Origin of the sequence: Runella salmonicolor (genome assembly GCF_024158025.1) — a bacterium.
GTDB lineage: Bacteria > Bacteroidota > Bacteroidia > Cytophagales > Spirosomataceae > Runella > Runella salmonicolor.
In genome coordinates, this window is sequence record NZ_JAMZEL010000001.1 from 381,628 (window position 1) to 496,970 (window position 115,343).

At 45.1% G+C, this 115,343-nt stretch carries 85 protein-coding genes and 1 tRNA gene (1 of these 86 running past the window's edge); 14 read left to right on the plus strand and 72 right to left on the minus strand.

Annotated elements, in window-relative coordinates:
* The 16 genes from NCI00_RS01755 to NCI00_RS01830 all read right to left on the minus strand — a co-directional run.
* The coding region (locus tag NCI00_RS01755) for a choice-of-anchor D domain-containing protein (protein ID WP_253524356.1) at positions 1–12,339 on the minus strand (12,339 nt) is incomplete at its 3' end.
* Between the two features lie 73 nt (positions 12,340–12,412).
* Positions 12,413–12,817 carry a LytTR family DNA-binding domain-containing protein gene (locus tag NCI00_RS01760; RefSeq protein WP_253524358.1) on the minus strand — a complete coding sequence of 135 codons (405 nt, stop codon included), beginning with the start codon at positions 12,815–12,817 and terminating at the stop codon, positions 12,413–12,415.
* A gap of 53 nt (positions 12,818–12,870) precedes the next feature.
* Entirely contained in the window at positions 12,871–17,481 is a 4,611-nt protein-coding gene (locus tag NCI00_RS01765) for a beta strand repeat-containing protein (protein ID WP_253524361.1), read from the minus strand.
* Positions 17,482–17,631: 150 nt separating this feature from the next.
* Positions 17,632–18,594 carry a c-type cytochrome gene (locus tag NCI00_RS01770; RefSeq protein ID WP_253524362.1) on the minus strand — a complete coding sequence of 321 codons (963 nt, stop codon included), beginning with the start codon at positions 18,592–18,594 and terminating at the stop codon, positions 17,632–17,634.
* Positions 18,595–19,093: 499 nt separating this feature from the next.
* A complete protein-coding gene (locus tag NCI00_RS01775; RefSeq protein ID WP_253524364.1) occupies positions 19,094–21,898 on the minus strand; it encodes an ATP-binding protein in 2,805 nt (934 codons plus the stop codon).
* Between the two features lie 26 nt (positions 21,899–21,924).
* Entirely contained in the window at positions 21,925–24,927 is a 3,003-nt protein-coding gene (locus tag NCI00_RS01780; protein ID WP_253524366.1) for an ATP-binding protein, read from the minus strand.
* A gap of 369 nt (positions 24,928–25,296) precedes the next feature.
* Complete coding sequence (locus tag NCI00_RS01785; protein ID WP_253524368.1) at positions 25,297–28,068, minus strand: ATP-binding protein; 2,772 nt, start codon at positions 28,066–28,068, stop codon at positions 25,297–25,299.
* Positions 28,069–28,282: 214 nt separating this feature from the next.
* The gene (locus NCI00_RS01790; RefSeq protein WP_253524371.1) at positions 28,283–28,657 is read right to left on the minus strand and encodes a LytTR family transcriptional regulator DNA-binding domain-containing protein; all 375 of its coding nucleotides are present in this window, start codon (positions 28,655–28,657) and stop codon (positions 28,283–28,285) included.
* An 11-nt stretch (positions 28,658–28,668) separates the two neighbouring features.
* A complete protein-coding gene (locus NCI00_RS01795; protein ID WP_253524373.1) occupies positions 28,669–34,956 on the minus strand; it encodes a beta strand repeat-containing protein in 6,288 nt (2,095 codons plus the stop codon).
* 30 nt (positions 34,957–34,986) lie between these two features.
* Complete coding sequence (locus NCI00_RS01800) at positions 34,987–36,408, minus strand: glycosyltransferase (protein WP_253524376.1); 1,422 nt, start codon at positions 36,406–36,408, stop codon at positions 34,987–34,989.
* A gap of 250 nt (positions 36,409–36,658) precedes the next feature.
* A complete protein-coding gene (locus NCI00_RS01805) occupies positions 36,659–37,123 on the minus strand; it encodes an energy transducer TonB (RefSeq protein ID WP_253524380.1) in 465 nt (154 codons plus the stop codon).
* Positions 37,124–37,420: 297 nt separating this feature from the next.
* Entirely contained in the window at positions 37,421–40,186 is a 2,766-nt protein-coding gene (locus NCI00_RS01810; protein WP_253524382.1) for a M14 family metallopeptidase, read from the minus strand.
* Positions 40,187–40,364: 178 nt separating this feature from the next.
* The gene (locus NCI00_RS01815) at positions 40,365–40,727 is read right to left on the minus strand and encodes a hypothetical protein (protein ID WP_253524384.1); all 363 of its coding nucleotides are present in this window, start codon (positions 40,725–40,727) and stop codon (positions 40,365–40,367) included.
* Positions 40,728–40,855: 128 nt separating this feature from the next.
* Positions 40,856–42,508 carry a hypothetical protein gene (locus tag NCI00_RS01820; protein WP_253525993.1) on the minus strand — a complete coding sequence of 551 codons (1,653 nt, stop codon included), beginning with the start codon at positions 42,506–42,508 and terminating at the stop codon, positions 40,856–40,858.
* A gap of 106 nt (positions 42,509–42,614) precedes the next feature.
* Complete coding sequence (locus tag NCI00_RS01825) at positions 42,615–44,162, minus strand: sulfatase family protein (protein WP_253524386.1); 1,548 nt, start codon at positions 44,160–44,162, stop codon at positions 42,615–42,617.
* A gap of 40 nt (positions 44,163–44,202) precedes the next feature.
* Positions 44,203–45,027 carry a sugar phosphate isomerase/epimerase family protein gene (locus NCI00_RS01830; protein WP_253524388.1) on the minus strand — a complete coding sequence of 275 codons (825 nt, stop codon included), beginning with the start codon at positions 45,025–45,027 and terminating at the stop codon, positions 44,203–44,205.
* A gap of 183 nt (positions 45,028–45,210) precedes the next feature.
* On the opposite strand from NCI00_RS01830, the gene NCI00_RS01835 reads away from it, so the two are divergent.
* The 5 genes from NCI00_RS01835 to NCI00_RS01855 all read left to right on the plus strand — a co-directional run bounded on the left by NCI00_RS01835 (position 45,211) and on the right by NCI00_RS01855 (position 48,140).
* Positions 45,211–45,297, plus strand: a tRNA-Ser gene (locus tag NCI00_RS01835).
* 301 nt (positions 45,298–45,598) lie between these two features.
* A complete protein-coding gene (locus NCI00_RS01840) occupies positions 45,599–46,180 on the plus strand; it encodes a Crp/Fnr family transcriptional regulator (RefSeq protein WP_253524390.1) in 582 nt (193 codons plus the stop codon).
* Positions 46,181–46,265: 85 nt separating this feature from the next.
* On the plus strand, positions 46,266–46,883 hold the full coding sequence (locus NCI00_RS01845; protein WP_253524393.1) for a hypothetical protein: 618 nt from the start codon (positions 46,266–46,268) through the stop codon (positions 46,881–46,883).
* Between the two features lie 203 nt (positions 46,884–47,086).
* Positions 47,087–47,710 carry a hypothetical protein gene (locus tag NCI00_RS01850; RefSeq protein ID WP_253524396.1) on the plus strand — a complete coding sequence of 208 codons (624 nt, stop codon included), beginning with the start codon at positions 47,087–47,089 and terminating at the stop codon, positions 47,708–47,710.
* Between the two features lie 10 nt (positions 47,711–47,720).
* Complete coding sequence (locus NCI00_RS01855; protein WP_253524399.1) at positions 47,721–48,140, plus strand: DUF6326 family protein; 420 nt, start codon at positions 47,721–47,723, stop codon at positions 48,138–48,140.
* On the opposite strand, the gene NCI00_RS01860 is transcribed toward NCI00_RS01855, so the two are convergent.
* On the minus strand, positions 48,100–48,420 hold the full coding sequence (locus NCI00_RS01860; protein WP_253524402.1) for a hypothetical protein: 321 nt from the start codon (positions 48,418–48,420) through the stop codon (positions 48,100–48,102). The genes NCI00_RS01855 and NCI00_RS01860 overlap by 41 nt on opposite strands.
* 48 nt (positions 48,421–48,468) lie before the next feature.
* Positions 48,469–51,255 (minus strand): M14 family zinc carboxypeptidase, encoded by a 2,787-nt coding sequence (locus NCI00_RS01865; protein WP_253524405.1) that lies wholly within the window; start codon positions 51,253–51,255, stop codon positions 48,469–48,471.
* A 209-nt stretch (positions 51,256–51,464) separates the two neighbouring features.
* Between NCI00_RS01865 and NCI00_RS01870 the strand changes: the two genes are divergently transcribed.
* Positions 51,465–54,662: a S41 family peptidase gene (locus tag NCI00_RS01870; protein ID WP_253524407.1), complete on the plus strand. Its 3,198-nt coding sequence runs from the start codon at positions 51,465–51,467 to the stop codon at positions 54,660–54,662.
* Positions 54,663–54,689: 27 nt separating this feature from the next.
* On the opposite strand, the gene NCI00_RS01875 is transcribed toward NCI00_RS01870, so the two are convergent.
* The gene (locus NCI00_RS01875) at positions 54,690–54,887 is read right to left on the minus strand and encodes a hypothetical protein (protein ID WP_253524410.1); all 198 of its coding nucleotides are present in this window, start codon (positions 54,885–54,887) and stop codon (positions 54,690–54,692) included.
* Positions 54,888–54,905: 18 nt separating this feature from the next.
* Between NCI00_RS01875 and NCI00_RS01880 the strand changes: the two genes are divergently transcribed.
* Positions 54,906–55,418, plus strand: a complete 513-nt coding sequence (locus NCI00_RS01880) for a DUF4494 domain-containing protein (RefSeq protein WP_114069317.1) — start codon at positions 54,906–54,908, stop codon at positions 55,416–55,418.
* Between the two features lie 49 nt (positions 55,419–55,467).
* Here the strand turns inward: NCI00_RS01880 and NCI00_RS01885 are convergent, their stop codons facing one another.
* From NCI00_RS01885 to NCI00_RS01910, 6 genes are all read right to left on the minus strand, one after another.
* Positions 55,468–56,277, minus strand: coding sequence for a toxin-antitoxin system YwqK family antitoxin (locus tag NCI00_RS01885; RefSeq protein ID WP_253524411.1), 810 nt, complete (start codon positions 56,275–56,277; stop codon positions 55,468–55,470).
* Positions 56,278–56,369: 92 nt separating this feature from the next.
* Entirely contained in the window at positions 56,370–57,401 is a 1,032-nt protein-coding gene (locus NCI00_RS01890) for an oxygenase MpaB family protein (protein ID WP_253524413.1), read from the minus strand.
* A gap of 99 nt (positions 57,402–57,500) precedes the next feature.
* On the minus strand, positions 57,501–58,493 hold the full coding sequence (locus tag NCI00_RS01895; protein WP_253524416.1) for a mevalonate kinase family protein: 993 nt from the start codon (positions 58,491–58,493) through the stop codon (positions 57,501–57,503).
* Positions 58,494–58,604: 111 nt separating this feature from the next.
* Positions 58,605–60,896, minus strand: a complete 2,292-nt coding sequence (locus NCI00_RS01900) for a TonB family protein (RefSeq protein ID WP_253524419.1) — start codon at positions 60,894–60,896, stop codon at positions 58,605–58,607.
* A gap of 43 nt (positions 60,897–60,939) precedes the next feature.
* Positions 60,940–61,296 (minus strand): BlaI/MecI/CopY family transcriptional regulator, encoded by a 357-nt coding sequence (locus NCI00_RS01905; protein WP_114069313.1) that lies wholly within the window; start codon positions 61,294–61,296, stop codon positions 60,940–60,942.
* A gap of 255 nt (positions 61,297–61,551) precedes the next feature.
* Positions 61,552–62,001: a RidA family protein gene (locus tag NCI00_RS01910; protein ID WP_253524421.1), complete on the minus strand. Its 450-nt coding sequence runs from the start codon at positions 61,999–62,001 to the stop codon at positions 61,552–61,554.
* A 91-nt stretch (positions 62,002–62,092) separates the two neighbouring features.
* Between NCI00_RS01910 and NCI00_RS01915 the strand changes: the two genes are divergently transcribed.
* Positions 62,093–62,392 carry an SCP2 sterol-binding domain-containing protein gene (locus NCI00_RS01915; RefSeq protein WP_253524423.1) on the plus strand — a complete coding sequence of 100 codons (300 nt, stop codon included), beginning with the start codon at positions 62,093–62,095 and terminating at the stop codon, positions 62,390–62,392.
* 65 nt (positions 62,393–62,457) lie between these two features.
* Here the strand turns inward: NCI00_RS01915 and NCI00_RS01920 are convergent, their stop codons facing one another.
* The 6 genes from NCI00_RS01920 to NCI00_RS01945 all read right to left on the minus strand — a co-directional run bounded on the left by NCI00_RS01920 (position 62,458) and on the right by NCI00_RS01945 (position 67,451).
* Positions 62,458–62,637, minus strand: a complete 180-nt coding sequence (locus NCI00_RS01920) for a BF3379 family histone-like protein (protein WP_166560964.1) — start codon at positions 62,635–62,637, stop codon at positions 62,458–62,460.
* A 268-nt stretch (positions 62,638–62,905) separates the two neighbouring features.
* Positions 62,906–63,469 (minus strand): DinB family protein, encoded by a 564-nt coding sequence (locus NCI00_RS01925; protein WP_253524425.1) that lies wholly within the window; start codon positions 63,467–63,469, stop codon positions 62,906–62,908.
* Between the two features lie 36 nt (positions 63,470–63,505).
* Positions 63,506–63,856, minus strand: a complete 351-nt coding sequence (locus NCI00_RS01930; RefSeq protein ID WP_253524427.1) for an MmcQ/YjbR family DNA-binding protein — start codon at positions 63,854–63,856, stop codon at positions 63,506–63,508.
* Complete coding sequence (locus tag NCI00_RS01935; RefSeq protein ID WP_114069309.1) at positions 63,853–64,041, minus strand: DUF6728 family protein; 189 nt, start codon at positions 64,039–64,041, stop codon at positions 63,853–63,855. Before NCI00_RS01935 ends, NCI00_RS01930 begins: the two co-directional genes overlap by 4 nt.
* A gap of 74 nt (positions 64,042–64,115) precedes the next feature.
* Positions 64,116–66,122 carry a (E)-4-hydroxy-3-methylbut-2-enyl-diphosphate synthase gene (gene ispG / locus NCI00_RS01940; protein ID WP_253524430.1) on the minus strand — a complete coding sequence of 669 codons (2,007 nt, stop codon included), beginning with the start codon at positions 66,120–66,122 and terminating at the stop codon, positions 64,116–64,118.
* 99 nt (positions 66,123–66,221) lie between these two features.
* On the minus strand, positions 66,222–67,451 hold the full coding sequence (locus tag NCI00_RS01945) for a chorismate-binding protein (protein ID WP_253524432.1): 1,230 nt from the start codon (positions 67,449–67,451) through the stop codon (positions 66,222–66,224).
* A 652-nt stretch (positions 67,452–68,103) separates the two neighbouring features.
* On the opposite strand from NCI00_RS01945, the gene NCI00_RS01950 reads away from it, so the two are divergent.
* Positions 68,104–68,988 (plus strand): carboxypeptidase-like regulatory domain-containing protein, encoded by an 885-nt coding sequence (locus NCI00_RS01950; protein WP_253524435.1) that lies wholly within the window; start codon positions 68,104–68,106, stop codon positions 68,986–68,988.
* Positions 68,989–68,998: 10 nt separating this feature from the next.
* On the opposite strand, the gene NCI00_RS01955 is transcribed toward NCI00_RS01950, so the two are convergent.
* On the minus strand, positions 68,999–70,057 hold the full coding sequence (locus NCI00_RS01955; RefSeq protein ID WP_253524437.1) for an acyltransferase family protein: 1,059 nt from the start codon (positions 70,055–70,057) through the stop codon (positions 68,999–69,001).
* A gap of 375 nt (positions 70,058–70,432) precedes the next feature.
* Between NCI00_RS01955 and NCI00_RS01960 the strand changes: the two genes are divergently transcribed.
* Positions 70,433–70,981, plus strand: coding sequence for a DUF4833 domain-containing protein (locus NCI00_RS01960; protein ID WP_253524439.1), 549 nt, complete (start codon positions 70,433–70,435; stop codon positions 70,979–70,981).
* Positions 70,982–71,026: 45 nt separating this feature from the next.
* Positions 71,027–71,851, plus strand: coding sequence for a sterol desaturase family protein (locus NCI00_RS01965; protein ID WP_253524441.1), 825 nt, complete (start codon positions 71,027–71,029; stop codon positions 71,849–71,851).
* A 58-nt stretch (positions 71,852–71,909) separates the two neighbouring features.
* Here NCI00_RS01965 and metK read toward each other — a convergent pair whose 3' ends face one another.
* The gene (metK, locus tag NCI00_RS01970; RefSeq protein WP_114069304.1) at positions 71,910–73,199 is read right to left on the minus strand and encodes a methionine adenosyltransferase; all 1,290 of its coding nucleotides are present in this window, start codon (positions 73,197–73,199) and stop codon (positions 71,910–71,912) included.
* A gap of 210 nt (positions 73,200–73,409) precedes the next feature.
* Here metK and dusB point away from each other — a divergent pair, with 210 nt between their 5' ends.
* Positions 73,410–74,399: a tRNA dihydrouridine synthase DusB gene (dusB, locus tag NCI00_RS01975; protein ID WP_253524443.1), complete on the plus strand. Its 990-nt coding sequence runs from the start codon at positions 73,410–73,412 to the stop codon at positions 74,397–74,399.
* An 87-nt stretch (positions 74,400–74,486) separates the two neighbouring features.
* A complete protein-coding gene (locus NCI00_RS01980) occupies positions 74,487–74,972 on the plus strand; it encodes a carboxypeptidase regulatory-like domain-containing protein (protein ID WP_253524445.1) in 486 nt (161 codons plus the stop codon).
* Position 74,973: 1 nt separating this feature from the next.
* Here NCI00_RS01980 and NCI00_RS01985 read toward each other — a convergent pair whose 3' ends face one another.
* On the minus strand, positions 74,974–76,035 hold the full coding sequence (locus tag NCI00_RS01985) for a DUF2891 domain-containing protein (protein WP_166561299.1): 1,062 nt from the start codon (positions 76,033–76,035) through the stop codon (positions 74,974–74,976).
* A 219-nt stretch (positions 76,036–76,254) separates the two neighbouring features.
* Between NCI00_RS01985 and NCI00_RS01990 the strand changes: the two genes are divergently transcribed.
* On the plus strand, positions 76,255–77,967 hold the full coding sequence (locus tag NCI00_RS01990) for a hypothetical protein (RefSeq protein ID WP_253524447.1): 1,713 nt from the start codon (positions 76,255–76,257) through the stop codon (positions 77,965–77,967).
* An 80-nt stretch (positions 77,968–78,047) separates the two neighbouring features.
* On the opposite strand, the gene NCI00_RS01995 is transcribed toward NCI00_RS01990, so the two are convergent.
* The 38 genes from NCI00_RS01995 to NCI00_RS02180 form a co-directional block, all read right to left on the minus strand.
* Positions 78,048–79,217 carry an AGE family epimerase/isomerase gene (locus NCI00_RS01995; RefSeq protein ID WP_253524449.1) on the minus strand — a complete coding sequence of 390 codons (1,170 nt, stop codon included), beginning with the start codon at positions 79,215–79,217 and terminating at the stop codon, positions 78,048–78,050.
* Positions 79,218–79,289: 72 nt separating this feature from the next.
* On the minus strand, positions 79,290–82,367 hold the full coding sequence (locus tag NCI00_RS02000) for a PVC-type heme-binding CxxCH protein (protein ID WP_253524451.1): 3,078 nt from the start codon (positions 82,365–82,367) through the stop codon (positions 79,290–79,292).
* Between the two features lie 166 nt (positions 82,368–82,533).
* Positions 82,534–83,763 (minus strand): nucleotidyltransferase domain-containing protein, encoded by a 1,230-nt coding sequence (locus NCI00_RS02005; RefSeq protein WP_253524453.1) that lies wholly within the window; start codon positions 83,761–83,763, stop codon positions 82,534–82,536.
* A 233-nt stretch (positions 83,764–83,996) separates the two neighbouring features.
* Positions 83,997–84,551 (minus strand): hypothetical protein, encoded by a 555-nt coding sequence (locus NCI00_RS02010; RefSeq protein ID WP_253524456.1) that lies wholly within the window; start codon positions 84,549–84,551, stop codon positions 83,997–83,999.
* Positions 84,552–84,616: 65 nt separating this feature from the next.
* Positions 84,617–86,146 (minus strand): capsule assembly Wzi family protein, encoded by a 1,530-nt coding sequence (locus NCI00_RS02015; RefSeq protein ID WP_253524459.1) that lies wholly within the window; start codon positions 86,144–86,146, stop codon positions 84,617–84,619.
* Between the two features lie 44 nt (positions 86,147–86,190).
* Positions 86,191–86,580: a VanZ family protein gene (locus NCI00_RS02020; protein WP_253524460.1), complete on the minus strand. Its 390-nt coding sequence runs from the start codon at positions 86,578–86,580 to the stop codon at positions 86,191–86,193.
* A gap of 5 nt (positions 86,581–86,585) precedes the next feature.
* Positions 86,586–87,743 carry a non-hydrolyzing UDP-N-acetylglucosamine 2-epimerase gene (gene wecB, locus NCI00_RS02025; RefSeq protein WP_253524462.1) on the minus strand — a complete coding sequence of 386 codons (1,158 nt, stop codon included), beginning with the start codon at positions 87,741–87,743 and terminating at the stop codon, positions 86,586–86,588.
* A gap of 9 nt (positions 87,744–87,752) precedes the next feature.
* Complete coding sequence (locus tag NCI00_RS02030) at positions 87,753–88,508, minus strand: polysaccharide deacetylase family protein (RefSeq protein ID WP_253524464.1); 756 nt, start codon at positions 88,506–88,508, stop codon at positions 87,753–87,755.
* Positions 88,509–88,539: 31 nt separating this feature from the next.
* Positions 88,540–89,634 (minus strand): DUF354 domain-containing protein, encoded by a 1,095-nt coding sequence (locus NCI00_RS02035; protein WP_253524466.1) that lies wholly within the window; start codon positions 89,632–89,634, stop codon positions 88,540–88,542.
* Positions 89,631–90,815 (minus strand): DegT/DnrJ/EryC1/StrS family aminotransferase, encoded by a 1,185-nt coding sequence (locus tag NCI00_RS02040; RefSeq protein ID WP_253524468.1) that lies wholly within the window; start codon positions 90,813–90,815, stop codon positions 89,631–89,633. The genes NCI00_RS02035 and NCI00_RS02040 overlap by 4 nt, the downstream gene beginning before the upstream one ends.
* Positions 90,794–91,669 (minus strand): lipid II:glycine glycyltransferase FemX, encoded by an 876-nt coding sequence (locus NCI00_RS02045; RefSeq protein WP_253524470.1) that lies wholly within the window; start codon positions 91,667–91,669, stop codon positions 90,794–90,796. Before NCI00_RS02045 ends, NCI00_RS02040 begins: the two co-directional genes overlap by 22 nt.
* Before the next feature lie 161 nt (positions 91,670–91,830).
* Complete coding sequence (locus NCI00_RS02050; protein ID WP_253524472.1) at positions 91,831–92,940, minus strand: DUF354 domain-containing protein; 1,110 nt, start codon at positions 92,938–92,940, stop codon at positions 91,831–91,833.
* Positions 92,941–93,010: 70 nt separating this feature from the next.
* Entirely contained in the window at positions 93,011–94,174 is a 1,164-nt protein-coding gene (locus NCI00_RS02055; protein ID WP_253524474.1) for an N-acetyl sugar amidotransferase, read from the minus strand.
* 3 nt (positions 94,175–94,177) lie between these two features.
* The gene (locus tag NCI00_RS02060; protein ID WP_253524476.1) at positions 94,178–94,939 is read right to left on the minus strand and encodes an AglZ/HisF2 family acetamidino modification protein; all 762 of its coding nucleotides are present in this window, start codon (positions 94,937–94,939) and stop codon (positions 94,178–94,180) included.
* A gap of 6 nt (positions 94,940–94,945) precedes the next feature.
* Positions 94,946–95,572 (minus strand): imidazole glycerol phosphate synthase subunit HisH, encoded by a 627-nt coding sequence (gene hisH, locus NCI00_RS02065; RefSeq protein WP_253524479.1) that lies wholly within the window; start codon positions 95,570–95,572, stop codon positions 94,946–94,948.
* Between the two features lie 3 nt (positions 95,573–95,575).
* Entirely contained in the window at positions 95,576–96,514 is a 939-nt protein-coding gene (locus NCI00_RS02070) for a glycosyltransferase family 4 protein (RefSeq protein WP_253524482.1), read from the minus strand.
* Positions 96,515–96,522: 8 nt separating this feature from the next.
* Entirely contained in the window at positions 96,523–97,929 is a 1,407-nt protein-coding gene (locus NCI00_RS02075) for a glycosyltransferase family 39 protein (protein ID WP_253524484.1), read from the minus strand.
* A 13-nt stretch (positions 97,930–97,942) separates the two neighbouring features.
* Positions 97,943–98,683, minus strand: a complete 741-nt coding sequence (locus NCI00_RS02080) for a glycosyltransferase family 32 protein (protein ID WP_253524486.1) — start codon at positions 98,681–98,683, stop codon at positions 97,943–97,945.
* A 6-nt stretch (positions 98,684–98,689) separates the two neighbouring features.
* Positions 98,690–99,655, minus strand: coding sequence for a glycosyltransferase family 2 protein (locus tag NCI00_RS02085; RefSeq protein WP_253524488.1), 966 nt, complete (start codon positions 99,653–99,655; stop codon positions 98,690–98,692).
* A gap of 17 nt (positions 99,656–99,672) precedes the next feature.
* A complete protein-coding gene (locus tag NCI00_RS02090) occupies positions 99,673–99,939 on the minus strand; it encodes a PqqD family protein (protein WP_253524490.1) in 267 nt (88 codons plus the stop codon).
* A 17-nt stretch (positions 99,940–99,956) separates the two neighbouring features.
* Complete coding sequence (locus NCI00_RS02095; protein WP_253524494.1) at positions 99,957–100,514, minus strand: hypothetical protein; 558 nt, start codon at positions 100,512–100,514, stop codon at positions 99,957–99,959.
* Between the two features lie 12 nt (positions 100,515–100,526).
* Positions 100,527–102,371, minus strand: a complete 1,845-nt coding sequence (locus NCI00_RS02100) for an asparagine synthase-related protein (protein WP_253524496.1) — start codon at positions 102,369–102,371, stop codon at positions 100,527–100,529.
* Positions 102,372–102,374: 3 nt separating this feature from the next.
* Positions 102,375–102,527, minus strand: a complete 153-nt coding sequence (locus NCI00_RS02105; RefSeq protein WP_253524498.1) for a hypothetical protein — start codon at positions 102,525–102,527, stop codon at positions 102,375–102,377.
* A 38-nt stretch (positions 102,528–102,565) separates the two neighbouring features.
* A complete protein-coding gene (locus NCI00_RS02110; protein ID WP_310586761.1) occupies positions 102,566–102,979 on the minus strand; it encodes a lasso peptide biosynthesis B2 protein in 414 nt (137 codons plus the stop codon).
* Positions 102,976–103,860 carry a P-loop NTPase family protein gene (locus tag NCI00_RS02115; RefSeq protein WP_253524502.1) on the minus strand — a complete coding sequence of 295 codons (885 nt, stop codon included), beginning with the start codon at positions 103,858–103,860 and terminating at the stop codon, positions 102,976–102,978. Before NCI00_RS02115 ends, NCI00_RS02110 begins: the two co-directional genes overlap by 4 nt.
* 53 nt (positions 103,861–103,913) lie before the next feature.
* A complete protein-coding gene (locus NCI00_RS02120) occupies positions 103,914–104,717 on the minus strand; it encodes a phytanoyl-CoA dioxygenase family protein (RefSeq protein ID WP_253524504.1) in 804 nt (267 codons plus the stop codon).
* A gap of 194 nt (positions 104,718–104,911) precedes the next feature.
* On the minus strand, positions 104,912–105,928 hold the full coding sequence (locus NCI00_RS02125; protein WP_253524507.1) for a glycosyltransferase: 1,017 nt from the start codon (positions 105,926–105,928) through the stop codon (positions 104,912–104,914).
* 7 nt (positions 105,929–105,935) lie between these two features.
* On the minus strand, positions 105,936–106,691 hold the full coding sequence (locus NCI00_RS02130) for a methyltransferase domain-containing protein (protein WP_253524510.1): 756 nt from the start codon (positions 106,689–106,691) through the stop codon (positions 105,936–105,938).
* Between the two features lie 11 nt (positions 106,692–106,702).
* The gene (locus NCI00_RS02135) at positions 106,703–107,503 is read right to left on the minus strand and encodes a glycosyltransferase family 2 protein (protein ID WP_253524513.1); all 801 of its coding nucleotides are present in this window, start codon (positions 107,501–107,503) and stop codon (positions 106,703–106,705) included.
* The gene (gene rffA / locus NCI00_RS02140) at positions 107,475–108,647 is read right to left on the minus strand and encodes a dTDP-4-amino-4,6-dideoxygalactose transaminase (protein WP_253524516.1); all 1,173 of its coding nucleotides are present in this window, start codon (positions 108,645–108,647) and stop codon (positions 107,475–107,477) included. The genes NCI00_RS02135 and rffA overlap by 29 nt, the downstream gene beginning before the upstream one ends.
* Positions 108,644–109,384 carry a GNAT family N-acetyltransferase gene (locus tag NCI00_RS02145; RefSeq protein ID WP_253524520.1) on the minus strand — a complete coding sequence of 247 codons (741 nt, stop codon included), beginning with the start codon at positions 109,382–109,384 and terminating at the stop codon, positions 108,644–108,646. The genes rffA and NCI00_RS02145 overlap by 4 nt, the downstream gene beginning before the upstream one ends.
* A 1-nt stretch (position 109,385) precedes the next feature.
* The gene (locus NCI00_RS02150; RefSeq protein WP_253524522.1) at positions 109,386–110,633 is read right to left on the minus strand and encodes a glycosyltransferase; all 1,248 of its coding nucleotides are present in this window, start codon (positions 110,631–110,633) and stop codon (positions 109,386–109,388) included.
* A 9-nt stretch (positions 110,634–110,642) separates the two neighbouring features.
* Entirely contained in the window at positions 110,643–111,572 is a 930-nt protein-coding gene (locus tag NCI00_RS02155) for a nucleotide-diphospho-sugar transferase (protein WP_253524525.1), read from the minus strand.
* 3 nt (positions 111,573–111,575) lie between these two features.
* A complete protein-coding gene (locus tag NCI00_RS02160) occupies positions 111,576–112,388 on the minus strand; it encodes a glycosyltransferase family 2 protein (protein WP_253524527.1) in 813 nt (270 codons plus the stop codon).
* Complete coding sequence (locus tag NCI00_RS02165) at positions 112,385–113,092, minus strand: FkbM family methyltransferase (protein WP_253524529.1); 708 nt, start codon at positions 113,090–113,092, stop codon at positions 112,385–112,387. The genes NCI00_RS02160 and NCI00_RS02165 overlap by 4 nt, the downstream gene beginning before the upstream one ends.
* Positions 113,093–113,094: 2 nt before the next feature.
* Positions 113,095–113,946 (minus strand): glycosyltransferase family 2 protein, encoded by an 852-nt coding sequence (locus NCI00_RS02170; RefSeq protein WP_253524531.1) that lies wholly within the window; start codon positions 113,944–113,946, stop codon positions 113,095–113,097.
* Positions 113,943–114,899 carry a nucleotide-diphospho-sugar transferase gene (locus NCI00_RS02175; RefSeq protein WP_253524533.1) on the minus strand — a complete coding sequence of 319 codons (957 nt, stop codon included), beginning with the start codon at positions 114,897–114,899 and terminating at the stop codon, positions 113,943–113,945. Before NCI00_RS02175 ends, NCI00_RS02170 begins: the two co-directional genes overlap by 4 nt.
* A protein-coding gene (locus NCI00_RS02180) for an alpha-1,2-fucosyltransferase (RefSeq protein WP_253524535.1) crosses the window boundary here: on the minus strand, positions 114,884–115,343 show its 3' portion. It continues 377 nt past the right edge of the window; the window shows 460 of its 837 coding nt (coding positions 378–837); its start codon lies beyond the right edge, outside the window; it ends in the stop codon at positions 114,884–114,886. Before NCI00_RS02180 ends, NCI00_RS02175 begins: the two co-directional genes overlap by 16 nt.

Consider the following 115,343-nt stretch of genomic DNA (forward strand, 5'->3'; position numbering starts at 1 on the left):
CAGCGTCGGTGCGCCTGGAACGGTATTAATCGTCTGCGAGGTAGACGTCGCTACGCACGTAGGATTGCTTTGCAAACGAACGCTGAAAGTGTAGTTGGCAGGAGACAACATTGAAAATGTATTACTCAATTGCCAGTTCATGCCATCTTTTGAATATTCCAAAGTGCCCGAGCCCGTGGCGTTGACCACCGCTGTCCCCGTCGGCAACGCGCAAGTGGGCTGCGTCAATGTCACACCTGTCAGCGTCGGTGCGCCTGGTACGGTATTAATCGTCTGCGAAGTCGACGTTGCTACACACGTAGGATTGCTCTGCAAACGAACGCTGAAAGTGTAGTTGGCAGGAGACAACATTGAAAATGTATTACTCAATTGCCAGTTCATGCCATCTTTTGAATATTCCAAAGTGCCCGAGCCCGTGGCGTTGACCACCGCTGTCCCCGTCGGCAACGCGCAAGTGGGCTGCGTCAATGTCACACCTGTCAGCGTCGGTGCGCCTGGTACGGTATTAATCGTCTGCGAAGTCGACGTTGTTACACACGTAGGATTGCTCTGCAAACGAACGCTAAAAGTGTAGTTGGCAGGGGACAACATTGAAAATGTATTGCTCAATTGCCAGTCCATGCCATCTTTAGAATATTCCAAAGTGCCCGAGCCTGTGGCGTTGACCACCGCTGTCCCCGTCGGAACCCCGCAAGTGGGCTGCGTTAGCGTCACATCCGTCAGCGTCGGTGCGCCGGGAACGGTATTTACAACTAAACTCAAGGCCTCTGAAATACAACCTGAAGCAGTATTTTTCGCCGTTACTGAATAGGTGGAAGGCGCTAAGCCACTGAAAGTACCACTAGATTGATACGTCCCCCCTACGCTATATTGGATATTTCCACCAGTTGGAGCAGTTACCACAATCGTTCCCGTTGGCGTAGTACAATCAGGTTGAGCTGTAACCGAAGCCGTTGGTGCCGCAAAAGCAGGACAGACAACGGTAATAACCACGTCATTTCCCGTTCCTCCCGTATAAGAAATTGTCGCACTCAAACCGCTTCCTAAGAAATTCGCAAGGGTGGCGCCTTCTGCCAAGCCGTTGAATGTACCTATGATGGCATCACTGCCATCGTTGTTGACAATCGTAAATGTTGCCCCACCTAGCGGAATAAACGCATTGATTGTACTAAGTACCAAATCTAAGCCAGTCAGATTCACACTGCCCGCTACGTTCAATTGGCGATAATCTGTATCTGCCGTGGTACCGTTAATAACAATATTGAGGTCATTCCCTGCGGTAAAGGCAACCGTTCCGGCGCTGGCATCAATCCCGGCAGCAGTGGGACTAATCCCTCCGACTGCATTGATATTTAAAATTCCACCGTTGGTATTGAGTGATGAAGCATTTAGATTAACTGTGCCGCCAGAAGTTAGATTGAAGGTGGTATTAACGGCGCGGCTGATGGCCGCGCTGACGGTAATTACTCCGCTGTTGGTATTACCTACGTTGATGGTTCCTGCGGTGATTCTGTCTAGTTCAGCATCTGTAAGACTAAGTGGACCACCGAGGGTATTGCTAGATGCTCCAAGTTCAACGCCCACTCCGTTGGTATAAGGCCGCACGGTTACGCTGCTCGCTGTATTGGTGCTGATGGCAGAAGTGCCTGACATATCGAGGCTATTGGTAATGAGGGTAATATTTCCACCGTTGGTGAGGGTAGAAATAGCCCCTTCTGATTCCATCAGTATGCCAGTACCGCTGCCTCCTTCGATTCCTGTCACCTGAATAGTACCGCCCGTAGTACTGCTGAGCGCGTCGGCCCAGCCGATAAACACTCCGGCATTGAAAAGCCCCGTAGAACTTCCAGCCGTTCCTTGAACGATAATGGATTTACCGTTTCCTGCCGTAACCGTGCCAACAATTTCTACCCCATAACTGCCAAATTGGGCAGTAGCATCAGCACCGCCAACACCTATCAGCGTGATGTTGCCGTCATTGGTAGTAACAGGGCTTTCAATAATCACCCCATGACTGAACGGTTTGCTAGCTCCTGTGCCCTGTAAATGGATAGTACCCGTTCCACCGGCAGTGATGGGCCCATCCACATTTATACCTGAATCTCCAGTAGCTGTTCCCGTACCGTTTCCACCCACCCCAACAAGCTGAATATTCCCGTTATTGGTGATAATTTGAGAATTACTGTCTTCTATATTAATGCCGTAATTAAACCCATCAGCGCTGCCCGAACCTGTTCCCTCCATGTATATACTGCCCGTACCACCGGCAGAAATACGACTTGCAAAGTCCAAAAGGATGCCTTCGTTGCGACCGGATTCACTCTCACCTCCTGCTCCTGCTTGCCCAGTCAGGCTGATATTGCCATTGGTAGAAGTAACAGAGCTTGCCGCTAAATAAATGCCAGTGTTATAGCCTTGGCTGCCATTACCTCCCGTTCCCTGCACGGTGACAGTACCGGTACCTCTGGCTGAAATTAAACCTGACGATGCTAAGTACACCCCATAATTATTAAAAGCGTTGCCGTTGCCGCCACCTTGGCCAGTTACGCTCACGTTTCCTCCCGACGAAGTGATTTTGGAGTTAGGGTCGGTTACTAACACGCCATAATTGTTACTGACAATGCCCCCGCCACCCGTTCCTTGGACGGTTAGAGAATTATTTCCTGCCTCAATCAGCCCTCCATTTTGCACCACAATGCCGTATCGGTCAGAATTAGTGGTACCTCCTTTCCCTTTTACAAGTGTAAGGCCACTGCCCGTTACTTTGAGTGTGCCACCATTGACATCAACTCCAACAAAATCGCCCGTCGTGGGCGTTGTCTGCTGATTGGCTTCAACGGTAAGATTACCGTTTTGGGTAATCAGGCTGCCACCGGTATTAACGGTCAGGTTCTTACTCGCTTTTACCGTCGCGGTACCCGTGCCAGAGAGGGTCACGACGGCATTGGAAGCGATCAATACGGCGTCGGTGCCAGGGGTAGCGTCGTCGTTTTGTAAATCTAAGTCCAGATTGGCATTGGCGGCCAAGGTAAGGTTACCGTTGAAGTTCACGGCATCGTCGCCCGTACCGCCGTTGATGGTGAGCGATGGGAGATTGCTCGAAAACCCTCCTACGTTGATGATGTCGTTACCGACTGCGGTATTGACCGTAATGCTTGTTTTGCCCGCAAGGGTTACGTCGGCGGGGAAGTTGGTGGCGATGCCGCCATTCAAGCTAAACTTACGCCCAGTGACGTTGAAGCGAATATTGGTACTGTTTTGACTGATGTCCAATGTCTCTCCATTGCCCGATATGTCGGTGATGATGAGATTGTTGCTGGTAGTGGTGATGGTATAGTCAGGATTAACAACCGCTACACTAATCACCACGTCATTTCCATCCCCTCCCGTATACGAAATCGTAGCGTTGAGGCCACTACCCAAGAAATTACTGATGGTAGCTCCCTGAGCCAGCCCTGTAAAAGTACCCGTGATGGCATCGCTGCCGTCGTTATCAACAATGGTGAAGGTTTCGCTGCCAGTAGGTGTATAAGAACCTGAAAAAACCAAATTTACACCCGTAAGATTTACGGCCCCTACTATTTTGAGTTGAGAGTAGGTGCTGCCGGTACCATCCCCCGCCGTTGCGCCATTGATGGCGATGCTTAAATCACCGGCAAAAGAAAGGGTACTTGCCGTTACGTCGGTGCCATTAAAAGCAGGTTTCACTGCTTTGGGAGAGGTGCCCGGGTCGAGCAATAAGGTGCCTCCGTTGGTATTAATATTCCCTCCGCTAATGACAATATCACCACCACTCACCAACTGTATGTTAGTGACGGACGGGCGAGTGATTCCAATCGAAGACGTAATGTCGCCCGAGGTGGCATCACCGATGATAAGGGTTCCGGTGGTAATAATGTCGAGTTCAAGATCAGAGAGCATGAGAGGGTCGGTGACCCCATCAAAACCCCCAAAAATACTGATCTCTTTGCCAGCGGTGAAAGGTTTGATGGTCACGCTGCCGGCGGCAGTGGTTCTGATGTCAGGTGCATTTACAATGTAAAAACTGTTGGTAATGATGGAGATATTGCCGCCGTGAACATTGGTTAGAATGCTTGATACAGGAGCAGACATTTGTTTGGACATGTATATACCATAGGTACCCAGGCTTCCGCCACCGAGCTTTCCGGTCAATGTAATATTTCCGCCTTTCGAAGTGACTAAGCCTTCAAGGGCTAATCCATTGTTGGAAATGCCAGTCCCCGCACCGCCTTGACCGGTAATATCGACTGTTCCGGAGCCACCAGCGGACAGTTCACCGTCGGCTAAAAAAATGCCTGCATTTAATGCACTTGCCCCCGAGCCTCCTCCTGTGCCAGTAATCGTGACATTGCCACCCGTATCATTGGAAGTAATTTTGCCTGAAGCCTGCACCGAAATTCCCGAATTGGAATTGCCGGTGGCATTTAATCCACCCTGTCCGACGACAGTAACGTTGCCCCCAGCAGAGGTAATCTCACCGGAGCTTGTCACTCGTACCCCCACATTCCCGCCGCTCGTTCCTGAGCCGCCACCGGTACCGGTTACGTTGACCGGTCCGCCCAACGAAAATATACGGGAATTGGCATCGGTTAACCAAACACCATAATTACTGCTGCCGCCAGAGGCGCCACCGGTTCCTACGACCGTAACAGCATTGGCCCCTTCACCGCCGAGGATTTTCCCTCCCGCCGCCAGTTTGACTCCCTGTTGGCTTCCTGACGCATCATCTCCGCCTTTGCCTTTTACCGTGAGGGTGCCGTTAATAGACGTTTGGAGTTGGGTATTTGTGCCCGTGATGAGCACTCCTATAAAATTACCGGCGGTAGGTATAGCCTGCTGATTGGCCTCGACGGTGAGATTGCCGTTGACCGTAATAAGCGTACTTCCTGTATTGAAAGTGGCGTTTCTGCTTACTTTGACCGTGGCGGTCCCCGTACCTGAAAGTACCAAATTAGCACCAGACGCAAACGTGACGGCATCAGTGCCGGGGGTTGCATCATCATTTTGCAGATCAAGGTCCAAGTTGGCGTTGACGGCAAAAGTAATGTCTCCGTTCATAAACACTTGGTCATCGCCAGTACCCCCATTGATGGTCAGGGAGGGCAAGATAGACATAAAAGCACCTACATTGATGATGTCGTTGCCATTGGCGGTATTAATGGTAATACCCGTCTTGCCGGAAAGCGGCACATCGGCTGGCGTTACGTTGAACGACTGCGCTGCCGCACCATCTATGCTGTACGTTTTACCCGCGACGTTGAATCGGATGTTACCGCTGCTTTCACTGACGGCAAGGGTTTCACCCGTGCCGGTCACATCGGTAATGACTACGTTGCCGCCCGTGGTAGTGATGGTGTAGTCGGCTGGTTGCACACTCAGCGTGATGGGAACAACGGTAGCAGTCGTGCATACATCCGAAGCAACGACCGTGATGGTGTATATGCCACTGGGAATCGTGTTAGGCACAGACACTGCACCGGTTAAATTATTCACCGTGATGATGGCCGGAGATGGGGAAGGAGAAACGCTCTGCAGGAAAACTTGGGTCGCGCCATTATCAACCGGACCAGTAGCCGGAAGAATCGTACCGCCTGCGCCTGGGCTGAAGAAGGCATTGTTGTAGGTCAGCGTGGGTGGCGTATTTGCCGTCACATCGACCGTAAAATTGGCCGTGGCCGTGCCGCCGTTGGCATCGGTCACCGTCAACACCACCGTGTTATTGCCAATTTCAGCGAAGCAATTGGCCGCTACGGTAGCGGTGACCGTACCGGCAACATTGGTGATGTTCGTAACGGTAATGTTCGCTGGTAAAGTGGTGACCGTAACGGTCAGGTTTCCTGCGGGAGTTTCCGAGTCGCTGACCGTGGCAATGGTAGCCATTGAACCGGCATTGCTCTGTTGACGGGTAACGGTGGCACCGGCTGTGATGGTGGGGTTGGTATTATTGATCGCAATCACCACATCATTATTGCCCGAACCACCTACATAACTAATGGTTGCATTTAAGCCGCTTCCACGGAAATTGGCAAGGGTTGCCCCTTCTGCCAGACCGGCAAATGTTCCCGTAACGGCATCGGAGCCATCATTGTCTATGAGGGTGAACGTATTGCCCGCCACCGGTACATAAGTGCCATCAAAAAGCAAAGCTACGCCCGTAAGGTTCACCCCACCTGCCACTTTGAGTTGAGTATAAGTACTGCCTGTACCATCACCCGGTGTGGCACCATTGAGGGCAATTTGTAAATCACCGGCAAAAGAAAGGGTAGTTGCCGTGACGTCGGTGCCGTTAAAAGTAGGTTTCACGGCTTTGGGAGAGGTGCCGGGGTCGAGCAATAAGGTACCTCCGCCGGTATTGAATTCACCGCCGCTCATCAGCACATCGCCACCACTGACGAGCTGTACATTGGTGCCGGCAGGGCGGGTAATATCTGCTGAAACCGTGAGGTTACCGCTGTTGCTGTTGCCAAAAAGGAGGGTGCCCGTGGTAACCTGATCTAACTCAGCATCGCTGAGGCCCAGCGGCCCACCGATGGTATTTGAACTCGTACCCAGGTTGATTGGTACGTTGTTGGTGTATTGCCGCAGGGTGGTGTTGCCAAGCAATTGGGTGCTGACGGTGCCACCCAAATCCATGCTGTTGGCGATGAGGGTGATGTTACCGCCATTGGTGGCAGTAGTGATGGCCGCCGAAAGTGTTTGACTGATGCCAATGCCACTCGACCCGTTGCCTTCGATGCCAGTGACGGTTATATTGCCGCCACTTGAAGTGATTTGAGTACCAGTATTTAACATTCTTACCCCAATATTACCGCTTCCGGAACCGCCTCCACCTTGTCCAGTTACGGATACCGTGCCGTTGCCGCCGGCACTGATCTGCGCATTGGTGATCATATTGACTCCGTAATTATTGGTGCCTGTACCTGTGCCGCCGCCTACTGCGTTTATCGTTACGTTCCCTCCCGACGAACTGACCAAGGTGCCAATATTCTGCATATAGAGGCCAACATTGGAACCGCCCCCCGTACCTGCGCCACCGTTGGCTTGTATGGTTACGTTACCGCTACCGCCTGCTATTACCTGAGCACCATCAACGATAGCCAAGCCTTGGTTAGCTACGGAAGTGCCTGCCCCCCCACCTTGTGCCGTGATGTTGATGTTTGCATTGGTACTGCCTATGCTTGAATTGGCGTTAAAAACATATACCCCATAGTTACTGTTTCCACTCGTGCCTGCCCCGGTGCCGTTTACTGTTACGACACCTGTACCCCCTGATGAAATTGACCCGCTGGCGAGTACAAAAACACCTATATTAGTGTCACCCGCTGAAGTACCACCGCCTTGCCCGCTTACGCTGACAGTGCCACCCGAAGACGTGATTTGGGCGCTATTCGTAGTCACGTACACCCCGTGATTATTGCCTCCCGTTGTATTACCACCAGTACCACTCACACTTACAGAACCGGTACCACTAGCTGTAATTTTGGCCGCATTTTGGACAAAAACACCAAAACTATGGGTAGAACCACCCGAGCCACCACCCTGCCCCGTTACACTGACATTGCCACCACCAGAGGTGATTTGGGTGTTGGCATCATCTATTAAAATTCCGTAGTTGTTGTTTCCTAGGGTAGTCCCACCCGTGCCTTGCACGGTAACCGAACCGCTACCACCGGCCGTGATTTGGCCACCCAATTCCATCCAAATACCGTAATTGTGGGCACCTGAGCCAGTGCCACCACCCACTCCGGTTACACTCACATTTCCACCAGAGGATGTAATAAAAGTATTTGCCGAACCTGCTACATAAACCCCTGCATTAAAGTTACCTGTGCCTGCGCCACCCGTGCCACTCACGGTCACAGTGCCGCTGCCACCTGCAGTGATGCTGGCATTCGTGGTCACACTTACCCCCATACAAGTGGAGGTGGCCCCCGTACTTCCTCCGAGGCCCACAACCGAGACATTACCACCCAAAGAGGTGATGCGGGCATTGGTACCCGTCACGTACACACCAATATTGGCGTTAGCTGATGCAGCGCCCACTGAGCCTTGTATGGTAGCAGTAGCGCTGGTACCGCCACTGATCAATCCTCCATTTTGTACAAGTACTCCATATTGGTTGATTGCCGAGTCGTTGCCACTTTTACCTTTGACCGTCAGGGTTCCTGTGCCATTGACCCGTACGGTAGCGCCAAACATCGATATCCCGACAAAGTTACCAGTACTGGCAGTAGCCTGCTGATTGGCTTCCAGAGTAAGATTGCCGTTGACCGTTTCGAGTGAAGCAGTGCCATTGCTAAAGGCGATGTTGCGGCTCACTTTTACTACGGCGGCACCGGTGCCGGAGAGCATTAGATGGGCATTGTTCGTAAAGGAAACCTGATCGGTGCCAGGCGTTGCATCGTCGTTTTGTAAATCAAGGTCAAGGTTGGCATTGGCAGCGAAAGTGATGTCGCCATTCATTCTCACCTGGTCATCGCCCGTGCCGCCGTTGATGGTCAGACTGGGCAGGTTGGCCGTAAAGGCTCCCACGTTGATGATGTCGTTTCCAACGCCTGCATTGACCGTGATGCTCGTTTTGCCCGTAAGGGCTACATCGGCGGGAGTGGTGAAGGCCGTTACAGCGCCCCCGTCGATGCTATAGGTTTTGCCCGTTACGTTAAAACGAATATTACTTCCACTTTCACTGATGTCCAGCGTTTCGCCTGTGCCGGTCACGTCGGTGATGACTACATTGTTGCCCGTGGTGGTGACGGTGTAGTCGGCAGGTGCAGCACCCGTTCCCTGAATACTAAAGTTGTAAGGGTCTTCATCGGCATCATTATTGGCGATGCTCACCGATGCAGTGCGCAGTCCAACGGCCGAAGGGTCAAAGGTGATTTGAAAAGTGGTGGTGCCATTGGTGGCTGCCACGGGCGTGGTTGGTAGTTGAGTCACCGTAAAATCTCCCGCATTTGTGCCACCAATACTCACCAAGGGACTACCCGAAAGATTCAATGTCCCGGAACCCGTGTTTTCAATGGTGAAAGTACGAACAACCGTACCCGAAGCGACCAACTGCGCACCAAAATCTGTATTGTCGGCCGTCCTTGGGGAACTGTCATTGTCATTGATGCTGACACCGTTGCCTTTGACGTTCATTTCGGGAAAGGTGTTATTGTACGTAAACGGCACTACATAAAAGCAAGCCCCGCCGCTCGGCGTGATTTTGGCGTAAAGCGTTTGCAAACCAGCCGGCAGCGAAACATCCGGCACGAAAGTAATTGGTGCTGTAAATGTACCTGCTGAAGCAGTTGCTGTGGAATTGGTAAAAATACCATTGACGGTGCTGCTGCCGGTACCATTGTATGTACCACCATAAGTAAAAATTGGGGTTGGGGTATTATTGACTACGATTGAAGCATTACCCGAATTGGTTAAAATTGACGAAACATTCAAAGCCCCGTATTTCAGAACAGCATTGTTGGTAAAAGTACCTCCTGACGGACTATGCAACGTGCCGCCTATTAATATGAAACCATTATTTATAGTAGTGGCCAAAAGTCCATTGAAATAGTCCGTTGTAATCTTAATTGTTCCGCAGGCATTGTTATTGATTTGTGCTCCGCTATTGGCCTCTATTTGGCCGGTTGCCTCTATTAAACCGGAATTACTCACTGAGCCGTTGTATTGAATGGCCGAGTTAGTTCCTGAAATTGAAATGGTTGCACCGGAATCATTAATGAATGGCCCTTCACCTCTAATTCCGCCACGGGCCGCTATTGAAATCAATCCACCTGTATAATTATGAACTGTACTGCCATTGCCTACCTCTAATCCTGTATTTTGCGAAGATGTTAAATTTACAGTGCCATAATTGTCAAAGGTTGTATTGCTGCCTAAACCCAAAGCGTAGGTACTAACAAAGTTTGGATTGCTATTGGTTGCATTTATAGTACCCCTGTTGGTTAAAAGTCCATTATTGACCAAAGTCAATGCCCCTTCCGTAGATGAAACCGTAAGGCTGGCACCGTTATTGACGGTGAGGCTCGCTCCCGAGCCAGTTATTTGTAAATGCTTCGCCACCATAGACCCCGATAATATAATTGGGTCGTTGGTCGCAGCAGGAATGGTTACTGCATTGGTAGCACTTGGCACACCATTCGGCGACCAGTTACAAGGGTTCGCCCAGTCGGTACTTACTGAGCCTGTCCAAGTCATGGTTTCGGTGGAGGTGGCTACTTGGCTACAGCCGTTTTGGTACGTGAACGGCACAACATAATTACAAGCTCCACCGCTTGGCGTGATTTTGGCATACAGTGTTTGTGAGCCAGTGGGCAATCCTACCGAAGGGTTAAAGAGGTTGGTAGCTTGGGTATAAGTACCCGCCGAGGTAGTAGCAGCCTCATTCGTAAAAATGCCATTGACTGTGCCAGTATATGTGCCCGTATAAGTAAAAACAGTCGTGTTGGTTGGGTTATTATTTACCCGCACCGAACCCCCACTGGAGGTGATTGGATTGTTAGGGAGCGTACCTCCAACAAATACCACGCCCCCGCTTTGATTCGTAAACGGTCCTACTATCGCCAAATTTCCCGATGTTCTGAAAAGCCCCGCATTGTTAAAAATAGAGGCCCCAATGGAATTCAGCAACATCTGCCCTGCATAATTGACAAAAGTAGCACACGCGTAGTTGTTGAAGGTAGCGCTGGGACCATTGGAGCCATTATTGCCAATTTGAATAGGGGTTGAATTAGTAGAATTGATCACAACTGCCCCGTAGTTATGGAAAATGTTGTCGTCGAAACCCATCTCAAATGTACTATTGACACCACCGCCGCCACTTTGTTCAAAAATGAGTAAGCCATTGTTGGTTACAGTGGCATACTGCACCATATTAAACTTAGTCGCCGTAGATTCTGTACTGCCCATACGCAGTTCGGAACCTTGACTGATAGTCAGCGAAGCTTTATTGCCGAAACCGCCATTGAGGCTTATTGATTTGGCCGCAGCATTTGTCCCTGAGGGGATGACGACGGGTACGGCATTAGAAATCACAACGGGATTGGTTTGAGTGGGTACGCCATTAGGGGTCCAGTTGCAGGGGTTTGTCCAGTCACTACTCACACTTCCATTCCATGTCATGTTTTGGGTAGTGGTGGCTACTTGAGTACAGCCCGCAGTCCCTGTTCCTCTGATACTAAACCTGTACGGGTGTTCGGTGGGGGCAAAACTATTGACGTACAGCGTCGCATTTCTTGTACCGACTGCCGATGGAGCAAAGGCTACCTGAAACGTTGTGTTCCCGTTTGGGGCAATCGGCGAAGTTGGTTGCGCAACTACTGAGAAATCAGCGGCGGCATCTCCCCCAAACGAAATAGCTACCCCTGTACTCAAGTCTAGCGAACCAGTACCTGTGTTTTCAATCGTAAACGTTTTGGCAACTGCCCCCGAACCGATGCTTCGCGAACCAAAATCAGTATTATTCTCGGTGTCAGGGCTACTATCTGTATGCGTAATGTTTTGGCCATTTCCTACAACATTTACATCAGGTAACGCATTTACTCCTGTTCCTGCTATATTAAATGTGTAGGTACCTTCGTTGGTATCACTATTGATAATCGTAACCACTGCGGTACGATTCCCTAAACCTGAAGGCGCAAAAGTTATACTAAAGTTGATTGAAGAATTTCCAACTACTATATCTGAATTAGGCTGTGTAGTCACCTGAAAATCAGCCGCATTTGCCCCCGTAATAGCCACTCTGGGATTCCCCGAAAGCCCCAAAGCTCCAGTACCCGTATTATAAATTCTGAATAGTCGGGCGTGTGAGCCAGTCGAGGCCAACTGAACGCCAAAATGGGTATTATCATTCACTGTTGGGGTCACGTCACCGCTGGGGATAATCAAATCATTTCCTCGTACGTCTATTTCAGAAGCCGCTGGTGTAAAATTAGCAGTGAGTGCCCCCCCATAATACCAGTCTTGCGTACCAAGATTACCATTGGTAGTATTTATCGGGGACTGATTGCCTTGACTATTGGTAATTCTATATCCAACTACACTGACCAAAGAGTGCTCAGGCGCTGGGGAAAAAAAAATGGTTGCCTGCCCATTTGCATACCCAGTACAAAAACTAGAGCAATTGAGATTGATACCAATTCCTGTTACTTTTCCAGAATTATCTGGCTGAATATCAGCAGTTACGTATTGCGCTTTTACTAACTGAGAAAACAACATTAAACAAAACAAAAAACGGAATACGAAGGAGATGGAATGCCTTTTTTTCAGGTAAAGGCTTTCAGTCAAAGCCCTTGATGATTGCAAATAGTTTTTCATGGATAGTAAAATTTAAACATGGGTAGAGAAGTTGGGGATAATGGGTCGAAAAACAAGACCCCTTCTATCCATATTATGGAGTGAGAGAAAACGATTTTTGTGAGAATTTTCCCGATTGACTATTTATCCTTTTTTTGAGCCCTACATGGCGCCGGCGCGCCACTTCGATTACCTTACCATTGGGCAAGCGAAGCTCCCGGTTGAGGTTTAGGCGGCACCTATTCAAGTGATAGCCGTTGATTAAATGGGATTTATGTACCCTGATAAAACCGTAGTCTTCAAGCAGCAAGGCGTAGCTACTCAGCGACAACGACGTCAGGACCTGTTCGCCATCATCTAAATAAAACAGTGTATAATTCAACTGCGCACTCAGGTACACAATCCGGCGCGGGTCGATGGCCCGCTCGCCTTCTTTGGTTTGAAAGCGCGGCAAATGCACCGCACTATCAATCGTTGGAATAAATGATTGTACACTCATATTATTTACTATTGCGGTCGTTTTGAAAAAAAGTAGGGTAAAACAATTCAAGACTAATTACACCCTCCTATTTGGGAGAGAAAGATTACCCCGTTGTCTGCCACAAAACCGGGGCTAAGCGTGATGGCATTGCCCGCCTGATAAATTACGCTGGCGGGTGCCGTTAGTTTGTTGGTGGCCGTGATGGTTTGCGCAGCTTGTTTGGTGCCTGCGTTGGTGTTGATGTCGTCGGTAGGGCTCACCAAAGTCAGGGTGGCTGGAATTACAGACAGCGTTGCCACGTTTGAGTTGGTACTGCCTCCTGCCCCCGTGGCCACACAGCGGTATTGGTTGCCGTTGAGTCCAGTTACGTTGCTGATGTTGAGGGTTGTGGTTGTGACGTTGGTGTAAATTCCCGATGCAGCAACGTTTGCCCAATTATTGCCTCCGTTGGTACTTATTTGCCACTGATACGATGAGGCATTGGCAGCGGCTACGGTAAACGAAGTTGCTACTCCAGCACATTTGTTTGCGCTACTCGGGTGAACGCTGAAAACTGGGGCGGGGATTGTCACAACGTACGTAAATGGAACTACGTAAAAACAGGAACCGCCACTTGGGGTAACTTTGGCGTAGAGGGTTTGTGAGCCTCCTGGCAACGCTCCCGAGGGCGTAAAGGTATTTGGAGAGGTAAACATCCCAGCCGAAGCGGTAGCATTGGGGTCGGTAAAAATGCCGTCAATGATGCCGTTGTACGTACCTCCATAGGTAAAGATGGTGCTGTTGGTGGGGTTGTTATTGACAATCAACGAAGGATTGGTGGCGTTGATAATGGTGCCAGAAAAAGACCCTTTTATCAAAACACCGTTGTTGGTAAATGAACCACTCGCCGATACGTTACCTCCCACGAATGCATACCCCAAGTTGGTAAAATTTGCTCCTACGTCATTGTTTAACGCATTCAATACGTTTAATCTGCCGCAACTTTGATTGTTAAACGTGACGGAATTTCTCAGGCCAGTAGGGGAAGAGGTCAAGGTGATGAGCCCAGCATTGTTTACGGTGCCGCTCCTGTTGTAAATTCCTGTGCTCGTATTTGTGATGGTGGTTTCTCCCGTAGCAGTATTGGTAAATGTCGCATCAACCAGCATCCCAGAACTTCCTATAGCTGCTATCGAGCCCAAGGTTATTTTTCCCGCATTGGTAAATGTCCCCGATCTTACAAACAACCCAGAGCCGCTTGATCTGTCGAGCGTAATTTCTCCGCCCAAATTGTTGTTAAAAGTAGCATCATTTAAAAAGCCATTATTAGTCAATGCAGCATTGGCTCCGATGATTATTTTTCCGTAGTTATTAGTCGTTCCAGCACTATTGGCAAACCCACTATTGGTCGTTCGATCTATTCTTATTTCCCCAGTAGCTTGATTATTAAACGTACTTGAATTACTCACTCCGCTACTTCCCGTACTTGCGTTGAAGCCTACAATGATTTTGGCCACATTGTTAAACGTTCCCGTATTATTATTTAAACCCGCCGAAGTGGCATTATCTATTCTCAATTCAGCGGCGGCATTGTTGTTAAAGGTGCCCTTATTTAACAAACCGTTGGTTCCTGAGCTGGTCGTAGTACCGATACTAATTATCCCGTTGTTTTCGGTTGTACCGATGTTATGAAACGCCGCGGCGATACTTGACACCGTTTTGGAGCCATTTACGGTAATGCTGCCGTTGGCGGCAACAGTCAACAAAGCTCCAGCCTGAACTTCTACCGACTTAGCCAACGCATTTATTGATGCCCCAATGATGGGGTCGTTGGTTGTATTGGGAATGACTACGTCATTGCCTACTGCGGGCACACTGGCTGGCGACCAATTACAGGCTTGACTCCAATCTGTCCCGAAAGTGCCCGTCCAAGTAAGCGTACCAGTCGGCGTATTTACGCCCGTTATTACCGTCAAAAGGGCGGCATTGGAATTGGCAGAGCCGCCAGAGTTTGTTGCTACGCACCGGTACTGATAGGTGTTTAAGCCTGCCGTATTGCTGATATTCAGCGTGGTAGTGGTCACATTGGTATAGATAGCGTTGGCCGTGATGTTGGTCCAATTGGTGCCGCCATCCGTGCTTACTTGCCACTGGTAAGAAGTAGCTTGATTTGCTGACACCGTAAAAAATGCCGCCTCTGGCGAACATTTTGTGGCATTGGAAGGTTGAGCAGTAAAGGTTGGCAAAACCACATACACAAACGGGACAATGTAAAAACAGGCACCACCGCTGGGTGTGATTTTGGCATAAAGTGTTTGAGAACCGATGGGCAAGCCTGCATCTGGCACAAAAGAATTTAGAGGTGTAAATGTACCCGCCAAATTTGTTGCTGCCGCATCAGTATAAATGCCATTGATGGTACCGTTGTAGGAAGCGCCTCCATATGTAAAAATAGGCGTGGGACTATCTTTAACAATGATTGCCGACGTACCCGTGTTTGAAATATTGGTTGTCCCCGCAACGGTTCCGTATTTCAGTATTCCTGTATTATTAAACGTTGAAGTTGTGTATATTTCATTGATTACATGGATAAAACCCGCATTAGTGGTAGGTCCAGCATTGGTGTAATTCCCCGCACTTACGACTATTTTACCGCAGGCATTGTTGGTCAATGATTTACCACTCGCAACCGTAATCCCTCCAGTGTTTATATTTACAATGCCATTGTTTATGAAAGAATAGAATCCACTTATGGAGTTGCAGTTACTATTTATCGTGCCATTATTTGTTATCGTAATTCTATTGGTAGATACTCCAGTGGAAGTAAACCCATTACCATTGATGACACTCAACACCCCACCGCTGTTGTTAGTTACATTAAACGTTCCTCCGCCATTTGAAAAAGGAGCTCCATTGGAATTAACAGTGAGCGTTCCGCTGTTGTTTACTGCAGAACCCGTTTGTGAATAAATCCCTCCTGATGCAAAGGGTAAACCTCCAGAGCGTTGAATATCCGTCGTACCGTTGTTGGTAAAGGTGGCAGCAACAAGCCTCATGCCATCGTTAGTGTTGCCCCTCACGTTCAAAACCCCTCCGCTGTTCACCGTTAATACAGCTCCCGTACTTAGGGTGATGTAGCCCGTATTGGCCGTGGTTCCTGAGGCTATCACGGGGTCATTCGCAACGTTATTGATAAGCACTTCATTGTCAACCGTAGGCACACTACCTGGCGACCAGTTGCAGGGCGTATTCCAATCGGTACTGACCGCTCCCGTCCAGGTAATGGTCCCCGTCGAAGGCGGAGTAGTGGCTGGATTGAGGGTAATAGAGGCCGAGTTTGAGTTGGTGGTTCCACCAGCACCCGTGGCCACGCACCGATAGATAGAGCTGCCCAGCCCAGCTGAGCTGCTGATATTCAGCGTCACGGTCGTTACATTCGAGTACGTTGCATTATTAGAAAGATTGCTCCAGTTGCTGCCGTTGTTGGTACTGATTTGCCATTGATACGAAACGGCATCGGTAGCGGCCACCGTAAACGAGGTAGGAGATCCGCTGCATACCGCCACGTTGGCTGGATGAGTGGTAAAAACGGGCGGTGATGTATAAAAAAACAAAAAAGGAACTATATATATACAACTGCCTCCGAGCGTAATTTGCGCATAGAGGGTTTGCGAACCCAGCGGTAAGGTATTATCCCCTACAAAGGTATTGGGGGCTGTAAACGTTCCAGCCGAAGTGGCGGCTGCTGGATCTTTAAAAATCCCATTGATGATTCCGTTGAAAGTGCCGCCGTAGGTAAAAATAGGCGTGGTCGTATCATTCACTCTTACCGAAGCGTTACCAGAATTGGGTATCGTTCCCGACGCAGACTTCACCACTCCCGTATTGGTTGCTGTGCCATTGTTGGATAATGACCCCGTAACGTGTAAAAAACCTGCGTTGGAGAGGGAACTGCCCGACTGGTTGAAGAAAGCGCCAGTTACTTTGAACTTCCCGCACGCCGAATTAGTAAAAACTGCTAAATTATAGAGTTCTATTGAACCAGTAATATCCATTGTTCCTGCATTCGTAATTGAGCCAGGCTGGGCAAAAATCCCCGAATTAGTACCCGTTCCCGTAAAAGTCGCTCCTGCGGCGTTGGTAAAACTCGTACCCGAACCACTCATGCGCATCACATCCCGCCCGTTTGAGGTAACATTTCCGCCCGATTGATTAGTAAACGTACTTCCTGCAATGTTGAGGGCCACATTCTCTCCTCCGTTGAGGGTCAATACCCCACTATTGGTTACCGTTCCGCCGGTGGTCAAAGACATCGCTTCCAGACCAGAAGCAAAAGGGGCAGTGTTGGTAACCGAAAGGGTACCGTTGTTGGTCAGCGTGCCCCTTATTACACTGACCGCATCGCCACCGTTCGTAGAAACCGTCAATGTTGCGCCGCTGTTGATGGTCAATGCACTGCCCACCACATCCATATTGATGGATTTCGCTACGGCATTTCCCGACGCAATGATGGGGTCCGGACTTGCGATAGTGATAAAGACATTGTCGGTTGCCGTAGGAGCACCGGCCGTTGCACCAGCGGAGGGAGTCCAGTTGGCGGCGTTGTACCAATCAGTACTTACGGAGCCATTCCATGTTTTGATCTGGGCGCAAAGTTGTTGACTCGTGAGCAAAGTCACGACGAAGTAAAAGAGTTTTTTCATTTGGTAGAAAGAAAATGCTAAGGGTGATATAGGCTCATTAACTCTGGGAGAGAACTGAAAAGCGGGGATTGATTTTAGTTTATAATATCGCCCCCCGACTTTCCCTCTTTCTACCACGAAAGGTTGTTAATAGGCTCCGAAAAGGCGCACCTAGAGTACATTGACATTATTTTTGATTTTGGGGACTGTTTTGAGGTAGGCGAAAATGGCCTTGACTTCGTAGTCAGTTAGGGTAATGTGAGGCTGCATGGGGTAGCGCAGAATGCCCCCGTCAGGTTTTTTGCAAAATCTAACGGCGTGCACAAACTGCTCCTCGTTGTATTTTTTGGCGATACCCGTCTCTTCATCAAAGGTCAAATTGGCGGTAGGAATAATTTTACCTTCCAAATCGGGCATTTTGATGCCGCCTCCGTAGAAGCCAAACGATTTTTCGGGATGAAGCGGGTCTGCCTTGGCCAAATCGCCCGAATGGCAGGCGTAACACGCAATGAGGTCGTTGGCGATATACTTTCCAAACGCCACCTTATCGGTAGAATCAGGCACCAAAATCGGTTCCGTCACTGGCTCAATGGGTTTCATTACGGTATGGGTCAGCACTTTAAGCAACAAACTGGGCTCCTGCTCATGCCCCTCCCCTTTGGTAGCTTGCACAGGAAATCGGTCTGAATGTAAGTAGGCAATGATTGACTTCAAGTCTTCGTCGGCCATGCGCGGAAACTTGGGCATAATGGGTGCGTACTGCCCGTTGCGTTTGATTCCCGTCTTGAGAAAATACATGATTTCGCCATCGGTCCAGCTCCCAATACCATCTTCACCATCCTGGGTGATATTGAGCGAATAAGCCTTACCAAACTCCGCTGGCAAATCAGCAATATGCTTACCTACCAGTCGGTTATCTTGGTTGGCGTGGCAGGCATTGCACATCACTAGGGCTATTTTCTCGCCACGTGCCACCCGCTCGGGGGTTATTTCTACGTTTACATTTTTGATGTTTTCGGGTATATTGACTTCGTAAGAAGGTACACCTCGGAAGTTGACAAACAGCAGGACAAGACCAACAACGGCCACCAAAACGCCCACTGCCTTGAGCAGAAGAGTTACAATTTTTTTCATGTTTTGTTGTAATAAAACGCATGGTCTACTGCATCGTCAGGCGATCTCGGCTCGCCATAATGAAGAGCGACTCAATACGTAGTCTTCATAAATTGAGTATGGTTCTGAAAATGGTCTAGGAAAACACGTCACTCTTTGGGTGAGTGAGTGAGACAAAATTGGCCGATTTTGCGCGCCAAGTGTTAGCACAAACTGGACTTTCTCTTCCTCATTCTGGACCGAAAAAAAAAAGGACACAGAGGCCCTCAGAACAGAAGTCGATTTCTCTTCCTCATTTTGAACTTTCTTTTACTCATTTTGAACAAAAAGCCTTTTTTTGAAGAATTAAGGCTTTTTTTAATACTGGAAAGACAACATTTAAGCCTTGGCTTGAGCGCCTAAGTAGGTCTACAAAAAACGATTTAAACGCCCATTTTCAATAAAAAGGGCTGTCTCAAAAGTCTGAGACAACCCTTTTTTTGCTTCCTAATTTTCCACTTTTCGCTACAAAATAGCCTTTTTAATGCCACTCTGAAGGCGCTTTCCCAAACCTTTCTTGGAATACTTTGGAGAAATACGGCAGGCTTTCAAAACCTACTTGGTAGGCAATGTCGGATACGGTTCCTGCTCGACTGCGCAGCAAATCTGCCGCTTTTTCCAGACGATAATTTCGCACAAACACCGTCACGGTTTGGCCCGTCAAGGCTTTTAGTTTACGCCTGAGCTGCACCGAGGTCATACTCATGGCCTCGGCAAAAGTCTCTACATCAAAACTGCTGTCGGCGCTATTACTTTCTACTACTCCTAGTGCTTTTTCTAAAAATACATCATCCATCGAAGGCTCTTTTTCGGCAACGGGCAGCGGGTTAGTTAACACTCCGTTTTGGCTGTATTTTTGTTGCAAAACCCGCCGTTGTTGCAGCAAGTTTTGCACCCGTATTTGGAGTTCATTTGAGCTAAACGGTTTGGCCAGATAATCATCGGCCCCAAGTGCTAATCCTTCCAGACGGTCTTCGAGCGTTGCTTTGGCGGTCAGCATTACCACCGGAATATGATTGGTACGCGGGTCTGTTTTTAGCGCTTGACAAAACCCAAAACCATTGAGGCGCGGCATCATCAAATCACAAATCACAATATCGGGCACCAACTCAAAGGCCTTTCTTAATCCCTCTTCTCCATCCTGCGCTTCTTCTACCTGATAGCGCTCGCCAAAAATACCGCGCACATATTGGCGTAAGTCAGGGTTATCTTCCACAATCAACAAAATGGGTAAATCAAGCCCAATCTGCGCCATAGCCACTCCCTCCAATACGGAAGAATCGGTTGGGTATTCAATGGCCTCTTTAAAAATGGTCGTTTTTTCAACCGCTCCGACAAAGTCGTTTTTGTTTAAATATTGCCTCCAAGTGGCGGCATCGCAGGGCAATGTTACCACAAAAGTGCTCCCTGTCCCCAATTCACTTTTCACCTCAATTCGGCCACGCAAAACATCCACCAATTCTTTTACCAGCGCCAAACCAATGCCTGTTCCTTCAAAATTTCGATTATTACCTTGGTCGGCCTGATAAAATCGGTCAAAAATGACGGGAAGGCGTTCGGCCGCAATCCCGATGCCGCTGTCCTTGATTTTAATGATACAGTCGTGTTCGGTATAATCTACCCGCACTTCGATTCGGCCCTTTTCAGGGGTAAACTTAAAGGCATTTGAAAGCAGATTGGTGACGATTTTTTCGAGTTTGTCGGCATCAAAATAGTCGATTCGGGTAGGATGACTCTGTTCGTATTGAAAAACGATGCCTTTACTTTGCGCCAACGACTCAAACGAAGCGAGCAGTTGCCGCAAAAACTGCGACAAATCAGCCCGTTGTATCTCTACCGTCATTTTGCCTGCTTCTAATTTGCTCAAATCAAGCAATTGGTTAATCAAGGCCAACAGTCGCTCGGCATTTTGCTGCATGATGCGAAATATTTCACGCTTAGGAAACTCCCTTTGCAGGTCATTCAGCGGCGACAAAATGAGCGTCAGCGGGGTACGAAACTCGTGGGAAATATTGGCAAAAAAAGTGGTTTTGAGGGTATCAAGCTCTTTGAGGCGGGCCGACTGTTCGAGGTTAAACGTTAATTGTTGTTCGGCTAGGCGTTTATTTTGTTCGGTATTTCTAAAGATTCTTCCCAAGAAAATAACAAAAACGAAAATTTCCCCCAAAAATAAAAGGTAGGCAATGGAATAGAGCGGCTCGTATTCAATCCATCCTAAGAGCCTGATATAGAGCAAAGCATAGCTTAGTAAACCCAAAATAAAAGGGATAGCATAGTATTTTTCGACCGTGATTTTCTTGGCTATGCAATATATATACAAGACCGAAAAATAGATTGCCGACACGATGATACTATATACACCTATCTTAAGCCAATACCATTGGTAATCAACAAAAATGATGACACTTTCAAAGATTGTAACAAGGATGATAGTGAGGGCAACAATACTGTGAACTTTGGGTAGCCGTCCCCGAATTTGTGTAAAATAAACAAAGATGCCTGCACCAATGGTAACAGAGTTGTAGAAGATAAAATCTATTTTTTTTGCCAAGTCGGGGTCGTCCGTAAACCACGGCCCTGCGATGTTCAAATAGCCCCAAAACGCGAAAGTCTTGATGACCGTATGCAGAGAGTAAAGCCTGAAAGGCAAGTCCTTAATAACAAATAGGCTCAGCGAAACCACCAAAAAAAGGCGAAAAATAACCAGTCCGTTAAAAAAACTTTGACCAGCGTAGTCATTCAGTCGGGATTTATAATACGATTCCTCGGAGTGTATTCTCAAATTACCATAATGCCCGCGCTTGCTAGTGAGCTTAATATAGACCGTTTTGGTTTGTTGCGGGCCTAGCTCAAAAGCAAATTTGGGTTCTTGGTCAATCATTTTTCGCTCTTTTTCACGGGTCAGAATTTTTTGTTGCTTGTGCAAAAAACGCTGGTTTGTGCTATCTGAGATATAAAAATCAAGCTGCTCAACCAAGGGATTCCCCCACACCAAAAACCAGTTTTTGTTTTGAGAATTGGGGTTTTTAAGTTTAAATCTTACCCAAAAGGCATCGTTGGTATAAGGGAAAATAAAGTGGTCTTTGGTAGACTTTTGGTAGTTTTTGGTGATTGCCTGCGCTAAACTCAGCCGTGCAGAGGAGTCTTTGAAAATCTCTATGGAAGTTGTAATATTGATAGGCAACTTTTGGTCAGATGATAAGATAATCTCTTGCGGATAGCCTTCGTAGATAATAAAACAAAAAAGCGCAAAAAGAATTATCCTTGACCACTTGTACTTATTCATAATCATTTTGTTTTCAATCGCCTTCTCTAATGCCACTCCGACGGCGCTTTCCCAAACCTTTCCTGAAATACTTTGGAGAAATACGGTAGGCTTTCAAAACCTACTCGGTACGCGATGTCTGATACCATTCCCGCCCGGCTTCGCAGCAATTCCGCCGCTTTTTCTAGGCGATAATTCCGCACAAACACCGTCACGGTTTGGCCCGTCAGGGCTTTCAATTTACGCCTTAGCTGCACCGAGGTCATATTCATGGCCTCGGCAAAAGCCTCTACATCAAAACTACTGTCGGCGCTATTATGTTCTACGACTCCCAGTGCTTTTTCCAAAAACAGTTCATCCATTGAAGGCACCACTTCGGCCATTGGGAGTGACTCGGCCACTAAGGCCGTTTGGCTGTATTTTTGTTGTAAAACCAACCGCTGTTGTAGTAAGTTTTGGACCCGTATTTGAAGTTCGTCCGTGCTAAAGGGCTTCGCCAAATAATCATCCGCGCCGAGCGCCAATCCTTCCAAACGATCTTCGAGCGTTGCTTTGGCGGTCAACATCACCACTGGAATGTGGTTGATGCGCAAATCTGTTTTCAGCGCTTTGCAAAAACCCAGGCCATCGAGGCGCGGCATCATCAAATCACAAATCACAATATCGGGCACCAATTCAATGGCCTTTCTCAAGCCGTCTTCTCCATCCTGCGCCTCTTCTATCTGATAGCGGCCACCAAAAACACTGCGTACGTATTGGCGTAAGTCTGGGTTATCTTCCACAATCAATAAAATGGGCAAATCGGCCGTAGCAGCGGCGAGAGGCAATATTTTGGATTCTTCAACCAAAGACACAACGGGGCTTTTTTGACGTACTTGATTGGCCTCGGCATTGAGCACTCGGTCTCCCCAGTGGGCTTGGTCGCAAGGCAAGTTAACGACAAATACCGTCCCTTTTCCCAAAGTACTTTTTACCTCAATCGTCCCACGAAGGGCATTTACTAGCTCTTTCACCAACGCTAGCCCGATACCAGTACCCTCGTAATCCCGTCGTTGGCTATCATCAACCTGATAAAAACGGTCAAAGATGCGCGGCAGCCGTTGGGGGTCAATACCGATACCACTGTCGGCCACGGTGATGGTAATCAATGCCCCCCCAAAAGCTTCGGCAGACGATACATAAGCAATTTCGACGGTTACGCGGCCGTTTTCTGGCGTAAATTTAAAGGCGTTGGAAAGCAGATTCGTGACAATTTTCTCCAATTTATCCTCGTCAAAATAAGCCATTTGATATTCATGGCTCTGTGAGCGTTGAAACATAATCTTTCTGCTCTGGGCCAGTGACTCAAACGAGGCAAACAAATACTGAAAAAAATGCGGCAAATCACCGTATTGAATCTGCGGCTCCATCTTGCCCGCTTCGAGTTTCGACAAATCAAGCAGTTGATTAATCAGCGCTTGCAACCGGCCCAAATTTCGCTGCATGACTGGAATCATGGCTTCGGCGGGGTATTTTTTCTGAAAATCTGCCAACGGCCCCACCAAGAGCGTCAGCGGGGTTCGAAATTCGTGGGAGATATTGGCAAAAAAACGGGTTTTAAGCAAGTCCAACTCCGCCAAACGTTCGGCTTCCTTTTGTTCAAAAGACAAGCGTTGGGCGAGCTCCTCCTTCTTGGCACGTTGTCGAAAATACAAGAAATACCCCCCAATCAGCGCCACCAACAGTAGCAATGAAATGACAAACACCCAGAAGCGCGAATTTTGGGCTTGCTGGTTGGCAAGCTCGGCCCGGAGCCTGCTTTTTTCAACGTCAAACTTAATGGAGGCTTCCGAAGTAGCCACTCTCAAGTTATGACGCAAGCTAGCCATCAACTCTTCATAGTATAATTTTTCGTAACGAAAGGCACTCTTATAGTCCCCCAAAAGCGTATCGGCCGCCATTCGATTTCGATAGATAGACATCAAGATACTATGCCGGTCAACCGTGTCTTCATACATTTCAATGGTTTTGAGTGCTTTATTAAAATAGCTTAACACTTCTTCTGGGTTTTTCTTGAGCCCAGCCACCTGACACAGATTTCCGTACACCTTGGCAATATCGTCTATTCCATGGGGTTTATAGCGCTGTCGATACAGCAATTCTTTGTGAAAATAAGGCTCCGCTTCAATAGGGTTGGCAAATTCATTAAGGATAATTTCCCCGATATTGCCGCTGATGGTACCGACTTTAAGACTGTCTCTTTTCAACCGAATCTGCGCCATCGCCAATTTATTGTACTTAATAGCCTTGTCGTACTGCTTCAGTCTGGCAAAACAATTTGCGTAATCTTTGTAAAAAGCAATTCGGTACTTGTCGATAGGGTCTTTATGAATATACGATTCAGCCTCTTTAAAATATCCCATGGCTGTTTTATAATCACCCACTTCTACCTGATAATAAAGGCCCAAATGCGCGAGGAGGCGGTCGGCAAACTGGATGTTTTCGTACCCTAGTTTTCGATAGGTCAAATCTGCCGAAAGAAGGTGCGTAATTCCCTTAACCGTGTTGGTACGTTCGATGTATAAAATTGCCCCCAAAAAATGCTCAATATCTGCATTCAGGCGCTCCGTCAGCGCGTTTGGTTTTTGTTTGTTCAATCTTGCCTGAATAGCCTTGAGGTAAGGGTAAACGATTTTCAAGTTTCGTTCTATCCCCCTGAGATGGTACCGCGCTTTTAAATATTCTGAATAGACCGCGAGCAATTCATCTCTGGTTTTTTCAGCGTAGGTTCTGACAGAATTTATTTCTTTAAAGGCCGTAGTGCTGTCCATATCTTCCCACACCGACACGTAGTATAGCTCTAGGCTATCCAAACGGGGCTGCCCTTTAAGGGTTAAAAACCTATCAACTTTTTTTTGGCCAAGCGCCGCCCTTGAAGATAACCCGATGGTGAGCACAAAAAAAACAAAAAACCCAAGAAGACGAGGATAATTAGCTACCAAAAACGCAATAACCCCGTGACTGTCAGTGGTAGATTTATTCGTGTGTGGTGTGATAGAAAATAAACGCATAATGATCTAATCTTAACTATTTTGGGGTCGTTGTTCCGTCAAAAGACCTCATAAAAATATACCAACACTACGATAACCAACATTTATCTAAAAACACTTTTAGGAATACAAAAAAAACTTTTAAAATTTACCTGAAAGCTAATCTTGATGATTCGTCAGAGCAAAAAAAGGGCCTTTTTTAGGACATAACGACGCATAATTGACACATCATTCAGGTAGCGCCAACGAATTGGCCAAAAATAGCCTATAAAGCCATAATACACAATAAACATATCCTAATTAGGATATTACTCCAAAGCTCCTAAAATTGCCCATTTACCCTCGAATTATCCTACAACGCACGCGAGAAAGGAGCTACTTAAAAGATTTTTAACGCCCTTGCCACTCCGAAGGCGGCTTGCCGTATTTATCCTGAAACGATTTGGAGAAATAAGGTAAACTCTCAAAACCCACCCGATAGGCAATCTCCGACACGGTATGGGTACGCTGGAGCAGCAGTTGCGCCGCCCGTTGCAGGCGTATTGTCCGGATAAATTCAGTCGTAGAGGTATCGGTCAGCGCCTTCAATTTACGGTGCAAATTGGTCCTGCTCATGCCTATTTCCTTGCAAAATTCTTCAACATCAAAGCTACTATCACCCAAATGCGCCTCTACAATTTCGCGGGCTTTCTTAATGAATTGATTGTCCAGACTTTCGGGTATACCAGCGGTTTGACTCGGAGCAAGCGGCCCCATGAGGCTGAATTTCTGCCGAAGAATAGCCCGCTGTTGAATTAAATTCCTGACCCGAACCAACAGTTCTTCTTTGTTAAACGGTTTTTGCAAGTAGTCATCCGCCCCTAGTTCGAAGCCTTCCAAGCGGTCAGACAAGGTGGCCTTGGCCGTCAGCAACACCACTGGGATATGGCTGGTGCGTTGGTCAGATTTTAGTCGTTGACATAACCCAAAGCCATCGAGCAGCGGCATCATCAGGTCGGTGACTACCACGTCGGGCACCAACTCAAAAGCCAAGTCCAAGCCATTTTGACCGTTTATGGCTTGTACAATTTGATAATGTGGCTCAAATAAACCGTACAGGTATTGCCTTAAATCGGGATTATCTTCAACAATCAGCAACATCGGCTTGGTAGCATCCATAGCCAAACCAGCTACCGCTGGGCGCTCAGACGGCCACGGCTCCATGGAGGTGGTTGGGTAGGCAGGGGTGGTTGGAATCGTAAACTCCTTGTCTAGGCCATTTTTTGGTTTTGGCAACGGTAACTCCACCCGAAAGACCGTGCTTTGGTTTACTTCACTTTTGACCGTGATTTTTCCTTTGAACAAGTCCACTAGTTCTTTAACCAAAGCCAATCCGATGCCCGTTCCCTCGTAGTTGCGTTGGGCGGTATCGTCAACTTGATAAAAACGGTCAAATATTCGAGGCAGTCGCTCGGCATCAATCCCGATACCGTTATCCTCCACTTCCAACAAAAGCCAATCTTCGGCGTCAATGGTCTGATAAAACACCCGTATCTCAATCCGTCCGTTAACAGGGGTAAATTTAAAGGCGTTTGAAAGGAGATTAGTGATGATTTTTTCGAGTTTGTCGGCATCAAAATACGTCTCAAAAGAACGACGACTTTGGCTCACATTGAAATGAATATTTTGGTGCTGGGCCAAGGACTCAAAAGAGGAAAAAATGTACCCAAAAAACGCCGCAATATCGCCGTACTGCGCTTCAACCTTAAACTCTCCCGCCTCTAATTTAGACAAATCAAGTAACTGATTGATAAGCGATTGCAGACGTTTTACGTTGCGTTGCATCATCGGTATCATCCCTTCTTTCGGGTACTTTTGCCGGATTTCTTCCAATGGCCCCGTCAGAAGGCTGAGCGGCGTACGAAACTCGTGAGAAATATTGGTAAAAAACCGCGTTTTCAAACGATCCAATTCCTGTACCCTTAACGCTTGTTCTTTGGTAAAAGCCAATTCTTGGACCGACAGCGCCCGGTTGCGCTCATAATCAATGATAATTTTTCCTAAAAAATACCCGAATACCAAAAATTCAAGAATAAAAAACAGCAATGCTACGGGCGATATCCACGGGAAACTCACCCAACCGACCAACCGCATTTGAACAAAAATATAGCTACCAATGCCAAGCAAATACGCCACCGAGTAATTCCAATTGATGGGGTATTTTTTGATAATGGCAAAAACGTACATGGCCAAAATAAACACTTGTGTGGCAATCATTAAGTAGGTGCTTGCCAAAATCCACTGCCAACGATACCCAAATAAGATAATGACCGCCAAAAGAATGTTCACTACCATAATGAATTTTAGGACGCTTTCAACCCATTTAGGAAATCGCTTGCCCGGAAATATGACCCTAAACGCGACAATCAACCCCAGCGGCAAGATATGCGACGAAAGAAAACTAACCATTAGCGCGGTCGAAGGGTTCGTGAAAAAATTGCTCAAAATACCGTGCAGCCCCCAAAATGCAATCGAACGAACCACCAAAAGCACCGAATACTGCCTAAAATCCTTGTCTTTAACGGCAAACAACGCCAATAAAAACACGTAGAATAGACGAACCGCGATGGCCCCCGACATGAAGCCGTAGACATTGGTTTGTATCAAATCGTGGCGACTGTAGGCCTGTGTGGAGTAGAGATTGACCGAGGCAAAATGTGCCCGCTGCCCTTTTATGCGGATATAAATGGTCTTGGTTTCCTGAAAGCCCAAATCAAACTCAACAAAAGGTCGGTTTTCGGCCATTAAGATCCGATTTTGGGTATTGACCATCCCCATTTTTTTAACCTGATAGGGACCGTTGGGAGAGGAAATATAAAAATCCACGGACTCGCCCATGGGGTTGTTCCACTCCAACACCCATTGTTTACGCGCTGGGTTACGATTGGTCAATACTATTTTAAGCCACGAAGCAGCATCGCTGAAAGGAAACAGAAGTCCGTATTTACGCGATATGTTAAACTTTTGTTTTTGGATTTGCTCGAATGGAAGTTGTCCAGTAGTATCCTTGTACAAACCCGCCGCAGGAGTAATCGGGTAAGTGTCGGTATTGGGAATCAGATCAAGCGTCTGAGCGCTTCCCCATAACGGTAGCAAAAAAACAAGAAAGGCGAGGTTTTTCATATACTTGTACTTGCCTCAAACTTGCACGTACTTTGTTATTGTACAAATTGAGTTTAACGTCAAATATATGATTATTACTACTAAAACCACAGATAGGTCTACTGCATCGCGTGTTTATTGTTTTGATTTGTGGTGGCCGATGACCTCAAATGGGCTTCTTCTATATCTTTTAATTAGACACTTTTAGCAACCGTTCAACCAGAATAAAACTAAATCATTTCGTACGGTTCTCGTTTGCTATTTTCTTTAACGAACTTCGCTTCCGACGGGCCACTCCGATGATTTTGCCATTGGGCAACATCAACTCACCACTCCGTACTAATCGACACTTACCCAAATGGTGTCCGTTCAAGAGGTTCGACTTATGAATCCGGATAAAACCGCGGGTTTCTAACAGCGAAGCATAACTACTCAACGACAGCGTGGTCAGAACCTCCTCTCCCGTGATTAAATGAAAAATGGTATAATTGCTCTGCGCACTCAAGTACACAATTTGCTTCAAGTCGATTGCTCGCTCTCCTCTCTTGGTTTGAAAGCGTGGCAAACGCACCACGCTTTCTCCTACCGCTAATCCTACTGTGGCCGTCATTCTTCTACGAATTATTTCTGTGAATTATTCTCCCTAGCTGTAGGAACAACCGTATCGCAACCGCCAATTACGGCCTCAAATACGCTTCCAGTAACGCCAAAACCAGGCAACAGCGCTACTGACTGACTCCCTCTATACTCTACCGTAGCGCCCGATACCTGATTCGTTGCCGTGATTCGGCCACCTGTTTTCAGCACCGTGCCGCCCGTTATTGGCTCACTCACATTCAATACCGCAGGACCGCCACCACCTGTACTTTGGCTTTCATAACACCCCAAATCAACAATTGCCAAGCCAGTAGCAAAGGGACGCACGTTGCCGTCCAAATCCACAGTTAACGTACTCGCTGCGTTGTCGCCAGCGTTGATTGCTGGCGAGCATACCTGCAAACGATAATCTCCCAAATTGACCGTCGGCGACAATCCCAGCGGGGTGGCCTTTACAAACAACGGATCTCGATTCATATTGCCAGTGCCCGCAAATCCGCCTTGCACAATGCTATATCGGATGCTGATGCCCGACGTCGTTTGAGAACCGCTATTATCCCATAAGATACTGTTTTGTAAAGTCACCGATGAATTGGTGTTGAAAATACCGCCAGGTGTACTATTAGCACTTTGATTGGATGCAATCGTACAATGCGTCAGTATGGGTGCGCTGTAATTGAGGTACAGGCCTCCCCCTACTCCCTTGTTGGACACAATCAGAAGGTTTTCCAAATGCGGCTGTCCTGCTCTTTCCATGTAAATCCCCCCCCCGAAGGTGGCTTCGTTGCCAACTATAATGCTGTTTGTAATACTTACCTCACTGCTATCTCTGAGTAAAATACCGCCACCGCCAATGGCTCGATTGTTGGTAATCACACAATTTGTAATCAAACCTCGGCTCCGATTAAGCACCAGTATTCCACCTCCCGAGGAAAGTATGGTCGGGTTGGATAAGTCTGCCCCTTGCGTAGGTACAAAATAATCGGCGTAGCCTTTCTCAACCACAAAACCATCCAAACGGGTCTGCTCATTGGTATTGCTCAATACCACCACGTGGTTGACATTGTCGCTCAAGACCGACGTGCCAATTTCTCCGCTCAATATCGTCTTTTGTGTGCGCCAATTCCTTTGATTCAACTCACTTTCACCGCCCGCAAAACCGCCGTATACCCGTACCCCCGAAGGAATCTCAAACACATCTTTGCGCAAAGTTCCGGGCTTATAGGTTCCTGCGGCCACCCACACCTGAATATCTTCCCCTGTCAATGCCGCTGCCGCACTCAGACCCGCCTGTAAACTTGTAAAAGCGTTACTCCAACTGCTACCATCCTGGCCCGGAGACGTGTTTGAACCATTGACGTATACAATTTGGCTCACATTGAGTGCCTTGATAGATACCCATGCCGTGTCGGTCACGGCCGGACAACTGCCACCCGCCGCCGCTATCGTATACGTAACAACGTAACTTTGAGGCGTAGAAGCGGCCAGATTTATTTCTCCCGTAGTTGGATTGAGCGACAGCCCCGACGGGGTTGCGCTGAAGGTTCCGCCCGTGGCTCCGGAGAGCGTGACGGTAGCCGCGCCAGTGTTGGCAAAAGGAGAACCGACATACGCAATGGAAGCCGAACCCACGACTGCGCCGCTGTTGGTGCCCGTCACTGTGAATGCGTCGGCATCTTCATTGACGATGGTGCCCGAATTAGTGCTTATATTGCTGACTACCATGAGGTTATCAGAACGCTTGGTAATGACACCCGCGTTGCTGAAAGTCCCTGCGGCGTTGAGAATCACAGGCGTTGACTCGATGTAGGCGCAGGATTGGTTGGTCACCGTTCCTCCCTGATTAGTGATACCCGACCCTTCGGCGCTTTGGAGAACTATCCGGCTGTCGGTGGTATTGGTCAGTGTACCCGTATTGTAGATTCCGTGCTGTTTGATTTTGCCCACGCCGCCAATGCGCATGAGTTTGTTGTTTTGGAACGTACCCGCATTGTTGATACCCGACAGCGCAACGGTGTCCGTTTGGGCAATCATCATTTCGCCATTGTTGACAAAACCACCAGCGGTGTTGTTGATGCCGTTGCCAAACACAAAATCAATGTTGATTTGGCCAGTAGCGGTATTGGTGAAGCTACTGCCGCTACCTTTCTGCAAGACCGCATCCCGAAATACGGAGTCGATTTCCATCACGCCCGAGTTTTCGATGGTACCGCCGTTGTTGTGGATGCTTTTGTCGCTGTTGCCCGTTTCAAAGCGCCCTTTGTTGACAAACGTGCCCGAGTTATCAATACCATAGCCCCCGAAGCGGTTAAAATTGACAGTGCCCTCGTTGGTGAGATTACCAGTATTGATGATGGGCGTACCGATATTCACCCCACTGATAGAGGACTGACTACCCAATACTATTTTTCCCGCGTTATCTATGATGGTAGTGGTAGCACTTATCACAAAATCAGCCTCTGAATGTACATAACCTGTGCTTGTATTAGTGAGTGGTATGCCATGGTTTGACATAGGACTCGTAGTAACCACAGTTTGAGGCCCTAACAGCAAGGTATCACTATTTACAAAGTATTGGCCCAACTGCCCAGTTGAGGTAAAAGGCACATTAATCATCGCATAACCTGAATTTTCCAATACAGTGTTCAAATTCCCTACAGTAAAGCTACCCGCCGTATGCGTGTATCGCCCTTGGTTGACGATAGGGTTTCCTCCTGAACGGAATGTTGTAGCGCATTTATTTTCAAACAGAGCATTAGGCATGTTTTGCAGCAAACCTAGTACACCGCCTATTGCAGAAATACTACAACCTGCCGTACTCTTAAATGTACCTGCGTTTTTAAATCCTACACCACCCACACCACTAAAATTTAAAGCTCCTGCCGAGCCATGGGTAAATCTCCCCAAGTTGATAATCGCCCCGTTCACACTTCCAATACCACTCAGTATGAAAGTAGCCTCATTTTTAACCTCTCCCGTGGGTAAGTTATAGAAACAAGTATCGGGTGTACCAGAGAAGCTCACTATATGGTAGTTCTCAAGGTATCCGCTGTTCCTAAATAGTGTCCTTGGGATACCAGCTACATAAAATGTTCCTCCTACCTTGTTTCGTATCGTCGCTCCTTCTCGGTTAATAGCCCCCCTGTCTCCACCACCACCTATATTAAAAGTCCCCTCATTTTCCACCAATTTCTGATTGTCGAAAAGGAGTGCTTTGTGGCTACCTATGGTCATTGTAGCGCCAGAGCGGTTGGTAACGGTTTCCTGATTGACAAATAAGGTCTCAGAAACACCCCCATTAAAAGTCAATTGCCCCGAATTATCGACCGTGCCTTGGTTGACAATACCACCCGTCAACCCTCCACTCACCCCAAAAGTGGAGGTATTGGTGAGTGTAGCCGCAGGGTGGTTGAGGATGGCAGTACCAAGGCCGCCGCCTACGGTAAACGTCCCGCTGTTGTTGAGGCTGCCGTAGTTTTCGAGGCGGTTGCCCGTTCCCCTCTGAACCGTGAAGGCACTGGTGTTGATGAGTGAAGCGCCCGCTTGGTTCACAAATCCGTCGTTGTACGAAGAGTCAATCAGTACCGTTCCGTTATTGGTAAATGTTCCTGCGTTGGTTACGCCGTCGGTATCGCTACCCACAATTTTCAAATTGCCCGTGCTCTTAATGGTCAAACTTGCATTGGCTGCAATGGTTACCGAACGAGCGCCCGAAGCGGCGCTCACCTCAGGATAATTACCATTGGCAACGACGGGAATAAGCGTATGATTTCCCGTTTGTGAGCCAAACGTTGGAACAACGGTGGGGATATTGCCTTCTACCAACCAGTTGTCAGGCATATTCCAGTCTTTAGACAATGCACCCGTCCAGGTATAATCCCCTGGGGCAATCGCAAAACTAAATGGCACTACATAACTGCACGCACCGCCCTGGGGCGTAATTTTGGCATACAGCGTTTGCGTACCTGTTGGCAAGCCTGAAGGCGCAAAGGTATTGGGCGCGGTAAACGTACCCGCCGAGAGGGTCGTTAGTGAATCTTTAAAGATACCGTTAATAACGCCATCGTAGGTACCTCCGTAGGTAAAAATAGGCGTAGGGGTATTGTTGACGATGAGCGATGAGTTTGTCGCGTTGGTTACGGTACCCGTCAGAGAGCCGTATTTCAATACGCCATTATTGGTGAAGATAGCACTAGACACTTTCTGTAATAAACCGCTTATTTGAATCAAACCTTGGTTGGTTGTTGCGGAGTTATCCTGATTATAATAACTACCTCGCACTTTCAGCCTACCACAAGCATTATTAACAATTTGTTCAGTTCCCAAAATTTCTACCTGACCACTTAGGTCTACCAAACCTGAATTATCGATACTTCCACTTCCTCCATTCAAAATCATGGATGAATTAGAACCAGTACTGAAAAAAGAAGCGCCACTTTCGTTGGTAAGCGTACCAGAAACCAGATAAGTACCAACTCTCCCATTCGCATTAATGGTTCCTCCCGTCTTATTGTTAATAGTACCACTGTTCAATCCAATACCTTCATTGAGAAGATTCGTCACATTCAAAACGCCGTAGTTTACAATGCTTCCATCATTTACTTCTAATCCAGACTGTGCGCTGGAGCCGCTTATGGCTAAGTTTATCGTGCCTTTATTGACCAATTCCGCTGCATTATTCACCCGAATTGAAAATGTGGTAGATGAAATTGTTAATGTTGCACCCGCATTTACGGTTAAACTCGCCCCTGAACCAGTTATCGTTATATTTTGAGCCACACTCATTCCTGAACCAATGATGGGTTCATTCGTGGTGGCAGGAATCACCACGTCGTTGGTGGCAGTGGGCACGCTCGAAGGCGTCCAGTTGCAGGCCGTGTTCCAATCCGTATCCACTAAGCCTGTCCATGTAAGCGTACCCGTGGGGTTTCCTCCTGTACCGATGGTTAGGGTGGCCGCCGTAGAGGCTAACGTCGCCCCGCCTGTGCTGCTCGCTACGCAGCGGTATTGGTAACCGTCTAAGCCCGTCACATTGCTAATATTGAGCGTGGCCGTGGTAGTGTTGGAGTAAGGACTTATCGCGGGGACGTTGTTCCAACCACTACCCGTATTGAGTTGCCACTGATAACCCGCGGCGTTGGCAATGGCAACCGTAAACACCGCCGCCCCTCCTGCGCACACAACTTGATTACCAGGCTGAGAGGTAAAGGTAGAAGCAGTAGTTACCTCAAACGTAAAGGGTACAATTTGCGGGCAACTACCGCCCAGACGGGTAATTTTGGCATAGAGCGTTTGTGAACCAGCCGACAAGCCAAAGTGCGTAAAGGTATTGCTCGCCTGATTGTAATCTCCTGCCAAAGCCGTAGCGGCATCATCTTTATAAATACCCGATACAGTCAGGTCGTTGGAGGCTCCAAATTCAAAAATACCGTTTGGCAAAGCATCGTTGAAAATCCTGATTTTGTTGTTGGTATAAGAAGCCGCGCCGCCCACGTACACGATGCCATTGTTGATAAAATCTGCCGCAGGGCCATTCAGATTAGCCGCAGCACTGAAAAAACCTTCGTTGATGATTTGTCCGCCGTTGTTATACACTTCTCCTGCGAGAAGGCTTACCACCCCACAAGGGTAATTGTGGAACGTTCCCGCGTACTTTTCTATCTGTCCTGCCAAGGTTAGCTTTCCGTGATTTTGTACACTTTCGGGAGAAGCACTACCTGACAAAAACATGGAACCCGAGAACCCTGCAAAGCTAATTGTACCACCGACTTGGTTTAGCAATACTGAATTGCCTTCTACTCGAATACCATAAAAACCTATAGTGGCGGCTGACAGGGTAGCGCCAGTATTATTCTTAAACTGCCCGTCCCCTGACAACTGCATCGCATTGGCGGTATTGGAAGTGATCTGGTTAACGGTAATGGTTCCGTTGTTTTCGACCGTCCCCAAAACAATCAGCCTAACATCATCTCCAATGCCCGCAATGGTCAACTCATTACTGGCATTGACGGTAAGCGTTGCCCCTGCTTCTATGTTCAAGGTTTGAATGGAGACGTTGGTGTTCAGCACTGGATAATGCGCCAAACTTCCTGGAATAATGACTTTATCGGTATTGGTAGGTACCACATTGGTAGACCAGTTGGAAGGGGTGTTCCAATCGTGGGCAAAACCCGCCGTTCCGCCCACCCACGTAACGGTAGCTACGGCTACTGGAAGGTGTTTGTTTGGGTTTAATGTGGGTGTGGCGATGACGGATAAAATCCCTAAGTACATCAGCCCCATAACGTTTAGTAAATGTCTATAAAATACCATAATTGCAAGGTTTAAGAGAAAGAAATAAAACTAGGATAAGGAAAATTGAGCTTCGGGTGAAGGAGCAGGGTGATTGGATTTTTCTGACTCGGTGTGGTCGGTTTTGTGCCAATGCATCGGGGCAAAAAAATATTCGCCATAGGCTTTAAAGCCCGCCCCGAGGTGCAAAAACAAATACCTAAAAGTGTCCCAAAAGATGCCTAAAGCCGATTGTTTTATACCAAGTTCGCGGTAGGTTTTGAAGTTAATCACCCACGAACAGCCCAAATTAAAGGCCAACAACATCCATAAGCTGAGGCTCATAGCCGTTGTTGTCGTATACGACAAATCGCTCATTATCATGTAGATGGGAATGTAAATATTGAAAAATGGAGTAAGGGCCGAACTAATCATTGGCAACCAAAAACTTGACCAACCTTCAAGTCCAAAACCCCGACTGAAGAGCGTGCGTCGTAAATGCACCAATTGGGTGATAAACAGTCCCTTGTTCCAACGCGTCCGCTGGTTAATCCAATTGATGGCCGAATCAGGGCAACTTTCGGTCGTTAGGCTTTCCAAAAGCTGAAGTTTTACGCCCTGCTCTACGAGCCGTACGCTCAAATCGGCATCTTCCGTCACGTTGAAGGGGTCCCACGCACCCGCATTTTCTAACGCAATTTTGGACAAAAAGAAGGAATTACCGCCCAAGCCAAAAGGCAAGCCCTGCGCCGACAACGCGCGCATGTGGCGCTCGTACCATTCGTAATATTCGCCCGCAAAATGACGACTTATCCAGCTTGACGAACGGTTGGAAATACTGATTTTGGCCTGAAAACAAGTCGTTTCTTTCGCCTCAGCCAAGGCCAGTGCCGCTTTTCTGAGCTGACTAGGTTCGGGGCGGCTTTCAGCATCGTACACCGTAATATATTCTCCAGTCGCAATGGGTAAGGCGTGCAAAAGCGCACGACCTTTGGTGTAAGGCGGCAGCGCCGGAATCAACAACACTTTAAAAAAACTGGGTAATGTAACGCTGCGAAGACTCCGACGGGTCAGTTGGTCGGTTTCTTCGACCACAATGATGACTTGCATCAAGTACTGGGGGTAGTCGAGCGCTTCAATCGAGCGCAACGTGGCGTGAATGACTTCGTCTTCGTTTTTGAGAGGCACCAAAATGGAAAAACTCGGCCACGAGGGCAATTGACCAATGAAGGCATTATCCGTGGTTGGTATTTCATTAAAAAAATTATTGCTGATGCGAAAGCTCAACAATAGCACATAATTTAAAAACCCTACACCGAAAAGGGCCAATCCTACGGTAATCGGGTAATAAATTCCGACAAATAAAAGTCCAATCCAACCAAAAAAGACAAAGAGCCGCGTGGGCCACTGAATCCGAAAAAGGGCTGATTTGGCACCAAGACGCTCAAGTTGCGTTTGGGCAAATGAATCCATCGTTGAGTAATTTTTCTTCATCTTTTTTTTGAAGCGTTTCGTAAGTGTTTCAAATATTCGGAGGGAGCGTACAGGTCTTTTCTTGGTCTCTTTATTTTTTTTAAGCCGAAGAATAAACCCATCACCACACCGAGAAAAACGGCCCCTATTATCATGTCTCAGAAGTGTTTAAGCGTTTTTGCTATCCTCCATTGTCCCATCAACTGATTGTCAAGCCATTACATAGCCTTTTAACTGATCTTTACCAGCTAAATCAAGGAGGAATAAATACTTAAGGAGTAAAAAGTATGGGTAGTGAAAAATGAAGCTGACCCGCCACAGGCAGCGCAAGGGGTTGAAGTTTTGAACGCGAAACGCGCCCTACCGCGTCGATGATGGATTGCTCAAAATCGCGCCCCAGAGATTGGCCAAAGGAAAGGACGTTCACCCTTCCGTTTGAATCAATACCAAGATTTACAAACATTTTTCCCGCAATGTTGTAGGCTTTTCCCCGGGCAGGGTATGCAATACGCCCCATCAATGCTTCCGAAAATTTCCGTAGCCAGGCCTTATCGGGAGAAATGTCGGCCGCAGTAGCGTCGGGATTGGTGCGGGATTGGTGCGACGGCTCATAGGCCGTAAAAGCGATGATACCGTCGGGAGCGAGTGAGGAGTATTTAGCCGATTTTACTTCTTGAGAATAGACGGACAGGCAGGAGCTAACCCCTGCAAAAATGGCAAAAATGAAAGTTTTCATAAGCGAGAACCGATGAGTTTAAGAATACTCAAAGGTCAGCACGCGCATCAGACGGGTGTTAGCACGAATGTTCTTTTCTTTTACTCGTTTGTTTCACCACCCAAAAAAACATTTACTCTCATGTTCCAAACATTTACTATTATGTTCCATTGGCTGAATATCAATGCATTAAGTAATCGAACAAAACTTTAAGTGCTTTACCAAAAAAATACTTTCAGAATGGGTGCATAAAAAAGCGCTAAGCAGTTTATACCTGCTTAGCGCCCCAAAAAAAGCTTAGATGATGTTTAGTTGCGGCTATGGATTCGTTGAATACAGCTGATTAAAGAGCAACTTAAACGTACCTTGCGCCTGCGCCCGGAAGGTAATTTCGGGGCCAAATACGGTCAATTTCCCCGCTCCTACTGGCGCTTCAAAAGCCGTAATTCCGTCTTGTAAGTACGGCTGTCCCCACGCCCATCCGCTGCGAAGCGGCTTGTTGGTTGAGAACCAAAGCAACGGCTTAACTTGACCTTTGGCAATGGCATCGGGGGCTAATTTGAACACTGGACTTGAATCAAAATACACGTCGCTTTGTGAGGCCATTCCCCAAGTAGCGCTCTGGGTTGAGTCAAGTGTTACGCGCAAAATACTGCCCGGAATATAATATTTTTCGGCAGGCAATGGGCGCTCCGTTCCAGCATTGGTCATTTCAACAAGGGCATTCCGAACGGGGAGCCCTAGGTGATACGCCAAGTTGGCGCTGCTCCCGATGGTTACTACCTTGCCGCCTTCTTCCAAAAACTTCTTAATCTGGGGAATAGATTTGTCGGCCGTAATTCGACCCAACCACGGGCGGAACGAATCAGGAATTTCTTCTACTTTCGGCTCTCTACCTCCAAATCCACCATACTCACCTTCTGCACGCCCCGTAGTTGCGGCAGGGATGGCCCGGGTTACGAAGATAATCACGTCGTATTTTTTCTTCAAGTCGCCCGCGTCAATGGCCTGAGAGTAGATGACATCGATTGGAAAATGGTACTGCTCCATCAACAACCGCACCCAGCCCGAAGGCATCGAGCCGCCGTAGGTATCCCAAAGCGCAATGCGCATCGGCGCTACTTTCACCATGGCACCTGTAGGTTTTTTGGCCACGCCCGTGGCTATAATGCCCAAGTCTTTGGCGGCTTTTTCCAACAACGATTTGGCTTTTGCAGAGGCTGGTACGTAAAAAGCCCCCGCCTCTGCGGCACCGATACCCTGCAGCATTCTAAACACTGGAATGCCCGCGCCCAACAAATCATTGACCGCGATAAAAGAGTTATTGGCGCGGCTGCTCAACGTATATCCTGCGGGAGCCGCAGCGTCGATTTTACCCGACGGAGTTTGTAATTCACCATAAGGGATACGCTCAAACGGGCCGTCGAAAGCATTCAGTAAGCGGTCAAACTGCACGCCCATTTGGTAGGCCAATGTCCAGCCAGCTGCATCATAAGGCCGCGTTGGAGGGCCGCCCGGATACGGGAAGTCATTGGGGTGATCTTGGGGCTCAAACATATCCAATACGTGCGGGCGGAACGACTGGGCCGTTTTGACGATAAACGAACCTGCGGGGTATTTTTTGCCAGCAACCGTAAATTCAGCCGTGGCTTTGTGCACCAAAATTCCCGTACGAATCAGCGCATTCACAAACTTCGTAGCGGTGGCAAAATCTGGCTGGTTGGCCGAGATAATATAGCCGCGCGCGTCACGTCCGTTGGTATCTTTCAACACCATATCGTAGTATTTTGTCGGAATCCCGCCTCTCATGCCAAATGGGTCAGGGGCTGGCGTACCTGATTCAGGCTGAGCACTTTTATCATTTTTTTGCGCGGCAACAATCGCGTCTGAGCGTTTGGGAGAAAGCGTCCAATAATCTTTGCTTCCGCGCTCAATGGAGTTTTTACCCATGACGTAAATGTTATACAACAACTCATCATGGTGACGAGCGGCGTAGTCCAATACGGCGTAATTACACGATACCGAATAGTCGATTGACTGCTTAAAATACCATTTTTGAGGGGTAACTGGAAAAGGCGTATTACCGTTGGGAATCAAACGATTGGGCACCAAAGGAACGGTTTCGGGCGTAGGCCCACCGATAATTTCGGTCAACAATCCGATTTGGTTGTGAAAGTGCGTAGTGGTACGTAAACCGCCGTTGTACCAAGTCGAGAACACCGAGCCGCCCAAACGCGTAAACCCGGGTTTTTCTTCGGCAATAAGGCGGTTGATCATGGCCGCTCCGAGGGCGTCAATGCCAGTAATCATCAACGGGTGAAATACGTAGTTGAATGGGTCACGGTACGGAGGTCCCGCCAAAACCGACCCTGCTGGGCCGCGTTGGTGATGGTTGTACATAATCTGCGGAATCCAATCTATAAACAACTGACGACCTACATTTTGGGTTTCTTTCAATTGCAGCATGAAGAAATCGCGGTTGTTGTCGTGACCAGCATATTTCTGGTACAACTTAGGCAAATGGTCTAATGTGCGTTTTTCAGCGGTTGGATTACGCATGTACCAGTTGGCCACCAATTCCTGCCCATCGGGGTTGATGTGCGTCAGGAGGATGACCACGTTGTCCAAAATACGCGTTACTTCGGCGTCTTTGCGGCTCACAAGCTGATACGCGGTTTCGATGAGTTGCATCCACGCCACGGTTTCGTTAGAGTGAATACCACCGTCAATCCACACCACGGCCTTACCTTCTTCGGCCATGGCTTTGGCCTGCGCGTCGGTGAGTCCTTCAGCCCGGGCGAGTTTGGTCGAAATCTCCTGATAACGAGCCAGTTTTTTGTGGTTATCGGGCGAGGTAATAATCATCATCGGCTGGTCACGGCCTTCTTCGGTCTTGCCGATGGAAAGCAGTTTTACCCGGTCAGAGGTCGCCAATTTCTTGAAATACTCTTCAGTTTGGGTAAAATTGGCGAGCATATAATCATCGCCAACGTTAAACCCAAAATGCTCCTTGGGGGAAGGGATTTGTGCCCATGCGATGTTGCACAAAAGTAAGATGATAAAAAGTGGGAGTAGTTTTCTCATTCAGGTTTCAGTTTGTTGTGACAGTAGTTGACGTATTATCTAATTTACCGCACAAAGTAAAAAGAAAATGGGGGAAATTGAATGCTATCGGGGGCGTGTGGAGGTCTTTTGATGATAAAAAGCGGTTATTTTGCGATAAAATTGGAGAGTTTTTTTTAGTTTTTATGAGAAATAGACTCTACCAACTGCCTTCTTTCTTCATAGCCAAGTAAGTCCAAACCCCACCCAAAAAATCAAAGGCTGCAAAGGTGAGCATTACTGATTCCATCATTTGTAGATAAACAAATCCAGAAAAGAAAAAAATAATACTGCAACGAATGTATACCGTGACTTTGAAAATAACGGGCAGGTTGTGTTTTGCCGCAACGATGTAGTACACTGATAACGCCATTAGTAAAACCCCTGATAATCGTATCCAAACTTCACTGGTATTAGCCACATCAATTACGGTAAGAAAAAGATTAGGTATAATCAAGAGCGTTGCGCCTACTAGCGTAAGGTAAATACCGAATACCAGCACACTTTTAGCAGAATGAGTCATTTGATTTATTTGTTTGGTCTGAATAATCATAAGGTAAACCTACATAAGATAAAAAAATATTCTGGTAGTCTTAAATGAGTGGGAGGGTAAAATACTATAAACTATTTGCAAACATCTACTGCATAATATCACTGACCGGTGTTAACCTTTACATCCCGGAACATAAACGGATTATCACTGATTCGCAGTGCTTTTCCACTAACCGCCGTTATATTCCTGATAATGACCTCCTTCGTTTTAACATAAGGAAATTTTTCTTGGTAGGAATTGTCCGTCATTTGTGGGTTAAAATTTGCAAAAATGGCAGGCCCTTGGTAATTTTCTGGATGCTGGGAGTCGTCGATACGCAGATTTTCAATGGTGATTTTTTCGGGCATGTAGCAGGTGTAGCCGAAATCATGCTGACCAGAATAGGAACCACTTATCAGGCTGGCACTTATTGATTTTCCTCCCGCTGGCACAAAAACACAGTTGCGAATGATCAACTCTCCCTGCCATGTACTGCCGTAGTCGGGGCGCAGGTTAACAACGCTTCTGCCACGAATGGTAGAATTTTCCACCAATAAAACACCACTGCCGATGGCATTGATTCCCATGTGTCCCAGGGTCGAGTTGCGGATGGTGGCATTGGCCACACCCTGATGGGCATCGAACCGGGAGAGGGTACAATGATCATAAAGAAGATTTTTACAGAAGTTAGAACCCAAAATACCCCAGTACGTATTGTCGTTGATGTCGTTGGTCTGACTGCAATTGACGAAGGATACGTTAAGCGCCCGGTTGACCGAAAGGTCGTAAGAACCCATAGAGACAGGCTTTCCAGCCGCGCCAATGGTGCTATAGGTTCGGTGTCCAGTCAGAATTGTGTTTTTTACGGTTACATAAGCACATTCACCGATGTTAATGAAGCCCCCGTAGGGCGCACCGTGGTCTTCTTCGCCCTTTATATAGTGTTCCAGCCCTTCTACAAGCACATTAGAGCGCCGGATGGCGAGGTTTCGGTTATAATAGGTGTATTTGGATTCGGCTTTATTAGCGATAGTAGTAAAACGTCCCCCTGTAATCTTCAACGGAGTCTCATCTATGGGTAACGCAGTGATGTCGGTGATTTGGTCGAAATCCCAAATAATCGGCGCGTTCATATCTACGTTGCCATTTTTGTCAACGACAAAGATATCGGTCTGCGAAGACCCATTGTTTTGATTGAGCCCAAACCGGATGTATTGCTTTACGTTAGCATTTGTGACCGTGATTAGGCAGGGGCTAGGTAAAGGCACATCAATTTTTTTCTGGTTCCTCTTAAGGGAAGGTATCATTTCTGGTTTAAACGGTTTGAGGGCTGAGCTTACCGTAAAAACAGCGGCATTGCGATTTTGTACCTCGGTGTCGTCAATAATGAAGGCTGCCGTGCCAAAATCAGTATCCGTCTGGATGACCGCGGTGCGCTCCTTGCCGCCGATGTAATAGGTGGCGCCATTGTCGGCTTTCACCAAAAGGCCGTGCAGGTTGGCAAATGCGTGGGTCGCAGCGATGGCGTCTATGTCATCCGCTTTGCCATCGCCTCTGGCGCCGAAGTCACTGTAACGCACCCATTTAGCGGCTTTAAATTTAACGACATCCTTTGGCGCTACGTTTACCTGCAATTCGCCTTTTTCGTTGGTAAATACCTGTGTTTTCTTCTTTTGGGATGTGATTATTACATTTTCAAACGGGCTTCTGTTCTGCCCCTGTGTCACAAATGCACAGATTAAAAAGAGGAATGTAAAGAGTATGTGCTTCATCATATGAGTGAGTGGCGTAATGCCTTTAGGGGTAATCGTTACGTTTTTGGTGTGTGAAAATTGGCTAATAAAGTCAACATAAGCTACGGAGGGTGTTTTTTATTATTTACTTTTTTGCACCATTTCGGGTATAGCCGTTTTGTTGTTGTTGTCTTAATAAAGTTTGCAGATTAGCAGCAATTTTCGGATATGTATTCATTAAATTATTAGTTTCTCCAGGGTCTTTTTCAAGGTCATACAGTTGAGCAGACAAAGCAGGCTTTCTATCATTAGCTGGCCCTTTTGACCAGCCACCGCTGCCCGCACCGTCAATATATTTCCACTTTCCCGACCTAATGGCAAACATTCCATCAATTGAATGATGTATAATACTGGGTCGTACGGGCTTTTTGGTGGGTGAGGTTGTCAGGAGTTTGGAGAAATCAAAACTGTCTTGGCCTGCATTTGAGGGTAGCTTCTGGTGGGTGAGGGAAGCAAAAGTAGCCATCAAATCGGTGAGGCAGAGGGTATGGGCAAGGGTACGGGTAGTATGGATTGCTTGAGGCCAACTGACCAGAAATGGAACCCGATGACCGCCTTCCCAGACATCCGATTTTTGACCTCGGTACCCATAGTTTGCCCGATGTTTAGGGAATTTCTCCTTATCTCCTGGCTTCCAGTCTGCTCCGTTGTCGGATGTGAAGATGACAAGGGTATTTTCTTTTAATCCCAACGCTTCCAGTTTCGCCAACACCTCTCCAACCACAAAATCGGTGTGCATCACAAAGTCTCCGTAAATACCCGCGTTGGATTTGGCCCGAAACTCCTTTGACGGAACCCAAGGTGTATGCGGGCTCGTCAGTGGCAAATACAGAAAAAAGGGCTTTTTCTGCTTCCTCATTTCGGTCATGTATTGCTGCGCTTTTTGCCCCAAAATATCCAACGTATTTTCTACTTTAAAGCCTTTACCTGCGGGGCCCGTTCTCCAAAACACGCCCCTCGGTTCGTTATTTCCAGCCAATTCCACGATTTCTCGTTCGGTGGGTTTGCCATTTTCGAGGTAGAGATAAGGGGGTATATCCAAGGATGACGGGATAATATAGCTGTAATCAAACCCCAAATCGTTGGGGCCTTGTGTCAAATCGGCCTGAATATTCAGCCCGTCTCCCGTAGGCCACACATCAGGCTCTGAGCGAGGCGGTGGCGTTGCTCCATTTTGAAGAGGCCACTCAAGCCCCAAATGCCATTTGCCAATCACGGCGGTTTGATAACCCGCATTTTTGAGCAAATCGGCAATGGTAAATCGTTCGTTTTCAATCAATGGTGGAGAAAATCCCCCCAAGACGCCTTTCTTTAAAGGCGACCGAAAAGCGTAGCGGCCCGTCAAAAGCCCATAACGAGTCGGGGAGCACACCGACGAGCCCGAATGAGCATCGGTAAACCGAAGGCCTGTCTGACTCAATTGGTTAAGATGAGGTGTGGGTATTTGCGAATCAGGGTTGTAGCACTGCAAATCACCGTAGCCCAAATCGTCGGCCAAAATAACAATGATATTTGGGGGAGGAGACGTCGAAACCTCACCTTTTTTGATTTCATTACCCGAAAAGTAAGACTTAAAACCCAAAAGGCCTATCAAAACCCAACTGCTAATAAAAAGGGATGTTCTGAGTTTCATCTTGAAATTAGAGCATTAAAGTGAATAAATTTAGCCTGTTTCAGGCGTCTGCCCAAGTCTGGCGCGCAAAGGTTACGCTTGCTTGGATGCCTTCTTTTCCTTTGTTTGCCCACTCTTCCAAACAAAGCCATCCGTCAAAATTTTTGGATTTTAGGTAGCTAAATATCTCCCCAAAAGGAACGATTCCAGTCCCTAGCGTAACGGGTTGCAATTGTCCAAATGTGGCAGTTTCGGCTACATGAATGGTCAATACTTTATCAAAAACGGCGTCGAGGATTTCGATGGTATCTGCGTACCCTGCGGCTAAAATATTGGCGGTATCAAAATTAATCCCGACCGACGTTTCGCGCAGGCCTGCGGCAATCTGCAAAAAAATGGCGGGAGGATGGCTAAAGTCGATATACTCCCACGCGCCGGGCTTGGCGTGGTTTTCGTACACGAGCCTGATGCCGTATTTGTCGGCCACGGGCGCGGCCTTTTTTAGGTATTCGATGGCCCACCGTATACCCTCATCCTCGCGGGTGCTGGGATGCGCCTGCCCAGCGGTTACGCGTACGAATTTTGCCCCCAAGGCGGAGGCCAACGCGATGTCGTGCACCAAAAAATCAAACTCCCGCTCTCGTTGCAAAGGCTCTGGATGCGTAAAATCGGGGTAAGTCGTCACCATGATTAGCGGGATACCTTCTTGAGCAATCTCATTTTTTAGCTGAGCAATATACTTGGGCGTATGGTTTTTGATTAAAGTACTACCCAAATCAAAACCGTCAAGGCCCAGATTTTTGCAAAGTCGGGCATATTCTGAGATGGTCATTTCATTATTCATGATAGCCGCGAATAATGACACCGATAAGCAGCTCATTTTCATTCCAATACGTTCATTAAAAAAGTGAATTCAACAAAGAAATCCAATTCACGCGCCTAAATACTCATTGAAACACAAATCATTTGCTTTCAGCAGTGTTGATTCTTTTGGCAGATGCCCTTAAATTCTGTCGGTAATAGTTGTGTGTCCGCCTACTTTGGATTAGTTTTGCAGCCTGAAATAAACAGAGAGGTGTCCGAGTGGTTGAAGGAGCACGCCTGGAAAGTGTGTATACGGGCAACCGTATCGAGAGTTCGAATCTCTTCCTCTCTGCCCAAGTTATTCATTTTCAATAATTTACAAGAAAACATTCGCGTTTCTGAAAGCCCTAAAATTGATTTTAGGGCTTTTTTGTTTGCTCCCTCCTCATTCACTCACTACGCTATTTTACTAGATTTACGTTGTTACTACCCTTTAATAACTTTTTCACATGAATAAAGTAGCATCTATGAGTTGCTTTAAAAGTATCGTTACTTTTATGCTTCTGAGTGCTCAAGTAATAAAAGTGAACTAGAGCCAAGCCGAAAACCGTTGGTGAAAAGTGTAATGAAGGCAATAATAACATATAAAAACAATGCAAGAAATACTATTTAACTTTATATCAAAATATGTTTCACTGACAGAAGATGAGCAGAACGCACTCGTTTCCTTGGACATATTTCGCTCGGTAAAGAAAGGGACGATTTTACTCAAAGAAGGACAAAAATCGAAAGAAAGCTACTTTGTTCTGAAAGGTTGTATTCGGACATATTATGTGTTGGATGGTGAAGAAAAAACTACTGCTTTCTACACAGAAATGGAAGCTTTTACACCCCCTTGTGTAATAAACAAAACTCCGTCCGAATATTATATAAGTTGTGTAGAAGACACTATACTTACAGTTTCAAATTCTGATATGGAAGTAGAAGTCAATAGTAAATTTCCAAAGTTTGAAATAATGTGTAGAGTATTGTCGGAAGAATTGTTAGCTAAACAACGAATAGACTTTGACGAGTTTAAGACTTCTTCACCGGAACAACGATATTTGAATTTATTGCAATCCCGACCAGACCTTATTCAACGGGTGCCTCAACACCAATTAGCAAGTTTTTTAGGTATAAAACCACAATCTTTAAGTAGGTTAAGAGCAAGAATTACTGAGAAAGATAAGGGGTAATGTACATTACTTAACTTAAGTGAACGAGATTAGGCACCCCCTCAATCTACCTTTGCATTATCGTTTAACATTAATTAAAACAGATATGCAAAAGAAAATTTTATTGTTCGCTTTGACCTTAATGATGACAAACACTCTACAAGTTAAAGCACAACATACCAAACAAGACAGCACTTTCAAACGGTGGTTTGTTGGGAGTTCATTATTGATGTTAGGAAATTTTTCCCAAGTAAACAACCCTGAGTATGTACAATTAAATGTTGGATATAGGATAACACCTAAAGATGTTGTTTCCTTTGAATTTAAAAGATCTATTTATTCTTGGCCAATAGGTATCCCTTTTGGACCATCATTTGATGCACCAGGCCTAAACTATCCTGGCCATGCACGCATCCTTGCTCCTACGATAGGATACCAGCGTTTTTGGTGGAAAGGAGTTTATACATCCGTTCATGCATTGAATGCTTTTGAAAAATATATGGATGAGAATAAAAAAAAGATTGGAAATGGGTATACTTTATATCTGAACTTCCATTTGGGTTACCAGTTTAAGTTTTTCAAAAACCGTTTCTTTTTTGAACCAGCTCTTGGATGTAGTTATTGGCCTGTAAGAACAAATGTTCCAGAATCTTTTAAATTAGTAGAAAAAAAATGGCCTAACTACTTTATTCAACCTGGGCTTCATTTTGGGTTTAACTTTTAGTAATTATACCTACAATTTTAACATTTCCACAACTCCAATTAGCGGGCTATTTGGGGATTAAACCTCCGTCACTACACCGCAGACTAGGAGCAAGAATCTTAAAAAAAAGCAACGAGTTACTTCATTTCTTAACTTAAGTGAACGATTTTAAGTCTATTGCCAATCTACTTTTGCAGTATCGTTTAACATCAATTAAAACAGACATGCAAAAGAAAATTTTATGGATTGGACTTGCCTTAGCGTTGGCAAGCAGTTTACAGGTGAATGCACAATATGCTAAAACAGATAGCACTTACAAACGGTGGTTCGTTGGTAGCACTTTATTTTTATTGGGTAATTTTGATCAAGTAAACCCTCCAGGATTTGCTCAGCTGAATTTTGGTTATCGTATTACAGGAAAAGATGTTATTTCTCTTGAACTAATAACTTGGAAACATGCTTGGCCACTTGGTATTAACCCCTTTTATAATGAAGCATACGGAACACCTGAAGAGAAATACCCTGGTTATATAAGAGAATTTGGAATTGGCTTAGCTTATCAAAGGTATTTTTGGAAAGGTCTTTACGCAGCAGTACATGTAACGCCTATGTGGCAAAAATATAAGAATGAAAACGGTGACAAGGTGGGTAAGGGTTTCATTATATTCAACACTTATCGAATTGGCTATCACATTAAACTCTTTAAGGATAGGGTTTTCATAGAACCATCTCTTGGTATTGCTGGTCGTCCTTACTTCACTGAAATGCCTAATGGATTTAAAGAAAAAGATGACAAGTGGCCAAAATGGACACCTGAACCCGGGCTACATTTCGGATTTAATTTTTAATTGATAATTCATGAATACACAAAACTCACTGGAAGACATCAAAGTCAGTGTGAAACTAAAACTTGCCACGCTGTGGGCAAGTTTTATGTTTCTCTATATCTATGTTGATTATTTTGCCTTGTATATGCCGAGCAAGATAGAAGATATTCTGAAAGGGAGAGTGTTTGTATTTGATATTACGCAAGGATTTCTTTTGGCAGCACTCGCCTCAGTCACCATTCCGGCACTGATGATTTTCCTTTCTGTTGCCCTGCCAGCTAAAATAAATCGCTGGGCAAATATCATTATTGCCGCGGTGTATATTCCCTTTACATTATTTAATTTAGCAGGAGAGGCTTGGATGCATATGGTGTTTGGCGCCGTTGTAGAAGTCGTTATTCTTTGTCTAATTATCCATTATGCCAGGCAATGGCCTCGTATTGAAACTTAAAAAACCTATAAACGAAAGCGGCTTTTTTTAATTCCAAAATCGTTTCATCCCGCCACTGCTTAACTTTGGCTTCGCTCTGCTGGAGGGCTTCTACAAACTCCATCCAAGCTTTTTCAACAGCCGCCCTAAATGTATTAGGTCGTAGTTGACCTGCGGTATAGCTTTCTGCGCCCAGCCCGCTTGCTTCTACTCGAAACAGCGCTGGCTTAGCACTTCGTAATCCGATGGTTTGTATTTTAAGCTCATGAGCGAAAAGTACAAAATTTACAGCTTTATTCATCTATCAATAACGTGGGCGAGGTTCAGCACCTCGCCCACGTTTTGTTTTCTACCGCAGCGCATTCCAATTCAAAATCGCATTCCAAAGCATCGGCGCGTCGTGGTGGTTGAGGTAGCGGTGCAGCGGGTCGAAGGTAAACGCTACCACTTGGCCTTTGCCTACGGGAACGTTAAAAATCCCCCCGTGACCAATGATGGTCTGCTCGTTGCGCACCATGCCCGACAGCACATAAGGCGGCTCGGGTTTGGGCGTTACTGGTTTGGGGTCTTTTACCTCTTTTTTATCAGGCAGGCCCATCACGAGGCCCTTGTATTCCTCTTCTTCTTTGAGCGGTTTGGTGCCGTACTGCATCAGCATCATGTCGCGGTCGCGTTTTTCGGTTTGGAGCAATGCCCCCTGACCTTTAAACACGTGAAAAACTTCGGGATAACCGTACATAATCGGATGGTTGCGGTTGCGGGCTTTCACCTGCACAATCGAACCCGGATGGAACAACGTGGGTGATTCGTACCGCTTCAATTCGCGCACAATGCCGAGGTCAGACATGATGCTCGATGAGTTGTCTAGCGTAATCAATACCCCGCCTGTATCCACAAATTTCTTCAACTCCGCAACGCCCTCAAAGCCTGGGCCTCCCGTCATGTCGTCGGTGCTGCTTGGCGTACCGTGCGACGGAAATTCGGTGGTTTGGGTGTAAGGCATCGGGCCAAACTTAGTATCTACTTCGTGGAGGAAGTTAGCGCCTGTACCGCCCACGCGCGGCACCAAAATCACGTCAAACTGCGCCCGTAGATTGCCTTTTTTGAGGTGGTCTTTGTGAATGGATGTGTAAGGAATGCCGCGCTGCTCAAAGGTATAGCGCGACCAACCCTCGTCCTGCGTTTGGTACCAAGTATGGTAAATTGCCACGCGTGGCAGGCTTACTTCGTGCTGTTTTACGGTAGGGAGGTTTTTTGTGGGGATTAAATCAAAACCAAATTTGGCCGCCACCTGCTTGGCTTGGTCGGCGGTGATGCCCGTAAATACCACCGCACCCTGCGCCAACGTATCTTTGCGGCCTTCAAGGGTAGTTTTGGCGTCCAGTACGATGGTTTTGGCGTTTGCATTTTGGGATTTTACCCAATAAGCCGCCGATAAAACCGTATTTTGGGCTTTATAATTCAGCACATAATGGCTACCCTCACCGTCGACTTTTCCCTCAAATTTGGCATCAGTAGTCAGCATTTTGAGGTCGGAGAGGTCGTATTTCAGGGTGTCTTGCTGCGTAACAGTCACACCATTGAGGTACTGCAAGGTCCACGCGATAGCATCATAAGGGGGAAATTTGGCTTCTTTGGGATAGTTTTGTTTGGTCAACAACGACACGGCATAGTTGCGGTACGGTTGGTTCAACAATACCACATAATCACCTTGATTTTTACCCGTTTCGGCCTTGTGAACTTCAATTCCTTGGGTGCGTAACTGATTGACCAAATAAGCCGCCATAGCTGGGTCGCGTTGGTCTTTGCCTATCACAAATGCCTTGGGCGTTTCTTTGGCAGCTTTGTTGAGATTATTAAGACTCTTTGTGTAAAAATTCTTAAGCAACAACTTTCCATTAGCCGCGGCATAACCTAACGACGCCAACACGCCCGCCTGCATATAGTTGATGTTGTTTCGGAACGACCAATACACTTTTTCGGTGGCAGGGTACGGCCGATACCACTCGCGGCTCGTGACGTTGTCGCCCGCAAATTTGGCATTGGCCAAGTCACGCATAAAGGTATTGGCCCCTGCGTTGCCGTAGGTTTCGTAAAAACGTCCCACGGAGTTGTGGTTATTGGCGACCCAAATTCCGTAACCTGGATACCACCCGTCGTAAAACGCCCAATTGAATACACCGGGCAGTCCTTGCCCTGCCAACGTCGTCATGTCGTGGTCGGCCATGATTTGCCATTCGCCGATGGCCACGGGGTCCACGGCTTCGCTGTACGGCCCCGTACCTGTAGAAATATACAACAACGGCACCGACTCGTGTAAGTCGAGCATCACGGTAGGATGCCAGTCAAAATAGGCTTTGAAAATACTTTTCGTGATGGCCTGCGATACCTGCAAGCCGTCGCGGTTGTTGTCATGAAAAACATATTTGCCCCAATACGGCGGTGAAGCGGGCATCCCGTCCTCAAAATTGGTGCGTTTTTTGGTGTAACGGTTGTACCAATCCACCATTTTGTCCCAGCCGTCGGGTTCCGAAACGGGGTTGATAATCACGATCAAGTTGTCTCTAATGGCCTTGATTTCTTCAGCTTGGCTCGTTACGAGTCGGTAGGCCAATTCCATCAGCATTTCGGGCGAACCAGTTTCGGAAGCGTGCATTCCACCGTTGAGGAAATACACCACTTTGCTGTCGCCCACGATTTTTTGTACGTCAGCGGGATTTACTTTGCGCGGGTCGGCAAGGAGAGCCAACTGTTTTTTGTAATGGTCGAGCCGTTTGATGGTGGCGGCATTGGCGATAACGGCCATCTGGATGGGCCGATTTTCTTCGGTCGTTCCGATTTGCTCGGTCACAATATTGGGCGACGTTTGGGCTAGTTTTTGAAAATACCCGTAAATCTCCGCCGTACGGTGCAATGTGCCCGCTGCTCCGATGATTTGTCCAAACTGTTTCAGAGGCGACGGAATCTTAGGGTCGTTGACCAAATCCAGCACCGACGAAGGCAAAAAGCGCGGGTCGGTGGTGGCTTCTTTGATTTTTTGGTTGTAGGTTTCATCAATCTGCTGCGCTTGCACGGCAACCATTGAAAACGTAAAACAGAAAGCAACAAATGATTTTAGTAAGAGTTTGAAGTGCATAGTAGGTTAGGTTAAGGTAATTAAAAAAACGAGGAAGTAAAGAATTTTTAAAGATTGCATTATATAGTTCTTTTATCAAGTGCTCCTAAAATTTAATTTTAAATGTAACCAAACAACGTCAATTACATTCCAAAACTGGAAAACGATTACGCATTAATTCCCTATTTTTGGCAAAACAACCCTTTCACGTAATATTCACTTATTAAGCCATGTTAAAACCCCTTTTTAGCATACCCATTTTTGTAGCCATTTATGCTTTCATTCCCCTGCTTTCAGTAGCCCAATCGGAAGTTCATTTTGCCACCCATCCTACCCTCAGCCCTGACGCCAGTACGGTGGTCTTCGCGTACGAATCTGACCTCTGGAAAACAGACTTAGGTACGGGCCTCACCACCCGCATTACGGCTATGCAGGGCAGCGAATCACGCCCACGTATTTCGCCCGACGGCAAATGGCTGGCGTTTAGCGGCACCGAAAACGGCAACAGCGACGTGTACCTTATGCCCCTCGAAGGCGGCAGCATCCAACAGCTCACCCATCACAGCACCTACGACTTGGTGGAGGCGTGGTCGTGGGATTCGCAAACCATTTATTTTGAATCAGGCCCGCAAAACGGAGGAACTACGTTTGCGATTTCAATCAAGGGGGGCACGCCCCGCCGCTTGTTCAAACATTATTTCAACCGCACCCACAACATCGCCGAAAGCCCAACGGGAGAGTTGTTTTTCAACGACACTTGGGAAAGCGACGACCAAGCCATGCGCAAAGGCTACAAGGGCGATTTTAACCCTGATATTCAATCGTATAACCCCAAAACCAACGCTTACAAAAAATACACCGAATACCGGGGCAAGGATATGTGGGCCACCATTGACCGCAATGCCAACATATTTTTTGTCTCCGATGAAGCCAACGGTGAGTACAATCTTTACACCTTTCTCAACGGTCAAAAAACAGCTTTGACGGCCTTTAAAGAATCCATCAAGCGCCCGCAAGTAAGCGCCGACGGCCGTAAAGTGGTGTTTGAAAAAGATTATCAGCCCTGGATTTACGACGTAGCCACCAAAACCAGCGCGCCCGTCAAGCTCAACATTGTCCGCAATTTTACCCTTTCCAAAGGCCAAGACTTTAAAGTGAACGGCAATATTTCAGCGTTTGACGTTGCCCCCGACAACAAGAAACTGGCCTTCGTCGCACGCGGAGAACTGTTTGTTTCCGACCTAGAAGGCAAGTTTGTCAAGCAACTCAAAACCACCCCCAACGAGCGGGTGTTGGAAGTAAAATGGCTCGCCGACACCATGACCCTGTTGATTGGTCAAACGGTAGGTGGTTATCAAAATTGGTTTACGATTCGTGCCGACGGCAAAGGTATGCTTGCCCAAATCACCAAAGAGACTCAAAGCAACCGCCAAATTTCGCTCAATAAAGACCGCACGCTGGGCGTCTACCTTAGCGGCCGCAATGAAGTCCGCACGATTGACCTCAAAACGAAAGAAAGCAACACCATCGTCAAAGATGAATTATGGGGGTTTTACAATGATTCGCCCCGATTTTCGCCCAACAGTGAATATGTGATGTTTACGGCTTATCGCAATTTTGAAAAGGATATTTTTCTGCATCATTTGAAGAAAAACGAAACCGTCAATTTGACCAACACGGGTATTTCTGAAGGCGAACCAGTGTGGTCGCCAGATAGCAAATACATCTATTTTTCGTCAGACCGGCTCAATCCGAGCTATCCTTTTGGACCGCGTCGACAAAAGGTGTATAGACTAGCTCTGACCAAACTAGAAGACCCGTACCGTTTGGAAAAATTTGAGGAGTTGTTTAAGCCCGAAGAAAAAAAGAAAGACGCCGAACCAGAAAAGAAAGTTGACGATAACAAAAAGAAAAAAGGCAAAAAAGACGACAAGCCCAAAGCGGAAAAACCCAAAAAAGAGGAGAAACCCATCGAGATTGATTTGACGGATATATGGGAACGCATGGAACAGGTGGGGCCGTCGTACGGACAACAAGGCACGCCAGCGGTGATTCAGAAAGACGCTAAAACCTACGTGTACTATGTGTCTGACCATCAGGAAGGGAACAACAAACTTTGGCGCACGGTTTATGAGCCTTTTCAGAAAACCAAAACCGAAAAAGCCGACGATGCCGATGAGTATGAGTTGGTTCAGACAGGCGACAAATACTACATTTTAACCTCTGGAAAAATCAAGAAATTCAACTACGAAACCAATAAAGCCGACGAAATCGAAATCAATCATACCTTCCGTCGTAGCTTGGAAGAGGAGTTTCGGCAGATGTACTACGAGGCGTGGGCGGGGGTTGAAGAGAATTTTTATAACGAAACTTTCCACGGCGCAGACTGGAAAGTTTTGCGAGACCGCTACGCTAAATTCCTGCCGTTTCTTAACCGACGCGAAGATTTCAGGACGTTGTTTAACGACATGCTCGGCGAACTGAACGCGTCGCATTTGGGCTTTTATTCAAACGGAAAAGAAGAGGACGTTTTTTACAAATCGCAAACGATGGAGTCAGGAATACTGTTTGACACGCAGCGTCCTTACGTGGTCGAGCGCGTGGTAAAACGCAGCGCCGCCGACAAACACGGCAAAAAAATCTTGCCCGGCGATGTGCTGACGCACGTGAACGGGCTGGCCGTAGATACGCTCCAAAACCGCGATTTTTATTTTACCAAACCCTCCACCGACACCGAGTTGGAACTTAGTTTCCGTCGCAAGGGTGTCGATACAGCTTACACCGTGCGAGTGCATCCGCAGGGTTCACTTTCGGGAAATCTGTACGACGAGTGGATGGATTGGAATCAAAAATACGTGGACGATAAGTCAAAAAACCGCATTGCGTACGTCCACATGAAAGACATGGGCTTGGGACAATACGACAAATTTGTGCAAGATATGACCCGCGATTGGTACAAAAAAGACGCTTTGATTTTGGATTTACGCTACAACACAGGCGGCAATGTGCACGATTTGGTCCTAAATTTCTTAGCCCAAAAGCCTTATTTACAGTGGAAATACCGCGAAGGGGCACTTACGCCACAGCCCAATTTTGGCGTGGCGGCCAAGCCGATTGTACTGTTAATCAACGAACAATCGCTATCTGACGCCGAAATGACCGCGACGGGCTTTAAGGCGCTCAAACTCGGCAAAATCATCGGCACAGAAACCTACCGCTGGATTATTTTTACCTCGGGCAAAGGACTCGTAGATGGCTCTTTTTACCGCCTACCTGCGTGGGGCTGCTACACGTTGGATGGCAAAAACATTGAAAAAGAAGGCACTGCCCCTGACATTTACGTGAAGCAAACCTTCACCGACCGCCTTACCGACAAAGACCCCCAACTCGACAAAGCAATCGAAGAGATTTTGAAAGACCTCAAATAGAAATTCCATTATCTTTGGAGCCCCAATTTAATCGGAAGTCGGAAGTCGGAAGTCGGAAGTCGGAAGTCGGAAGTCGGAAGTCGAAAGTCGGAAGTCGGAAGTCGGAAGTCGGAAGTCGGAAGTCGGAAGTCGGAAGTCGGAAGTCGGAAGTCGGAAGTCGGAAGTCGGAAGTCGGAAGTCGGAAGTCGGAAGTCGGAAGTCGGAAGTCGGAAATTCACAATTCACTAAATCACTCAATACATTATGCCAAGCTGGTACTTAGGAAAAATTAAATATCAACAGGAACAGGAAAACGGAGCGCTCAAATCCATCTCAGAAGCGTATTTGGTTGATGCCGTTTCGTACACCGACGCCGAGGCGCGCCTGTATGGCATCGTGGCCGACAACACCCCCGACTTTCAAATCAGCAGCCTCACCCGCATGAAGCTGTCGGATGTGTTTCACTTTGAAGATGAAGGCGGCGAAAAATGGTTTAAGTGCAAAACGTTTTACGTTTCCATCGACGACAGCAAAGGCGCTGCTAACGTTAAAGAGAAGAAAATCGTCAGTTTTATGCTCGTCAATGCCGACAGCCCCAAGCAAGCCATCGAGCGCATTGAAAAAAGCCTCGCCACCATGCTCATTCCGTACGAAATTACCGACGTAAACCTGACGCCGATTCTGGAAGTATACCCCTACTCTCCCGAAGACGACGCGCAGAAAGTCCCCGCTGGCTTCCGCCCATTAGCAGAAGTACTGGCAGAACAGCAGGGTTAGATTAGCTAACAAACATCAAAAAGGGGCGCTGAGAGGTGCCCCTTTTTGATTATCTCCGCCGCATGGACGGGAAGGGCCGCGGCGTTGCGATTTGTCTTGGAGTTTGCGCCATACTTCCCATGTTGGTTGCTAAGTTGGTGAGATACACATTTCCAGAGCGAAACATCAAGTTGACGGCATACAGCCTATCTGAAGGTACTCCGTCAAAATGGGCGGGAATCCAGCGGGGCATGTCCTTGATGATGTCCGCCAATTGTTGAAGCGTAACAAAAGAACTATTTTTGAAGGTATGGAGCGTGGCCACGCTATCAGCTTGCACCAGCAGCACAAATGAATAAAATTCTGTGGCCGATGAAGGGACATCTTTTAGTTTTTTACGGAGGTACGCCTGCAAGGCATACTCTCCTCCCCGAAACATCGGCTCCCCCGAAAATTCATAAAACTCAACCTCATTTCCGTCCAAATCGTAGCAATGCTTGTCCTTTCGCATTCCGTTGCGGTACCATTCGCGGCGCTTGATACTGCCATCGGGATAATACACCTTGAACTCCCCAAACTTCTCATTGTTTTTGTAATCGGAAATCCAGTATAAATCCCCATTGGGATAAAAACCCTTGGCAAATCCCTGACGAATCCCCTCCTTGTAATCCTTGAAATTGGTTTCGGTGAGCAGCCGCCCCGCTTTATCAAAAATTCGGAGCGTGGCAAAGCGCTTTTTTTTATCGTAAAAAGTCACTTCTTCGTCGTGGGTAGAAAAGCTTTTACGCTGTACGGTGGTGGTCACGGTATCCCCTAAAAAGGCGTTGGCCTCTCCTGCCAACAGCCAACAAAAGCCTAAACAAATGATGAAGATTTTCATAGCCTTAAACGTTTACTTGCACTAAAAAAGCAATATAAACAACAAATTTCCCCCACTAAAGTAATATAAATTCCATAAAAATCAGGGCTTGTTTATCGGCCATATTTTTCAAAAACGGGAGAAGACGCGCGCGGCTGACGAAACAGCTTCTGAAAAATAGGAATCTGCGCAGTCAACTTGATAATTCCCTCTTCCAAAGGCACTTGTGGGATAGCCAACAAATCTGCGACCTCTTTTCCCAACAAAAACCGCATCTGAGCCAACGGAAAATTTTGCAGCGCGGGCTGAGGAGCCTGTTGCTGAAGTACCTTGGTCAGCGCTTTGGTGAGGCCGACGCCTGCCTCCGAAGCCTTAAACTGTCGGAGAAAAATAGCACGGTCTAAATGAAATGCTTCGCGTAGATTAAGGGGTAAAAGGGGTTCTTCCACGCCCAGCAAAGCGCCTACCACGCTCCAAAAGTGAAGAAAATCGGCTTCATCAGCTTCGGCGGCGGTGACTCCCAACTTGCGAAGCCCCCGGATGACAATGTATGAAAATGCAAGGTTCGTTCCTGCCATATCTTCCTGATTGATAGGCACTCCCCATGCGGGGTTCCATTGTTCGGCGTGTTTGGTAAAATACCGAATTACGGCGTGCATCAGGCGAATCTTAAGAATCCGAATTCCGTTGCGGCCGTTGCGCCAATCGCGTTCTTGCATGATACCGTACACAAATTCGCCCGTTTCTTCCAAACGCTTGAAGGTATCATTTTTGATGCGTTGCGATTGCCAAAGTACCTGCGCTCCGTCGGCGGCGGCGTAGCAGTAAGGCAGTGAGTAGCAACCCAATATCAACGCAATTTGCTCGTTATATTTCCAAAAAAACGCCATTCCCTTATCCATTTTAGCCAAATCGGCAAAAGCAGGAAGGCAGTTGTGTAAGGCAAAAAAAGTCTGAACAAAAGTGGGTTGTTCTGCGAGAGAGAGAAGTTCAGGATTCCCCAAAAAACGCATAAATTCAGCCAGTCGCACTCTGCCACCGTGAGCGGCGAGTTGTTCTACAACGGCATCAGCGTCAACATCTCCCACTTGACGGTACGGTGTCAGCAGGTTATTATCAAAAATTCGGGTGGAAAGTATCGGCATGGAGAGTCATGATATAGTCAGGAAATAGTTATAGAAACATCACGTTATGGTATAGCCTCCAAACGCAAAGCACCTAACAACTCCTGCCTAATTAACGACTCAAACAATAAAAGGTTTGATGACGCGGGCGTTTTGTTTTTTAAGTTCTACAAACAACCGATTGAGCATTTCTTCGTCACGATAAATGCCGATAATGGAGCCTCCCGAACCCGTAAAAGAAGCCGAAGCGCCGCAATTACGGGCGGTTTCAATCATGGCCTGGTTGCGGTCGGTGATGGTCATAATCTCGGCGCGGTAGTCCAGATTTTGATTGACGAGTTCGTTCAAACGGTCGTAGTTCTGCGCTTTAATCACCCCACGGCCTTCTTCGGCTACACCTGCGATATTTTGCAGTGTACCCACCACGTGAGGCTCCCCTTGCTCCCACCGTTGGCGAATATTATTTAACACTTTTCCCGAAACCTTGCTCAGGTCCGTTTTGTAGGCAATGTACAGTTTTGGCAGCAAGCGCGGGTCAATGGGCTCGTAGTAGCCGTAGCCTTGTTTCTCAATCAAATCCCGCGAAAAATCCATGTACACGCAGCCTTCGTAGCATTGAATGACGCGGTCTTGCAGACCTGCCGTAATCCCCAACTCCTCGACTTCGGCTTTCAACGCCAACGTGGGCAACAGGGGCAACGGAATTTCTACTTTGTAAAATTGCATCAACGCCCGTAAAGTAGCCACCACAATCGCACTCGACCCAGCCAAACCCACCTGACGCGGAATGGTGGTTCGGTAACGAATGGTAAAATTTTGATTGGGCAGTCGAATCGCTTCACTTTCGCAATATTCCACAAACTTCTTGATGGCCGCCTTCACCAACGGAATCCCCCCATGGTATCCCAAAGTGCTGATTGTATCGCGTAAATGGTATATATTTTTAAACACATTGGAATCCTGCGTTTGCGGCTCAATCTCCAACTCGGGCGATTCGTGCAGCGTAATGGAAGCACCAAAATTGCGAACCGAAATAGAAATGGTTTTGCCATAATACCCATCAGAGGGGTTTCCTAAAAGCCCTGCACGGGCATAAGCACGGGTTTCAATCATTTTTGTGTATTTGTCACGTATTGTTACGCTGTAAGCGCCTATTATCACCGCAAAATAACAACAAAAAAGCGAAGGCACTGCCTCCGCTTCTGTACTAATTTGCTGTGTGGGCTAGTTTTTCTTTTTTAACGTAATAATCAATACGCCTTTTTTAGTCGAGTCCCCTCCGTATTTTTTGATGGATGCCTCATCTTTTAATACTTGTACTTGGTCTATACGCTCGGGAGATATAGTTTCAAATACTTCTCTTGTAATAGGTTTGCCATCTAGAATTAAGATTGCATCTTTGATATTCGTCCCCGCCTGCTCTTTCGTTTTGGCATGTTGCTTGGTTGTGATATATATCACTCCATTTTTCCCCTTTTCCCCGTGTATATTCGTTGCCGACTCATTTTTCAAGATGCTAATATTATCAATTTCGTCGGGAGTGAGTACTTTATTTAATTGTTCCTGAGTTATTTCGTTACCATCGAGGATATAAATAGGTTCAGGCTTGGGTAGGCTTGTAATCTTTAGATTAGGAGTATCATCAATTAAATGAACCTGCTTTTCCGTTTTTTTCTCTAACACAAATGAAACAGGCAAACTACACTTTGCATCCACGAGCTGCCCATCTTTTAAAGCAGGACTCCAACGAGGCATTTTTGAAATTAATCTTATGGCCTCGGCATCGGCCCCAAAACCAATCCCTTTGTTTATCACAATGTCTTTGATAGCACCTTCTTTAGTAACCGTAAAACTCACCAACACAATTCCTTCCACGTTCGCTCTAGCGGCAGCTGTGGGGTATTTCAAATTTGTGGAGAAATATTGACTCAACGCCGGAGTTCCCCCCGGAAATTCAGGATTTTTGTCACCATTGGATAACGCTGCGGATTTTTTCTCCAATACAAACGCAACAGGCAGGTTATACTGTACAGCTACGGCTTTACCGTTTTGTTTACCAGGATTCCATTTGGGCATATTTAACGTAACCCGCAGGGCTTCCTCGTCGCAGCCAAAACCGATACCTTTCATGATTCTGGGGTCACGAATATCTCCGTCTTCGCCTACCACAAACTGCACAAACACTTTTCCCTGCACATTAGCACGTTGAGCGGCCGCAGGATACTTGATAGCGCGTGCTAAATACCTGCCCAATTCACTCATTCCGCCCGGAAACTCTGGATTTTGCTCTACTACCGTAAAAACCTCGCCATTCTTTGTCAGTTTTGACTTTTCCTGTTCTGATACTGCCTCCTTTGATGGTTCAGCACCATACCCTACCACTACTATTTCACTTAATTCTTTGGGTTCAAGTTGCATTATTACGTTTTGCTCACTTTTCGTAACTTCCAGCACTTGCGTTTTAAACCCAACAAATGAATACACCAATTGCTTTCCTCTCAGAACTTTAATCAGATAATTCCCATCCAGGTCAGTAATTGTACCTTGTTGAGTATTTGCCACAATAACCGCTACCCCTGGCAAGCCTTTGCCATCTTGGGTCGTTATGCGGCCTTTTACGGTGAGTTCTTCGGCCATTACCTGCTCAGTATCGGGCATTTCCGACTCGGCTCGGCGGGCAGCCACGAGCACTACCAAACCTATAATAATAGGTACGGCGAGCAAATAGCGGCCCAATACCCAGCGTGAACTACGATTTTTTGTCAACATGGCGATTCTGTTTTTAAGTTGAGTGGCATCAAAAAAGTTATTGGTTAAAACATTGGGCGAAACCCCGAAGGCATACCCTACCAAAGTGTGCGCATACTGCATTCTGTCACCGTTGGTGGCTCGCTCATCAGCAATGAACTCGTGGATTTCTTTGAGCGAGCGTTTGAAAAAAATCAGAACAGGATTGAACCACCAAAACACGTGAACCAATTCCAGCCACAACAAATCTAAACTGTGCCGCTCCTGAATATGCACCAGTTCGTGACGCAGTACCACATCGCCGTAGGTTTCAGCATCTTTTTGACTCACGATCAGGTAATTCAGAAACGAAAACGACGAAATAGACCCATCAGCTACCCGCACCAGAATGTATTTTCCAGCGCGTTGACGCTCCCCAGCGCGGATAATCTTGAGCACTTGCCACAACCGAAAGCTCAAACGCCCGAGCATCACCATCACCCCTAACCCGTATACGAGCCACAGCACCTGCTCGGTAGTCATAAAGGGGTCTTCTACGGGTTGGTACACCACCGTCGTAGGTTCAAGGGTGATTTGCGTTATCGGCAACGGCTCGGGCGCTTTCTCGGTCAGTACCACAAAGGGAGCCGCCAAAGCAATCAAAAGGGCTGCTAATAGGTAAAAACGATTGAAGCTAAAATAGGTGTGTTTGCGCAGCAAAAGCCAATACAGGCCATACAAGGCTACCATCCCTGCACTTGCTTTGAAAAGATAAATGAACGATTCCATGATTTTTGAAACGTTTGAAGTGGACAATTATCGAAACATCACCCTAGCGTTTTAACATCTTAATGATTTCGTCGGCATCTTGAAGGCTGATGTTTTTGTCTTGCACAAAAAACGACACCAACTCTTTCAATGAACCTTCAAAGTAATTATCTACCAGCTTATTAGCCTCGTAGGCACGATAATCTTCCTTGCTAACAATCGGGAAATATTCATAGGTTTTTCCGCTGATGGCACGGTGGTCGATGAAGCCCTTTTGCTCCAAAATACGGATAAACGTAGACACAGTATTGTAGGCAGGCTTGGGCTCGGGCAAGTGCTCAATCACATCCCAGACTACCCCTTTTTCTAAATCCCACAGGATTTGCATGATTTCCTGTTCGGCTTTGGTGAGTTCTCTCATTGGGTTAAATCGTTGGTTAAAATAATTTTTAAAGTAGGTAACTAACTTCCCGACCGACAGTTCAATACCGCGAATTGGGTTGATTCAGTAAAGTGAAACAAAATAACAACTAAAATTTTAGTTTTACAAACGAATCAACTAATTTTTTAGTAATACTTTTGCCCAGATTGTTTTATATTCTAGTTGTTCACCCGTCCGACGGTTCGAAACCGTCGGACGGGTGAACAACTGCCTCAAAATCGCACCTCAAAAAAGCTATTTTTTGCGTGGGCTGCGCACAGCGATTACCGCGATTTCGAGCGCAGCTCCTCCAGGAAGATTATCGACACCAACTGTTGCGCGGGCGGGGAAGTTACCGCTGAAGTATTTGCCGTAAATTTCATTTATTTTGGCAAAGTTGGCGAGGTCTTTTACGTATATGGTGGTGTTCACAACGTCGTCCATCGAAAGTTTGGCGGCTCCCAATACCGCTTTTATATTCTCCATGATTTGCGTGGCTTCCGCTTCAAATCCTCCTGCCACCAATTGACGTGTTTGGGGATTGAGGCCGATTTGGCCCGCCACAAAAACCATTCCGTTGGCTTCAATGGCTTGGCTGTATGGCCCGATTGGCGCGGGAGCGGCGTCGGTTTTGATAACGGTTTTTTGGGCAAAGGTCAGCGTAGCCATAAAGATGAACAGAAATGTAAAACATTTTTTTTTCATAAAAATTGGAAGTGTTATTGTTTGTTGACAAATGAGTAACCTAACTTGCCCCCCAAATTCGTATTTTTCACTCTTAAAAACAACTTTCAGCATGAGCCTTCAATCACTCACTGAACAAATCAAAACCATCGTAGGAACCGACAGCGGATTGGATGCATCCGTCAAATTTGTCACCGACGAAGGCGTTATTGTCATCGACGCCAAACAAGTGCCCAACGTGGTAAGCAATGAAGATGCCCCCGCCGACTGCACGCTGGAAATCTCAACAAGCGACGCCCTCGATATGCTCAGCGGCTCGCTCAACCCGATGATGGCCTACATGAACGGCAAACTCAAAATCGACGGCGATATGGGAGTAGCCATGAAAATAGCCCAAACTTTTGGGGGATAACCCTCAAAAACAAGCGGACCCGACAAATTGCCGAGTCCGCTTCTTAATGTCTTTTTCGGAATTACTTATTCCTTCGCGTTTTTGGAATTCTGCACTTCAGCGCGAATAGCCTGAGCTATATTTTTAAGGTCTTGCATTCCTTTGCGCACCCGTGTACCTGCAGCTTGATTACCTTTGTTGTAAAACTTATCAAAGTCTCCTTCAAGGCTCATTACCAGATTTTTGATTTCATCAAATTTGGCCATAGTAATTACAAGTTTTATGGTTATAAAAAAGTTTAAAAACGCTCAAATTCGCGTGATTTGGCCGAAATTTAATGATTAAACCATTAAACACAAGTGGTAGCAAAGAAAAAACAATAAAAAAAATGCAATTTTTAATAAAACAAGTACAAGTAAAAAGATAATCAGCTAAAAATCAGCACATTAACTAATTATTGTTTTTAATCTTTTTTTGGGCTATTTTTCAAAAAAATGGCCATACAAGCCCAAAAAGGGCATTTTTGAAGCTGCACTACGATTTAGGAAAGCCCTCCCGCAGCATAACTCGCAGCGCCTGATTGAGATGGCGCTGGTGATGAGCAATCGTAAAAAGCAGTACATCCCCCAACCGAAATTTGAGCAATGAAGTAAAAGGCGAAACCACTTTGGTATTCCAGTCGATGGTATCTGCCTTGTGTAAAACCTTCTCCAAGTCATCGACAATTGCCTTGTAACGGGCCAGTACTTTTTGAGTATCAAGGTGGTAAGGCTTGGGTTTAAACATTCCAGGAGCAGGAATCTTACGGGTCGATTTTGGGTCAACAAACCCCAGCATCATCCGACCGTTGAAACTCATTTCAAACGTCAAAGGCGGTTGGGCATTCGGGGGCATGTGCTCCACTTTATAATTGAGCTGATTGACGTAGTACTGACTCACCATGTTTAAATGAACAAGACATTCCAATATTCCCCATTGATCAGACGCAGGTTTCCATTGAATTTTTTCCTCTGAGAGGGGTTCAAATTCCTGAGTTACCGTTTGTTTAATCTGCTGAAGCTGTTGCAATAAATCCTGACGAGTGGCAAGAACATCCATAAGAAAATAATTGTTGAGGGTAAAGTGGCACTTGTGTTAAACCAACTGCTCCCTTACCTTACCGGGCAATGATTGTACCACCAAATCATACGAATGGTCAATCCATTCGCGAAGCACCGAATCTTTGATAGAGCCGTCGATGATGACCGTATTCCAATGCTTTTTATTCATGTGATACCCCGGCAGTACGCAATCGTGCTCTTCGCGCAATTGAGTCGCTTTTTCGGGGTCACATTTCAGATTGATACTGAACGGCGTACGGTCGAGGGTGGTCAGTGCAAATACTTTTCCCGCTACTTTGTACGCAATGGTTTCTGGTCCAAAGGGAAGTTCTTCGGTCACACCTTTTTTAGTAAGGCAATAAGCCTGAAATGATTCTATATTCATCGGCTCAAAAAACGGTAAAGCATTACACCGATACAAAACAAAAACATGATGATGGAAATACGGTTAATTCCGTGCATCATGCGGAGCGATGAGGTGTTGGGCCGCGACGGGTCTGGCTTCTTAAATACCCGAATGAAGTACCCAAACACTTCACTCATTTGAAAAAATTCGATGAAACGTTTCATAATTAATCAGTAGCTCCCGCCCCCAAAGCGGAGTTTAGGTGAAAATTAGCCCCTTTGGGGTTGGGGCTTTGTATTTATAGCTCAATCGCCTCTGGCTCAAACCATTTGCCATCTTCTTTGATGATATTGATGAGTTCATCCACGGCGTTGTTGGCAACCACCGATTTTTTCACAACTTGCTGACCACGGTAGAGCGCTATTTTGTCTTTTCCGATGCCCACGTAGCCATAATCGGCATCCGCCATTTCGCCCGGGCCATTGACAATACAGCCCATGATTCCGATTTTAACGCCTTTTAAATGGTCGGTTCGCTTGCGAATGAGCGCAGTAGTTTCCTGTAAATCAAACAAGGTTCGGCCGCACGACGGGCAGGATATATACTCCGTTTTTGACATTCGGGTACGACCCGCCTGCAAGATACCAAAGGCAATACTGTTTTGTTGCTTGGCGTATTTTAAACGTTCTTCATTGTCGACTTCAGCCGCATACTGGGCCGAGAGCATGATACCATCGCCAAGGCCATCTACCAGCAATCCACCACAATCGGTGGCCGCAAACAGCGAAAGTTCGTCCGAATTCTCGGTTGAATAAGTTCGCTGAATCACCACTGGACAATCCATTCCTTTATCTATCAAATCAACCATAAATCGGCGCAAGGCCGGCATGGCGTGGGCATTGTCAGTTTGAAGAAGTAATACCACTGGCACACCCGCGATTTGTTCTTGGGTCAGTTGGGTAGCCGCATCAATTTTGATAAAATTGAGCGTTGTACTTCTTTCCGTTGCTTGTTCAAACTCGGCCAATGTAAAGAGCGGAAATTGGTGCTCCTGATTAGTGGCTGTTTTCCAGACTTCGTAGTCAACGATTTCTTTCAGGCCCATGGGCAACATAAACGTTGAAGGCCGCGCCCCCGTGTAGATAAAATCCACGCCGATGTCATTCATTTTCCATTTGTCGGGCACGGGCAGGTAAAAATGCCCGACACTGCGTAAATCTTCATATTGGGTCACTTCAATGGCCGACAGGTCGGCTATAACGCGCGGCACATTTCCCCCACCGAAGTTAAAAACCTCTTTCGTTTTCCGACGGCTGTACTGAAATGGGTGAATGGGCGATGCTGTTATGGGCCGAATGGGTGTCGTTTCGACGGCGCGATTGGTATAACGGCCAATCAGTGCCACCGCTACTGGCGCTTCAAATTCGGGGTCTTCGGTCAACGAAACCCGCACCGTATCTCCTAATCCATCTTCCAACAAAGTCCCGATTCCTACCGCCGATTTGATGCGACCGTCCTCTCCTTCTCCGGCTTCGGTTACGCCTAAATGCAGCGGGTAAGGCTTCAAGCCTTCGGCGTCTAAACGATTGACCAACAGCCGATACGCTTCTACCATCACGAGTGGATTGCTGGATTTCATTGACAGCACCACGTCGTAATAATTAAATTCTTCGCAGATGCGCAAAAATTCCAACGCCGACTCCACCATGCCCAAGGGCGAGTCGCCATAGCGGCTCATGATGCGGTCAGAAAGTGAACCATGATTGGTTCCAATCCGCATTGCGGTGCCGTATTCTTTACAAATTTTCAGGAGAGGAATAAATTTTTCGCGAATCCGATCCAACTCACGTTGGTATTCATCCTCGGTATAATCAATCAGTTCAAAGCGTTTTTTGTCGGCATAATTGCCCGGATTGATGCGTACTTTTTCCACAATGCGGGCCGCCAATTCGGCGGCATTGGGTGTAAAGTGAATATCGGCAATGAGCGGCACGGTATAACCGCGCGCGCGCAAACCTTTGCGAATGTTTTCTAAATTCTGGGCTTCTTTCACGCTAGGAGCGGTGATACGCACGTATTCACAACCCGACTCTACCATCCGAATCACCTGTTCGATAGAGCCTTCGGTATTCATGGTGTCTACGGTGGTCATGGATTGCACCCGAATCGGATACTCAGAGCCCAGCGGGATGTCACCAATTTTGACGGTGATGGTTTTACGACGTATGTATTCCGTCAGCGATTGACTATAATGATACGACGTAATGGCGTCTTGGAGCGAGACCGTGTCGTTGAGCGTCAGCATGAATCTAATTGCAGTTTAAAATGATGAACAGAAACCAGCCTTTCGGCTCTTTTCATGCCGTAAATTTAGAGATAAAACCCTAAACAAAAGCTTATTGTTTTATGATTCCTCCAGCACTGCCAGTAAAGTCCGGCATTTCAACTCAGTTTCTTGCCATTCTTTTTCAGGAACTGAATCTTCCGTAATTCCGCCCCCACCGTAGAGGGTAGCCATGCCGTTGCTTATCTTCATGCAGCGCAGATTGACAAACAAATGGGTTTCGTTGTCAATGTTTACTGGCCCCAAATAACCACTATAAAATTCGCGGTCGTAGCCTTCGTGCGCTTGAATAAACTCTAAAGCGGGCAATTTGGGCATACCGCACACCGCCGAAGTGGGATGCAACAGCCCCAGCATAACGGTTCCTAGTTCGGGGAAATTAATGGCTTTTGTATCGACGGCATAATCGCTACGCAAGTGCATCAGATTGCCCGCAACGGCCGTTTTTGGGCCTTCTTCGAGGTATTCACGCACCCGTATTTTCTTAAAACACGAAATGATATAACGGCTCACGAGCGCTTGCTCTTCAATCTCTTTCTGGGTCCACGGCGCTTGCTTTGGTGGAATCATCTGCCCAGACGCATCAAAAGCTGACTGAGTACCTGCCAAGGCTACCGTTCTGAAAATCCCCTGTCGGTCCACACTCACGAGGGTTTCGGGGGTGGCGCCCAACCAAACTTGATTTAAGTGGGGCAGATACACCAAAGAAACAAATGCGTTGGGGTACTTATTACAAAGTCGTTCAAAAATGCCCGTCACCGAAAACGACGCAGGCAAGGCCACGTGCTTGGTTCGGGAAAGAACCACCTTTTGGATTTCACCCGCTTCAATGGCTTTGAGGGCTTCTTTGACCGATTGCAGATGAAATTCTTCGGAAGAATTAGTCGGAAATTCACTTACATTTCTATCGTTTTGCGTAACCAAACTCACATTACGGCACTCATTTTCCCACGCTTCTTTGGCTGCACTTGATTCCGTTGATGGATAATTTTCGGAAACTGGCTCCCCTGTTTCATCAAAACGAATGTACAAATCTGCCTTGATAAAGAGTGCTTCTTCTCCTTCTAAATTCAAAAAAGGACTGACCGCAAAACCCGAAGGCAGGTCTTCTAGCATCATTTTGGTTTTGGGAATATCAGTGCCAAAATTGACAATCAGGTGTTTATCTTTTTGTAGAGGTAAACGCCACAGAGCGGCAGCATATCCAAGTTCATACGCCGACTGCCAACCGTGCAACGGCAAAACTGTTTGCGATTTAGTTTGTGACTCCGAATCCACTATTCGACGCATTAGTTCATGATTGTGTTTCTGTATGTTCAACACTTTTTCAACCAAAAGTGTCTCTAAAAAACGAAAAAACAAGCCAATTCTCTGGGGTATTTTCTAAAATTCTGCTCAGCAATTCTCCTATTTAAGTTAGAGATTTGTTTAATTCAAATAAATAGAGTCCTGATTATCAATTGTTAATTCTTACCAACATATAACAACTGTTTAGATTTTCTGTTTCCGATAGATGGACATTCTACCCACAATTTTTTGAAACGATATATTTCCCCACCCTCTTCACCTTTTTAAATACCTATCCTTTTGGGTCCAAATATTCCCTCAACAAGTCGAAAGAATGGAATTTAACGTATATCTTTTATCATAAATACCGAAGGTTAGAAATCTCTCAATACAAAAGTACCGTTTGATAACTTTTACAGTTAACTCATTGATTCTTTGGCAGAATTGTATATAATTGTTTAACAGAATTTACTCATCAGCAGGCATTAAATGCTTTAATCTCTTATTAAATCGTTAATACTTCACAAGATTGTGACTAGTACTGACCGCTTTCGTCTAAGAGATGACTACTACATATGGCAACGATTTTATACAAATCATCGCCAAGCCATTATTTCACGGGACTTAATGCCCCAAATTGAAAACCCACATTTTTATGAACCCTGCATTGAACACACTCGTCTTACTTTTAGTGATTTTACCCAAGATTATTTTAGGCCAATCCCTTGAAATTAAAGGGATAGTGAGAGACAAGAATAAAGTTGGCATTCCTTGCGCCACCATCAGCCTAAAAAATAAAACGCAAGGCTACATTGCCGACGAAAAAGGCTACTATCAATTAAGGGTAAGCCCAAACGACACTTTGATGGTCTCTTCCCCAGGCTTTGAACCCTCTTTCATTAGCATCAAGAATGTAGTTGTTCTATCGCCCTTATTTATTTATCTTTCTCCTAAAGAAACCACTTCATTAAGAACGAATGAAAGTGTTGACCTTTTTCAGCGCTCAGCTATGGAAGGGATTTACGACCATCCTTCAAGCACGGCTTTTAATGCGGCAGTCGGCCAGAGTATTGCCTTAAAAATTGAAAATTCCACAAAAAAAGAGGCACTTTTAAGCAAAATACACGCCAAATTTGACAAAAAGACCCTCACCCAAACCAAATTAAGAATTAGGGTTTTTTCAGTCAGTCCCGATACAGGAGAGCCTCTTGATGATTTATTGACCAAGTCAGTTATCGTCCCAATCACCTCAGAAACTTTTTTATTCGACATGGAACCTTATAAAATCTCCATTCCTGCCGAAGGGTGCTTTGTGGGTTTTGATTGGGTAGAAATGCCCGAAGGAATCAAAAAACAACCACAGTCGGCATCATCCTATACGCAAATTGATTTTTTAAAGCCTTGTTTAAAAACGACCTCGAAAATATGTAGTACCAAAACGTTTTCGAGAGTGTTTGCTTCTAAATGGCACAGCTGGAGTCCACAAACCAATGGGCATTGCCCAAGTAATGTATTTATTGCTGCGACGTTGAAATATTAAATTAACCGTTTCATAACGGCAAAACACTTTCTTGCTTTACTTCAAACTTGGTCTTAAGACGTTTCCAGTTTTGACGCAAAAAACGCATTGCTGGCAGTTCAATCCAAAAATTAATCGCTGATGCAACCCCAATACTACAGGCCAGCATAATGAGACTGTAAATCAAATTGGGCATGTGAGGCAACAGATGATGCTGAAGCCACGGGCGAATAATTTCCGTACTGATTCGCTGGTGAATTAAATACAGTGAATAAGAAATATTGCCCAGAAAAAGGCTCACTCGGTTTACCAAAAAACCAAGTTGGTGGGAAAGAAGCAGAAAAAAAGTACCAAAAAAAGCGAGAAGCATCCATACGTGCTCCTGTATTGTAATTACCCATTGAGACCGACCAAAAAAATTGTGTAGGTAGCATGACAGGATAAAACAGCAAAGAACTCCGAAATAACGATCGGGCGTTGCTTTTTTAAATCCAATGAGGTAGAAAAATATGCCCGCAAAAAACAAAGGGGCATGATTCAGAAATTGCGCCGAGTTACTGATTTTTGCGTGCGTACCTGGGGCATACAAACTGCCCCAATAATGCCAATTATAGACCAAAAAGAGGCTTATCCAGATAAAATGCTCGACCCATTTGACAGTATTGGTAATAAAAGGCAAAATCGCCAAACAATAAAAAAATAGTTCAATACCCAACGTCCAATAGGAACCATCAATATCCTCCACGCCGAAGTAGCCTTGCAACATTGTTAAATTTACCAAAAAATCGTGTAAATGTACGGTGCCGCCATTGAGCAGCACTAAAGCCGAAGTAATACAAACAGCGACCCAATAAGCGGGATAAAGACGCGAAAATCGCGAAACAAAGAAATCAAGTGCATTGTGATTTCTTTCTAATGAATAAAAAATCACAAATCCGCTAATGATAAAAAATAGGTCTACTCCCGCTACACCCAAATTGAGCCAATGCCATGCATCAGGCTGGTTTACGTTAAAATGAAAAAAAACGACAAGAATGCAGGCAATCCCACGCAGAGCATCCAACTCTAAAAGTCTATTTGAATGAGGCATTAACGATGAGAGGGTATCTTGAATTGGTTTAAACTAAAAAAAACAGTTTGTTAAACTTGTAGAATCTCACCTCCGACAAGTTTATGAGAAGCAATTTCTCCGTAATCTCCGTTGTAAGGGGAGGCAAATTTGTAGAAAAAACAGTTGCTAACAAAAGAGTAAGGCATCATTCTCTTCAAACCATCATTTAGAGCGCTTTTAGGCATATAAAAATCAATACACACTAACCTCATTTTGAGCAAAATCACCTAAATATTGACTCCTCAATCAGCGAATAGATACGTTGATTTTTATTTATTTTTTTATTCTGATAGGGGGAAAAACGCAATAGGTTGTCATTTAGGCAGAGGGCATCAGCAATCCCTCCATACAGCTATGAAAATCTACACGTTAATTCTTGCGGCCGTTGGGCTGTGCTCATTTCATGTCGTTGACGACTCTCCAACAATCTCTTTTCCAGAGCCGCCAGCTTCGGCCAATCATCTATTTTACATTCAGCGTAGCAACGACGCAAACACGGTGATATACGACGCTAATTTACTACCTAACAAGCGATTAAACCCAAAATACCCCATTGACGTATATTGGATACGTTATGCAGAAAGAGGGCAACGTGAAAAACTTTCTGCCATACAGTGGCAATTGGCGTACGGCTACAAACAGCACATAAGTCGGCAGGAAAACGAGTCGGTTGAGATTCGTCTTAATGCCTTCCAAAACCGCCCATTACAGGTTTTATCGCACGAAGGAAAGCCCGCTGCCATTACCCAAATTGATGGTCATGCTTCATTATTAAAGAAAATATTCGTTCAGTTAGAGCCTTCCAGCGGGTTTCTCCCTAAAGTCCGTTACATAGAGCTATTTGGCATAACAATACACCCCCACAAACACACTGTTTCTGAACGTATCTACGTACGTCGATAAGCTTCAGCCCCGATTCCCACTATTAAACCATAACATTTTTCTGGAATGACTCCTCAGCAGTTTGAACAAGACTTGCAGCCGCTGTTGCTGTATGCTACCCCTTTGATTTTTATTTGTATTGCCGTTGAATATTGGCTGGTCAGACACGACCCGCACCACCGATACGACCACGAGGATTTAAAAGCATCAGTGGGCATTGGCCTTGGAAGCCTTGTCATCAACGGTCTTTTTAAGGCCGCGATTGTGGGCATAAGTTTATTTTGTTACGAAATGGTTCCGTGGCGTTTGCCCAATACATGGTGGTCGTGGGTGGTGGCTTATTTGGGCATTGACCTTTGCAATTATTTTGCGCATTTCATTGCGCATAAACAGCGCATTTGGTGGGCAACCCACGTCACGCATCATTCATCAGAACATTTTAATTTGGCCACCTCATTTAGAAATTCATGGACCCAGCACATCAAAATCATTTTCTTTTTGCCCGTGTGGCTTTCGGGAATTCACCCCGTGATTACCTTTACCTGCTACCAGATTGATTTACTGTATCAATTCTGGATTCATACCGAAGTGATTCATAAACTACCTCGCTGGTTTGAATATATTTTTGTAACTCCCTCCCACCACCGCGTACATCACGGGAAGAACACGCTCTATCTGGATAAAAATTTTGGGACAACGTTCATTCTTTGGGACCGCCTGTTTGGTACATTTCAGGAAGAGACCGAAACGCCCGTGTACGGAATCACGAAACCTGTTGAATCCCAAAACGTCATTTACCTGAATTTTCACGAGTGGAGGGATATTATCCGCGAAGTACGGCAGGCCAAGTCGCTGCGTGAAGCCGCCGCCATTCTTTTTGGCCCACCTTGATATAAAAAAACGTCGGCGAAGTAAATTCGCCGACGTTCGAATCATAAAAATATATTGTCTACAAACCAAACGCTGCTTTCACCGCGTCTACGTAGTCAAGTTTTTCCCAAGTAAACAACTCTACCTCTACTTCGGCACGTTGACCAGCGTTTTCAAACACCTTCGTCACGGTTTTAGGCTCGCGCCCCATGTGACCATACGCTGCCGTTTCAGAATAGATAGGATTACGCAATTTGAGGCGCTGCTCAATGGCATAAGGGCGCAAATCAAATACACTTTCTACCAATTTCGCAATCTCACCATCGCTCAATTTCTTGCCATTTTCGCCTTTTACCTTGGCCGTTCCGTACGTATTTACGTACAAACCGCAAGGTTTAGCTACGCCGATGGCGTAAGAAACCTGCACCAGCACTTCGTCGCAAACACCCGCCGCTACCAAATTCTTGGCAATGTGGCGTGTGGCGTAGGCGGCTGAACGGTCTACTTTTGAGGGGTCTTTGCCCGAAAACGCTCCCCCACCGTGGGCACCTTTGCCACCGTAGGTATCGACGATGATTTTACGTCCTGTCAAACCAGTATCTCCGTGTGGCCCGCCAATCACGAACTTACCCGTAGGGTTGATGTGGTACGTGATTTGGTCGTTGAATAATTTACGCAACGAGGGCTTCAACTTCGCTTTCACACGAGGAATCACGTACGTAATGATGTCTTTGCGAATCGTAGCCAACATCGCTTCGTCGGCCCCAAAATCATCGTGCTGCGTAGAAACCACGATGGTATCAATACGAATGGGCTTATTGGTATCTGAATACTCAATCGTCACCTGCGACTTGGCATCGGGACGGAGGTACTTGATGCGTTTGTTTTCACGGCGTACGGCTGCCAGTTCTTCCAAAATCTTGTGTGACAAATCAAGCGCCAATGGCATATAGTTGTCGGTTTCGCGGGTGGCGTAGCCAAACATCATTCCTTGGTCACCAGCTCCCTGCGCGTTGGCTTTGCTTTCAAAATCGTCGGCCGTTTGACGGTCAACGCCCTGATTAATATCTGCTGATTGCTCGTGAATGGCCGAAAGTACCCCGCACGAGTGCGCTTCAAACATGTACTCCGCTTTGGTATATCCAATTTTCGCAATCACATCACGGGCAATCTGCTGCACGTCAAGGTACGTTTTGGTATTTACCTCTCCTGCCAATACTACCTGTCCTGTGGTCACGAGGGTCTCACAGGCTACTTTTGATTTTGGATCAAACGCCATGAAATGGTCGATGAGCGCATCTGAAATTTGGTCAGCTACTTTATCGGGGTGACCTTCCGACACAGATTCTGAAGTGAATAGATAAGACATTGATTGGTTACGATTTACAAAGTATGAGTTTACAAACTGAATTTATGTCTAGCGATGACGGCCTCGAGGCTTTATTTGTCGTTTTTAACGAGTAAGCTCAGGTGGATAGACTGCGCATCGTTTTGAATTATAAGGCGCAAAAATAGGTTATTTTCAGAGATAAAGAAAAAAACGCGAAATTTGCATTTTAAAGATGCCAAAATTGAGACGATGGTAAAGATAGGAAACATAGAATTAGGCGAGTTCCCGCTGTTATTGGCTCCGATGGAAGATGTCTCTGACCCTCCCTTTCGGGCAGTATGCAAAGAAGGCGGAGCAGATTTGATGTACACAGAATTTGTGTCGTCGGAAGGATTGATTCGGGATGCGGCCAAAAGTGTACAAAAATTGGATATTTTTGAGTACGAACGCCCCATCGGCATACAGTTGTTCGGTAGCGACATCGAAACCATGGGCGAGTGCGCCCGCATTGCCACCAAAGTAAACCCCGATTTGATTGACATCAACTACGGTTGTCCGGTCAAACAAGTGGCTTGCCGGGGGGCTGGCGCGGCCTTATTACAGGATATTCCAAAAATGGTCAAAATGACCGAAGCCGTAGTCAAAGCCACGCACCTGCCCGTTACGGTTAAAACGCGCCTGGGTTGGGATGAATCTACCAAAAATATACAAGAAGTAGCCGAACGCCTGCAAGACATTGGTATCAAAGCACTTACGGTTCACGGACGGACACGCGTACAGATGTACAAAGGCGACGCCGACTGGACGCTGATTGGTCGAATCAAAGAAAATTCACGCATTAATATTCCGATTTTCGGAAACGGTGACATCGACAGCCCCGAAAAAGCCCTTGACTACCGCAATCGTTTTGGCGTAGACGGCATTATGATTGGCCGGGCGAGCATTGGGTATCCGTGGATTTTCAACGAAATCAAACATTTCATGCGTACGAGCGAGCACCTTGCGCCACCAACTACTGCCGAGCGCGTTCGGGCCTGTCGCAAACACCTAGATTTTTCTATCCGTTGGAAAGGCGACCGCACGGGAGTCGTAGAAATGCGCCGGCACTACGCTTCTTATTTCAAAGGCTTAGACAACTTCAAACCTTTCCGGATGAGATTGGTTGAAACCATGTCTTATCAGGAAATCAACGACATTTTGGAAGAAGTCACAGAGACCTATGTAGCAGAATTGGCCTAAATTTTTTGCAAAAACAAAAGATACATAGAATGGTCGTTTAGGAAGTCATTGCTTGGTAAGCACTTCCAATATTAAACCCTAAATTGTATGCCAAAATCAACGATTTTTCATGTGTTGCAACTGTTCAGCGTCGCTTTTATTGGCTTACTTTTCACTTCTTCGGGTTGTACGGCCCAAAAGAAAAAAATAACTCAGGGAATTTCAGGAACGGTGCTTTGGCGTTCGGGAAATCTGATGCCTTCGCCCGATGTTAAGGTAACTAATCCAAAAGGCTCGCCTATTGCGCGTGAAATCCTGATTTACGAACTCACCCCCTCCAATCAAACCGAACCAGCGGACGACGCGGGTTTTTACCGAAAAATCAATTCCAAATTCATCCAAAAGGTAACTACCAACAAGATCGGTCGGTTTAAAGTGACCTTGCCCGCCGGCTACTACTCACTTTTTACCAAAGAAGACAAAGGCCTCTATGCCAACCTATTCGACGACGCGATGAACATCAATCCCGTGCAAGTACGAAAAGGGAAATGGGAGAAAATAGAAATCATCATCGACTACGATGCGGTGTATTGAGTCATTCTTGCCCCAAAGCATACACGGCAAAAGACGCCAGCCAATGCTCGCCACCATAGCCGCCATTCGTTATCTGCGGCAACGTAGTATTAATAAAAGTATGGGCACTTTTGAGCAACGACGCGCGACGTGGATCAGTTTTGGGCAACGCCCGCGCAATACCCAACATACACCACGCCCGGCTCAAAGAAAGACCATCTAAATGCACAATCTGCATGTCATTTCGGTCGCTCACGATGGGCATTTTCATGACATTTTGAAGCCCTGCGGCAGGCAAAAAGGCGTTAAACCACTTCAAAAATGCCGCTTGGGGCAAAATACGCCGCATCAAATCAGCCACCTCTAAACTCGGCGACAGGAAGTCAGAACCATCGGGTTCTTGAAAGGCGGGAGAATTGGTATTTTTCAAGTAAAAATCCTTGGCTTTTTGAATGATTTGCGCTTCAAAAACGGTGTTTTTTACCGTTCGGGCATAATCAAGCGCAAACACCAACCCAAAGGCTGTGTTGGGATGCACGCCCGTTCGGTTTGGGTAGGTTTGTTTGGGCAAAAAAGCGGTCCAAAGCCCCACCACTTGTTGCGTCAAAGGACGCAGGTGTTGGTGCCATTGCCGCGCCTGCGGGTCATCCCAAGTAGAAAGTTCTTCGTCCAACTTCAACAGCCAAGCCCAGCCGTAGGTGCGCTCAAAGGTTTTGGCTAAGGGGTACTTTGTAAAATAATCCGCTTCGGTTTTCAGCTTATCGGGAGCAAAGCTGTCGTTCAAAATATGACGAATTTGCGCTTCTTCGGGCAGATTTTTAAACGTTTTCAGCAATCGCACCAGCATCCAATGCCCATGCACCGAAGAGTGCCAATCCAGACACCCATAAAATGACGGATGCAATTCTTTGGGACTCAGTCGAGCATCTTTTTCGGCTTCCAGTGTGTGTCCCGTTTTGTTGGGATATTCAGTGTTGATGCAGTGAAGCGGCAATTTTGCCAAAAAGGACGCACCTGCTGGCGTAAGCTCCAACTGCCCGTTTTTGGTTGCTAAGTAAGGGTTTTGCGCTCGGGATTCTGCCATTGTTAATAAAAAGCCAAAAAATAGAAATGTAGAAAATTTCATTTGAAAAAAGGTTTTAGGGTAGAGTTGGAACCAGAATTATTTAAAAAAAATAGAGTCACCAGTCAAACATAAGTTCCTAACAAACAATACTTTACCAATTTTTGATTTAGGGTTTATTATTTTTCTGTTCCTTCACGGCTACTAACTTACTAATTTTAGCCGTTTTAAACTTTCTGTATGCAATTTTTCGACCGTCTTTTCCAGCATCGTTCCGTTGTCCGCACGCTGTGTTTATTGCCGCTCATTTTGTATTTATTGTTTTTTCAAGCCATCTCGCTCAATGTAAATTACGTGGCTTATGATGACACGCACGTTTTACAAATTATTGAGCAATGGCAAAAATCAGCCAACTGGCACGAAAAACTGGATTGGCTGACGGTCGGATTTCCTGAGCATCGCATTGTATTTACGCGTTCAGTAGTACTCATTTCTTATGGGCTCACCGGACACGTCAACCTCAAATCGCTGATGATGATAAGCAACGGTTTATGGATTGGGCAGTTGGGAATTTTGTTCCTTATTTTTCAAAAAATACCTTCGTCGTCTCCTAGCCGTTCTCTTCCTTTTGCATATTTTATTCCAGTTTGCTGGATTCTCTTGTGCGTTCATTCTTTCGAAAATATCTTTTGGGGAACCAGTTCGCTGGGCAACTTTGGTCTACTGTTTTTTGTGATGATGGCGGGTTATTTTTACGCTACGCCTTCCACACTTCCACGGCTATTTTTAGCCCTCCTTTTTTCTTTATTTGCCACTTTTACTTACGGCAACGGTCTTGTCACTTTTCTCATCGGCGGCTTTCTGCTCGTGCTGATGCAGCGCAAAAAAATGGCGGGTATCACGGCTGGAGCGTTTGCCGCCACTATGTTGCTTTATAGTCTTACCCGCGCCCACGCTTCCCCGAGTGGCCTCGACCTCACCAATCCAAGCAGTTATGGCCACGCGCTTACCTGCTTTTTGGCATTTATAGGTTCATCGGTCAATGTAGATGTGTACGCCCCTTCCAACCTTGCGGTATGGGGCTCGGTAGCCTGGGGTGCGGTGCTATTAGGCGGTGTTTTGTGGCTTTTGCTAAAAGCATTGGACCTAAAAAACTTCGGACTAAAAATTCGTCATTTTGAAGTTAAAGTAAAGATGAACGAAGTTCAGTTTTTTACCCTGTTTTTATTACTTTTCATTTGTCTGACGGCCCTTGGTGTGGTCTACAAACGCGCCGAAGGAGATGGCCTCATTGGGATGTTTAAAGGCCGCTACAGGATGTACCCAACGTGGTTGTTGGTGGTTGGATATTTGCTATTAATTCATTGGCTTCGCGACTCAAAAAAATGGCTTTTGCCCTCAACAATCGGTCTGAGCGTTGTTTTCAACCTGTTAATTTTATACTACGCCGTGGCGCCAGCGGTCAATAATCGTCGGGCAGCGGTGGTTCAGGAATTCAATTCAATGTATAACGATGATTTGTTGGGATTAAAAATGTTTGATTTGACAGGCGAGGATTTTAGGCAAATCCAGCGGTTGTATCAACCCAATTTGTTTTTCGAAACCACCCCAGAAACGGCCATGCCCAAAGAGCCCTTTCTTCTTGATTCGGTATATTTTAAGGGGGATATCCTGACGATTGATTATCACAAAGATTTCATTCGGCCCACACGCGACTTCGACGACGGGGCGTACATCATGCTCCAATCGGCTAAGCATACCTACATGGCCGCTGGCACCCAACGCCCATTGCCTCTGAAAACCTTCATTCGTCGTGGTTGGTATTGGGACAAAGGCTTTACGGCCTCTATGCACCGCGCATCGGTGGCCCCAGGCACCTACGAAATCCTCGTTTTGATACGCAATAACGGCCAGAATAAATTATTCGATACAAGAAGGAAAATTACGTTTTGATGAAGCGAGATTTGTAATAAACGTTGGGCCATTCCAACGTTTTTGGGCAGACACAAGGTGGGCAGAAGTAAAGCCCGCCCCTACTTATCTATCAAAACATCCAGTAAATCAGCACTTTCTAGCAGGTTTTTGACGGAATAATAAGCGTTTTTTTCGGGAGTAGCTTTAAGCGTAAAGAGGGGTTCTCCATGGCGGCTCAACACACCTACCCATTCCCCTTCTTTAGAATTATCGCGAAAATGTTGCCACAGATAATCATTCACCCGCTGCCAATGCTTGAGTAGGGTTCGGTCTTGCAACACCTGATAGGCCCGCAATAGAGCCGTTGCGGCTTCGAGCTGCACCCATGCGTATTTATAGTAGGCCTCTGGCTCGGATGCCGGCAGACTTTTTACATCTAACCAATGAAAATAGCCCCCGTAAGCATCGTCCCAAGTAGTATCAGCCAGGTGCAAAATGTGCTGCGCCAATTGCTGACGGATGCGGCGTTTGTTGAGCACTTTGGTTAATTCATAAAAAGCATTAAATGCCTCAAACACACGCCCAGGATGGATTCTTCGGCCCAATAAACAATCGGAATAGCCTCCTTCGGGAAACACATTTTCGAGCACAATGTTGGCACGAGGCTCCCAAAAATGCTTGGTCAATTCGTGTAGCAACGCTTCCCCTTTTTCACGAAATGTTTTTTCGCCCATGAGCTTTTGAGAGGCCGTCAGGGCCTTCGCCAAAGCGCTTAATTCTCCGATATTTTTTAACTGACGCCCTGCAAAAATAGCCTCAGTTCGTTTTTGCAGTCCTTTTTCACGGCGGCGAACGGCTTTTGTCAACGTCTTTTTAGCCGAATCGGCGTAGGCTTCTTCACCCGTCAGTTCATGCGCCAAGCTCCACGCCGCCACCGCAGCCGCCTCGGCCCCTGCATCCGATGCATCCAGCACTCCACGTCCTGTACAGTCCACAATTTCCCACCAATTATCTTTGGTATCGGCTCCGAAATGAAGTAAAAAATCAGCCCCTTGAAGAGTGTATCGCAGAAAATCAGCCTGCTGGGTGAGTTGGTATAATTTCCCAAAAGCCCAGGCCTGTTGACCATGCCATTTAATCCACTTATCAAACGTAATCGCCTCTCCTTTTCCCGAAATCACGCAGATATAGCCCCCATGAATCGTGTCCAAACTGAATTCCGTCCAAAACGGAACAAGTCGCTGAAGGAGGTCTTGGCGGTATTGCTGGGCGTAAACAGAAAGGTTCATAGGCGCAAAAATAGAAAAAGCGCAGAAGAAATGTCTACGCTTTTTCGGGATGCCGTTTCGGTGTTAGGCTAACTATTTCGTTTTGAGCAAAAACCCTAGCAACGCATAAAAATCTTTTTCGGGAATAACGCTCCTGAATTGGTCGGGCATGAGGGTATATTTGGAAGCTTTGTATTCTTTCATATCGTTTTTAGCCACCGAAAACTCTTGTCCTGATGGATTGGCAAAGACCATCATTTGCCCTTCGGTACGGCGGTAAAGGCCCGTCATGGATTGACCGTTGTTTAAAGTAATATTATAACTCCGAAACGCCTCCGAAATATTCCGATTCGGGTCAAGTATCTTTTCAGCAAGTGCTTTTTGCCCCCAGTTACCGATGCCGTCCAACTGCGGCCCAATCAAACCGCCCACGCCTTTGATTTGATGGCAGGTACTGCAATTTTGGGTAAATACCGCCCGCCCCACGTCGGGAGAGGCTTTGGCCGATTCAAAGCCTAGCAATCGACTTTGAATCAGCTTTTGCCTTTCTTCAAATTCATTGAGTCCACCCGCCGTCAGTTGGTTCAATTGCTCCTGCTGGGTGGGGCTTGCCTTGGCCGCTAAACGCTCTTTGACGGCTACCTCGGCCAGTACGTCGGCATTGACATTTTCTTCTTTTAAGGCTTTAATTAACCGATCAATTCCCGCCTCCGAATTGGCCAATGCCGCCGCGATGCCCACCTGTAAACTGCGCGCACTGCCAATAAATCCTTTTTCCAACAATGCAAGAACTTCGGGAGAGGCCGCACGAGCCAAGGCCGACACCCATCTCTCTCGCAATGCAATCGGCTCCGAGCGATCCAGAAAAACCTCACCGAGCAAGGTTACATTCTCCTGCGGCGAAAGACTCATCAGCGCATTGGCGGCGGCTACGCGCACCTTGGTATCAACGCTTTTGGTAGCCACTATTTTTTGGAAAAAAGGTACCGACAACGCCATTTTATATTCACTCGCAATCTCTACAGCCTGCACGCGGCGCGTGGTGAGTGCTGCCGTCTCTTTTTCCGCAATTGGCAGTTCCAGATAGTGTCTTGCCATCGTTGCTCCCCATTCCTGAAGGGGCGCAGTTACCTTCAAACCACTCTGCGCCACGCCCCTACGCAACGAATTATACAGCATAAATTGTCCGTCCAAATCAGTCGCAAAACTTTTTTGAATCCGCAATATCATTTCGTTCAATTGTGCCGCTGAGCCATAACGGCCCAGGTATTCAAGGTTTTTATCCAATTCCTCAGCGGTCAAGTCATGCGTCATGAGGTAATCCCACACAAACGTCGCCACGTCGGCGGAAGGAATGTCGCGCGCGGCCTTTACGAGCACGCTCCGTTGGTCTTCGTTCCACTTTGTTGCAGCCACCTCCCGAATCACCCCCTTGGCCGCCAAATTCGTCCGAATGGCCAACAATGTCGTGTATTTCAAATGTGAATCCTCTTCGTTGGTTTGTTGGTACAAAGCCATCAACGGTTTCATGTTCATTACTTTCGGAAAACGCGTCAGTATTTCGGCCGCAATGCGTCGAATAAATGGGTCTTTGTTGGACAAGGCCCCAATCACTATCGTGCGGTGCGCGTCAGAGAGCATTTCGGCTTCCGAAAACAGCCGAAACGCGTGTACCTGCACCGTGGGGTCAGGGTGATTGAGGGCTTTGGTGAGGAGTGATTCAGGAACAGCTCCTAATCGTTGCAACACCCACAACCCATGCACAAACGCGCGGTTATCAATACCCAGCGAAGCCATCATTTGGCTCACGGGAGCAACGGCTTTTTCTTTCCAAACATCCACCAAGCGGTCCGCTATTTTCAATCGTACGTTCAGTTGTGGGTGCTGCAAGCCCGCAATAAGCTCGTCCATCGTCGCTTTTGACCAATCTTTGACAGGCATATCGCGGTGAGGTTGATTGCCTTTGTAGGTAATTTTCCAAATCCGCCCGCTGGTCCGGTCCCGTTTGGGGTGATTGAGGGCTACTTCGTAGTGACCAATTATGCGATTATAAAAATCTGCGATGTAGAGCGCTCCGTCGGGGCCGACTTTGACATCCACTGGTCGAAACCACGGGTCGTCGCTTACCAAAAAATCGGCTTCTTTTTTAGATACGGGCGTGGAGCCTTTGAACGTGACCGTATTGCGATTTATCTTGCAGGTAACCACGTCGCCGTTATAGAAACTGTTGCGGTACTCGGCAGGAAACTGTTCTCCGACATAATACACTAAACCCGAAAGTGCCGTTGACCCCAGCTCATAGCTCATCATTTCGGGACCAAATCCAATGCCAGTTGGTTTCTTACCAAAATGCGGATAATCAGCGCCTTTGATGAGTTGATAAATAGGCTTAGAATGGCAGTCAACAGAATACAAAAACCCTCTTTCGTCAAACGCGTAACCGAAAGGATTGACGCGTCCGAAAGTGGTCTGCTCTACACGGCGCCCATCCGTGCGAAAACGAAAAGTGTTTCCAGAAGTCATCGTGACGGAGTCACCATCGGTGCCCTCAATTTTGGACGTATTGGTAAATCCGTGGCAAGAATGCACCCAGCCGTCAAAGCCCCGCATAAAATTGCTCACCATGCCGTGTGTATCTTTGTAGCCAAACTCACCGTAAAGCACCTTGCGTTTATCGGCTTTGCCGTCGTTGTTGGTGTCCGTAAAATGATATACGTTGGGAATACTATACGCAATAGCCCCGTCGGCTACGGGCATGATGCCGATTGGGATATTTAATCCATCCTGAAAATCGGTAAATTTATCGGCTTTGCCATCGCCGTTGGTATCTTCCAGAATGGTAATTTTATCGTTTCCCTTCTCTGGTGCCGCTGCCATCGGATACTCCGACGAATGTGTAACCCACAATCGGCCACGGTCATCAAACTCCATGTTGATGGGCTTGGTAATCTGAGGCTCCGACGCAAAGAGGGTAATTTCAAACCCCGGTGGCAACTTAAACCCACGCCTTTCTTGCTCGGGCGTCTGGAATTCGGTGGTCCGAACGTGGTCCGCAAATACCTCTTTTGACGCTATTTTTTTTTGAGGAATACTACAACTTTGGGCGTACAATAACAACAACCCCGTACCGAGCGTCATGGACTTACGACGAAGCGTAAAGAAATCTTTCATCTTTATTTTGGGAAGAAAAGCATTGGGTTTAGGTACAGAAACTGCTGACAGTAAAATGGGCAATCAGGCTCTTTTTACCCAAAATAATTCACATTTTTCACCTTATAATTAAAGTTTAGGCATAAAAAAAGGGCAAAATGCCCTTGACCTCCGCTTTTCTCATCCGCTACAAATCCGATTTCTTGAATTTTTGAAAGAAATGATACCCCCAAAGAAAAGGCGCCGCTACGTAATTCAGCAAAAACACCTTGTCGGGAAATGCAAACACCGACCAATAGGCGGGATTTATGAAGTATACTTTTGCTTCATGAACCACATTTTTCAAATCTCCGTAATAATAAGAAGAGGTATAATGCAACCAAAAACGAGACACTTTTTCTCTCAAGGTTTTTAGCGAAAAAGGCTCCTGTTTATCAAGAGACAACAAAGCATTCATGTGCACCAGTGCAATTTTGGACAAATGCGACACGGAATCTTTGCGGGCTATTTCCTCAATAATGGATGCTGGCAGGATGATTTTATACAGCGTAGAAGCCAGTTGCAGAGCTTGTAAAACGTAGTTACCGATTCCCCTTTGTTTAGACAAATCATAGGCTTCGGTGATAAATCTTGGCTCCTCTTTTTGGATGACAACGGCAATATCGTTGAGCCAAAACAGCCGTTTCCATTGGTGTTGCCCCCCATGAACGCATAAATACAGGAAATTGTCGTACTTGGAAAGCAACCGAATGTTGATACCCGAGATTTTTTCTATCCATGCGTTTTTCCATAACTCTGCATTCGGAAACGTAAGAATATTTTGGGTAGCCAATAGCCGCCAGTGCAACTCTACGATGATATCTTTGGTTTCATGGTACAAGCAGTAATGATGAAAATTGGCCAGATACACCTCTTTTTGTTTGGGCGTAGCGTAAACTTCCTCCATCATCCGGTAGCCTTCATCGTACAAAATCGAATAGGCTTTTTCGATTTGCGCAGGCTCAAGTAGCAAGTCAATGTCGTGACATACCCGCTGCATAAAATCCCCATGGTACACATACGAAAGCATCGGGCCTTTCAGGGGAATAGAATTGATTCCGTTTTTTTGAAATGCTTTACTGATGTGCAAAAGCTCGGCCGTAAAGGTGAGCATTCGCAGCTTGTTTTGATTATAAATTGTTTTCAGCCGCTCTTTTACCTCAACGGGTAGCCATTCATTTTCGTAAATAATAGGGTACAAACCTCCAATCATGCGGTGGCTTTTTACCAACTGTAAAAAAAGGGGCCAGTTAATCGCGTTAAGCTCTTCTGCTTCTACGGGTTCGTTCGTCCGGCACTTAATCAATAACTTTAATTCAGCACTTAAGTTGTCAAGACTTGCCTGTAATGGAGAAAAAAGGGGAGCTGGTGACGTCATTAACAAATGTAAAAAAAAGGCGACCGAGAGTATACTTCATTCTGAAAAGACGCAGCATCAAAATATATACCAGCACGGCACAGAAAACCACAACTTTTGTGGGACAAAAGTAAAATAAATCTGGATGACTGGACCTAATTGCGTCCAAAAATACCCTGAAGAAAACCTAAAGAGAATACGTAAGAAGTCAAAAAACGATGAATGCAGGAGCTTTTTGAGGGAGAAAATCTGTTTTAAAATCGGGCGTAAAAGCCCACATTTCCAGTAGGCGTAATCCCGAATTTTGTTTTTTGCAAAAGGGTCGTTTTTCTTGCACCGAGGCTCGAATTATAGGCTTTAACCGCGTTGGATTGAAGTTCATGCGAAAACTCAATGATACAAATACCGCCCACAAATGCCCCAACCCCAGCCACCAGCAACGGCAAACTCCGAATAGTATAGTTGTGAACTGTACCTTCAACCACCGCCGAGGCGGGCTTTCCTTTGATGGCCACGTAGCATAATCCTATGCCGCCAATCGACACCAACGGTCCTAAAGGCCGAATATAACTCCCTAATCGGTAGTTTTGTAGAGCTTTAGGGTTGTTTTTTAATAATTCTTCAAAGTTTTTTTTCTTGACTCTGACTCCTTTTTGAAGTACTTCGCTCATCAACACCCTTCTTTTGTAGATGAGTGAGTCAGCACCTTCGGTGTTTTGAGCCATACTCGTGAAAGAAGTGCCAGTACTCACCAGTAGAATAAAAGTCCAGAGTCGGCACGCCGCGTTTGTATATTTTATGGTTTGCATATTCATTTTTAGAAGGAAAAAAGTTAAGAATAGATTTTGATGGAAGTTCGTCCTGCCATGCAGAATTAAAACTCCCTTCTTACCACCAGACTCCCGCCGATGTTATTTTCGAGAAGCCCAGCATTGTCGTACGCAACAATGGCATTGATGGTGTATTTTTTTACCGAAAACGAAACTTGCTGCTGTACCGACACTTGATTCAACTCAATAGGGGCCAACAACACCCGTGAGTACAAATAGTATTTGCCAAAATTTTGAGAATACGATACGCGGGTCAGAAGATTTACCCGACTTATTCGGCTATGAATCCCCAACATCCACGCTTTGACCCGATTATTGATAATCATGTCGGGCATAACGGGCGATTTAGGCTGAAAGTCACCGATTAAATCTTTGAGCGTAACGCCCGTAGATGCGCTGAGTGGCATGATAAAAGGAGTACCGATGGTTTGTCTGCGATACACCCAACCTTCTTCGTAGGTCCCGTTGTTGAAATAATCGTCGGCGCCCCTCAATTCAGGAATAAACGCGGTTTGATTTCCAGATTGCAGATTTCCTCCTTGATTGGAAGTATTCAAATATTCTAACACAATTTTTTTTACGCCCTGATTAGCTTCTTTCAACTCAATCGACGCTCCCAACAGCCCATCAGCAATACTGCTTAACACAAAGAGGGAGCCGTCTTCATAAATGGATTGACGATAAAAAAACCACTTGGTTGCTTCATTTTCATATTCCAACCCAATATCGACCGTTCCCAAGTGATTGCCCAATCGGTTGCCACCTTCACCAGAGACTCGCCCGCTTTTTTTGTAGTAGCCCAGTGCCTGAAGGCTGATGCCCGTAGCCACGTGAATGAAAGCTTCCAAATCACTGCCATAATTGGTGATAAGCGAATTGGTGCCGCTCTGGATAAACGGTACCGTTGGCCTGCCTCCCCACTGCACCTGATGGTTGATTCCTGCATAAAACTTCATTTTCCAGGCGGGTTTTCCGAGTCGGAAATAGGCACTTTTTTGGTGAAGAAAATATTTCGCGGTAGAATCTCCCGACCCAAACCAGCCATGCGCAAAATTGGCTTTGAACGAAATTAACCCATTTTTAAGTAAAGGCACGTAGTTAAACAATCCAATTTGGACTTTCGGCATCGGGAGGGCATTGCCAGACCATGTATACGAACCCATGCTGAGGGTACTATCGACGAGTCCAACAATCTCTTTCCGACGTCCCGCGTAGAATTCGAAGGCTCCATAGCGGGCTTTGCCGTAAAATTCAGAAAAGAAAAAGCGGCTGTTTTCGCCAACATTTGCCACGGCTCTTGCACCATAGCCGAACTGGAGTTTACGCTTGGCTTTTGCATTCCTCAGGCTGTCATAGTCTTTTTTCAACTCGCCTCGAAGCGAGAACGCAGGGCTGCCCAGAGGCACCTCCCCAAACTGGTTTGAGCGCACCCAAAAAGGGTTAGATTCGGCCGTAGAAGCAAAAGCCCCCGCTTCAACGGCGTACTTAGCTCCTTTGAGAGGGTTCTGGGCAAAAGATGTATAACCACAACACCAACAGGCAATTAGGAAAAGTGACGTTTTATTTTTCATCATAACTTCGGAGAGGTTTAAGCTTCAATAGAAAACCAGAATCTGATTTATTTTTTATAAATAGGTTGAATAATTTGCCAAAGAGCAGCCCCGATAAATACCCCGAGCAGGTTAGCGGCCAAATCAATGACATTGTAGGTTCGGTAAGTCAAAAAATACTGGACAACTTCGGTCGTTATCCCTAAAACTACTCCGCAAGCAAGCCATAAAAGCTCTTTGAGACGGTTAGTTTCGGCATATAATACCCGAATCGGCATCCAAGGAACGAGCAAAAATGAATGAAGCAGATAGTCTAAACGCAACTCTGGCAAGACATACGTGTTGTTGATAGATGCAGAATCTTTACCGTTGATGGGCAAAACCGCAAGCGCAAATAAAAGAACTACGTAGCAAAACGTAAGGGTATCGGCTTGTTTGGGTGATTTTACGAAAAGCATATTATTTAGGTTGTCGCTCCTGCTCCAGTGAGGAGTAGATTCAGTATTTTTTCGGCCGCACTTCCATCACCATAAATGGTTTGAAAGCTGCTTTCGGGATTGCTCATAAAATAGCGGTATGCATCTAAAATGCGGGTTTCGTCGGCATCGCAAAGTACGGCGGCCCCGCTTTCCACAATTTCAACCCATTCGGTTTCAGCGCGCAGGATGAGGCACGGCGTTTTCAAGAAATAGGCTTCTTTTTGCACCCCACCCGAGTCGGTCAGTACCAGTTTTGCGTATTTTTCCAATTGAATCATTTCCAAATACGAGACTGGCGGGAGCAACAAAATGGCAGGATTGCTGCTAATTTCACGACGCAACTCGGCCTCCAACAGAATCTCCATCTGTTTGGCAGTACGCGGATGAAGCGGCAAAACGAGGGTTTCGTTCCCTGAATTTGCAATTTCTAACAACGCCCGAAAAATAGCGTTCAGACGCGTGGCATCGTCGGTATTGGTGTTTCGATGCAGCGTAACGAGCAAAAATTGCTTTTTCTGCAACCCCTCCTTCTCGAGAATGTCGGTATTTTTATCCGCTACTTTACTAAAGAAAAGGGTATTGTCGTACATCACGTCGCCCACGTTAAACACGCCCGGTCGGTCGATGGTGTAGGGTGGCCGATTATCGACCCGAAAGCCTTCGTTTTTAAGATTATCCAAGCCCGTTTGGGTGGGTGGAAACAAATAAGTAGAGACATGGTCGCTCAAAATCCGGTTGATTTCTTCGGGCATTTTTTTATTAAATGACCGCAATCCCGCTTCAATATGCACCACAGGTACGTGGATTTTGGAAGCAGCCACGGCGGCAGCCAAGGTGGAGTTGGTATCGCCGTAAATAATCATAAAGTCGGGTTGTTCGTTCTCCAAAATGGTTTCAATCCCCGCAATCATCCGGGCCGTTTGTTCACCGTGTTTGCCCGAACCAGCCCCTAGGTTATAATCGGGCAGGGGAATTTGCAATTCTTCAAAGAAAATCGCCGACATACGTTCGTCATAATGCTGTCCTGTGTGTACTACCACTTCTTTAATACTGGGTGCATAATGATTTTTAATCGCTCGACTGATGGCGGCCGATTTAATGATTTGGGGGCGCGCCCCGATAATGGTCAGGAGTTTCAGCATGTAGCTCACTCAGGTATTTTTGACGAAAAAATATTTTTTTATGACGTTTTTGGCGTTCTGAAGCACCAATTCCTTCACCCACGGCACACTATGGTCATCCCAGCGTTGGGGGTGAAAAGTAAACATAATTTGGGCGGGCAACTGGCCTGCATTCGCCACCGCCATGATGTCGCGTGTGGTTTTAAAAGGATGATTTTTGCTACCCACTTTGTCCCTTACGCTGACTTTATCGCCGTCCCATCGGCGGCCCGTATCGGTCAGGTAAAGTACTTTGCTGAAATCAACGTCAAAATACGGCTCGCCAATAATGCCGAAATCACGATAAGAGTGAAATTTCCACAGGTCGCGGGAGTCAAATTTTGAAAGTGGACTTCCGTGCATACAAATCGTGGAAACGGGCACCAATTTTCGCAGCCGCTCAAGATTTTGCTCAAAATCAACCAATCCCTTTTGAATGTCTCCCCGGCAGGTAGTCAGACACTCATAATGATAGCCTACTTCATGGCCCAAATCGGCTATCCGTTGAATGATTTTGTCGTCCCAGCTTACTTCCACCGCCCTAAAATAATAGGAGCCTGAGAGGCCATATTCCTTCTGAATTTCGGCAAACGCTAGAGAATTTCGGGGCAACAAATCAACGTCGTGACGCAGCACAATGGCACGCTCTTGTGGTGAAGTAAGAAAATCTTCAAATGTTTGAAAATGGTAATTTGAAGCGATGAGGCTTTCTAACAATTTTCGGTAAAGGCGTAGGGTAAAATCCATTTTTGGGGCCTAAAAATATTGAGCGTAAAACTTATTGAGCAACGCTTACCCGACGGTCAGGATTTTCTTTTACCATCCGAATACTTTCGGGATAATGAGCCACTAATCGCACCAGAAAATCGGTGAGGTCTACCTTATCCGTGAGCATTTTTTGCCTACGCAACGCCCAATCTTCCTTCAGATTTTTTTGGTGAACCAGTCGGTCAATCAAGGCTATCATCTCCTCAAATTGATTGGGCAGAAATGAATAACACAAGGCGTACTTTTCTTCAATTTCGTTCGGGATAGATAGCCTTCCCGCAAAAGAGTTTAATTTGATGGCGGGCGTTCCCAAGAGTGCTGCCTCCGAAATCATGGTTTGACTATCCCCCACAAACAGCGTCGCAAAATACATGAGAGAGTGGATTTTTTCGGGTGCCACGGGCAATTGATACTCCTTTATTTCAGGTTCAATATCGCGCTCGGTTGTAATAAAAATCTTCCCAAAGGGTTTGAGTAGTTCAATAATACGAAGTTTTTGAGCAATATCCAACCCCCTAACGCCCGCATCATGGTGCGCCTTAAATACGTTGAAACGCATGATAAAAAAAGTCTCGCCTGGCTCAATGCCCAACTCCTTAAGCACACTGACCTGCGGTTCAAAACGATTGGGATGCAAGTAAGCAAGTTCATGAAAACTCGGGTGGCATATTCGGTTGGGGCCTCGGTCTTCAAACGACAACGCACTTGGATTGAGAATGATCGAGGCAAAAGATATGGCTTTGGCAAATGTCGGCGTTACGGTCAGGTCGTCATCGTCCAGCGCAATCACTTTCATCCGCGTTATTTTTGTAAGAATAGGTAGCACCATCGAAATTCCGATGCCATAGTCCACACGATGCTTCCACACAATCCCCAATACTTTTAGCAAATGAAAAAACTCATAGATGTATTTAAGCGAGAGAGAGTCTTTTTTTTGTCCAACTTTTATGTATTCTATATTATACGCTTCCAATAGGCGCATGATGACTTTTACTTCTTTGGCCGTCACTATCACCCGATACCCTCGTGCTTTCATCTCCTGTATAAAATACTTAAAGAGATGCACGTGAGCGGGATGGTTTATATCAACAAGAATGGTTTTCATTGAGGGTTTAATTTTCGAAATTCTAATAAACAATGGGTTATTCGGTCTAAATCGCGCTTATTCAAGCCATAATTACACGGAATCGTCAAAACATGATTGACTTGTTTTTCAAATACAGGGCAGCTGCCAGGTGCATAACCATAAGCCATCGCCCAAGCCAACGCGTGTTGAAAATGTTTGCCACTCATAATACCCCGCTCCTTCAAATAACGACTTAGACGGTCTCGTTCTTCTTCGATTAGTACAAAGGCAAAATAATTGACTTTACTTTGGTATGGCGTCAAAAATTCATAGTTTCCCCTGAGCATTTGGGCTAAATAGGCGCCGTTTTCGCGCTGAACAACGGCATTTTTTGGGGCTTCCTCCAATTTGGCTGGCAAACTCCACTCGATGCTTTTAAAGATATTGAACTCCTGATTCCCACGGCTAATTATCGTCTTATTTCGATTATTAAGGTAGGGTTCACTCAATATTTTATTCATTATCCACTGTGGCAGCGGCGCATACATCACTGCTTTAGCGTACGATTTAACAATTTGTGTTAGCTCTTGCCACAAAGTGGGTTTAGGCAACGTCGAAAGTCGTTCTTTTATCCGTTCGTTCAGGTCTGGGTCGTTAATCACCAACATTCCTCCGCCTCCAAGCGACGGAAATTTACCGTTACCGAATGAAAAAACAGCGGCATCAAAAAAAGTACCCACGAAACGGTGCTCGTACTGACTAAAAAGAGCGTGGGCACAATCTTCAATGACAGGCAGATGGGAGGCAATGGCTTTGATTTCAGCGATGTCGGCGGGAAAACCAAATGTGTGGGTGACAATCAGCGCGTCAATGTCGGTTACTTTGGACTTCAACGCCTCGATATTGAGCGAAAGGTTTTGATTAATATCAATAAAAAAAGGGGTGAATCCTGCCGCTACAATCGCCCCCAAAACCGAAGAGCAGGTATAGGGCTGCACTCCGATACGGGCATTTTTTTTAAAACCAAAACCCTCTAATGCATATTTTATACCACTTGCCGCGCTCTCCGTCAGGTGTATTTGCGCTTCTGGAAATAAGGTTTGAAAGAGTGGAACGGTTACATTTCCGTCTCTGAGTACGTTTTTTACGCCTAAAAAAACGTCTTTCAGAGAATAAGCGTACTTAAAACGGGGGATAATCACTTTTTCAAAACCCTCCAAAGATTGAACGCTTTAATCACCAACCCATAAAGCATCGGGAAATGGACTTTTTCAAAACGTCCATAATTCACCATCTCACCCCCAAATTTTTTTTTGTATTCCCTTACCCCGTACGGCACTCCAGGTTTGCCAGCCCCTCCGAAATCAAACCGCGTAAACCCATTCCGTTTGCCCCATCTAAAAACCTCCCACGGCAGTAAGTCGTTGGGGTATTTATCGTAATTTTCTTGGTAAGCACCCGCGTAATAATCAAACAGGGTAGTGCCATACGCCAAACAAAACATACAACCGATTATCTTGTCTTCATACTTAGCAACAAAAATCCGCAGCCCTTCTTCTTGGGTGCTGTTCTGAAATAGCGCCTCAAAATGGTCTATGCTCGGCAGCGGTAGTTTGGCGCGTTGGTATACTGTTTTCAAAATCAAATAGCACTTAGCGATTGTATCTGGGGTGTTGCTCAACTCCACCGTTGTGCCTTCTTTTTGCGCCCGTCTGATTTCATTTCTTCGTTTGGAATGAACCTCGGCCCACAGTTGCTCTTCCGTTTTTTCTAGGTCAACGATGATGTTTAAATGCTCTTCGTAGGTATAGTTCAAGTCACGCATTACATTAAGGAAGGCACTTGGGGCCGAAAGGTTGCGAACTTGGGTATAAATGGCAAAAGATTGCTCTTTCTGGTATATTTGATAAAGTCCCTTGTATACCTCCAAGTCGTTGTGTTGCACCAATGGCCCACCCCAAATAATGCTCCGAGCCGATAAAAAATTGAGCGGAAATATCTGGTATTGTGCTTGCCTAAAAGCCAGCATTACCCCCGTTACAGCATAATTTTCATCATAGGCCACATAATACATTGGAGTAACTGACTTTGAATATTTACAGGTAAAAAAAAAGAGACTCGATTGAAAATAGTTAGCGTTTGGGTGCGACTTTACAAATTTTTCAATCGGCTCAAGTTGGCTTTTTTCGGGGTTTTTAAGGCTGTAATATGAACTTCTCACCTTCGATTTTTTGCTTATACTTTCAGCTTTTTGAATTGGTTTTGACTCGCTGGGTCTTCTTTCAATTGGTTTTTACTACGGGGATAATTCTCAATAAACCAAACCATGAACGCCGTAACGTCAATTTTATCAGTCAACATTTTTGCCCTTTTTGCTTGGTACTTTTCTTTTATATCCTTGTCGCTAAGCATGCTATGCAAGTGTTTCATTAGCTGCGCATCATCGCCTTGAGCAATGCCAACGGTGAGCTGATAAGTGTGTTCAAGTTCTTCCAAAACCGAGATTTTGCCCACAAAACTACTATACCTTAACGAAGGGACGCCCAACATAGCCGCTTCCATGGTCATGCTTTGGCTATCGCAAATCAGTACTTGAGCGTTTGCTAAAACATGATGCATATCGTTGGGATTGATACATAATTGATACTTTTCATATTTATCATCAATGCCGCCTTCCGCAGAAACAAATACCTGATAACCAGCATATTCAGCCATTTTAATTATCGTATCAAGCAAGTTCTCGTTGAGGCCTTTTATCCCAAAGTCATGGTGTGCATTCAATTGCGATAAACGAATCAGTATATATTTTTTGACAAAACCATACTTTTTCAACACATCGTTATTGACGGTGAATACCGCAGGATGCAAGTATCCAAGTTTCATGTAACCATCGTATCCCACTTTTTTAGTGCCCCACTTACCCACATCACATACATTTGGGCACAGAATCGTTTGGGTAAACGGATAGGCCAAGTCTCCCAGATGTTTTATTGCTTCATAATCATCTTCAGTTATTGTAATCCTATTGATGTTCAGCAATTTACCCAACTGCGCAATCGTGGCATCCGTACCAATCAACAAGTCAGGTTTAAATTTAAACACAATCGGCAGCATTGAAAAAGTCCTTTTAAGAAGGCTCAATACAATCGAAGCCCGGGAATTACCGCGTATCTGCGGCAATATATTGGTGTATTCCATGCCATCGTTGCGCAACAAATCCTCTAGTACATCTTTGGTCTTAATCAAAATCCTTATCTGATGACGATTTGCGTAAGTCAATCGTTTGAGAGTCTCCCTTACAAAAAGATACTGTGCAGGATGCCCAAAGTAGAAAAGGATATTCATTCAGGATAGTTGATGTTTGCAGCGTTTTTTTGACAAACATTTCAACTTTACGTCACTTATTTGACTTAAATTAACGAACGGGCTCGGCGGTCCCGTCAATCACTTCACGCGCGGTGATAGACATGGGTTTGAAGGAGTAGAATTTTTTCAAAAGGGGACTGAAAGTATCGACCAACCGGAACATCAGGCTGTAATTAGATGGATAATCAAATGCATTTTTATTTTCTGATTTCCAGATAGTTGCAAACTCATCTGGACTAAGCTCTAGTTTTTTCATTATATACTCGCGGGTATTTTCCAGCTCTTCTTTGGGGGCAAAAGGCTGACTCAGACGGGTCATTGCTTCCGCCCGCGACAAGGCCCCACTCAGCACCTGCGCCGACAGGTTGATTTTACGTTTGTCGATGCCGAATTTTTCGGGCAACCAATACGCCATGGCAAATTTTGTAAACAGATTTTCGTGGTGATGACCACCGTAATCCTTCCAGTCGTATTCCTTCATCAACATTTTTTTAGCTTCTTGTTTTTGGTAATCCAAAAAATAATAAGGCCTAATATCCCTGATGCCTTTGAGCAGGCCCGAATAAATCATTTTGGGCAGCGTGAGCAAAGGATAGGTTTTAAGCCGAACCCCTGACCCAAATTTTTTATGAATAAAGAGTAATTGTTTGGCATCGGCATAGGTCCATTCTTTGGGCTGCTTGCCTTCCGATCTAAAATCATTGCCGCGAAGGATGTATTTTATCCCTTCTTGGTTCGCGATTTTGTACATCGTTGCCTTGATAGCCAAGTCGGTAGGAGCGTCAATCCACGGAATTACAGCCTTCATATACGCCCGCAAAAGGTCTTTCATCTCCTCATAATCAACCACATAAGTTTCTAAATCAATCTTCAGTTTGGTTGTTACTTTGAAAATATTCTGCACGGCAATCTCACTGTTGAAGCCATTGTCCAGATTGACAGCCAACGGCCGCAAGCCGTAGCGACTTGCAATATGCAGCAGGTAAGAACTGTCCACTCCGCCGCTCACCCCCACAATGCAATCATATTTTTTTCCCCGTCCCGCGGTTTTCATGTCTTGCACCAGCTGTTCCCAGTCTTTTGTACCCTGCTCGCCTCGGGGATACTCCTGCATCATTTTTTCCTGCAATTTCCCAAAGTTAGAAACCCCGTTTTCGTCAAACGTAATTCCTGGTAGACTGTCGTCCCAAACTCCTTTCGAACAGATTTTCATGGCTTAACTGAATAAATGTACAAGTTCTTTATTTTGTGGATAGTTGACCAAAACGGCCTTTCGAGGACCATGAAACACAAACAATGACCCCGCCGCAACCGCCGAGGCGTACGATTCACGAACAGCGCGGGTGAAGTCATTCAAGCTTCCAGCCCCCCCTAGAGCCACCACTGGAATTTCGACGGCTTCGGCTACTTCCTTGACTAGCTTCCAATCATACCCCTGCATAGTACCATCGTGCTCAATAGAGTTAATGATGATTTCTCCTGCTCCACAATCCTGCATTTTTTGCACCCACTCCACTGGGCTAAAGCCCGTCGACTTGGTTCCTGCGGCCGTGTAAACCTGTTGTTTTCGCAAAAACCTTTGATTGACGTCGACAGAAACCACGATGGTTGAACTCCCAAATTCTTCGGAGGCTTCTTTAATGAAAGCAGGGTTTTCGACGGCGTAGGTATTGATGACCACTTTTTCGGCTCCAGCATTGATAAGGGCTTTGATTTCTTTGATGGAACGAATTCCGCCGCCCACCGCAAATGGCATATTGGCTTCATCTCCTACCCTGCGGACAAACTCTGGCGAGATGGAGCGTTTTTCGGCAGTAGCCAAAATATCCAAAAAAACGAGCTCGTCGGCTTTTAGGTCATTAAAAATCTTAACAGCGTTGATTGGGTCACCTACATACCGGTGATTTTTAAATTTTTCTGATTTTACCAATCCCTTGTCTTTCAATAAAAGGACGGGAATCACGCGGGGTCTAAACATCCGTGGTTAGGCGGGTAAAGCGATAAAATTTTGAATGAGACGGTCGCCCCACTCATGGCTTTTTTCGGGGTGAAACTGCGTCCCGTAAATGTTGTTTTTTTGGATGGCAGATGTAAACGACAAAGCATAATCAGTGCTTCCTAGCGTATCTTTTGCGTCATGACATTTCATATAATAGGAATGTACGAAATAATACATCGCCTCTTGACTCACTCCCGCAAAAAGGGGCGATTCTTTTTGTATCTCCACCGTATTCCAACCCATGTGGGGCACTTTGTAAGTACGGGTATCATTGACCTTAAAACGCACCACCTCAGCCTCAAGCCAACCCAGTCCTTCCGCGTTTCCTTCTTCACTACATTTTGCCATGAGCTGCATACCCAAACATATCCCCAAAATGGGCGTTTGTGCCTCCAGTACCTTTTGATTCAACACCTCCCAAATACCCGATTCTTTCAACTTCTTGACGCCGCTGGCAAAATGCCCCACCCCTGGGAGAATAAGTTTTTGGGCATTCTCAATGACTTTTAAATCCGCTGAGACCTGAACGTTTTTATGCAAACGTTCCACTTTTTTGAGTACCGAGCGTAAGTTTCCCATTCCATAATCAATGATTACTATTTCGGGCTGCATGGGTTAGGATATACTTTGGTAAAGAGAAATCAACCTTTTCGCAATCAACTCGTTATCAAGCCTTTGAATCCGTTCTCGGCCGTTAATTGGTGTTACACAATTGAGGGCTTGGCGGATTTTTGAGGCTACATCTTCGGGCTGCCTCGACGTAATAAAACAGCCTTCGATGTTTTCAATCACAGATTTCACATCTCCTACATCGGTAGATACCACAGGACAACCGCAGGCAATCGCCTCTTTTATAAATTGTGGCGACCCCTCGGTATGTGAAGTCATCAGGGCGGCATCTACGGCAGTCAACAATACCGCAACCTCCTCCCGACGATAACCTTTCAACTCCAATAACTGCAAGTTTGGGTTATTTATAAGGTTCAACGCGGCGGCGGCCAAAGGATAATTCTTGACGGCATTGTCGAAAGAAGATGAGAATAAAATGTATTTTTTTTCAGGTGCAAACCCCATTTGAGCTTTGGATACTTCTTTTGGCCTTGGAAAAAAGAAGCCAAAATCCACCCCGCAAGGAATCACCTGCGCTTTGTAATTAAAGTAAAAAAAGGCTTTCTGAAGCAATTGTTTGCTCACATAAATTGTTTTTTTACTCAATAACTCCACCCACAAAGAAAGGAATCTCAGCCGAACATCGTTAATATCTGACCCGTGAAAAGTCGCCACTACGGGAACCTGTCTTTGTAAATTAGCCAATAATGCCGATGCCGCAACGTGGGCATGAATGCAATCATATCGCTCGGCTTTAAGCCGTTTTTTTAGCTCTTTTAGGCTCCTTAGGTAGCCTTTCAGCCCTTTGTCAGTGATAAAAAAATAATCAAACTCGATGGAGGAATCGACTCTTTTGACGGCTTCCACTTGGTCATAAATAAAGGCCTGGTGTTTTTGAAAATCAAAATTTGGCGCATTGCCACTGCACACAATCAACACTTTCATGACACAGCTTAGGCCCTTCCTGCCAGCTTAAACCAATTCCAACCAATGACCAAAACTGCAATAAACAGCAAATAAGGGAAGTAATACTTTTTGTTTGAGCTGTTCATTTGGGTAATGCCAAACGACGCCAAAATCAACAAAAAAGGCACCACTGGTAAGTGAAAACGCTCCGACAGTGCAAAACCGCTCGACGCCAACACAAACAAATACGAAAACACAATAGAAAGCAGCAGTGCGTGATTCCGCCACAACTTTCGTTTATACATCACAAAAAGGGTAACGAATACAAAAAAAGCGTACACATTTCGGGTAAAAAAACCACCAGCCATCATCATGGCGTTGGGCTGCTGCGTATCGACTAAGGTTGGAAACGGAGCTAAAAGCATAAGAGGAAGAAAAACGCTCTTGGAGCCGTATTGGGCCAATTTATTGCTTTTCCCACCAGCCCGGTTAGCATAATTGTACATTTGTTTCGTCAGGTTCTTATCCCCCCCGTCCAAGTATTCCTGCACGTTATCTCCCAAGCTACTAAAAAAAATCAGGCCCCCAGCCACCAGTACCAATACAGCAATTCCGACTTTTTTTCCCGTTCCTGATATTCTGTTAGAAATGAAAAAGGCGGCCACAAACAATGATGCCCATAAGCAGACCGCCAATACCGTACGAAAGAAAAACAACGACGCACCCACCATGCAAAGCAGCAACACATTTTTGAAATTGAGTCGTTGAGCCCGTAAAAGTGTATCAGCCAAATTGATAAACATTACCACCAAAAACACCATCTCAGTTTCTTTCAGGTGCAATCCACAATAATAAATCAGATTGGGGACCAACATCGCAAGAATACCCGCAATCCGTCCAGCCCCTTCCCCAAAATTTCGACTTGCGATTCGGTAAACCAACACACAGGTAAAAGCTCCTAACAGCGCTTTGATAATACGTGGAATCAAGACCCCGTCTCCTACAATCGAATACAGAACACCCAAATACAGCGGATAGCCCATATCCGAGTAGTTTTTGCCGATATACTCCAAGTATATGCCCAATTTACCATCTTTCAACAGACCCGACACCCATATTCCTTCACCGTGATACCCAACGGCATCGCCCGCTTCAAATTCAAAGGGCTGCCCCGTCATGTAATCAAAGAAGAAATAACTAATAAACACAAACGCGACCCGAATGGCAAATGCCATCAAAAAAAGCATTTTTTGGTATAATACACTTGATACATTGGCCCACTTGCGGGTATAGACCGCCGAGAAATAAAAAAACGCAATGACTTCAAAAAGGACTGGAAACACCCATAACAAAGGCAAAATATTGGATATAAAAAGCACAGAAATAGCGGCAAAAATCACCAGAAACAAGCCGATGGCTTGGCTTATATAGTATTTCGGTAAATAATTCAGCATAGCTTCAAGTAGATTATAAGAACTTATTCGGCCGTACGCCCATCAAAAAACGTTTCATTCTTATCAGCTTATCCGTCAATATGGGGCCTACAATCTTTTGAAAGAAGTATTTCTTCATTTTGTACTTCATGGGCTGCCAAGAACCCTCAAAATGGTGAATACAATAGGTGTTTTTGGTAATGGTAATCAAACCACTCCGAGATTTAGGACAAAAATAATCTTTCGGAAATATATGTACACATTCTTTGTAAACCTGATAACTATTCTTTAGGACGAACCCATTCGCCGACATGATTCCCGAAATAATTTCAACGTTGGTGGTCATATCCAACGTTCCATCCTTTTTTTGAAAATGCCTTCCCTCATAATAGGCTAACATTTCGCGGGCCCATGCACCATTTTGTTCGCTAGCCATAATTCCCGTCGGGATCTCAATTTCACTTTCAAACCCCGAAAAAGCTGGATAAGCCAACAAATCATCCAAACTTTTGAGCACTTCCACATCAGTATCCATGTAAATTCCGCCGAAATGATAAAGCGCGTGCAGTCGGACATAATCTGTCACAAAGGCAAATTTTCGAGCTTCGTAGGCCTCTTTTACATAGACTACACTGTTTATATCAAACGTATCTTCGTTCCAGAGTCTTAGTTCGTAGTCAGGCAAGTATATTTTCCATGATTCGATGCAACGAATGGCCATTTCTGGCATTTTACCGCGCCCAAACCAGCAATAATGAATTATTTTTGGAATCATAGTCGATTAATTCCGCCCTTTGTTTGCCGTATGAATTAAGGCCTGTTTAACAAATGACCCATATTTTTTACCTAAAAAATAACTCAAAACCAACATTTTGGGCCAAGTATATACAAAGCGATACAAAAACGGGTGGTGGGAAAAGTCAATTTTTTTTACGATTTCCCTGATTTCTTTGGAATATACGTTTTGTAAATAAAAAGGTATTAAAGACCTCAACCGCAGGCCGTCGAGTAGGTACTTTAACTTGGGCGATTGGTTTTCATATTCGTGCAGGTAGGTCAGATTAAAAGTCACGTGCTCTTCTTTTTTCCAACGTTTTTCTGCTCCTAATGCCCGTTGGGAAGTTTCCGCATCTTGGTTTGAATACGCCAAAAACTGATTCAGGTAGCCCACTTTGTGCTTCAACGCCACCCGAAGCCACAAATCCAAATCCTCTCCCATTCTCAGGGAAGGCTGAAAGCCTTTTTCTTCAACGAAAATCGTTTTTTTTATTACCGCATACGAGCAGTTGACAGGTGCCCAGAACGTTTTGGCATATACGTCAAAATAATCAATGTAACCACGTTGGAAATTATCAGCAACACCAATGACCGCTGGCCGATTTATCCTGTTTTTTACACTGTAGTAGTTGGTTGCGTAGAGAGCCGCTTCAGGATAATCGGAAATGAGCTTTTCCATTTGTTCCAGAAAACGTTCATCCCACCAATCATCCGCGTCCAAAAAAGCAATGTAATCGTATTGAGCCGTTTTAACACCGTTATTTCTGGCCACGGAAACCCCCGCATTTTTTTGTGGAATGAGACGTAGTCTATCGTCTTGCAAAGACTGAAGTCGGGCAAAACCATCGTCTGTTGAGCCATCATCTACCACAATCACTTCAAAATCTCGGAATGTTTGGCTAAGCACCGACCTTACGGCTTTTTCAACGTAGTTGGCTTTGTTGTAAAGCGGAATAACAACCGAAAACACTTATTGGGCGTAAAAAATCAGGCAACAACTTGAATCAATCCCAGCTCTTTCATTTTTTCAAGATACTCATTCACTTCGGTACGGCATTGTTCAGGACTTACTTCGTACTCTGCCATCAGGGCATCGTAGAGGCTTTCGGAGCTTAACGGGTTTTCGAGCAACTCCCAAATGCGGGTCGCTACCGAATTGAGCGAAAAATAACTTCCTTTTTCAATATCTACCATCACCAAGTCATCATTCAACTGGCCCGAGATAGTTTCATTATTTCGTATAAATAGTGCCATTCTTGAGGTAATTAGTTTTATTCTACTGTACTGTCAATCATAGCCTCGAAAGTTTTGATTGACTTAAAGTTCTTGATTAGTAAAGTTTCGTAAATATTGCATTTTGCTTTCAACAACGCTAACTCCTTGGTTTTCTGGGCGGGAGGCTCAGTCATTTTACCCATCTCATTCAATAATTCTCGAAAACTTAGCTTAAAATCAACGCCAAAAATTTGTTTGTATAACTCATAAATTTCCACCTTGAACTTTAAAGCATCTGTCACAATTTTTACCGCGTCCTGCTGGGACACGTCCCCTTGAGCAAAGGTCTTCAGCAATTGGCACCGAAAAGCGGAACAAACCACCGCTTTTTTTTTGTCATAAATGGTACACTTACCCTCAAAATAGGCACAAGGAAGGGTGAAAAATTCTGCTTCACCTTCATTCCCATATTGCTGTTCAATTTTTTCGGGCAAATTTCCACGTTCTCCTTTTTGAAGCACCGCATGACCAAAAAGTGTCCCATCACAACAAAGACCGCATTGAATACATATTTCCTGCTCTTTTATTGGGCTTTCAGTTAATATTTTAGCCATACATGTTTGTGATTATGTAATTACCTCTTTATTTATGCCCGCCCTATAACTTTTTGTAAATTCGTGAAACATTTTGAAAGCAAGAATGTCCCCGCATAGCTTAGTGGAGTCTTTATAATTTTTATTTTCTTTAAATTCTTTAATTCCTCTTTCAAGAACCTCAAAATCAATAAAATACAAATCGGGATTCTTTTTAAATTCTTCTATCTCATCCATAAAGAGCAAACCTCTTTGTAAAGTTTGTTGGTTAACAAGAGAAAAAAAAGCCGCATCTGTTTTTCCCAATCTCCATCTGACAGATTCGGGCAATAGACCTTCACTAATTTCGCGTAGAATGATTCTAGTATATTTACTATCCTTGACCAATAACTTGGAGGGAATTTTCAATACATATTCTATGATTCTTCTGTCCAACAACGGATATCGATATACCGCACCGCGCTTATAGCCTGTAATTGCCCAACACTCAGTACGTTCGGGAAGATGGTGCGTTTTCAACAACCCAAGTTGATACTCCCGTCGGGAACGATAACAGTAATATAATTTGTACGTCTTTTGATGAAATTGAGTATGTTCCCTTTTAAAATGTCGCAGCATTTCATCAAAACTTTTTTTTACCCTAAAAGGAATAAAATTGATTGCAGGAAAAAAAATGCGATAGATAAGGTATGAGGCTATCTTTTTAGGATCTTTCAAGGGATTTTTACGAAAGAAAGTCTTCCATTGAAAATTAAAAAAAAGATCTGAATCGACCCCTAAACTCCCAAAACTAATAAATTCATCACCTCCCCACCCGCTAAATATCAAGTTTGTTTGATGCAATTGTGCCATGTCTAATACTTTTTCTTCGTGAACATACATGAAGTTTTGCATAGCATTTTTTGACAATTCTACAAAATCGCTTACTTCTATGTGAATAAAAGCTGGCTCAATCCCTGCCATTCGACAGGTTTCTTTTACCAATTCCCTTTCATCCAAGCTATCCTTGTCTGGAGTGCTGTTCGCTGGCGACCAGGAATATCCATAAAAATTCTTTTGATCAGCAAATTCTTTTCGGGCAAGAACAGCAACAATGCTGGAATCGAAACCACCACTCAGATGGGCCCCTGCTCTAAACCGCTTGTCGGAGCGTATCTGTACAGCCTCTTCAAGCAATGACTTGAGCTCCTCAAATATTTGTGGTTGTGTTAGGGTATTGTCGGTTTTAACGCGTTCTGGCTCCCAATATTTTCTAATGATTAAGTCTTTTTCGTTTGATTTTAGGTAATGACCCGCCTTTAACTTTAACACTTTATCATTAGGAGTTAAAGTCATATCAACTACCTTGTAATCGGAGATAAGCGCATCCATATTTAGGCGCTCTCCTTCATCAAAAGCACGACATAAAGCAATAATGTCGGTAGAAAAATAAAGGAATTGCTCTGCGACGGTATAAACAAGCGGAACAATTCCTACATGGTCTCGACAAAGAAAAAACGTGTTTTTACGGGCATCATAAACAAAGATTGCAAAATCACCGTTCAGGTTATTTACAAAATCTATGCCCTGAAGCGCATAGAGGTGTGCTATCAATGCCGGCTCTGGAAGGTGCTGGATTGTGGTATTGAATACCTGGCTTATTTCAGCCCGATTATAAATACACCCCGAGATTAAAACCAATAAATCATTTTCAGTATCAATATACAGGCAGTCATCAATGGTAAAAGGGAGTCGGGAATCAAGAAAAAAACCACCCGCAAATCCCTTATACACCACTTGATGATGCTCACACCCTTCCCATTCCATTGCTTTTTGAAGACGGTTGAGCGCTTCGCTTTCATTCTCTAAAGCTTGAAAGGAGAATTCTCCGTAAAACATCCCTTACGATGGAATATCTTTCACAAGATTTTCACCTCCACCTTTTCCCGTCTCTTTTACTCCATTTCCTAGAGTAGTGTATGTATCCTTATTGATATTCAAGCTCAGAACCATTGGTTTCGCCCAAACTTTCTTGTCGTTGTTTTGTGTTTCCATTGTTTTTGTGTTTATACGTTAAAAATAAATAAAATCATTTAAAATTGATACAATTCGTGGTAATTCCCTCCCTTTTCTATCACATCAAACTCATTTGCCCTAATCCAAGCATGGGCAATCAGGTTTTTATTTTCATCAAAAGCCACCCCCAACGAAATCAAAGACGGAATATGACGCCTTTGCAGCATCCAACGGCAAGCAATGCTCATAACTAAACACTTGTTGTCCCAATAAGCTATTCCATTGGTACGATACAGTGCTTTTTTTATCTGCTTCAGTACTCGTACATCAGGCTCAGTATGTTTACAATTATTGTTTGAAACAAATTTTTGGCAATATTTAAACGGCAAAATTAATAGCAAAACTTTAGCCGCATACGAAAACAGCAACGCTTCAATAAAAAGCATTTTTTCGTACAAAGACAATGCAATAAACTTATTTAAACATCTCATAAACAGGAACTTACAGACATTTGTATCAAAAGGTTTTTTTGGGTTACAATATTGGAAGTAAGTTTTTCTAACTCAATTCTCAGCTGTTCAATGGGGATATTGGCTGGTCGAGCTACTTTAGTCACCTTCACTGTTTGGCTGATAGCAATGAGTTGTTTCAAATAACTGGCCTCACTTTCGGGCATCCCTTTCAGGTACTCCCAACGGTATATTTCATTGCGTAAAGCCGCGAACTTTTCAACCCCCTCCAAGCACCAATGGCTCACGCTGGGCTTGTCATGGACTTCAAGAATGAACAGATGGTCTAATGTAAAAAACTCTCCCTTATCTGATTCCATCGGGAAATAAAACTTGCCCCATTCGGGCACAATTCGAATTAATTCTTCCTCTTCTTGATCCAACTGTTGCAAGCTATCGCTCCATAGTTTAATCCGATCTGAAATAGCCCAAATATGAGGTTTACCAGCTTTAAAGACCACTGGTGTCACATCGTCAGTTAAGAAATCGGCTCCATTCAAACAAAATGCCGCTGTAAGTGATGACTTTCCAACGCCTGATTCTCCGCAAATCATTATCCCAGCTCCTTGATAGCTAAAACAACTGCCATGAAGCGGGAGAATTTTTCGCTGATGCAATACTGCACCGTAAATTGAACCATTGAGGTATAATTCCAAAACATTTTGAGTTGCCTCAGCGTAAGGCATTATTTCAATTCGATTGCCATTGCACACGTAAAAATACGCCACCCTTTCCAAATCCAATAAAAATTCATGCTGATTAAGACTCATATAATGATTGGAATAACCAAGGGAGTCAATAACTTTTTTTGCACCGACTAGGTGTATTTCTACATCTTTTATGGGAAAACGAAAAAGCATCATACCAAATTTTGAGACATAAATATAAGGGTATATATCTTAGAAATAGCCCCCATTTATAAAAGTTTCATATTTCTTCGTTGAAAAAAGGGCTTATACTCTTCAGGAATCTTTTCAAAGTTTGTATCCTCTACCTTTAAATGTGCCTCATGCTTAAAATTGATATAGTCAAAATACCAAGGCAAACTATAATTGCAATACAATAATGGCCTAATTTGTTCTGATCTATTCGGATTTCCACTGTGTACCAGTCGATGGTCCATCAAAATACAGGAGCCCGTATCTATTTCAGGCTCAATGAAATTCAAATTTTCTTCAAAATCTGCAAGTGATTGATTGATTCGATGGCTACCGGGCCAATATCGAGTAGGGCCGTTTAGCCTAGTGAAAGGAATCAATGGAATAAGAAGGCCAATGGCATGAGCTGGCAGTAAAGGGGCCAAGGCTAATCCTTCAAAAATAGCCCCATCCCGGTGGATTCTCATTTTTTTAGCTCCTGGCAACGAGGAAACACAAGTTAAATCACTAATGATAAAACAATTGTTAAATATGCTTCTTAAAAAATTTAGAACAAATGGATTAGCGTATAGGTTAGGCGAGTTAAACGCACCTTTTACTTCGACAGAGACTTGAATTCTTTTATTACCAACTTTTATGACATTCTTATCATTTTCTTCCGAAAAGTAATGTCCATAAGTATTTATGAAATCAGAATAGAGCGAATTGACATACTCTTTTGGAAAAATATCCTTAAAAATAACATAGCCATCCCGGCGAAAATCCTTCAATACCTCCTCTAAATGAGCTACCTCAATTTGCTTTGTTTCAAACTCATCGCTGCTGAAGTTAACTATATTCATCTTTGATTGACTGTTAAATTGTTATTTTAGGAAAACTTTGACAGGTCATAAAGATTCTTTGGATTGAACGGGTATTCTTTTGCTGATATGTCCACAAAAGTGCATTTCATTCTAGTCTTTTATCTACCTCAGTACATCTATTTTGTTGTATACCGTCGAACTAGGTAAAAGAATAGCTTCAAAGTTGGACGTCATCATTCACAAACCTCTCCAACCAACAGTTTTACCGATTGAATAGGCGATGCATACTTTGCATAATACTCATACGCACCCTTTTCTAAATGTTGTCGGTATTCATTGTCGTTGAGCAAAAGTTCAACGGCTTTTTTTATCTCATCTTCTTCACCAGATACGTAATGAATGTGCTTCCCATGTTCAAGCGGAACGGGCAAATCATTTATCAAGGGCGTTGAAATAATGGCTTTGCCTAAGGCCAAATACTCCCCTAATTTCCACCCGTGGCACATAGCCCAAGCGGGCGTATTAAAAACGAGCGTTGAATCCTTGATTTTAGCGATGTATTCTTCTTTCAAAATCCAATCCGTATCCAACATTAAATGTTGAAAACGAGGATTCATATTTTTGATTTGGCTATAGACAAACCCGCCTTCAAAATGCAGGTTTTTGATTGATTTACAGACCTCAAAAAAGCGAGCGCGGTATAAATTGACGGTTTCATCATTGCGAATCCATTCATCACTGTTCCACAAGGCGCTCACGGAGAACACATAGTCGCTCTTTGATTGTCTAGGCTGATAACCTTCTATTGGTAGATGCCTATTTTGCTTTATATACTTTGACAAAAATCGCTTGGTCTGCTTCAAGGGAGGGTTTGATTTAAGATAATTTGAACCCGCAAGAAACGCGCTCTGATACAAATTCCATATTTTGATGCCGAACCCTGGAGCCATCCTGATGATTTTTGCCCTTAATTCTTCGGGAGTTGCCTTTTCATTATAATTGATTTTACCGTAAAAATCGCACCATTCATAGTCTTCTGGCTCCACAGTGGTTGCATCACTCCAATCAATCAGGTACCTGATGGTTTTCGCTTCACTTTCTACCACAAACTTTAAGGCCCTGTTAGGTTTTTGTCCCTTAAAATAACGCTGAGAAAACATAACATTCTTTCTACCATACATTTCGTACAGACCTTGAATATAAAATGCCGTATAATCTACATCTGTCCAAGGGTCAAGATACACTTTCATGGGTAACCTACTTCAATTGAGCTAGCACACAAACATCTTCGTTGGGCCGATTGTGGGTAAAAGGAATATTGGCCATTTCATCTTCAAGCGTAATTTCTCGGGCGTTTTTAAATTTTCCGACCATTTCCATTTGATAAAGTAACCCCTCAGCGTCGTAGCACCATTCGTGTTTTTCGAACGGCAGACTATGCGAAAAAACGGAAAAATAAAAGCTGTTGGGGCTATCTTTCGGGATTCGATTCAAAGCCCAATCAAAATTATTTCTGATTTGACCTGACAAATAAAATCCGATGTACTTTCTCAAATCGGGCGTAGAGATGAGGATATACCCGTCCTTATTGAGGAGCTTGGCACAATTCTCCAGCACCGTTCTTCCTGCTTCGGGCGTAAAGTGTTCAAACACGTGCTGCATCCGTATCAAGTCAAATTTACCGAGTTTTTGAAGGCTCTCATCGGTGGCATTGACCATATCTAGGCGGTAATATTTCCCTTTTTGATTGACCAATGTTTCGGGAAACAGGTCGATATACACGAAATAGTCATCAAACGTGCCTCCGCAACCGATTTCTAACCAGCGTGTTTTGCCTTGTTCCACCAGTTTTTTCTTTAACCCTTCATTAGCCCGCGCTTTTATAAATATCCCTTTGTCTTCCAACATCGGATACTCTTGCTCTAGTTTTGCCAACTGATAGGTCTTTATTTTTCGTTTGGTAACGACCATAAACCCTAACTTGTCAAGGATTCCAGAAAGAAATTGTTTCATAATCAACTGTTTTACAAATACTTATCAACTCTAAAAAAGAGTCGATAGAGATTAAGGACCATAAACCAAGCCCATTTACTTTTTTTTAACCGGCGCATGATTTGACCGTCACGCGCAAACTCTTCATAATCCAACCGAATATTGGGCGGCAGCACCTGTTCCAAGACAGATTTCCGTTCCTGTTTATCCAATGCTTTATTGGTACTACTGATTCCGTTGGGGTCAAACCACACCAAATCAATGTCCTTGTACACGACTTTTTCGTTGTTTAGTCCGATGGTAATGAGGTAAAATTTCCAATCTGACACGATTTTGAGCGATTCATCGTACAACCCGTAGGTATCAAACAGCGACTTTTTGATGTAAGCGGGTGCGTGAAAAAATGTAGAGATATACATATCAAACAGGGTCACTTGTCGGCCCGCAAAACTGCGCTCTACCTGCGTTTTACCGTTGACTTCCCGAATTTTATTGCCATACAAAATACTGCAATCAGGCAGGTTGTCGAGCATTTTCGCGGTCACATCGGGTGCTATTAGATAATCTCCCGAGTTGAGAAATTGGCAATATTGACCTTTTGCTTTCAAAATCCCTTTGTTCATGGCATGATAAATACCATTGTCGGGCTCACTTATCCAATAGTCGATTTTATCAGAATATCTCTTGATTATTTCTACACTCCCGTCGGTTGACCCGCCATCAATAACCAAATATTCAAAGTCTTGAGAGGTTTGATTAACCACGCTTTCGATGGTTTTTTTCAGCCCTTCACCGTTGTTGTAATTAATGGTAATGATGGACAGCTTGAGCATGGTTGTACTCAGAATATATTTGTTCAATGAGCGCAGTTATTTTATCTATATCCCTGAAAGTCAATTCATAAAACAACGGGAGTCGCACCAAACAATCACTGAAGTAATCGGAATTACTCAGCAACCTTCCATCGTGTTCTGCCGTGTAAAATGGACTGCTGTGCAAACTTAAATAGTGAAATACGGCTAAAATCCCGTTTTCTTTCAGTCGCTTTATGAGGGTTTCTCTATCGTTGATGGAATGACAAATCAGGTAAAATAAATGCGCATTGTTGGTCGTATAATCGGGTAGCGACGGGAGCTGAATAAAACCTTGAGCTGCCAAAGGGCTCAATTTTTCATGGTAATAATTCCAAAGGGCCGTTCGCTTTTGCTGAATATCTTCCATATTTTCAAGCTGGGCATAAAGGAAAGCCGAAATAATCTCGGAAGGCAAAAAAGAAGAGCCTATGTCTACCCAGCCATATTTATTGATTTCACCCCTAAAGAACTCCGCCCGGTTGGTGCCTTTTTCCCAAATCGTCTCGGCACGCTTCAAAAATCGCTCATCATTTATAGCCAACATTCCTCCTTCACCAGCAATGATATTCTTGGTTTCGTGAAATGAAAAAGCGGCTAAATGCCCGATAGTTCCTAGGGGTTGGCCTTTATAGTAGGTGTCTATGGCTTGAGCAGCATCCTCAATGACCAACAAATTAAAGCGGTTTGCCACCTCCATAATGAGGTCCATGTCACAGGCAACTCCGGCATAATGCACGGGGACAATGGCTTTGGTTTTGGACGTAATAAGGGCTTCTATTTGTGTAGCATCAATATTGGGGTTATCGGAGTAGCTATCGGCAAAAACAATCTTTGCTCCCTGCCTAACGAATGCCAATGCCGACGAAACGAATGTGTAAGAAGGTACGATGACTTCATCACCAGGTTGAATATTGGCCAATATGGCCGCCATTTCGAGCGCATCGGTGCAGGATGTGGTCAATAAAACTTTTTTGAATCCATATTTTTCTTCAAAAAAGCGATGACATTTTTGGGTAAATAGCCCGTTACCTGAAATTTTCCCCGATTGAACTGCCTCAACAATATAGGCGGTTTCTTTACCCGTGAGGTAAGGCTTATTAAAGGGTATTTCAATAGCACTCATAACCAAACGTGATAAATATCTGTTTCGCTGGCGACAGTAAAGCCATTTTTTTCATAAAAAAGGCAAGCGGCTCTGTTTGCTTTTTGGGTGGCTACTTCCAATTGCTTTATTTCTTTACTTACTAAAAGCTTCTTGATATAATTCATCAGGGTTTTCCCTATGCCCTGTCCTCTATACGCATCCTCGACAGCCATCAGGCCAATCGTTCCTTTATCTCCGACCATTTTAAGAGTAACCATGCCCAAAACCTTCTCATCAAGTTTGTAAAGAAAGACTTTGTCAGCAATAATACCCAGAATTGAATTATCAATCCACTCTCGGTAAAGGCGTTGAAAATCCTGTTCAGAGAAAAACGGATCTACTCTGTATCTTGAGTGTTGGCCGCTTTCAAAGGCCAAATTATATAATTCCGAAGGGGTGTCGGCAGAATTAAATGAGTGAATCGTAGCGAAACTTTCACTAGATAACACATCAGAGAGTCTTTGCGTATATACAACTTTTGTATCAACAAGTTGGCTATCAAACTTTTTAAAGAACGAGATAGGCAGAACAATGCTGGGATAAGCAAAAACATAAATTAATCGATAGTCATGAAGTTGAGCGCGGCTAAGCGTTTGGTCAAGTCCTTCTAAGTCTTGATCATTATTTAATGCAATCTTGCCAATCCGACGACCGAAGAAAAGACTATCCCATTCTAGCTCTTCAATTCGGCCTAATCGCTGGTCTAATTTTATCATGTCACGCATTTACTAACTCAGCTATATGAGCGTGGAACGGTTGCTTTCCATAAAGTGACATTGCAAAGTCTCGACAATTTTTCTCCATCGTCCGACGGGTAGCTTCGTCCAATTGGAGAAGTTGTGTTATGCCTTTTGCTAAGTCTTTATAATCACCCAAAGCCGCCCTATACCCAGTTGTGTCAGTATGCACTAAATCTTGCGCGACTCCAGTATTGAACGCCACGACGGGTGTTCCGCACATAATAGATTGATTAATCATCATTGGGCCAGAGTCTTCAATCGAAGGGCAGACAAAAATATCCGCAGCTTGGTAGGCTTTTATTAGTTGCTCCTCGTTTAAATATCCAATGGTTTTGACATTGTGGTTTTCAAAAGGCAAAGCCGCGTTTCCTGCAATCAAAAACGTAACATTTTCTGCCTCTAGCAGCTTGATAGCCTCTATCATCAAGTGCATTCCTTTTCTTTTTTCCTTCAAAGAAGCCGCCCCAAAAAAAATCACCTTATGGTTGGAAGACAATCCAAAATGCGCTTTAGCCGCTTCTTGATCACCAAGAACAAATTTATTTTCATCTACCAAACCTAGCAGTTTATAAATAGATTTGTGTTTAAAGACGGCAGATTGACGCGCTCTTTGATGATCACTTTCGGAAAACACCAACAAGCCCATATTCTTGGGCAGACACGTTAATTTCAACGCTAAATTCTTTTGGGCCAACCACTTAACCTCAGGTAACACAATAGCTGGACAATTGCCGCAATCAGTCTGATACCCCCTACATTCCCAAGGATAATGACACCCTCCTGTGATTGGGGCATTGTCTATCATCAACCAATATATTTTCGCACCTGTCAGTTTATATAACGCATTAATAACTTTGGCATTCAGAAAATCAGTTACCCAATGAATAAAAATAACATCGGGTTTGGCAGGGATTAATTCAAGGATTTTTTTTGCAGATACAACAGAATACTGTTCATATAAATTATAGAAATAATAATCGTAATCAAAACGTACTCGGTTCCATTTTACTTTTGCCATTTTCCTGAAAAGTTTGGCAAAAGGGGCCGTAAATTTATGATCTGGATAGCGCAGTACGGCCGGATTTTCCGTTTTGACATCTTTTACGACCAAGTAAGAATTATACCCATAGCTAACCAGTAAATCATTAAAATCAACTGCAAATTTACCCGCTCCCGCATAATCCAATGCCGATAGATTTAAGATATTTCTTTTGCCCTCAGCCATCCTCACAGATTATATAAATCGGTATTTTAGCATTAATTTAACCGATTTTAGCGCCAGTTTTTTAACAAAACTTCGTTTTTTAGTATTAATAAATCGTTCAAAAACATACCAATCAAAAAAAGTATCCAATTTATTTTTGGGGCGTTTTAGCGGAAACACAATCGACTTCAAAGGAAGGTTAGCCAATAAATCGTTCTCATTGAATGAATGGGTGGCATCTGCATTGAAGCCAATATTGGAAATTAAATTGACCGAGGGAACAATGGTTTTCCCTCCGTTGAGCCAACGGGCAAAAAGCCATTGAAAATCCCAAACATCATTGGGCTCTTCTATATAAATCTTGTCAAATTCTGTTTTAAAATGTTGAAAATAACGTTGATTGTTCAACACTTTCCGAATTGTTTTTTTTCCTTCTTTGGTCTTCCATGCTTCCATACTATAGTCAAACTTTTGCCACGCACGGCGCCAAGTGGCCCAGCCTAAACTGTGCCCCATCAACGAATAAAAATAGGAGCTTCGCCTCCGTCGCCACGATTTCAGCGCATTGGTTCCCGAAATCATATAAATCGTTTCGTCTTCTTTGTAGCGTTTGAGCAATACGGAGCAATACGGAAAAAATCCTGCGCTCGGCACACAGTCATCCTCCAAGATAATTCCTGCTTCTACTTGCTCAAAAAACCAAGTAATTGCCTCGGCGGGCCCGTGTCCGCAGCCTCGGTTTTTGTCGCGAAACAAGGTTTTTAATTCACATGGCCAGTCTATTTGTTTGAAAATCTCCCGCGTAGCCTCGCACTTCACAACGTCGTCGGGTTTGTCGGGCCTTGGCCCGTCTGCGGCCACAAACAAGTATTTGGGCTTTATTTTCTTCAGTTCATTAAAGACTTTTTGAGCCGCCTGAGGACGGTTGAAAACAATTAATAAAATAGGCACTTCAAACATCGCTCAATAGCTCATTTTAAGCAACTTCCTGATATTTTTTAGCACCTTATAAAACAGCACAAGGAGTGGATATAACGTCTGCTGGTGCTTATACCACATCAAAATCTCCATTTCCTTTTCTCGTTTTTTCCAGTAGTCATAATCAGCCAAAATATTCGCCGAAAAATACGTATTCAAAATAGCCTTGTGCTCATTTTGGCTCCACTCATTGGGCTGAGAACTAATCCCCGACATATCATAATAAGACACGAATACAGGCCAATGCTTCACTGTACAATTACCAATGACTATCGCCTTAATCCAGAATTCATAATCAGCATGAATTTTAAATTTCTCGGTATACCCCCCGTAAGCATTCAAAAGTGCTGTTTTGATAAAAGTACACTGGTGGCCAATGGTTGCACTGAAAAAATATCGCATAGAAAGCCGAGACGGATATTTCAATTCTTCAATTGCTCCGTTACCGTGAGCCAGATAGGAATTGCCATAGATAATATCTTCCTCAAAATCAGCTCCAAAGCTGTTCATTAACACATTTTCGGCCAGCCAATCTCCCGAGTTTAAAAACAGGCAATAGTCCCCTTTAGCCTGTGCAATGCCCTTGTTCATGGCGTTGTAAATCCCCTTGTCGGGCTCTGACACCCAATAATGAATATAGTTTTGGTGCGCTTTTATACATTCAAGGCTCCCGTCATCTGACCCACCGTCGATCACAATAAACTCATAATCCGTAAACCGCTGGCTAATTACGCTCTTGATGGTTTTTTCTAGCCCTTTGCAGTTGTTGAGATTGATGGTGATGATTGATAATTTCATCGATAAAAATACCCTTCTACCTGAAGCAGCTCACCCGTCTCGTAGTTTCGGTGTCCGCCTTCGATGAGTTTAAGTTTAAATCCATGACCTCTCAACAAGTCTACCATTTCCTGCATCAGGGTTTCGCCTTCGTACAGCGGCACGATTGACAATTCCATCTGGAAACCCTTAATTTTGGAAAGCGAAGCCATACTACCCTCAAAAACCTGTCTTTCAAAGCCTTGCGTATCTATTTTAACAAGTATATTTTGGCCTGGGAGATAATATTGCTCTATCACATCATCCAACCGACGGACTGTCACAGTTTGGGTCCCCACATAAATAGAGTCGGGAGCGCTTTCTACGTGCACGGGCAGAATGTCCAGAATTGAGCTGCTATATGAGTTTTGGGCAAGGTTGATTTCGGCTGTCCCGTTAAAATTACCAAGCGCAAATTCTGCGGCTTTCCACCGAAAATCACCTTCCGCTTTTTTTTTGAGTTGCTGAAATTCCGCAGGTAGAGGTTCAAAGGAAACAATTTCGCCTTGATACCCCATCTCCCTCATCTTTTGGGCATACTGACCTACATTGGCACCAATATCGAAAATCAGGTTTATGTCGTACTGTTTCAGTAAATCTAGTCGCTGCCTTACCAACGGGTCAGTGGGCAAGTGTAGAATGTCGTACCCGTATTTTCGAGCTATTTTTTTTAGAAATGCTTTCATAATTAGCTGTTAAAGGCCATTTTACGCTTCAAAAAGCGGGCTAATCTCAAGAATAGCACCCCCGCCTGAATCAATCCTATCTTTTGAAAATAAGTAAAAACAAGATATTCCCGGCTTGCCGCCCACCGATTTGACTGTTCTTCCAAGTGCGCCAAGCGGTCATAATCAGCCAAAAACAAAGGATACTTTTGTTGAAGCACGCTCAGTTGCTCCCTTTTAGGAAGTGAATCAGTGGCAGGATTACAGCTTATTCCATCCATGTTAAAATAAGACACCACCCCACTGTAATGTTTATAACTACAACCTTTTTCTAGCAAAGCCTCCACAAAGAAGAGCCAATCAGACGCAATACGCAGACGCTCGTTATAATAGCCTATACTTTCAAACAAAGCTCGTCGAATAAACGTAGACTGATGGGGCAAGCTACCTTGAAAAAGTGTTTTGGCACTCAATACATCGGGAGACACAACGTGCCACTGTATCGTATTTCGTTGATTATCATAATAATATACATCACCCGCGACAATATCTGCCGTAGGGGTTTCGGAAAAAACATCAGCTAACACGGTATGATTAACCAACCAATCACCTGAGTTTAAAAATAAACAATAGTTCCCCGTGGCAACCTTGATGCCTTTATTCATGGCGTGGTAAATCCCGCGATCAGGTTCTGAAATCCAATAAGTGAGGTGCTTTGAGTACTCCTCAATCACGCTACCGCTGCTATCCGTAGACCCACCATCAATGATAATAAACTCAAATGACTGAAAGGTTTGACTGACCACACTTTCAATGGTTTTTTGTAACCCTGCACTATTATTCAAGTTAATTGTAATGACCGAAAGCTGCGTCATTGGGGCGTATACTTGATGAGGCGTTTGATTAGTCGCTTAATTTTTTTGAAATTACTGACCACTTCTGCTCTGCCAAAAAGCATGTCTTGAATGAACACATCTGCTTCATAATTTCTTTCAATACACTCGGGGTGCGTCAAGGGGAAGTCTAACTCATAAGTGGGCATATTTGCAAAATAGCTATCAGGATTATTAAAGTGAGTCCCATCAGGCCCATGACCAATATTTGAGATTAAATTAGCTTTAGGAATCACCGCTAATTGCCGTCTCATCATACTTTGAAAATGGAATTGAAAATCCCATGTATCAATGGGTCTCTCTTTAAAAAAATAGTCGTACTGATTTTTCCACCAAAGTTGGTATTCCTTTTCTTCAAACAAATACTGAAGAAAAGCTTTCTTATCCAATTTCTCCCACTTATTGATATATAATTCGTAGTCTTTCCAACTTCTTGCCCACGTAGCCCATCCCCAACTTGATGGAAAAAGAGAGAAATAATAATCATTCTCTATACCCATAGGCTGTTGTAATTGAAAGTTATTCCCTGAAATCGCAGATATAGCATTATTTTCACGATACTTTTCAAGTAATTCAGCACAAAAGGAGAAAAATGAATCATTAGGCAAGCAATCATCCTCCAATATAATTCCTTCTGGTACATGTTCAAAAAACCATGTAATGGCTTCTGATACATTTCGGCCACAGCCTACATTTGAATCTCTGAAGTAAGTTTTTACTTCGCAATCCCAGTCAATTCCTCGAAGTACTACCTCTCTGGTTATTCTGCATTTTTCAGCTTCTCCTTCCCTCTCAATTCTTGGACCATCGGCGGCAATAAAAAGACAAGCAGGTCTTTGATTTTTGATGACCTCAAAAACTTCTTTTGTGGTTTCTGGCCGATTGAAAATCAAAAAAAGTAATGGTGTTTTACTCACGCCTATATTTTTATCCAATTTTGAGGGACAATATCTTTAGCATCCCATGTCTTAAACCATCTTTTAGGGGCAATAACAATTTTTTGTTCGTATTTATTTAACCACGCCCCCCACCAACTAAATGTACTATTAGCAATAATATTGTGTTTGCAGGTGCTCATTAGAAACATATCCTGCCAGCTGTCAGTATCTTTATTCCAGTCAATTAAATAATAATTAATAAAAACAAAATTATTTTTAACCCATTCTAAATCATCGCTAAATACAAAATATACAGGGTTTTCAAGTTTTTTTTCTACTATTTTAATCGCATTAATATAGTATTCCAAGGTGCAAGCTCCGTTCAATTCTTCATTAAAACTGTAATCACCTTTTCTTATATGTACACTTACTGATTGACAGTTTGTAATAGTATCAAATATTATTTTAGTTTTAGTATTTAAGTAGTCAAATTGAAATTGA

What these genes read in the sequence shown, in the direction of transcription:
- NCI00_RS01760 (WP_253524358.1), bottom strand. Translation starts at nt 12,817, where the DNA reads ATGAGTGTACAATCATTTATTCCAACGATTGATAGTGCGGTGCATTTG.
- NCI00_RS01765 (WP_253524361.1), bottom strand. Translation starts at nt 17,481, where the DNA reads ATGAAAAAACTCTTTTACTTCGTCGTGACTTTGCTCACGAGTCAACAA.
- NCI00_RS01770 (WP_253524362.1), bottom strand. Translation starts at nt 18,594, where the DNA reads ATGAAAAAAATTGTAACTCTTCTGCTCAAGGCAGTGGGCGTTTTGGTG.
- NCI00_RS01775 (WP_253524364.1), bottom strand. Translation starts at nt 21,898, where the DNA reads ATGAATAAGTACAAGTGGTCAAGGATAATTCTTTTTGCGCTTTTTTGT.
- NCI00_RS01780 (WP_253524366.1), bottom strand. Translation starts at nt 24,927, where the DNA reads ATGCGTTTATTTTCTATCACACCACACACGAATAAATCTACCACTGAC.
- NCI00_RS01785 (WP_253524368.1), bottom strand. Translation starts at nt 28,068, where the DNA reads ATGAAAAACCTCGCCTTTCTTGTTTTTTTGCTACCGTTATGGGGAAGC.
- NCI00_RS01790 (WP_253524371.1), bottom strand. Translation starts at nt 28,657, where the DNA reads ATGACGGCCACAGTAGGATTAGCGGTAGGAGAAAGCGTGGTGCGTTTG.
- NCI00_RS01795 (WP_253524373.1), bottom strand. Translation starts at nt 34,956, where the DNA reads ATGGTATTTTATAGACATTTACTAAACGTTATGGGGCTGATGTACTTA.
- NCI00_RS01800 (WP_253524376.1), bottom strand. Translation starts at nt 36,408, where the DNA reads ATGAAGAAAAATTACTCAACGATGGATTCATTTGCCCAAACGCAACTT.
- NCI00_RS01805 (WP_253524380.1), bottom strand. Translation starts at nt 37,123, where the DNA reads ATGAAAACTTTCATTTTTGCCATTTTTGCAGGGGTTAGCTCCTGCCTG.
- NCI00_RS01810 (WP_253524382.1), bottom strand. Translation starts at nt 40,186, where the DNA reads ATGAGAAAACTACTCCCACTTTTTATCATCTTACTTTTGTGCAACATC.
- NCI00_RS01815 (WP_253524384.1), bottom strand. Translation starts at nt 40,727, where the DNA reads ATGACTCATTCTGCTAAAAGTGTGCTGGTATTCGGTATTTACCTTACG.
- NCI00_RS01820 (WP_253525993.1), bottom strand. Translation starts at nt 42,508, where the DNA reads ATGAAGCACATACTCTTTACATTCCTCTTTTTAATCTGTGCATTTGTG.
- NCI00_RS01825 (WP_253524386.1), bottom strand. Translation starts at nt 44,162, where the DNA reads ATGAAACTCAGAACATCCCTTTTTATTAGCAGTTGGGTTTTGATAGGC.
- NCI00_RS01830 (WP_253524388.1), bottom strand. Translation starts at nt 45,027, where the DNA reads ATGAAAATGAGCTGCTTATCGGTGTCATTATTCGCGGCTATCATGAAT.
- NCI00_RS01840 (WP_253524390.1), top strand. Translation starts at nt 45,599, where the DNA reads ATGCAAGAAATACTATTTAACTTTATATCAAAATATGTTTCACTGACA.
- NCI00_RS01845 (WP_253524393.1), top strand. Translation starts at nt 46,266, where the DNA reads ATGCAAAAGAAAATTTTATTGTTCGCTTTGACCTTAATGATGACAAAC.
- NCI00_RS01850 (WP_253524396.1), top strand. Translation starts at nt 47,087, where the DNA reads ATGCAAAAGAAAATTTTATGGATTGGACTTGCCTTAGCGTTGGCAAGC.
- NCI00_RS01855 (WP_253524399.1), top strand. Translation starts at nt 47,721, where the DNA reads ATGAATACACAAAACTCACTGGAAGACATCAAAGTCAGTGTGAAACTA.
- NCI00_RS01860 (WP_253524402.1), bottom strand. Translation starts at nt 48,420, where the DNA reads ATGAATAAAGCTGTAAATTTTGTACTTTTCGCTCATGAGCTTAAAATA.
- NCI00_RS01865 (WP_253524405.1), bottom strand. Translation starts at nt 51,255, where the DNA reads ATGCACTTCAAACTCTTACTAAAATCATTTGTTGCTTTCTGTTTTACG.
- NCI00_RS01870 (WP_253524407.1), top strand. Translation starts at nt 51,465, where the DNA reads ATGTTAAAACCCCTTTTTAGCATACCCATTTTTGTAGCCATTTATGCT.
- NCI00_RS01880 (WP_114069317.1), top strand. Translation starts at nt 54,906, where the DNA reads ATGCCAAGCTGGTACTTAGGAAAAATTAAATATCAACAGGAACAGGAA.
- NCI00_RS01885 (WP_253524411.1), bottom strand. Translation starts at nt 56,277, where the DNA reads ATGAAAATCTTCATCATTTGTTTAGGCTTTTGTTGGCTGTTGGCAGGA.
- NCI00_RS01890 (WP_253524413.1), bottom strand. Translation starts at nt 57,401, where the DNA reads ATGCCGATACTTTCCACCCGAATTTTTGATAATAACCTGCTGACACCG.
- NCI00_RS01895 (WP_253524416.1), bottom strand. Translation starts at nt 58,493, where the DNA reads ATGATTGAAACCCGTGCTTATGCCCGTGCAGGGCTTTTAGGAAACCCC.
- NCI00_RS01900 (WP_253524419.1), bottom strand. Translation starts at nt 60,896, where the DNA reads ATGGAATCGTTCATTTATCTTTTCAAAGCAAGTGCAGGGATGGTAGCC.
- NCI00_RS01905 (WP_114069313.1), bottom strand. Translation starts at nt 61,296, where the DNA reads ATGAGAGAACTCACCAAAGCCGAACAGGAAATCATGCAAATCCTGTGG.
- NCI00_RS01910 (WP_253524421.1), bottom strand. Translation starts at nt 62,001, where the DNA reads ATGAAAAAAAAATGTTTTACATTTCTGTTCATCTTTATGGCTACGCTG.
- NCI00_RS01915 (WP_253524423.1), top strand. Translation starts at nt 62,093, where the DNA reads ATGAGCCTTCAATCACTCACTGAACAAATCAAAACCATCGTAGGAACC.
- NCI00_RS01920 (WP_166560964.1), bottom strand. Translation starts at nt 62,637, where the DNA reads ATGGCCAAATTTGATGAAATCAAAAATCTGGTAATGAGCCTTGAAGGA.
- NCI00_RS01925 (WP_253524425.1), bottom strand. Translation starts at nt 63,469, where the DNA reads ATGGATGTTCTTGCCACTCGTCAGGATTTATTGCAACAGCTTCAGCAG.
- NCI00_RS01930 (WP_253524427.1), bottom strand. Translation starts at nt 63,856, where the DNA reads ATGAATATAGAATCATTTCAGGCTTATTGCCTTACTAAAAAAGGTGTG.
- NCI00_RS01935 (WP_114069309.1), bottom strand. Translation starts at nt 64,041, where the DNA reads ATGAAACGTTTCATCGAATTTTTTCAAATGAGTGAAGTGTTTGGGTAC.
- ispG (WP_253524430.1), bottom strand. Translation starts at nt 66,122, where the DNA reads ATGCTGACGCTCAACGACACGGTCTCGCTCCAAGACGCCATTACGTCG.
- NCI00_RS01945 (WP_253524432.1), bottom strand. Translation starts at nt 67,451, where the DNA reads ATGCGTCGAATAGTGGATTCGGAGTCACAAACTAAATCGCAAACAGTT.
- NCI00_RS01950 (WP_253524435.1), top strand. Translation starts at nt 68,104, where the DNA reads ATGAACCCTGCATTGAACACACTCGTCTTACTTTTAGTGATTTTACCC.
- NCI00_RS01955 (WP_253524437.1), bottom strand. Translation starts at nt 70,057, where the DNA reads ATGCCTCATTCAAATAGACTTTTAGAGTTGGATGCTCTGCGTGGGATT.
- NCI00_RS01960 (WP_253524439.1), top strand. Translation starts at nt 70,433, where the DNA reads ATGAAAATCTACACGTTAATTCTTGCGGCCGTTGGGCTGTGCTCATTT.
- NCI00_RS01965 (WP_253524441.1), top strand. Translation starts at nt 71,027, where the DNA reads ATGACTCCTCAGCAGTTTGAACAAGACTTGCAGCCGCTGTTGCTGTAT.
- metK (WP_114069304.1), bottom strand. Translation starts at nt 73,199, where the DNA reads ATGTCTTATCTATTCACTTCAGAATCTGTGTCGGAAGGTCACCCCGAT.
- dusB (WP_253524443.1), top strand. Translation starts at nt 73,410, where the DNA reads ATGGTAAAGATAGGAAACATAGAATTAGGCGAGTTCCCGCTGTTATTG.
- NCI00_RS01980 (WP_253524445.1), top strand. Translation starts at nt 74,487, where the DNA reads ATGCCAAAATCAACGATTTTTCATGTGTTGCAACTGTTCAGCGTCGCT.
- NCI00_RS01985 (WP_166561299.1), bottom strand. Translation starts at nt 76,035, where the DNA reads ATGGCAGAATCCCGAGCGCAAAACCCTTACTTAGCAACCAAAAACGGG.
- NCI00_RS01990 (WP_253524447.1), top strand. Translation starts at nt 76,255, where the DNA reads ATGCAATTTTTCGACCGTCTTTTCCAGCATCGTTCCGTTGTCCGCACG.
- NCI00_RS01995 (WP_253524449.1), bottom strand. Translation starts at nt 79,217, where the DNA reads ATGAACCTTTCTGTTTACGCCCAGCAATACCGCCAAGACCTCCTTCAG.
- NCI00_RS02000 (WP_253524451.1), bottom strand. Translation starts at nt 82,367, where the DNA reads ATGAAAGATTTCTTTACGCTTCGTCGTAAGTCCATGACGCTCGGTACG.
- NCI00_RS02005 (WP_253524453.1), bottom strand. Translation starts at nt 83,763, where the DNA reads ATGACGTCACCAGCTCCCCTTTTTTCTCCATTACAGGCAAGTCTTGAC.
- NCI00_RS02010 (WP_253524456.1), bottom strand. Translation starts at nt 84,551, where the DNA reads ATGCAAACCATAAAATATACAAACGCGGCGTGCCGACTCTGGACTTTT.
- NCI00_RS02015 (WP_253524459.1), bottom strand. Translation starts at nt 86,146, where the DNA reads ATGATGAAAAATAAAACGTCACTTTTCCTAATTGCCTGTTGGTGTTGT.
- NCI00_RS02020 (WP_253524460.1), bottom strand. Translation starts at nt 86,580, where the DNA reads ATGCTTTTCGTAAAATCACCCAAACAAGCCGATACCCTTACGTTTTGC.
- wecB (WP_253524462.1), bottom strand. Translation starts at nt 87,743, where the DNA reads ATGCTGAAACTCCTGACCATTATCGGGGCGCGCCCCCAAATCATTAAA.
- NCI00_RS02030 (WP_253524464.1), bottom strand. Translation starts at nt 88,508, where the DNA reads ATGGATTTTACCCTACGCCTTTACCGAAAATTGTTAGAAAGCCTCATC.
- NCI00_RS02035 (WP_253524466.1), bottom strand. Translation starts at nt 89,634, where the DNA reads ATGAAAACCATTCTTGTTGATATAAACCATCCCGCTCACGTGCATCTC.
- NCI00_RS02045 (WP_253524470.1), bottom strand. Translation starts at nt 91,669, where the DNA reads ATGTATTATGTGGCCTATGATGAAAATTATGCTGTAACGGGGGTAATG.
- NCI00_RS02050 (WP_253524472.1), bottom strand. Translation starts at nt 92,940, where the DNA reads ATGAATATCCTTTTCTACTTTGGGCATCCTGCACAGTATCTTTTTGTA.
- NCI00_RS02055 (WP_253524474.1), bottom strand. Translation starts at nt 94,174, where the DNA reads ATGAAAATCTGTTCGAAAGGAGTTTGGGACGACAGTCTACCAGGAATT.
- NCI00_RS02060 (WP_253524476.1), bottom strand. Translation starts at nt 94,939, where the DNA reads ATGTTTAGACCCCGCGTGATTCCCGTCCTTTTATTGAAAGACAAGGGA.
- hisH (WP_253524479.1), bottom strand. Translation starts at nt 95,572, where the DNA reads ATGCAGCCCGAAATAGTAATCATTGATTATGGAATGGGAAACTTACGC.
- NCI00_RS02070 (WP_253524482.1), bottom strand. Translation starts at nt 96,514, where the DNA reads ATGAAAGTGTTGATTGTGTGCAGTGGCAATGCGCCAAATTTTGATTTT.
- NCI00_RS02075 (WP_253524484.1), bottom strand. Translation starts at nt 97,929, where the DNA reads ATGCTGAATTATTTACCGAAATACTATATAAGCCAAGCCATCGGCTTG.
- NCI00_RS02080 (WP_253524486.1), bottom strand. Translation starts at nt 98,683, where the DNA reads ATGATTCCAAAAATAATTCATTATTGCTGGTTTGGGCGCGGTAAAATG.
- NCI00_RS02090 (WP_253524490.1), bottom strand. Translation starts at nt 99,939, where the DNA reads ATGGCACTATTTATACGAAATAATGAAACTATCTCGGGCCAGTTGAAT.
- NCI00_RS02095 (WP_253524494.1), bottom strand. Translation starts at nt 100,514, where the DNA reads ATGGCTAAAATATTAACTGAAAGCCCAATAAAAGAGCAGGAAATATGT.
- NCI00_RS02100 (WP_253524496.1), bottom strand. Translation starts at nt 102,371, where the DNA reads ATGTTTTACGGAGAATTCTCCTTTCAAGCTTTAGAGAATGAAAGCGAA.
- NCI00_RS02105 (WP_253524498.1), bottom strand. Translation starts at nt 102,527, where the DNA reads ATGGAAACACAAAACAACGACAAGAAAGTTTGGGCGAAACCAATGGTT.
- NCI00_RS02110 (WP_310586761.1), bottom strand. Translation starts at nt 102,979, where the DNA reads ATGAGATGTTTAAATAAGTTTATTGCATTGTCTTTGTACGAAAAAATG.
- NCI00_RS02115 (WP_253524502.1), bottom strand. Translation starts at nt 103,860, where the DNA reads ATGATGCTTTTTCGTTTTCCCATAAAAGATGTAGAAATACACCTAGTC.
- NCI00_RS02120 (WP_253524504.1), bottom strand. Translation starts at nt 104,717, where the DNA reads ATGAATATAGTTAACTTCAGCAGCGATGAGTTTGAAACAAAGCAAATT.
- NCI00_RS02125 (WP_253524507.1), bottom strand. Translation starts at nt 105,928, where the DNA reads ATGAAAGTGTATCTTGACCCTTGGACAGATGTAGATTATACGGCATTT.
- NCI00_RS02130 (WP_253524510.1), bottom strand. Translation starts at nt 106,691, where the DNA reads ATGAAACAATTTCTTTCTGGAATCCTTGACAAGTTAGGGTTTATGGTC.
- NCI00_RS02135 (WP_253524513.1), bottom strand. Translation starts at nt 107,503, where the DNA reads ATGCTCAAGCTGTCCATCATTACCATTAATTACAACAACGGTGAAGGG.
- rffA (WP_253524516.1), bottom strand. Translation starts at nt 108,647, where the DNA reads ATGAGTGCTATTGAAATACCCTTTAATAAGCCTTACCTCACGGGTAAA.
- NCI00_RS02145 (WP_253524520.1), bottom strand. Translation starts at nt 109,384, where the DNA reads ATGATAAAATTAGACCAGCGATTAGGCCGAATTGAAGAGCTAGAATGG.
- NCI00_RS02150 (WP_253524522.1), bottom strand. Translation starts at nt 110,633, where the DNA reads ATGGCTGAGGGCAAAAGAAATATCTTAAATCTATCGGCATTGGATTAT.
- NCI00_RS02155 (WP_253524525.1), bottom strand. Translation starts at nt 111,572, where the DNA reads ATGTTTGAAGTGCCTATTTTATTAATTGTTTTCAACCGTCCTCAGGCG.
- NCI00_RS02160 (WP_253524527.1), bottom strand. Translation starts at nt 112,388, where the DNA reads ATGAAATTATCAATCATCACCATCAATCTCAACAACTGCAAAGGGCTA.
- NCI00_RS02165 (WP_253524529.1), bottom strand. Translation starts at nt 113,092, where the DNA reads ATGAAAGCATTTCTAAAAAAAATAGCTCGAAAATACGGGTACGACATT.
- NCI00_RS02170 (WP_253524531.1), bottom strand. Translation starts at nt 113,946, where the DNA reads ATGACGCAGCTTTCGGTCATTACAATTAACTTGAATAATAGTGCAGGG.